General features: G+C 53.2%; 103 protein-coding genes and 1 riboswitch (1 of these 104 running past the window's edge). Of the genes, 57 read left to right on the forward strand and 46 right to left on the reverse strand.

The features are described 5' to 3' along the window. On the reverse strand, positions 1-1,586 hold a 1,586-nt coding region (locus tag OEZ10_00005; GenBank protein ID MDH5631351.1), incomplete at its 3' end, for a hypothetical protein. A 451-nt stretch (positions 1,587-2,037) separates the two neighbouring features. On the opposite strand from OEZ10_00005, the gene OEZ10_00010 reads away from it, so the two are divergent. After that, complete coding sequence (locus tag OEZ10_00010) at positions 2,038-3,798, forward strand: EAL domain-containing protein (GenBank protein ID MDH5631352.1); 1,761 nt, start codon at positions 2,038-2,040, stop codon at positions 3,796-3,798. A gap of 114 nt (positions 3,799-3,912) precedes the next feature. Beyond that, the gene (locus OEZ10_00015; GenBank protein ID MDH5631353.1) at positions 3,913-4,104 is read left to right on the forward strand and encodes a twin transmembrane helix small protein; all 192 of its coding nucleotides are present in this window, start codon (positions 3,913-3,915) and stop codon (positions 4,102-4,104) included. A 150-nt stretch (positions 4,105-4,254) separates the two neighbouring features. Here OEZ10_00015 and OEZ10_00020 read toward each other — a convergent pair whose 3' ends face one another. Then, positions 4,255-4,806 carry a hypothetical protein gene (locus OEZ10_00020; protein ID MDH5631354.1) on the reverse strand — a complete coding sequence of 184 codons (552 nt, stop codon included), beginning with the start codon at positions 4,804-4,806 and terminating at the stop codon, positions 4,255-4,257. 250 nt (positions 4,807-5,056) lie between these two features. Here OEZ10_00020 and OEZ10_00025 point away from each other — a divergent pair, with 250 nt between their 5' ends. Then, on the forward strand, positions 5,057-5,464 hold the full coding sequence (locus OEZ10_00025) for a hypothetical protein (protein ID MDH5631355.1): 408 nt from the start codon (positions 5,057-5,059) through the stop codon (positions 5,462-5,464). 17 nt (positions 5,465-5,481) lie between these two features. Here OEZ10_00025 and OEZ10_00030 read toward each other — a convergent pair whose 3' ends face one another. Further along, entirely contained in the window at positions 5,482-6,969 is a 1,488-nt protein-coding gene (locus OEZ10_00030; protein ID MDH5631356.1) for an extensin family protein, read from the reverse strand. 150 nt (positions 6,970-7,119) lie between these two features. Between OEZ10_00030 and rapA the strand changes: the two genes are divergently transcribed. The 3 genes from rapA (at position 7,120) to OEZ10_00045 (ending at position 12,618) form a co-directional block, all read left to right on the forward strand. Then, positions 7,120-10,038 (forward strand): RNA polymerase-associated protein RapA, encoded by a 2,919-nt coding sequence (gene rapA / locus OEZ10_00035; GenBank protein MDH5631357.1) that lies wholly within the window; start codon positions 7,120-7,122, stop codon positions 10,036-10,038. A gap of 86 nt (positions 10,039-10,124) precedes the next feature. After that, on the forward strand, positions 10,125-10,331 hold the full coding sequence (locus OEZ10_00040; protein ID MDH5631358.1) for a dodecin family protein: 207 nt from the start codon (positions 10,125-10,127) through the stop codon (positions 10,329-10,331). 625 nt (positions 10,332-10,956) lie between these two features. Further along, entirely contained in the window at positions 10,957-12,618 is a 1,662-nt protein-coding gene (locus OEZ10_00045; GenBank protein ID MDH5631359.1) for a cell wall metabolism sensor histidine kinase WalK, read from the forward strand. 103 nt (positions 12,619-12,721) lie between these two features. Here OEZ10_00045 and OEZ10_00050 read toward each other — a convergent pair whose 3' ends face one another. The 3 genes from OEZ10_00050 to OEZ10_00060 form a co-directional block, all read right to left on the reverse strand. Then, complete coding sequence (locus tag OEZ10_00050) at positions 12,722-13,060, reverse strand: TusE/DsrC/DsvC family sulfur relay protein (GenBank protein MDH5631360.1); 339 nt, start codon at positions 13,058-13,060, stop codon at positions 12,722-12,724. Positions 13,061-13,199: 139 nt separating this feature from the next. Beyond that, a complete protein-coding gene (locus tag OEZ10_00055; protein ID MDH5631361.1) occupies positions 13,200-14,117 on the reverse strand; it encodes an AEC family transporter in 918 nt (305 codons plus the stop codon). Continuing rightward, a complete protein-coding gene (locus OEZ10_00060; GenBank protein MDH5631362.1) occupies positions 14,110-15,021 on the reverse strand; it encodes a cation diffusion facilitator family transporter in 912 nt (303 codons plus the stop codon). Before OEZ10_00060 ends, OEZ10_00055 begins: the two co-directional genes overlap by 8 nt. Positions 15,022-15,200: 179 nt before the next feature. Between OEZ10_00060 and OEZ10_00065 the strand changes: the two genes are divergently transcribed. Further along, the gene (locus tag OEZ10_00065) at positions 15,201-15,761 is read left to right on the forward strand and encodes a BCAM0308 family protein (GenBank protein ID MDH5631363.1); all 561 of its coding nucleotides are present in this window, start codon (positions 15,201-15,203) and stop codon (positions 15,759-15,761) included. A gap of 142 nt (positions 15,762-15,903) precedes the next feature. Here OEZ10_00065 and OEZ10_00070 read toward each other — a convergent pair whose 3' ends face one another. From OEZ10_00070 to OEZ10_00145, 16 genes are all read right to left on the reverse strand, one after another. Then, on the reverse strand, positions 15,904-16,296 hold the full coding sequence (locus OEZ10_00070) for a TusE/DsrC/DsvC family sulfur relay protein (protein MDH5631364.1): 393 nt from the start codon (positions 16,294-16,296) through the stop codon (positions 15,904-15,906). Positions 16,297-16,515: 219 nt separating this feature from the next. Then, on the reverse strand, positions 16,516-17,112 hold the full coding sequence (locus OEZ10_00075; protein ID MDH5631365.1) for a DUF523 domain-containing protein: 597 nt from the start codon (positions 17,110-17,112) through the stop codon (positions 16,516-16,518). Positions 17,113-17,142: 30 nt separating this feature from the next. Continuing rightward, on the reverse strand, positions 17,143-17,910 hold the full coding sequence (locus OEZ10_00080) for a CsgG/HfaB family protein (GenBank protein ID MDH5631366.1): 768 nt from the start codon (positions 17,908-17,910) through the stop codon (positions 17,143-17,145). 429 nt (positions 17,911-18,339) lie between these two features. Next, positions 18,340-19,668, reverse strand: a complete 1,329-nt coding sequence (locus tag OEZ10_00085) for a hypothetical protein (GenBank protein ID MDH5631367.1) — start codon at positions 19,666-19,668, stop codon at positions 18,340-18,342. A gap of 230 nt (positions 19,669-19,898) precedes the next feature. Continuing rightward, positions 19,899-23,111 carry a hypothetical protein gene (locus tag OEZ10_00090; GenBank protein ID MDH5631368.1) on the reverse strand — a complete coding sequence of 1,071 codons (3,213 nt, stop codon included), beginning with the start codon at positions 23,109-23,111 and terminating at the stop codon, positions 19,899-19,901. Between the two features lie 458 nt (positions 23,112-23,569). After that, positions 23,570-25,201 (reverse strand): acetolactate synthase large subunit, encoded by a 1,632-nt coding sequence (locus OEZ10_00095; protein MDH5631369.1) that lies wholly within the window; start codon positions 25,199-25,201, stop codon positions 23,570-23,572. Between the two features lie 197 nt (positions 25,202-25,398). Continuing rightward, entirely contained in the window at positions 25,399-26,031 is a 633-nt protein-coding gene (locus OEZ10_00100; protein ID MDH5631370.1) for a thiol:disulfide interchange protein DsbA/DsbL, read from the reverse strand. Positions 26,032-26,095: 64 nt separating this feature from the next. Beyond that, the gene (locus tag OEZ10_00105) at positions 26,096-26,680 is read right to left on the reverse strand and encodes an LON peptidase substrate-binding domain-containing protein (GenBank protein MDH5631371.1); all 585 of its coding nucleotides are present in this window, start codon (positions 26,678-26,680) and stop codon (positions 26,096-26,098) included. A 4-nt stretch (positions 26,681-26,684) separates the two neighbouring features. Next, complete coding sequence (mpl, locus tag OEZ10_00110; GenBank protein MDH5631372.1) at positions 26,685-28,046, reverse strand: UDP-N-acetylmuramate:L-alanyl-gamma-D-glutamyl-meso-diaminopimelate ligase; 1,362 nt, start codon at positions 28,044-28,046, stop codon at positions 26,685-26,687. Then, a complete protein-coding gene (locus tag OEZ10_00115; GenBank protein ID MDH5631373.1) occupies positions 28,046-28,528 on the reverse strand; it encodes a hypothetical protein in 483 nt (160 codons plus the stop codon). The genes mpl and OEZ10_00115 overlap by 1 nt, the downstream gene beginning before the upstream one ends. Then, a complete protein-coding gene (locus OEZ10_00120; protein MDH5631374.1) occupies positions 28,525-28,971 on the reverse strand; it encodes a hypothetical protein in 447 nt (148 codons plus the stop codon). The genes OEZ10_00115 and OEZ10_00120 overlap by 4 nt, the downstream gene beginning before the upstream one ends. Beyond that, a complete protein-coding gene (locus tag OEZ10_00125; GenBank protein MDH5631375.1) occupies positions 28,968-30,140 on the reverse strand; it encodes an MltA domain-containing protein in 1,173 nt (390 codons plus the stop codon). The genes OEZ10_00120 and OEZ10_00125 overlap by 4 nt, the downstream gene beginning before the upstream one ends. Before the next feature lie 58 nt (positions 30,141-30,198). Then, a complete protein-coding gene (topA, locus tag OEZ10_00130; GenBank protein MDH5631376.1) occupies positions 30,199-32,496 on the reverse strand; it encodes a type I DNA topoisomerase in 2,298 nt (765 codons plus the stop codon). 132 nt (positions 32,497-32,628) lie between these two features. After that, a complete protein-coding gene (locus OEZ10_00135) occupies positions 32,629-33,114 on the reverse strand; it encodes a DUF494 domain-containing protein (protein MDH5631377.1) in 486 nt (161 codons plus the stop codon). 9 nt (positions 33,115-33,123) lie between these two features. Next, on the reverse strand, positions 33,124-34,269 hold the full coding sequence (gene dprA, locus OEZ10_00140; GenBank protein MDH5631378.1) for a DNA-processing protein DprA: 1,146 nt from the start codon (positions 34,267-34,269) through the stop codon (positions 33,124-33,126). Between the two features lie 114 nt (positions 34,270-34,383). Further along, on the reverse strand, positions 34,384-35,667 hold the full coding sequence (locus tag OEZ10_00145) for a LysM peptidoglycan-binding domain-containing protein (protein MDH5631379.1): 1,284 nt from the start codon (positions 35,665-35,667) through the stop codon (positions 34,384-34,386). A gap of 153 nt (positions 35,668-35,820) precedes the next feature. Here OEZ10_00145 and def point away from each other — a divergent pair, with 153 nt between their 5' ends. The 8 genes from def to OEZ10_00185 are packed head-to-tail and all read left to right on the forward strand — an operon-like array spanning position 35,821 to position 45,683. After that, positions 35,821-36,324, forward strand: coding sequence for a peptide deformylase (def, locus tag OEZ10_00150; GenBank protein MDH5631380.1), 504 nt, complete (start codon positions 35,821-35,823; stop codon positions 36,322-36,324). An 8-nt stretch (positions 36,325-36,332) separates the two neighbouring features. Further along, complete coding sequence (gene fmt, locus OEZ10_00155) at positions 36,333-37,274, forward strand: methionyl-tRNA formyltransferase (protein ID MDH5631381.1); 942 nt, start codon at positions 36,333-36,335, stop codon at positions 37,272-37,274. Positions 37,275-37,276: 2 nt separating this feature from the next. Further along, entirely contained in the window at positions 37,277-38,626 is a 1,350-nt protein-coding gene (gene rsmB / locus OEZ10_00160; protein MDH5631382.1) for a 16S rRNA (cytosine(967)-C(5))-methyltransferase RsmB, read from the forward strand. Positions 38,627-38,630: 4 nt separating this feature from the next. After that, positions 38,631-39,179 carry a DUF4390 domain-containing protein gene (locus OEZ10_00165; protein MDH5631383.1) on the forward strand — a complete coding sequence of 183 codons (549 nt, stop codon included), beginning with the start codon at positions 38,631-38,633 and terminating at the stop codon, positions 39,177-39,179. Further along, on the forward strand, positions 39,161-41,434 hold the full coding sequence (locus OEZ10_00170; protein MDH5631384.1) for an ATP-binding protein: 2,274 nt from the start codon (positions 39,161-39,163) through the stop codon (positions 41,432-41,434). The genes OEZ10_00165 and OEZ10_00170 overlap by 19 nt, the downstream gene beginning before the upstream one ends. Further along, the gene (locus OEZ10_00175) at positions 41,431-42,804 is read left to right on the forward strand and encodes a sigma-54 dependent transcriptional regulator (protein ID MDH5631385.1); all 1,374 of its coding nucleotides are present in this window, start codon (positions 41,431-41,433) and stop codon (positions 42,802-42,804) included. Before OEZ10_00170 ends, OEZ10_00175 begins: the two co-directional genes overlap by 4 nt. A gap of 48 nt (positions 42,805-42,852) precedes the next feature. Next, positions 42,853-44,232: a Trk system potassium transporter TrkA gene (gene trkA / locus OEZ10_00180; protein MDH5631386.1), complete on the forward strand. Its 1,380-nt coding sequence runs from the start codon at positions 42,853-42,855 to the stop codon at positions 44,230-44,232. Next, positions 44,232-45,683: a TrkH family potassium uptake protein gene (locus tag OEZ10_00185; GenBank protein MDH5631387.1), complete on the forward strand. Its 1,452-nt coding sequence runs from the start codon at positions 44,232-44,234 to the stop codon at positions 45,681-45,683. The genes trkA and OEZ10_00185 overlap by 1 nt, the downstream gene beginning before the upstream one ends. Before the next feature lie 31 nt (positions 45,684-45,714). Here OEZ10_00185 and OEZ10_00190 read toward each other — a convergent pair whose 3' ends face one another. The 3 genes from OEZ10_00190 to OEZ10_00200 are packed head-to-tail and all read right to left on the reverse strand — an operon-like array spanning position 45,715 to position 48,604. Beyond that, a complete protein-coding gene (locus tag OEZ10_00190) occupies positions 45,715-46,656 on the reverse strand; it encodes a lysophospholipid acyltransferase family protein (protein ID MDH5631388.1) in 942 nt (313 codons plus the stop codon). A gap of 2 nt (positions 46,657-46,658) precedes the next feature. Further along, complete coding sequence (locus OEZ10_00195) at positions 46,659-47,597, reverse strand: lysophospholipid acyltransferase family protein (protein MDH5631389.1); 939 nt, start codon at positions 47,595-47,597, stop codon at positions 46,659-46,661. Continuing rightward, the gene (locus OEZ10_00200) at positions 47,594-48,604 is read right to left on the reverse strand and encodes a lysophospholipid acyltransferase family protein (GenBank protein MDH5631390.1); all 1,011 of its coding nucleotides are present in this window, start codon (positions 48,602-48,604) and stop codon (positions 47,594-47,596) included. Before OEZ10_00200 ends, OEZ10_00195 begins: the two co-directional genes overlap by 4 nt. Positions 48,605-48,750: 146 nt before the next feature. On the opposite strand from OEZ10_00200, the gene OEZ10_00205 reads away from it, so the two are divergent. The 8 genes from OEZ10_00205 to apaG all read left to right on the forward strand — a co-directional run bounded on the left by OEZ10_00205 (position 48,751) and on the right by apaG (position 57,145). Then, on the forward strand, positions 48,751-49,503 hold the full coding sequence (locus OEZ10_00205) for a class I SAM-dependent methyltransferase (GenBank protein MDH5631391.1): 753 nt from the start codon (positions 48,751-48,753) through the stop codon (positions 49,501-49,503). Between the two features lie 275 nt (positions 49,504-49,778). Next, positions 49,779-50,966 (forward strand): methionine adenosyltransferase, encoded by a 1,188-nt coding sequence (metK, locus tag OEZ10_00210; protein MDH5631392.1) that lies wholly within the window; start codon positions 49,779-49,781, stop codon positions 50,964-50,966. Positions 50,967-50,980: 14 nt separating this feature from the next. After that, positions 50,981-51,074, forward strand: a riboswitch (S-adenosyl-L-homocysteine riboswitch). Positions 51,075-51,091: 17 nt separating this feature from the next. Beyond that, entirely contained in the window at positions 51,092-52,492 is a 1,401-nt protein-coding gene (ahcY, locus tag OEZ10_00215; GenBank protein ID MDH5631393.1) for an adenosylhomocysteinase, read from the forward strand. A 59-nt stretch (positions 52,493-52,551) separates the two neighbouring features. Beyond that, positions 52,552-53,403: a methylenetetrahydrofolate reductase [NAD(P)H] gene (gene metF / locus OEZ10_00220; GenBank protein ID MDH5631394.1), complete on the forward strand. Its 852-nt coding sequence runs from the start codon at positions 52,552-52,554 to the stop codon at positions 53,401-53,403. 97 nt (positions 53,404-53,500) lie between these two features. Continuing rightward, positions 53,501-54,454: an MBL fold metallo-hydrolase gene (locus OEZ10_00225; protein ID MDH5631395.1), complete on the forward strand. Its 954-nt coding sequence runs from the start codon at positions 53,501-53,503 to the stop codon at positions 54,452-54,454. 2 nt (positions 54,455-54,456) lie between these two features. Next, a complete protein-coding gene (gene pip / locus OEZ10_00230) occupies positions 54,457-55,407 on the forward strand; it encodes a prolyl aminopeptidase (protein MDH5631396.1) in 951 nt (316 codons plus the stop codon). Then, positions 55,408-56,271, forward strand: a complete 864-nt coding sequence (locus tag OEZ10_00235; protein ID MDH5631397.1) for a symmetrical bis(5'-nucleosyl)-tetraphosphatase — start codon at positions 55,408-55,410, stop codon at positions 56,269-56,271. A 493-nt stretch (positions 56,272-56,764) separates the two neighbouring features. After that, complete coding sequence (gene apaG, locus OEZ10_00240; protein MDH5631398.1) at positions 56,765-57,145, forward strand: Co2+/Mg2+ efflux protein ApaG; 381 nt, start codon at positions 56,765-56,767, stop codon at positions 57,143-57,145. Positions 57,146-57,268: 123 nt separating this feature from the next. Here apaG and gyrB read toward each other — a convergent pair whose 3' ends face one another. The 4 genes from gyrB to dnaA form a co-directional block, all read right to left on the reverse strand. Then, a complete protein-coding gene (gene gyrB, locus OEZ10_00245; GenBank protein MDH5631399.1) occupies positions 57,269-59,683 on the reverse strand; it encodes a DNA topoisomerase (ATP-hydrolyzing) subunit B in 2,415 nt (804 codons plus the stop codon). 80 nt (positions 59,684-59,763) lie between these two features. Next, positions 59,764-60,846, reverse strand: a complete 1,083-nt coding sequence (locus OEZ10_00250; protein MDH5631400.1) for a DNA replication/repair protein RecF — start codon at positions 60,844-60,846, stop codon at positions 59,764-59,766. A gap of 22 nt (positions 60,847-60,868) precedes the next feature. Then, positions 60,869-61,972 carry a DNA polymerase III subunit beta gene (gene dnaN, locus OEZ10_00255; GenBank protein MDH5631401.1) on the reverse strand — a complete coding sequence of 368 codons (1,104 nt, stop codon included), beginning with the start codon at positions 61,970-61,972 and terminating at the stop codon, positions 60,869-60,871. A gap of 276 nt (positions 61,973-62,248) precedes the next feature. Beyond that, positions 62,249-63,610, reverse strand: coding sequence for a chromosomal replication initiator protein DnaA (dnaA, locus tag OEZ10_00260; protein ID MDH5631402.1), 1,362 nt, complete (start codon positions 63,608-63,610; stop codon positions 62,249-62,251). 254 nt (positions 63,611-63,864) lie between these two features. Here dnaA and rpmH point away from each other — a divergent pair, with 254 nt between their 5' ends. The 4 genes from rpmH (at position 63,865) to mnmE (ending at position 67,716) form a co-directional block, all read left to right on the forward strand. Continuing rightward, positions 63,865-63,999, forward strand: a complete 135-nt coding sequence (gene rpmH, locus OEZ10_00265) for a 50S ribosomal protein L34 (GenBank protein MDH5631403.1) — start codon at positions 63,865-63,867, stop codon at positions 63,997-63,999. A gap of 447 nt (positions 64,000-64,446) precedes the next feature. After that, complete coding sequence (gene yidD, locus OEZ10_00270; GenBank protein MDH5631404.1) at positions 64,447-64,710, forward strand: membrane protein insertion efficiency factor YidD; 264 nt, start codon at positions 64,447-64,449, stop codon at positions 64,708-64,710. 34 nt (positions 64,711-64,744) lie between these two features. Further along, positions 64,745-66,379 (forward strand): membrane protein insertase YidC, encoded by a 1,635-nt coding sequence (gene yidC, locus OEZ10_00275; protein MDH5631405.1) that lies wholly within the window; start codon positions 64,745-64,747, stop codon positions 66,377-66,379. Beyond that, positions 66,340-67,716 carry a tRNA uridine-5-carboxymethylaminomethyl(34) synthesis GTPase MnmE gene (mnmE, locus tag OEZ10_00280; GenBank protein ID MDH5631406.1) on the forward strand — a complete coding sequence of 459 codons (1,377 nt, stop codon included), beginning with the start codon at positions 66,340-66,342 and terminating at the stop codon, positions 67,714-67,716. Before yidC ends, mnmE begins: the two co-directional genes overlap by 40 nt. A gap of 6 nt (positions 67,717-67,722) precedes the next feature. On the opposite strand, the gene OEZ10_00285 is transcribed toward mnmE, so the two are convergent. The 3 genes from OEZ10_00285 to OEZ10_00295 are packed head-to-tail and all read right to left on the reverse strand — an operon-like array spanning position 67,723 to position 71,631. Further along, on the reverse strand, positions 67,723-69,753 hold the full coding sequence (locus tag OEZ10_00285) for a DUF3488 and transglutaminase-like domain-containing protein (protein ID MDH5631407.1): 2,031 nt from the start codon (positions 69,751-69,753) through the stop codon (positions 67,723-67,725). Then, positions 69,717-70,631 carry a DUF58 domain-containing protein gene (locus OEZ10_00290; GenBank protein ID MDH5631408.1) on the reverse strand — a complete coding sequence of 305 codons (915 nt, stop codon included), beginning with the start codon at positions 70,629-70,631 and terminating at the stop codon, positions 69,717-69,719. Before OEZ10_00290 ends, OEZ10_00285 begins: the two co-directional genes overlap by 37 nt. A gap of 49 nt (positions 70,632-70,680) precedes the next feature. Further along, positions 70,681-71,631, reverse strand: coding sequence for an AAA family ATPase (locus OEZ10_00295; GenBank protein ID MDH5631409.1), 951 nt, complete (start codon positions 71,629-71,631; stop codon positions 70,681-70,683). 169 nt (positions 71,632-71,800) lie between these two features. On the opposite strand from OEZ10_00295, the gene OEZ10_00300 reads away from it, so the two are divergent. After that, positions 71,801-72,418, forward strand: coding sequence for a carbonic anhydrase (locus OEZ10_00300; protein ID MDH5631410.1), 618 nt, complete (start codon positions 71,801-71,803; stop codon positions 72,416-72,418). Positions 72,419-72,438: 20 nt separating this feature from the next. On the opposite strand, the gene OEZ10_00305 is transcribed toward OEZ10_00300, so the two are convergent. From OEZ10_00305 to cmoA, 5 genes are all read right to left on the reverse strand, one after another. Further along, positions 72,439-72,924 carry a DUF302 domain-containing protein gene (locus OEZ10_00305; protein MDH5631411.1) on the reverse strand — a complete coding sequence of 162 codons (486 nt, stop codon included), beginning with the start codon at positions 72,922-72,924 and terminating at the stop codon, positions 72,439-72,441. Further along, complete coding sequence (locus tag OEZ10_00310) at positions 72,924-73,970, reverse strand: c-type cytochrome (GenBank protein ID MDH5631412.1); 1,047 nt, start codon at positions 73,968-73,970, stop codon at positions 72,924-72,926. Before OEZ10_00310 ends, OEZ10_00305 begins: the two co-directional genes overlap by 1 nt. 79 nt (positions 73,971-74,049) lie before the next feature. Further along, on the reverse strand, positions 74,050-74,661 hold the full coding sequence (locus tag OEZ10_00315; protein ID MDH5631413.1) for a DnaJ domain-containing protein: 612 nt from the start codon (positions 74,659-74,661) through the stop codon (positions 74,050-74,052). A 194-nt stretch (positions 74,662-74,855) separates the two neighbouring features. Then, positions 74,856-75,824 carry a tRNA 5-methoxyuridine(34)/uridine 5-oxyacetic acid(34) synthase CmoB gene (gene cmoB, locus OEZ10_00320; GenBank protein ID MDH5631414.1) on the reverse strand — a complete coding sequence of 323 codons (969 nt, stop codon included), beginning with the start codon at positions 75,822-75,824 and terminating at the stop codon, positions 74,856-74,858. Beyond that, the gene (gene cmoA, locus OEZ10_00325) at positions 75,821-76,549 is read right to left on the reverse strand and encodes a carboxy-S-adenosyl-L-methionine synthase CmoA (GenBank protein ID MDH5631415.1); all 729 of its coding nucleotides are present in this window, start codon (positions 76,547-76,549) and stop codon (positions 75,821-75,823) included. The genes cmoB and cmoA overlap by 4 nt, the downstream gene beginning before the upstream one ends. Positions 76,550-76,811: 262 nt before the next feature. On the opposite strand from cmoA, the gene OEZ10_00330 reads away from it, so the two are divergent. From OEZ10_00330 to OEZ10_00350, 5 genes are all read left to right on the forward strand, one after another. Then, the gene (locus OEZ10_00330; protein ID MDH5631416.1) at positions 76,812-77,351 is read left to right on the forward strand and encodes a TetR/AcrR family transcriptional regulator; all 540 of its coding nucleotides are present in this window, start codon (positions 76,812-76,814) and stop codon (positions 77,349-77,351) included. A 93-nt stretch (positions 77,352-77,444) separates the two neighbouring features. Beyond that, positions 77,445-79,316, forward strand: coding sequence for a tRNA uridine-5-carboxymethylaminomethyl(34) synthesis enzyme MnmG (mnmG, locus tag OEZ10_00335; protein ID MDH5631417.1), 1,872 nt, complete (start codon positions 77,445-77,447; stop codon positions 79,314-79,316). An 18-nt stretch (positions 79,317-79,334) separates the two neighbouring features. Beyond that, positions 79,335-79,961 carry a LysE family transporter gene (locus OEZ10_00340; protein ID MDH5631418.1) on the forward strand — a complete coding sequence of 209 codons (627 nt, stop codon included), beginning with the start codon at positions 79,335-79,337 and terminating at the stop codon, positions 79,959-79,961. Positions 79,962-80,108: 147 nt separating this feature from the next. Then, positions 80,109-80,975, forward strand: a complete 867-nt coding sequence (phnD, locus tag OEZ10_00345; protein ID MDH5631419.1) for a phosphate/phosphite/phosphonate ABC transporter substrate-binding protein — start codon at positions 80,109-80,111, stop codon at positions 80,973-80,975. A gap of 60 nt (positions 80,976-81,035) precedes the next feature. Further along, positions 81,036-82,793: an ATP-binding protein gene (locus OEZ10_00350; protein MDH5631420.1), complete on the forward strand. Its 1,758-nt coding sequence runs from the start codon at positions 81,036-81,038 to the stop codon at positions 82,791-82,793. A 22-nt stretch (positions 82,794-82,815) separates the two neighbouring features. Here the strand turns inward: OEZ10_00350 and OEZ10_00355 are convergent, their stop codons facing one another. Beyond that, positions 82,816-83,376 carry a DUF2914 domain-containing protein gene (locus tag OEZ10_00355; GenBank protein MDH5631421.1) on the reverse strand — a complete coding sequence of 187 codons (561 nt, stop codon included), beginning with the start codon at positions 83,374-83,376 and terminating at the stop codon, positions 82,816-82,818. A gap of 368 nt (positions 83,377-83,744) precedes the next feature. Between OEZ10_00355 and OEZ10_00360 the strand changes: the two genes are divergently transcribed. The 17 genes from OEZ10_00360 (at position 83,745) to glmS (ending at position 98,248) form a co-directional block, all read left to right on the forward strand. Next, positions 83,745-84,218 (forward strand): DUF302 domain-containing protein, encoded by a 474-nt coding sequence (locus tag OEZ10_00360; protein MDH5631422.1) that lies wholly within the window; start codon positions 83,745-83,747, stop codon positions 84,216-84,218. Between the two features lie 22 nt (positions 84,219-84,240). Further along, positions 84,241-84,921, forward strand: a complete 681-nt coding sequence (gene rsmG / locus OEZ10_00365; GenBank protein MDH5631423.1) for a 16S rRNA (guanine(527)-N(7))-methyltransferase RsmG — start codon at positions 84,241-84,243, stop codon at positions 84,919-84,921. A 43-nt stretch (positions 84,922-84,964) separates the two neighbouring features. Next, positions 84,965-85,747: an AAA family ATPase gene (locus OEZ10_00370; GenBank protein MDH5631424.1), complete on the forward strand. Its 783-nt coding sequence runs from the start codon at positions 84,965-84,967 to the stop codon at positions 85,745-85,747. Beyond that, positions 85,744-86,634: a ParB/RepB/Spo0J family partition protein gene (locus OEZ10_00375; GenBank protein MDH5631425.1), complete on the forward strand. Its 891-nt coding sequence runs from the start codon at positions 85,744-85,746 to the stop codon at positions 86,632-86,634. Before OEZ10_00370 ends, OEZ10_00375 begins: the two co-directional genes overlap by 4 nt. 93 nt (positions 86,635-86,727) lie before the next feature. After that, positions 86,728-87,141 carry a hypothetical protein gene (locus OEZ10_00380; GenBank protein ID MDH5631426.1) on the forward strand — a complete coding sequence of 138 codons (414 nt, stop codon included), beginning with the start codon at positions 86,728-86,730 and terminating at the stop codon, positions 87,139-87,141. A gap of 184 nt (positions 87,142-87,325) precedes the next feature. Then, positions 87,326-87,652 carry an ATP synthase subunit I gene (locus OEZ10_00385; GenBank protein ID MDH5631427.1) on the forward strand — a complete coding sequence of 109 codons (327 nt, stop codon included), beginning with the start codon at positions 87,326-87,328 and terminating at the stop codon, positions 87,650-87,652. A 114-nt stretch (positions 87,653-87,766) separates the two neighbouring features. After that, positions 87,767-88,651 carry a F0F1 ATP synthase subunit A gene (gene atpB / locus OEZ10_00390; protein ID MDH5631428.1) on the forward strand — a complete coding sequence of 295 codons (885 nt, stop codon included), beginning with the start codon at positions 87,767-87,769 and terminating at the stop codon, positions 88,649-88,651. A gap of 51 nt (positions 88,652-88,702) precedes the next feature. Next, positions 88,703-88,942 (forward strand): F0F1 ATP synthase subunit C, encoded by a 240-nt coding sequence (gene atpE, locus OEZ10_00395; protein ID MDH5631429.1) that lies wholly within the window; start codon positions 88,703-88,705, stop codon positions 88,940-88,942. Between the two features lie 46 nt (positions 88,943-88,988). Further along, positions 88,989-89,459, forward strand: coding sequence for a F0F1 ATP synthase subunit B (locus OEZ10_00400; GenBank protein MDH5631430.1), 471 nt, complete (start codon positions 88,989-88,991; stop codon positions 89,457-89,459). An 11-nt stretch (positions 89,460-89,470) separates the two neighbouring features. After that, positions 89,471-90,007: a F0F1 ATP synthase subunit delta gene (locus OEZ10_00405; protein MDH5631431.1), complete on the forward strand. Its 537-nt coding sequence runs from the start codon at positions 89,471-89,473 to the stop codon at positions 90,005-90,007. A 13-nt stretch (positions 90,008-90,020) separates the two neighbouring features. Next, a complete protein-coding gene (atpA, locus tag OEZ10_00410) occupies positions 90,021-91,562 on the forward strand; it encodes a F0F1 ATP synthase subunit alpha (GenBank protein MDH5631432.1) in 1,542 nt (513 codons plus the stop codon). Positions 91,563-91,573: 11 nt separating this feature from the next. Continuing rightward, on the forward strand, positions 91,574-92,434 hold the full coding sequence (gene atpG, locus OEZ10_00415) for a F0F1 ATP synthase subunit gamma (GenBank protein MDH5631433.1): 861 nt from the start codon (positions 91,574-91,576) through the stop codon (positions 92,432-92,434). Between the two features lie 47 nt (positions 92,435-92,481). Continuing rightward, on the forward strand, positions 92,482-93,858 hold the full coding sequence (gene atpD, locus OEZ10_00420; GenBank protein ID MDH5631434.1) for a F0F1 ATP synthase subunit beta: 1,377 nt from the start codon (positions 92,482-92,484) through the stop codon (positions 93,856-93,858). A gap of 69 nt (positions 93,859-93,927) precedes the next feature. Continuing rightward, positions 93,928-94,350: a F0F1 ATP synthase subunit epsilon gene (locus tag OEZ10_00425; GenBank protein MDH5631435.1), complete on the forward strand. Its 423-nt coding sequence runs from the start codon at positions 93,928-93,930 to the stop codon at positions 94,348-94,350. 37 nt (positions 94,351-94,387) lie between these two features. Further along, entirely contained in the window at positions 94,388-94,891 is a 504-nt protein-coding gene (locus OEZ10_00430; GenBank protein ID MDH5631436.1) for an FKBP-type peptidyl-prolyl cis-trans isomerase, read from the forward strand. 141 nt (positions 94,892-95,032) lie between these two features. Next, entirely contained in the window at positions 95,033-96,412 is a 1,380-nt protein-coding gene (gene glmU / locus OEZ10_00435) for a bifunctional UDP-N-acetylglucosamine diphosphorylase/glucosamine-1-phosphate N-acetyltransferase GlmU (GenBank protein MDH5631437.1), read from the forward strand. Positions 96,413-96,421: 9 nt separating this feature from the next. Then, positions 96,422-98,248, forward strand: a complete 1,827-nt coding sequence (gene glmS, locus OEZ10_00440) for a glutamine--fructose-6-phosphate transaminase (isomerizing) (protein MDH5631438.1) — start codon at positions 96,422-96,424, stop codon at positions 98,246-98,248. Positions 98,249-98,271: 23 nt separating this feature from the next. Here the strand turns inward: glmS and OEZ10_00445 are convergent, their stop codons facing one another. Beyond that, positions 98,272-99,894 (reverse strand): hybrid sensor histidine kinase/response regulator, encoded by a 1,623-nt coding sequence (locus OEZ10_00445; protein ID MDH5631439.1) that lies wholly within the window; start codon positions 99,892-99,894, stop codon positions 98,272-98,274. Positions 99,895-100,250: 356 nt separating this feature from the next. On the opposite strand from OEZ10_00445, the gene OEZ10_00450 reads away from it, so the two are divergent. The 5 genes from OEZ10_00450 (at position 100,251) to OEZ10_00470 (ending at position 105,741) form a co-directional block, all read left to right on the forward strand. Continuing rightward, a complete protein-coding gene (locus OEZ10_00450) occupies positions 100,251-100,997 on the forward strand; it encodes a hypothetical protein (GenBank protein ID MDH5631440.1) in 747 nt (248 codons plus the stop codon). A 148-nt stretch (positions 100,998-101,145) separates the two neighbouring features. Beyond that, entirely contained in the window at positions 101,146-103,323 is a 2,178-nt protein-coding gene (gene uvrD / locus OEZ10_00455; GenBank protein MDH5631441.1) for a DNA helicase II, read from the forward strand. A 184-nt stretch (positions 103,324-103,507) separates the two neighbouring features. Then, a complete protein-coding gene (locus OEZ10_00460; GenBank protein ID MDH5631442.1) occupies positions 103,508-104,002 on the forward strand; it encodes a TRAP transporter small permease subunit in 495 nt (164 codons plus the stop codon). An 8-nt stretch (positions 104,003-104,010) separates the two neighbouring features. Then, positions 104,011-105,333, forward strand: a complete 1,323-nt coding sequence (locus OEZ10_00465; GenBank protein ID MDH5631443.1) for a TRAP transporter large permease subunit — start codon at positions 104,011-104,013, stop codon at positions 105,331-105,333. Positions 105,334-105,354: 21 nt separating this feature from the next. Then, positions 105,355-105,741: an MAPEG family protein gene (locus OEZ10_00470; protein ID MDH5631444.1), complete on the forward strand. Its 387-nt coding sequence runs from the start codon at positions 105,355-105,357 to the stop codon at positions 105,739-105,741. 238 nt (positions 105,742-105,979) lie between these two features. Here the strand turns inward: OEZ10_00470 and dctP are convergent, their stop codons facing one another. Together dctP and OEZ10_00480 are read right to left on the reverse strand one after the other, a co-directional pair. Beyond that, on the reverse strand, positions 105,980-107,059 hold the full coding sequence (dctP, locus tag OEZ10_00475; GenBank protein ID MDH5631445.1) for a TRAP transporter substrate-binding protein DctP: 1,080 nt from the start codon (positions 107,057-107,059) through the stop codon (positions 105,980-105,982). A gap of 94 nt (positions 107,060-107,153) precedes the next feature. Further along, on the reverse strand, positions 107,154-107,519 hold the full coding sequence (locus OEZ10_00480) for a YajD family HNH nuclease (protein MDH5631446.1): 366 nt from the start codon (positions 107,517-107,519) through the stop codon (positions 107,154-107,156). Between the two features lie 237 nt (positions 107,520-107,756). On the opposite strand from OEZ10_00480, the gene OEZ10_00485 reads away from it, so the two are divergent. Together OEZ10_00485 and OEZ10_00490 are read left to right on the forward strand one after the other, a co-directional pair. Then, positions 107,757-108,206: a hypothetical protein gene (locus tag OEZ10_00485; protein ID MDH5631447.1), complete on the forward strand. Its 450-nt coding sequence runs from the start codon at positions 107,757-107,759 to the stop codon at positions 108,204-108,206. Between the two features lie 52 nt (positions 108,207-108,258). Further along, positions 108,259-111,537 (forward strand): M4 family metallopeptidase, encoded by a 3,279-nt coding sequence (locus OEZ10_00490; GenBank protein MDH5631448.1) that lies wholly within the window; start codon positions 108,259-108,261, stop codon positions 111,535-111,537. An 86-nt stretch (positions 111,538-111,623) separates the two neighbouring features. Here OEZ10_00490 and OEZ10_00495 read toward each other — a convergent pair whose 3' ends face one another. The 5 genes in view from OEZ10_00495 to OEZ10_00515 are tightly spaced (at most 52 nt apart) and all read right to left on the reverse strand, a layout consistent with a single transcriptional unit that may run on beyond the window. Then, complete coding sequence (locus OEZ10_00495; GenBank protein ID MDH5631449.1) at positions 111,624-112,571, reverse strand: acetoin utilization protein AcuC; 948 nt, start codon at positions 112,569-112,571, stop codon at positions 111,624-111,626. 3 nt (positions 112,572-112,574) lie between these two features. After that, positions 112,575-113,363, reverse strand: a complete 789-nt coding sequence (locus tag OEZ10_00500) for a hypothetical protein (protein MDH5631450.1) — start codon at positions 113,361-113,363, stop codon at positions 112,575-112,577. 52 nt (positions 113,364-113,415) lie between these two features. Then, the gene (locus OEZ10_00505) at positions 113,416-114,360 is read right to left on the reverse strand and encodes a homoserine kinase (GenBank protein ID MDH5631451.1); all 945 of its coding nucleotides are present in this window, start codon (positions 114,358-114,360) and stop codon (positions 113,416-113,418) included. Positions 114,361-114,369: 9 nt separating this feature from the next. Further along, on the reverse strand, positions 114,370-114,765 hold the full coding sequence (locus OEZ10_00510) for a DUF2782 domain-containing protein (GenBank protein MDH5631452.1): 396 nt from the start codon (positions 114,763-114,765) through the stop codon (positions 114,370-114,372). Between the two features lie 8 nt (positions 114,766-114,773). Further along, on the reverse strand, positions 114,774-115,343 hold the 3' portion of the coding sequence (locus tag OEZ10_00515; GenBank protein MDH5631453.1) for a TIGR00730 family Rossman fold protein. The gene runs 138 nt beyond the window's last position; the window shows 570 of its 708 coding nt (coding positions 139-708); its start codon lies off the right edge, out of view; the stop codon is at positions 114,774-114,776.

Here is a 115,343-nt window from a genome sequence, read left to right on the forward strand (position 1 = left end):
TCATAGATTTTTATATAGGCCCAGGAAACCACGCCAAATTGAAAGACGTTAGTGATGTAATCCGCCAACAACATGGTAACTATCCATTCATCATCCAGTGGGTACAGGGCGGAGACGCGGGTGATTTCAGAGGTAACACCTGCAACGTAGGGAGGAACAAGTGTGTAGTAGATGGCATCATACGCGGTCCTGACATCTTCTTCGGTTATGAAGTCCTGGTAGGTTCCCAACACCAATACCCCTGCAATCAGGTTATCCCGCAGTATCGGTGATTTCACATCTAGGTATCGCTCTATCAATGCATTGGACAGGTTTTTCAGCCATAAAGGATCGTCTGGAAATGTTGTAATAACATCCACGGTTTGCAGGCTGATGCTGTGGGTTTCTCCGGTTAACATCGTTTCAACTTGCTGGATCAGGCCCGCGGTGGTGTCGTACCAGCTTTCCAGCTTGCGGAAGCCATCGTTCGCGGTGAATGAATAATGCAAGACATTATTATACGTGACGCCTTCGACCGTCATGCTCAGACCGGTTTCGATGATTTCCTTGCCGTGCACAATCATTCCGTCCAGGAACGCAATGGCCGGTGCTTTTATCCCGCTGATATAGGCGCGATGCTTCAGGTCCACTTCATGCTGGTAGATGGTGTCACTGGACTCAGTAGCTGTCTGGTGTGCCAACTGGTGTTCGCTTTTCGTGGTATCGATACTGTAATAACGAAAATCGTTGGCGCCACCGTTAGTACTGGTGGCGGCCAGCCATATCGGGTCATGACGAAACTTGATCTGGCGCGAATAACGAACAGCCGTACCCGGTATGGTATTGGTGCCATCAAAATAGTTATATCGATACGACCAGCGGCGGCCATCCTGGAAATTCAGGTAGTCGGTCCAGGTAATGGCGGTGCCCTTGATTTTGAGCAAGGCCCGGGCGACATGCCAGCGCGCATAGTTTGCGCTGACCAACGGCTGCGGATAGGGTCCCATGGCATTGGTCAGCGGCGTAAGCGTAGTAATGGCGCTGATGACGTCCATATCCTGTTCAAACTGCAGTGGTGTTTGGTCGAAATTAATCTGCATGCCGATAGCAGCATCGTTCATTGCGTCGGATATGAAAATTCCGTTATCGAGGTTGTTGCGGGTATAGATGGTGCCCTGGCTTAGTTGTCGATCCATGTCGATGGACTGGAGGAAACGGGCAACGTTGGTGATGCGGTTACTGACGGTCAGGTCATTGGCGGCCGGAAGCCCGTTCGGGTCCAGATCCCAGAGATAAACTCGCGCTGCACCAGGCGTCCGGCCCAGGGAGATATCGCCGATGAAAAACTCGACTTCCTCACCGTCGTAGTAGCTGAACACGCCCTGGTAGCCGGTCTTGCCGGTCAAGGTGGCGGTCCGGTATCCGACCCCCTCGATGAGATCATTTTCGCCATAGTGAAATGCGCCCTGCATGATTGGCGGGCCCACCAGCACCGCCGAGTACTGCAGCGATGCTTCGTCCTCATGTTCCAGGGCGCAAGCGGAAAGCAGCAGCAGGCTGGGAATCAAAACCAGTAACAACAGCAAGCGGGCGACGGTGATTTTCATGGGGTACCCTTATTATTGGCGTCGATGCAGCTGCCTGGATCGTGGTAGCGCGTACCCGGGCAACGCTTTGACAAACGCCACGTTATTATAATTGGGGTTAGGTGGTAAAGCCGCCGAAACCGTTAAAGACTGGCTCGCCTGCCTTCGATCCTGCAAGCCGATGGCGTTTGCAACGACGGCAAGCTGCCGGTAGACACAGTCACACCGGCTGATCCGGGCACCTTATCCTGATGTTCCGACTCTCCTTGCCGGGCTGAATATCGTGTTTTCTCAATTAGATAGCCGTGCTTTTGCAGATTTTCACTTGCCAATCCCGGGCCAGATTGCCACACTAGAAAAAAGCCGCCACGGATTGGCTGCAAAATGCGCATCGGATGCCGCAACTAGAATGAAATAATAATGCCCGCCGGTCTTTAAAGCGGGACTCACGCCACTGGTAATGGAGTCGAGGGTGAGATTGTCGAGCAGCGATTCGTCTGCCGGCAGCGATCAGGCGTTCTACGCCGAGCTGTTGCGGGCCTATTTCGACAGCACGAACGACGCGATTTTTGTCCTTTGCGACGAAATGAAGTTTGTCGCCTGCAACCGGGTTATGCAGGACTGGCTTGGCCGGAAAGAGGACGAACTTACCCGGCACAATCACCGCTTACCCATCACCGAGCTTTTACCCTCCATTGATTCCGGCGGCGCGTTTCGTACCGGTTTTGCCAAGGCTCGGGCCGGCGAAACCGCGCGCTTCGCCATTCATATTGAACCGGAACGGCGCCCGACACGCTGGGTCGAGATCAACATGCGACGTGTTGATGTTGAAGCCGGTGAATTGATTATCGCGGTTTGCCGCGACATCAGTGACCGCAAGGCCTACCTGGATGCCATTGAACAGCGGGCCACCCGCGACCCGGCTACCGGCCTGAACAATCGCCAGGTGTTCCAGCATCACATTGACAGCGTAATCAATAAACTGGAACCGTCTCAGTCGTTGGCCATCACACTTCTGGATATAGACCGGTTTCGTGACATCAATGAAAGCCTGGGATACCCCGTGGGCGACTCACTGCTGAAGCTGGTGGCCAGGCGCTTCCGTGATTTCCAGGGCAGCCACCCGGGAACCGATATCGCCGGCCTGGGCGGTGATCGCTTTGGCGTGATTTTCCGCGGCCACCAGCAATATGAATTTGCCTTGATGGCCCAGGCCCTGCAGGCCTACCTGTCGGAGAACATCGATAGCCCGGCCGGGGAACTCATTCTGGACTTTACCGTTGGCATGTCGATTTTCCCCAAGCACGGGAATGGTGCCGAAGAGTTGCTGCACAAGGCCGAGTCGGCGCTGCACTCGGCCAAAACGCACCATAATCGGCTGGTGATCTACCAGCCCCAGGGCATCACGGCCAGTGTCGATCACGTGAAACTGCGTGTGGAACTGGAAAAAGCCATTCGCAATCACCAGATCAAGCCTTACTACCAGCCCATCATCGGCACCCGCACTGACACGGTGCGCCTGGAGATTCTCGCCAGGTGGCACACCGAAAGCTTTGGCGAAATCGAACCGGATGAATTCATTCCGCTGGCTGAACATACCGGTCTGATTAACGACCTGACATTCTCCCTGGCACGCCAGGCCCTGACTGAATGCCTTCCCTTGTATGACGATGGCACAATCAGCAGCCTGTCGCTGAACGTATCGCCCTACAGCCTGAACAATACGCGTTTCCCCGGTCAACTGGCCAAGCTTCTCGATGAATTCCAGCTGGAACCGGAACACCTGATCCTGGAATTGACCGAGGGCTCGATCCTGCCCGACTCGCTGGCAGCAACGGCGGTGCTGCAATCACTGGGTATGCTGGGTTTTCGACTGGCGGTAGACGACTTCGGCACAGGTTATTCGTCACTGGTGCGACTCAAGCTTTTGCCTATTGCCGAAATCAAGATAGATCGCTCTTTCGTTGAAAAAGTACACGAGAACAAGGATGACGAAGAAATTGTTCGCGCCGCGGTTTTGCTGGCGCATGGCCTGGGTCTCGAGGTTGTTGCCGAGGGTGTTGAACGGGCGGCGGCTATCCCGCTGGTTCGGGACATGGGTTGTGACTATCTCCAGGGATACCTGTTTTCGCCGGCTCGCAGTATTGCCGACATACGCCAAACCATTGACCGGATTCGTGGCCAATATCTCAGCTTCGATGACAAAGCCGTACCCGAACCCGGCGAACCCTGATTTATCACCCTTCTACCCGATAGCTCGGCGAACACCGGGCTGAATGTTGAGCAGGATCAAGGACAGCGGCGTCCGGTTCTGATAAGTATGCGACATTGCGAAGGGGAATCCATTATGAGCACCATGACTGTAGTAATTGTGCTGGCCCTGTTAGCGACGGTCGCCTCCCTTGCATGGGGTATTGGCTCCATGGCCCACGGCGGCGATTACGATGCCCGGCACAGCACCCAGCTGATGACAAGCCGCATCGTGTTCCAGGGAATTGCTGTCCTGTTACTGATCGTGGCATTACTTGCCGGACTGTAACGCCAGCAATCGTTCACACGCCGGAGACAAGGCCCGCATGTGAACCGCGACCGTGCGCACTGCTTCGCAGGCCTACACACGCTTGCGGAGCTATCCCCCTTTTGCCCGCCCCCAGCGGGCAAACTTTTGTCCGCTCATCCAACACTGCCATTACACAGTATGGCAGGCTGCGCACAGGTCATTCTTGTTGGGGCCAGTAGTTAACCACCGACTGGATCGACATTGGTCGGGCTCGGGCTGGTCCATAAACTGGTTCATGGCGTCCGATTGTATTTGTCCGCCAGCCATGGCCAATTGCGTTTTTCGTTCCTGGTGACAGGATACGCAACTCACCTGGCCTTCCACCAGCCGCACGCGCGGGTTAAGCATGGCCGGGTGCACATAGCTGCCGGGTTTTCGGCTGGCATAGGTTTCGTAGTCCATACCCACAGGGTGATTAACCTGTTTGCCTATGCGGTTGAACTGCATTGGCGCTTCGGCACCCTTGATATCTATTTGCATGCCGTGGCTGCCGTTATGGCATTGCATGCATTGCGCGGTCGATGAATCCGTTCTGACAAGTTGCTCCGTTCCGGGCGCTGTCCGGACCTGGGGTGCCAACAGCCATGATTTAATCTTGGCTGCCAACCCACCGGCGTGAGCCGACTGGACAGAAAGCAGGAGTACAAACAGGGTGCTGCTCAAGAAACGGATTGCGATCATAGGGCCCTCTCAAAAAAAGAAACACTGGCTAACCTTGTTCGCCCAAAAGACCCACCGGTTAAGTAAACTACTGTTACGTCCTCACGGTTACATCATTCAAAAGATATTTTTTGCCAGGATCGCTACGAGTTACGCTTCTATTCATGTCCATTTCAATCAAATCAATGTACATTGATAGACAGACTTGTTTCATGAGTTGCGATGTGTTGTTACCATTGGCTGGCCTGCCATTTCCGGATTACTGATCACCATGAATGATTCCATTGCCAAACGCTGGTTGGCCGAAGCTGAACGCACCGCCAACAGCAAGGATCTAGAAGGTCATCTAAACCTGATATCACGCCATGTCAGCCTGCAAGGTGTGCCCGGCTTCGACAATATTGATTACGATGCCTGGGCGGCACAATGCCAACACGAGTTTGAAAACAATATCCTCAAGTCAGTTCGCTATGACGGCTTTAAGCTTGTTGCCGACAGTGGCAATCGCGTCATGTTCAAGACCTTTGAAACGGTTGAAGCCCATGACGGCACGGTGAATGCCCAGGGCGTGGAGATGCTTCTGGAGCTGGAGCCCGACGGCAGCTGGCGCCTGGTCCAGGAACGGGTGTTACCCGACGATGAAACCGAACATGATGGCCTGTTACCGACCAGGGACTAGTGTTGTTGCCTGGCCTGCTAGTTGAACAACAGGTAGTCGGTATTGGCCCGAATCTCTACATGAAAGTGATCATGATGCGCCCGGTTGTAATGAGGCGTGAGGATCCAGTGAAACAGGTCTTCCTTTGCCGTATCACAAATAAAGTTTCGCAGGTAACGTTGCTTACCGGACTCATTCTCCGGTGATGCACACACTTCGGCACGAGGCCGGTGATCCTTCCAGTCCCGCAACACTTCATATTGTTTGCCATCCCGGGTAACCATGCGCGCAATATCCAGCGCCAGCGCATAGTGATGGCCACTGGTATTACCACGACCACCAATACGGGCACCGGCGGCATGGGCACGCATATGGTAGACAGTGGCGATATTGTATTTTTTGAATACCGGCGACATACCGATCAAGGCCGCCACCAGTCGACAGTCCATCACGGAAAACTTTTTCGAGCTGCCGGTATGCTTGTAGCGCACACCATCTATGGGCGAAGTGATTCTTACCGGGTAACTGACATCCCCGACTTTGTCCAGGCGCGTGTACTTCACGTTGTGCTTGTCGAGCAGGTCAAAACATTCCTTTTCGTCAAGCTTGATCAGTCGCAAGCCGTTCATGCCCAGGAAATTGTCTGCAAGGTACATGGGATCACGAAAGCGTTCCGCCGGGTCCGCGCCCTTTTCACGCACGAGGAAATCGATGTACGCCTGTAACGCTGCGGCGCGCTCCGGTTCTGCGGCATCCAGATAATAGTAGGCCGCCATCAGCGTCGTACGATTGCGCACATCCTTGCTGTTATGGTCGGCGCCTGCCTGCACCAGGGCAATCGCGTTCGTGCCTTGCCCGGCATTCAGCGCTTCATGCACGATGTTGTTACCGAAGCTTGCCAGGGCACCAGGATTGGCGCCCTTGCTGACCAGGAATCGAATCATTTCTGCGCGATCAGCCTGTCGAACCACCCTGAGCAAGAGGTTGCTCATGCCGTTCTCGTCAACGGGCAAGCTGGCGCCGTCGTCCAGGGCTGCTTTCAGTTTGGCAACATCACCCGTATCGAGCGCGGTATCAAGCAACTGCTCGGCTGCAAAAATGCGGTCAAAGGAATCGGCTTCGGACAAGGGCAGGACATCCACCACCATACTCCAGCCGTAGCTGAAGTAAGCCTTTCCGCCGGTCTCCGTCTGCCTGAGTATGGTAATCCCGGTATCGCTGTCCCATTCCGGTTGCTGGAGTGCGCCGGATTCGATGCGCTTTCCCAACAGGCGCACGGCAACCGTTTCGCCGGCCTCGAGGTTGCGCTTTTCGATAATGGTTCGTACCCGCGCGAGGTGGTCGGCGGTACTCATTCGGGCCAATCCGGCCTCGGCCCGGCTAATGGTCCGCACACCCTGGTAGCCGGATCCATATCCCATGCCTGGCGATGTACCCGATCCGGAATCCGGGCTACCGGCGCAAGCGGACAACAAAAAGGCAATGGCTACAGTGACCGGGAACCAGCGCTGAACATGACGATACACGACACAACTCCAGGGCGGTTGATTCCGCCTATACCGACAGCATAGACGGCTTCTGTACCAAATCCACATTGAAGTTGTGATTCCTGGGGATGGAAGATTTTTTGCTCAAAATGCACTAGCATTGCGCCTCGTTTTTGCAGGTGGTATGTCGTGAACACAATTAATTTTCAGCCCGGTCAGCGATGGATCAGCAATACGGAGCTACAAATGGGCCTGGGTACAGTGTTACGCACAGATCACCGGGTGGTGGAAATCTCGTTCCCGGCCACAGGCGAAACCCGCATTTATGCCAAGCAGACGGCTCCGTTGACACGTGTACGTTTTTCCGTCGGCGATGCCATTCATGCCCAGGACGGGCGGACCATGAACGTCGCGCGTGTTGAGGAAGTCCACGGCCTCATCAATTACCACGGTAACGATGAACACGGCGAGGCCTTGATTATCGCTGAAGGCGAACTGAATGACCTGATGCAACTGAACGGTCCGGCCGATCGCCTGCTCACCGGCCAGATCGACAGCCGTAAATGGTTTTCACTTCGGCGACAAACCCGTGAACACATACATCGCCTGGCCAAGAGCAGCCTCTATGGCCTGGTAGGTACGCGTACCAGCCTGATTCCTCACCAGCTGTACATTGCCCACGAAGTCGCCAATCGTCATGCGCCACGTGTATTGCTCGCCGATGAGGTGGGTCTTGGCAAAACCATTGAGGCCGGCCTGGTCATCCACCACCTGTTGCTCAATGAACGTGCGCAACGCGTCCTGGTTGTAGTACCCGAAGCCCTGGTGCATCAATGGCTGGTGGAAATGCTGCGCAAGTTTAACCTGCTGTTCAGTGTATTTGACGAGGAGCGCTGTGAAGCAATCAGTGTTGACGCTGAAGATCCCGATACGGCGATCAACCCGTTTGAAACCGAACAACTGGTACTGTGCTCGCTGGATTTTCTTACTGCCAACGAAGATCTCTATGACCAGGCGCTGTCCGCACGATGGGATTGCCTTGTTGTTGATGAAGCCCATCACCTGGCCTGGTCACCGGAACACAGCAGTATTGAATACGACTGTATCGAACAACTGGCGCTCAGTATTCCCGGCGTATTGCTGTTAACGGCGACGCCGGAACAGCTGGGGAAAACCGGCCATTACGCGCGATTGCGGCTGCTTGATCCCGACCGGTTTCCGGATTTTGCTTCCTTTGCCGAAGAACAACATCACTACGCGCCCATTGCCGACACGGTCGATAACCTGGCGGCCAATACGCCGCTTACCGACGCCAGTCTCGCGGTACTAAACAGCACGTTGGCCGAAGGCGATAACCGCGACTACCTGGCCTGCGTGCTGGATAACGATGCCGATGAACAAGCCAGGGACCATGCGCGGGCACGGCTGATTAATCATTTGCTTGACCGCCACGGTACCGGTCGCGTGTTGTTTCGCAATACACGTCACGCCATTACCGGTTTCCCGGATCGACGCTTGCATGCCTATCCGCTGCCCCTGCCGGCAGCTTATGCCGACATGAACCGTGCCATGGATGTTGGCACCGAAGAACTGGCGCAGTTGCCGAACATCTTGTTATGTCCTGAACGCCTGTTTCATTCGGCAGAGCGCGGCCAGCGTTTCTGGCAGGATGTTGATCCACGCCTGCCCTGGTTGCTGGACAAGCTGCAGGCGCTGCACCCGGACAAGGTTCTGCTTATTACTGCTCATGCCCAAACGGCACTGGATATTGCCGCCTGGCTGCAACAACAATCCGGCATCCATGCAGCCGTTTTTCATGAACACCTGAGCATCATCGAACGCGATCGCGCGGCGGCATTTTTTGCCGACAATGAAAAGGGCGCGCAAGTGCTGATTTGTTCCGAGATTGGCAGCGAGGGCCGCAACTTCCAGTTCTCACATCACCTGGTATTGTTTGACCTGCCGCTCAACCCGGATCTGCTCGAACAACGGATTGGCCGACTTGATCGTATCGGCCAACAATACACCATAGATATCCACGTACCGTATATCGAGGACAGCGCCCAGGCGGTGATGCTGCACTGGTACCAAGAAGGACTCCAGGCTTTTGAACATCCATGTACTGTCGGCACCAGCGTTTTCAGCGACACCGCTGACGAGTTAACCACATGCCTTGTCCAGCATGACGAAACCCGCCTGGCCACGCTGGTTGATCGCACACGCGCGCTGTACAACCACTACAATTCCGAGCTGCAACACGGGCGTGATCGCCTGCTGGAAATGAGTTCGTGCCGTAAAGTCGAGGCCGAGCGACTGATTGACGAGGCTTTGGACCTCGGGGACGAGAAGCTGTTGTCCGCATGGCTCGACAAGGTATTCGACAGCCTCGGTATAAATTCGGATATTCACAGTCACACCAGTCTTGTCATTACCCCGGGCGAACACATACGCGCCAGCCTTCCCGGGCTTGATGAAGACGGGTTAACGGTCACCACCAATCGTCAAACTGCGCTCAGCAACGAGGATATTGAATACCTGAGCTGGGAACACCCATTGGTTCGGGCTGCCATGGACACGGTAGTCAGCACCGAAATGGGCAATACCTCGATGGTGACGATCAAGCACAGCGGCCTGGAACAGGGCACGTTGCTGGTAGAGTGCCTGTACAGTCTTGAAACTGCCTACAGCCAGGTTGCTGATAGCCGTCGCTATCTTCCGGAATCCGGGATCCGTATTGTCATTGATCACCAGGGCAATGATCGTTCCGCGTTGCTTGCCGATGAGATCATAGAAAGCACCCAGTCACGCATTGGTGGTGAAATCATTACCAAGGTGATCCAGATGCACGGTGCGACGCTGCGCGACATGCTTGGTCGATGCAAGGCGCTCGCCAACCAGCAACTGCCTTCGCTGGTCCGGGACGCCAGGCAGCGCGCCGAAACCGAGTTCCGTCACGAGATTGACCGACTGGTCGCACTGCAAACCGTCAACCCGAATATTCGCGATGATGAAATTGAATACCTTCGCGTTGTTGAATCCGACATGCTTCAGCGTCTTGATGAAAGCCTGGCACAACTCGATGCCGTACGGGTAATGATAGTCATCTGATCCGGGGCGTCGGCTTGCAACCGTGGCGCCGGGGGCGTACAACGGTGCTGACTAAATCGATACATGTATTAACACGGAGGTCAGCAATGAGCAGTCACGTATACAAGATTATTGAAATTGTTGGATCATCGGAGAAAAGCAGTGACGATGCCATACAGAACGCGGTCGCCAAGGCTTCCGAATCACTGCGTAACCTGGACTGGTTTGAAGTAATTGAAAGCCGCGGTCATATAGTTGACGGCAAGGTGGGTCACTACCAGGTCAAACTGAAAATTGGTTTCCGCCTGGACTGAGTAACAACATCCGGCCGGTGAAACAGGATCCTGCTTCACCGGTCCTGGACGCGATGCCTTTCATTGCGGCCCAGGCAGCCGTTGCGATAAAAGCTCCCGAACCGCCAAAGTCATGCGGCACCCGGTCCAGTAAACGGTCCCCGATCGGTTTCAGTATTCTCGTCGACAACGCCGAAACTGGAAACACTGTTGGACAGTAACGGTATTCGACTGGTCGACCAGCCACAAAATCCCTTCAGGTCCCGCCAGATCCGGTAGCCCGCAGCCATGCCACGGTCGTCGAACAACTATCATCGTCAGGTTAAGCGTATTGAAACTGGCTACGATTACGGTTTCTAAAAAGATTGGCGGGAAACCGTTGAGCTTTCCGGATCAACCACCCGAATAACAACGGGGCCATGGGCAGGCAAAAATCCACTGGTGTCACCCCCAATTGCAAACTTTTTGTAAAATCATCGTAAAAAACTGTGTGATTTACGGGTGATTGTATATCGGGAGCGGGCGCCTCCCCTATAATAGTTTCTACGTAACCTATACATTTATAGTCAGGACGACCTGCCTTTATAACCATATGAACCCGGTTGACAGAAATTTTCGGGAGCAGGTCCACCTGCTGTTTCAAGCCATGCCTATCTCGGTGGTCGGCACGTTTTTGGGCATCGGGTTCATGGTTCCGGTCATGTGGCCGGTAGCCAACACGTCGTTACTGTTCGCATGGGTTGCGGTGTTCGCCCTGATCACGATTGCTCGCGCTGTTCATGCGCTGCATTTTCTTAAAACGGAACATTCTATTGTCGATTTCCGGCCATGGGCCTGGCAATTTGCGCTCGGTACTTGTGCCGCCGGCTTGCTGTGGGCCATGACCAGCGTTTTACTGGTTCCCAAGGATGATGTAATAAGGCAAATCATTCTTTCGTTCATGCTGGCCACAACCTGCGCCGTGGCCATTACCAATATTTCCAGTATGTTGTGGGTTGTGCTGCTGTTTATCAGTGTAGTCATGATTCCGCTGGTTATGGTGTTTCTGGCGGCAAAACACGAATACGCCAACCTGATGGTAATGCTGACTACATTGGCAACGGTGCTGTTCATGCTTGGCGCAACGCGCGCAAACCGTTCCATTATCGAAAACATACGCTATCGCCTGGAAGCGGAACTGAGCGCACGCGTACTGGAGCGATCGCAACAGCGACTGAAGATGCATATTCAGCGCACACCACTCGCGGTTATTGAATGGGATCCCGATCTCAATGTCACCGCCTGGAACAAGGCGGCCCAGGACATGTTCGGTTATACCGAATCCGAAGTGCTCGGACGCAATGGCATTGACCTGCTGGTACCGAAGCATGCCGCAGGCCAGGTTGTCGACGTCAAGGATGACCTGTCCCATAACCAGGGCGGCTTGTACAGCGTAAATGAAAATATCACCAAGGACGGTCGCATCATTCTTGTCGAGTGGTTCAATACCACGCTAATCGATGAAAATAGCAAGGTTATAGGCATGGCTTCGCTGGCGCACGACGTAACCGATCGTGTACGGGTTGAGAAATTCAAAAATGAATTTATATCGACTGTCAGTCACGAATTAAGGACTCCACTAACTTCCATGCGAGGCTCGCTTGGCTTGGCGCTGGGCGGGGTGGTTGGCGAACTCAATGGCGAACTGAAAAACCTGGTCGGTATTGCACACAGAAATGCTGAACGGCTGCAGCGGCTTGTTGATGACCTGCTGGATGTTCAAGGCATAGAAGATGGAAAACTTGAATACGTATTTGAAGACACGGATCTTACCGGCCTGATATTCAGGTGCCTTGATGCCAACAGTGGCTATGCGCACCAGCGCCACATAAACCTACGCACCAATTGCGATCGAGGCAAACAAATCATCGTACACGCTGACAAGAGCCGGATGTTACAGGTGCTGGATAATCTCGTTTCCAATGCCATCAAGTTTTCGCCACTTAGTGGTACGGTTATCGTAGGTCTGGAAGAATTTTCCGCCATGGTTCAGATTTACGTCCGCGACCAGGGACCAGGCATCTCCGACGAATTGCGACCACGCATCTTTGATCGCTTTACCCAGGGGGATGGTACCAGCACCCGCGAATTTGCCGGCACCGGCCTTGGGCTCAGTATCGCCAAGGCGATTGTCGAAGAACACGGTGGTGACATAGGCGTCGACAATATTGAAACGGGCGGCAGCCGGTTCTTCGTCAACCTGCCACTCAATCGCGGCCCGGAAAAACCGGGTTCCGGCACGGATGAGCATTCCACCGAAGTCGATTGAACACGCAATTTTGTTTTACGCAGCCCAAATGGAAAAGCCGGGGCTGACCCCGGCTTTTAGCTCATCACATCAGTCGTGATTCGTATATTTTATGATTTACCTATTAGCTGCATCCCTTTGGACGCGGCAGGCCTGCAATCTTGTTGGCACACTTGATCAGGCCGGTTGGAAACAGTGAATAGATGTACTTCTGGCTGCTACGATCATCGCCATATTTTTTCTTCATCAACTTGGAGAACAAACGCGGTTCGGCAACAGTGCCGTACTCGGCGAAGTATTCCCGGGCGGTGACGATGATGTCCCAATGCTCCTGGGTCAGCTCCGGAATATTTTCCACCTCAGCGGCAATCTTGTTTGCCACTTCTTCGGTCCACTCATCAAGGTTGTTCAGCCAGCCGGCTTCACTGAGCTCGACGGTGCGGCCATCCGCTTGCACTTGCATGATGTTCTCCTCAATCGAAATATTGCAAAAATACCTGAGCAATTCTATCAGGTATTTTTGGCCTGTCAATATAAGTTTTTACTTATATTATTGCCGGGAAGGTACGAAAAAGCCCGATTCAGCTACGACGGCCGATTTTCTAGATTAACCAGCTGTGCCAAAGCGGCAGGGTCACCAGGCTGAGAGCGGTGGTGACCGTTACGGCGGCGGCATACAGGGCAGTATCGAGGTTAAAACGGTCACAAATCACGAGCCCAATCACCATGCTGGGCATGGCTGTTTCCATAACCACGGCGGCACGCAACTCTCCGGTCAGGCCAAGCACTGTTGAAATTCCCAGCACCACGGTCGGCAGGATAAACAGGCTCAACAGGACCACCGGCACCAGCGCCGGCAGCAATTTCCAGCGCGACCGCCCCCATTCCAGGCTTAGACCCAACGAGATGAGCATAAGCGGTACCACGCCACGCTCGAGCAGACTCAACCAGCCCTTGATGATCGGCGGGAAAGGCACATCAAACAGGTTTAGCATCACCGCCAGTACCGCCGCCCAGATGGCCGGGATGGTGAGCAGCTGCCGGTAGATTTCCCCTGGCGCAAGACAGGCTTGACCAAACCGGGCAGCGAAAATCACGCCGACGGTGAATAATAACGGTGTACATGCAAAGACATCGGTCTGGATTGCCACCGCGCGCGCCCACGGCCCGAATGTCGCCTCCAGTACCGGCAGGCCCAGGTAAGTAATATTGGGGAACGCCGAGGCCAGGATCACGGCGCCGGTTACCGGTGCATTATTGCTGCAGACCCGGCAGGCGAACGTGCCAAGCAACAAGCCGGCGAAGATACCGCCGGCAGCAGACAGGGCGATCCAGACGGTGGTTGATCCAAGCTCCACGGTCCACAACACCGATAACACCATGGCCGGTAGCAACAGATAGTAGACCAGCGACGTCAGTACCTTGCGGGTATTGACCGGGTCCAGGCCGGCGGGTTTCATTTGCCGCCAGGCTACGCCACACAGAATCAGGCCGGTCATTTGCCAAAGAACATCAAGCATGGCGCCTGGCCTCAGCTTCGATAAACACACGCTTTACTATACTGAATTCTTTCTTGATTGAAGCGTCGAGCCAGGCATTGGCGGTTTCCATGTCCCCTGCTTCCAGCTCGTCACGGAAATCCAGGCTGACATTAACCAGGATAAACTCCGGTCCCATGTGCATGGTCAATACCTCGTTCACATGGTCAACTTCCGGCATAGCTGCAGCCAATTCCTGAATTCTGCCTACTACCTCGGGTGCTGCGCTTTCGCCGATCAGCAAACTTTTGGTTTCCCAGGCCAGCCAGATCGCCGTGCCCGCCAACACCAACCCGATTATCACCGAGGCCGTGCCATCAAAAACAGGGTTTCCCGTATAGTGCGACAGGCTTATGCCAACCAGCGCCACGAGCAACCCCAGCATCGCCGCCGAATCCTCGAACAACACCACGAACATGGTCGGATCCTTGCCCCGTTGCACCGCCTCGATATAACCCAGTCCACCCTTGGCACGCCTGAATTCTGTCAAAGCGAAATACCAGGCGAAGCCCTCGAACACCATCGCCAGCACCAGGACAATATAACTGATGGTCGGGTCACCCAGCGGGCCAGGGTTCAGGATATGGTGCACACCCTCGTAGATAGACACTCCGGCACCCAGGGCGAAGATCAGAATCGCGACAACAAAACTCCAGAAATAGATCTCCTTGCCATGACCAAAGGGAAACCGCGGCCCGGCCGGTTTGCGTGACTGCTTCAGCCCATGCAATAACAACACCTGGTTGCCTGTATCCACCAGGGAGTGGATGCCCTCGGACAACATGGCCGAACTGCCACTCACTCCGGCGGCGATAAACTTGGTAACGGCAATGGCGGCATTGCCCAGCAATGCCGCGATAATCACTTTCCTTGACGAGGCTGACATGGGTCTCCCGCGAACTTTCGCCGTTTGTGATCGTGTTTATTGATGCCGATCAAGGCGAAAAATCGTAATTCATACTACTTTTTCAGCGATAATGCTCGTTATTGAGAGCAGTGTCTACCGAGATCATCAAACACAAAAACCCGCTTCTCGGCAGCGTATCCACTGATCGCAGGATCAATATGAAAGAGGACGCAGCCATGACCAGCCACAGTTTTTTTGACAGTCGTCACCCGATTTATCACGGTTCAGGCGAAAGACCCGTAAGACACAAACGCATCTTAAGGGAACATAACCAGGATCCCTATTTCGCCGAGCAAAAGTTGAAACAACCCGCAGTCTGTCATGATTGCGGTGCGATCTATGAAAAAGGTCACTGGCGCCTGGGCCGGAAAACGTCTTTCCCGGAAAATGCTGCCAGCGTAACCTGTCCGGCCTGTCAACGGATCCATGACCATGTCCCGGCGGCTTATCTGCGCATCAGTGGCCGATTTGTACGTGAACATGAACGGGAGGTGGCGGCAATCATTCGTCATCGCAGCCAGCACGAGCTGCGTGAACATCCCCTGAAACGCATCATGGGTATGGAAATTCGTGCGGATGACCGCGTCTACAGCTTCACTGATGGCCGGTTGGCGCGCGACATCGGTGAAACATTACACAACGCTTTTGGCGGGCAACTGGACCTTAGTTACTCTGACCGTAGCGCCATTACCCGCGTGCGCTGGCGTCGCGATAACTGATAACCACGATTACATGCCTGCGGTAAACACCAGGAATTATCTCCCGGGACTGGGCTACGCACCCTCGGAACCCGTATTGATCAAGGAAAGTAGTGATGAATGCTGCACCGGGATACAGACTGGTGCGGCATTCATTGCTGGCTTACACCGCGCTGCCAAACCCCGGGTCAGCAGCACCTGCCGGTGCATCGAGTCCGGCCAGGCGACAGCCTTGCGCGATCGGCCCCTTGGGTAACAATGTATATAGATAGCGAATCCCGCCTTCAGCGTGAAAATGCTCATCCAAAGCATCGTGCAATTCACGTACGTTGATGCGCCCTCCCTGATGGGCAACGTAATACGCCTGCAAGGCACAAATCACGTCAAAATATTCACTGTTCAGCTTCAGGCCATCAGCTGCTGCCACGGCCTCGGCGATGCCTCGATGCCACTCGCGGGGTGCATCGGGAAAATCCGGGTCAAAACTTCGACGGTCCGCGCCCGGGTGGAGGATTTCTTCCATTGTTTGTGGAACTTCTGAATTGAACTCCTGCATTGGTCTCTCCTGGATTCAAAAAGATGATTGAGACATACAAAAACGAATACCCATGCGTTCATTATCTGGATATCGGTATAAGTACAGTATCGGTGCAGATGTAATTGATCTCAACGACACCAATACTGTGGATAAAATCGTCTTAAATAAGTAATTAAATTGACTTGCGGTAAAACCAGGACTGGAAAACGCTTTGCAAGACGATCTGCCTTGCGGGGGTTAATTAAAGCGATTGTTATTGGCGGCGTAGCGCCGCACATGATCAAAAAATGCTTCCCTGGTATCGGCATTCACCAGGTCGTCTTCACCGGCAACCGGGATTCCCGGCAAACAGTCCATGATGCCGGCGGCGTGAATACCTCGACCATTAGTGGCAACCTGGATTCCGTTTTCAAACACCGCGGCGTTGTCAACGCCACAGCTCGGTGAACGTTGTTTGAACACGTAACCACACAGATTCGGGTACTGGCTGGCAATGGCACGTGCATAGTCCTGAAGTGCCAAGGTGACATCAAGCCCGGGATTTGCGACACCGGTTGCGCGAACCGGGCCGCGAGAATTGACAAGCTGAATTGGCGGACGTGGTACGCCCATACCAATGGCGACTTCAGGGCACAATGGCAATAATTGGAAGTGCTCAGTCAGCAGTCGGATGATTTCGTCATTACGCTTGTGTTCACCGTCATAACGAACAGGTTCACCCATAAGGCAACTGCTAATTCCGATTTGAATTTCGGGATACGCCAACTGGATTTCTGCAGCCCCCGTGTCAGGCAACTCGTGTGGGTTTAACCCGATCGGGAATAGTGAAGCCACGCCCGATCAAGGTAACGCTCATGGCAATACCTAACGACGATAATCCTGCTGGTATTGTCCCTGGCCTTTGTATCGATAGTAGCTTGGTGGAATTTTTTTGCCAACTTTCTCGACCGCTCCGGCTATTGCAGCCCGGATTGCATCTTCCATGGGGGAATTGGCATACATGCCCAGTTCTCCCCCCAGGCTTACGCCTCGAACATAGTGGGAAGCGGCAACACTACCGCCCCAGTTAGATGATTTAACCCGGATCGGAATTGAAACCAGGATACGACGCAGTCGGATATCCACCAGCTTCACATCCATATTCAACTGGGCGACCTTTCTGGAAATACCTACATCGCCTAACAAACCGGTCGTGATTCTTCCTACCGATCCTCCGCCAGCGCCGGCATCAGGCTCGAACGCCGTAATGGAACCTATCACCATAATATCGGCGCCTTCCATAAGGCCGGCTTGTGGTCCTGAACCCTTTTCCACGTATCCGGAGTTGGCCATATTTATCTCCTGGGCCAGCTCCTTTACTTCATCCTGGTTGGCGAGAACAATCAGATTTTCTACATTGCTCAATGATGTCGACAACATATCGCCTATACCGTTTGCGGCACGGTTGCTGCAATTGCTGGCCTTGCACTTGAATCGCCCTACCACGATTCTCGCCTTGTTACCCTGGTATACTGCATTACCTTCCAGGTCTCCGGCAATCTCGCTGCTGCTTGATACCGTCGTACATGCACTCGCCAAAATCCCGACCAAGGCGATCAAGACCAGATTATTCAGCAGATTTCTTGTTTTCATTTGCAAAGTCTCCATGACATCATAAAAAAATTACGGTCAAGTTTCAGGCCCGGGCCCGACAACAACCATTGATCAGGCAGGCATTGCCGTATTCATGGGCCTGGTCCACAACCGGCTCCACAAGGCTGTGCAGAACTGCGTTGTGAACAGGATTGTTGTCTGGCTTGCGATCATTTCCATGTTCTGTGCGTTCCGGTAACGATAATTATCGTTTGGTTTTTTCCCTGTTTTGCCTCATTCCCTGAGCTGCTGTTACAGACGCGGGCCGACTCGTTTTTATCACTGGAAAATGTACGCCCGGGAGATTTGGCGAAACAGAATCATCAGGATCACGCGAGAATCTTGGGGCCGCCGGGGACAACTTCAGAACCGCGAATAATCACTACGATCTGAAGTTGCCTTCATTCCGGCAACACTCCTTCAAACTTCCTAATAAAGCGTCAGCACAGTGTGCGTATTGACGGCATATTCAACGCCATCTGTGAACACATTGCCAAATACACCGCGATACTGGAAACCATTCCTGGTGTAGTCCGCCCAGGAACCGCCCGCCGGCAAAGCATAGGAGTTCAGGATAGGCAAACTGAGCTGGATCGCCGAGATTCCCCACGCATTGTCCCAACCGGTTACACCCGAAAGATCGGGCAAGGTATACGTGTAGGTTCCGCCCAGCCATGCGGTGGTAAAACTTGCGTGCCACATCGGCATGCTGCCCAGTCCACCATAAATCACACTATGGCCGGCTGGCTGGCTGTAATAGCTGTCTGCATAGGCAGACCAATCGGTTGTATACATCTTGTAAGGGGTCGTTGCTGCAATCGATACAGAGTGGGTGGGTGCAACTCCCGTGGGCACGGTTACTGTCTGGCTGACCGGATCCTTGAACCCTATATAGCCCATGTTGGCTGTGATTTCACCCGCAGCCATTACCAGATCAGTTACGCCAATCCAGTGGCCATCGGTATTCAGCTGCTGGGCTAATGGTACGCCGGCGAACGCGGTTCCGTTTCCGGTATTGGCCTGGATTCTTGATCTTGTCATGGTTTCAAATGTGGCGGAGATGCCTGTATAACCGCCGACCACGGTTATGCTGGCCACAGCTGCGGCAGGAAATGCACCAGGCCCGGCAAAATCTATGCTCTTGTCGGTGCAACTGGCGATATCACGCTCTATATAATACCGGGACGGAACTTCGGGGGCTGCCTCGGCAACGCCACCGAGGGGTGCGCCCTCAATCCCCAGAATATCGCCTCCATAACAGCTGATTGAACCGGATATATCCGTGACTCCGACAATGGCGGCCAGATCACCTGCGGCACCAATATCGCCCCAGGCGACCAGGGCCGAGTTCCCTGTTTGCCGATTAACCGGAGTGACAACAATCGTGGATGGAACAACAGGATCATCACAGTAGGCCGGTATCGGCAACCCGATGGACGAATAATCGGCAATGGTCATGTGGTGTATGGTGATCAGGGTATCGCCAGTTTCACGCGTCTGGCATTTATATGCGATACCGAATTTCCCTTCAGCGTCTGATACGTCAAAGCTGGAACCGGTCAACGGCTGCCAGGTGTTACCGATGCCATCCTGCCAGGCCAGCCAGGTGCTGTTGGTAACAACATCCACCGTGGTGCCACCGCCAGGAGGAGGTGGAGGAGGTGGAGGATTGATCGGCAAGACATCATTCGAACTGTCGGATGAAGGACCGCAAGCAGACACGGCAAACAATGTAGCAATCAGGAACAGCATTTTCATAGCCAGGCCTCCGTTTGTATTGGGTTCAGGTTCAGCTGGTTGAAGATGTTCAACCCTGCCCGGGCTACCACCATCAAACCTTGCTTGATTCTTTGTTATATATTTTTGGCTTCGACCCGGGCGCTGATATTCCGCCAGCCCGGTTCGCGTGGCCCGACATGAATAGTAATATTACGGATTTACAGATGATTTACAGGTGGGCAAAAACAATAATCGGGCCACGAGGCGAATCAGGAGGATATGCCAAGCCGCTTGAGTTCAGATTCTGTTTCTGCGGACGGCCTGGTGGAAAATTGCCGTTGCAAGACCTCGCAACACTGCTGGTAACTCGCCAACGCCTGGTCTGTATTGCCCAGTGAGCGATGGTTTCTCATCAGACCCCGGTAAAACGCTTCTACCATGCCATCGACGGATAACGCCTGCTGGTACAAATTTATTGACTGTTGATACTGGCACCGTTTTTCATACCAGCCAGCCAGCGCGTTCACACAGTTCAGGAACTTCTGGTGCAAGTGCTCCCGGTAAGTATAGAGATCCAGGCTTCCATTGTAGTCATTCAGGCTTCTCCCGGTATAAAGTGACAGAATCTGTTCAGCAAGAACCTTGATCTGTTCCGGGGTGATCTCACTTTTTGCGCCGCTGGAGAACCCGGATACCGATTTCGCAATATTTTCCACTACCCAGGCGTCGACCCAGCATCGCTCACGATTAAGCGTGAAGTATCCTTCCTTGTGGATAATTGCTGAATCCTCGCCCAGCATCAGCTTCAACCGGTGCATGGTTGTGTGTAACTTCTGGTACACCTTTTTGTCATACTCGGATTCCGGCCAAAGCAGTTGACCAAGGGTTTCTGTTGATACCTGGTTGCCTCCGGAAGCAATTAATGCCAACAGCAGGTCAATCGGCTTCTTTTGGGTTTTTCCGGAAAGATCAAGCGGCACCCCGTATAACTCAATTGCCAGGTTGCCCAACGTCGTTAATCGCACGGGCCACGGCCAGGTACGGTTTCTCGGGTCAAGGGCGGCCGGCGGCAACAATTTCCGTATCCTGATCGAATTAAGCACGTATTCTGTCTCGACGTTATTGGCAAGCGCCAAATCGTACAAACGTGCCAACCCGATCCGACCAAGCCAGGGGTGTATGTGTGCACCGCAACGCCGCCCGTGATACATGGCGACTTTCACAGAATCAATAGCCGCTTCAGTATTACTCTTGTCAAGCAGGATAAGTGTCCGGATACATTCAGACAAATACCGCAACGACGCGCTCCCGGCACCTTCTGCAATTAACCGGACTTCTTCCAACAGCGCGGGGTAATCAGAACCGCCACACAGGTAATCCGAATAGGCTACGGATATTCGCGTCAGTGCTTTTGGCAGCACGGTCTGACTCTCATCAGCAGCTTTCATTCCCAACACTGCGTGCTCAAATGCTTCGATCCCTTTCTTCTGTTGCGCATACTGAATTGCCATCGCATCATGAAAATAACTTACATTTACAAGAGGCTGGCTGCTGATGGTACTTCCAATATATTGCAGAATGTCGAGACCCCGCTGGATCTTGCCATCATCCAGGTAGATGATGCTCTCTGATAGCAATAGAATAAAATCAAACTGGTGGATGCCGCTGGATTTTCCTATTGCCTTGCCCTTGTCTATAGCGGACAGGGCAATATCATATTGTGCCTGCAAACGATAATGGCCGGTCTCTATTACTGTCCATATCATGCTTGTAAACGGCTCCTCCTTGTCCTTCACCTGCCTGGCAAGCAAATTCATCAGAACTCCTGCCTTGGTCGCATCACCCCGAAACCATCCATAATCAAGCATTAGCAGGTAAGCGCCATACATTCTCTCCTGGGAGTCCGCCGTCTGGAAAACCATCTTCTTGAGGCAATCTGACCAGGCGTCTATATCCGGGTTGTCCAGCCTGTAAAACAGCATTCCGGAGTAGATGCTGGTTACAACCTTGAACCGCGTGTGGTAGTCCACTTCATTCAGAAATGCCCTGGCAAGGTTTTCCAGTTTTTCTATCCATGCATAATCAAAACCGGGTGCACCCCACTCGAATACAAAGCTGTCAACAATTCCTGATAGCGCCAGCAGTTCTCCTGTTATATCCTGGTTATCGTGAAAGGCTTCGCTGGCCAAAACCAGGAGCGTTCGCGCATCAGCAAAATCGCGGCGCAAAAGGCACTGGCCGCGCCAGTACAATATCCACGGATTGTCTAAAACCTGATCCGGGGGAAGCAATTCAATCCACAACTCTATCGTTGTCCACATGCCGGTTTTTGCATAAAGCGGAGCGTATTTTACAATGAAATTGGACAGTTGCTGGATATTGCCGAACCGCACAAGTATGTCCGGTACTTCTTCATGCCTTGCCGCTTCTTCGAGCATGTAGACCGCATCAGAGATGGTGACGGCTATCTCCTCAGAAGAAAATGATTCTGAAAAACGCTTTGTCAAATAAGTCCTGAACATCGTGTGGAGCTGAAAACAATCGCTTCTTTTCCCTACCGTCGCAATGAACAGGTTTGAACGCACGAGTCCCTGGATCAGCTCTCCAATTTCTTCAAAGCGGCTAATTCTCCTTGCTTCGTCGATGGTAAAATCAGGAAGAATTGAAATCATGGACAACAATTTTTCTTCTCCAGGTTCATACATGCGCGCCATGATCCTGTGAAGATATTCATTGACCATGTCCGCATCTTCAATGCCCAGCGAGCCGGTATCAACACTCCTGTGTTTCTGTTGTTCCAATAGCAGGCAGGCGCCTGCAACCCAGCCTTCTGTCTGTTGCCTTATCCTGTCTACCAGGCAGTCATCAGCCGCGAGTCCCTTGTATGCAATCATGCCCTCGATTTCCGAGTCATCCAGCCTCAAATCATTCCAGCCCATCAAATCGTATTCGATTCCGGCCAATGCGCGCTTCATGACAGTTGACGGCTGATGCCTGGATACAAAACAAATGTGCTTGATGTGGTCATTCATCAATAGAGAGGACAAGATCAATTGCGTAGGCGAACCTGGTTCGAGCTCGTGACAATCATCCAGGATTACGCTTACTGGCGTCGAAATGCCGCGAAACAGGCTTTCAAAATAATTATCGGCATAGGCCAGGAAGTCCACGCTTTGCCCCCTCGGCAAGTCAGGGGCAGCGTTTACGGAGTTGGTATACCGTTGATGAATCGTCCGTCCGAACTCTTTCAGAAAAACAGCCGGGTCGTTATCCCTGCAGCTGATTTGGTACCACGCAAACTGGCTCGGTTTCCCGGATATCCAGCTGGCAAGCAACGACGTCTTGCCCGACCCGGGCGGCCCTGATATCCATGACAGTAGTCTCGTTGATGCCTTGTCCAGCCAATCCAGTAATCTTTGGCGCCTGAAATATGAAATATTCTTTTTCGGACCGGATTGCTGAGGGAAGTTTCTTTCTGACATCAAATCACTTCACATTCAAATTCTGATATTGCACCACAACTCCGCCATCCCCGGCTTGTTTTGGTCACAACTCGGAACAATATTATTATTTCGGAGGATCACGATTCAGAGCTAATCGAGGCCAGTCACACCAGTGAACTGGCCATGGTTTTAGCCGGATCTGGATACCGTTGATACCTCAATGGCGCTGGTCTTCATTCGATTCTTTTCAGGACCGGGACCATCCTTGATACAAGCTGACAGGTTACGTTTGAAATTGGTGTCCGTACCCGCCGGCTGGGTCCAGGCCACAATTAGCCTGAATTCGATAAAACATGACTGCGTGATTGGGCCCGTTTATCACCAGTATAACGCCTGGTATTTACATATTATTTACAGAAAATCGACACAGGCCGCTGTCGGGCCCGATAACCCGGTCACATTGCAATGACCACGCGACCGGGCGAAAAAGCCGACTCTCAGACCGGGCACACTTTCTCGCCCAGCTTGGCGGTGAGCTCCATGTTTTCCGAATAATCAACCGGGCAATCAATCAGGCTAACCGTGTTGTCCGCCAACGCTTTTTCCAGTGTCGGCAACAAGTCTTCGGTTTTTTCAATGCGGTACCCCTTGGCGCCAAAGGATTCGGCATACATCACCAGGTCAGGGTTGGTGAACTTGATATGCGATGGCCGACCGTACTGCACATTCTGTTTCCATTCGATCAGCCCATAAGCGCTGTCATTCCAGACCAGGATAACCATGGGCACATTCTCGCGCATGGCTGTTTCAATCTCCTGCGAGTTCATCAGGAAACCGGCGTCACCGGTTACCGCGACCACCTTGCGACCAGGGTAGGCCAGCTTGGCCGCCATGGCGCCGGGCACGGCAATACCCATGCTGGCAAAACCGTTGGATATGATGCAGGTATTGGGTCGCTCGGCCTGGTACATACGCGCCATCCACATCTTGTGTGCGCCAACATCAACAATGGCGATATCCTCCGGATCCAGCGCTTTGCGCAAATCGCGAATGATACGTTGTGGTTTAACCGGGTAGCTGTCTTCATCGGCATGCCACTTCAGTTCTTCCTTGATGATATTGCGTAACCCGTCAAAACCGTTTCCGTGATGCGGGTGTGATTCGCCGGCCAGTGCATGCAGGGTCGCGCCAATGTCACCGACGATTCCCGCGGCAACAATATAGTGTGCATCCACTTCGGCCGGGCGTGAATCAATATGGATGATTTGCCGATCCTTGGTTTTGTGCCAGAGATAGGGGTGATATTCAACTATGTCATAACCCACGCAAATGATGACATCGGCGCGGTCAAATCCACAGGACACATAGTCATGACTTTGTAATCCTACCGTCCCGAGGCTCAGGTCGTGCGAACTTGGTATGCTGCCCTTGGCCATGAACGTTGTCGCAACCGGTATATTGAGCTTCTCGGCAAACTCCATCAGATCCTGGCAGGCCCGCGCCCGGACAACACCGTTGCCGGCCATAATCAACGGAAACCTCGCTTCGGAAATAATTTTGGCAGCCTGCTTGATCTTGTTTAACGCTGGTGCGGGCGCTGCAGCAGATTGTACATGCAACGGTTGCTCGTCCACTTCCATATCTGCGACATTTTCCGGGAAATCGATAAAGCAGGCGCCGGGTTTTTCCACCTGCGATATCTTGAACGCCTTGCGCACAATTTCCGGCACCACTTCCGGCTCAAGGATCTGCGCCGCATACTTGGTGAGCGGCCTGAACATGTTCACCAGGTCCAGCACCTGGTGTGACTCCTTGTGCAACCGTGTTGTTCCCGCCTGGCCAGCGATGGCCACGACCGGTGCGTGATCCATATTGGCATCGGCCACGCCTGTCACCAGGTTGGTGGCGCCCGGGCCCAGGGTCGACAGGCAAACGCCGGCCTTACCGGTCAGACGGCCATAGACATCGGCCATAAACGCGGCACCCTGTTCGTGGCGGGTCGTGATAAAACGAATCCTGGAATCAAGCATGGCATCCATAACAGCGAGGTTTTCCTCACCGGGGATACCGAATATATATTCTACGCCCTCGTTTTCGAGGCATCGGACAAACAGTTCTGCAGCGTTCATTTTGCTTCCCTGGGTCGCCGGACGACGACAATTGTTAGGGCGCAGTCGTAGTACCCGGCCACGCCGGCAGTATAGTGTCAGTATAGCAACATCAACGAACAATCAAGCATTCGCAACTGTAAATCATTGTTTAGCCGATTGGCGGACCGAAAACCAGTCGCTCTTTCCATATTTCTGGTTATCGGTCAGCACTGGCCCTATTTTTTGGATTTTGAAATCCTGTCGACCAGGTAATCGATCACCTGCAGTACACGTTCATGGCTGCCGGCAGTGCTGGCTGAGACCACGAAGCGTCCGTCGACAACAACGGTGGGCACCGAACGAACTCCATAGGATGCGCCCAACTGGAACGCCTGCCGGGTATTGCTGTCCACGGAAAATGATTTGTACTGCTTCATGAACTCTCCGGCATCAAAACCATTGGCCTTGACCAGGTCGGCCACTTCATCAACGCTTTCGAGATGATTATGCTTGGCGTGAATGGCTTCGAATACCTTGCCGTGCATACCATCGACGATACCCATCGCTTCAAACGCGTAGTAGCTTCGCGCATGAACAATCTTGTTTGGAAATGCCGGGGTGCGCACAAATTTTGCCGACTTGGGCTTGTTCTTCAACCACTTTTCCAGTAATGGCTCGAACTGGTAACAATGGCCGCAGCCGTACCAGAAGAATTCGCGCACCTCGACCTGCTTGCCATCAAATGTAGATTCGCTGAACGGGATCTCGGTGTAATGAATATTCTCTTCAAACTTGGCTGCCCAAACCGGCGATACAAACAGCCCGATCAACATCGCCAATCCGAAATTCTTTAGTATCAACTGCTTCATGTTTGCTCCCTGTTTATGTCCGGAAAATAATAAGTACTCAATTCAGAAAGTTGTCACGAGGCCGTCATTGATGCCAGCCATGTTCTGTCAGCGCGTCCTGTATTACCTGCAATCGCAGCTCGGGATCGTCCTGTTCAAGCAAGGCCTGGCGATCGAGATTATCCATTGGCAACAATTCGGCCAGGCGGTTGGCGACCCAGTCCGCATCATTCGATCGCTGATGCTCAAGATAATAGGGGTCACCCTCCTTTATCAACAGCTGGCCCAGGACCCGCTTGCTTAATTCAAATTCCGGCGCCAGCTTCTCACGCGGCATCTCTTCACGCAATCGCACGCGGGCCAGCACAGCCTGGTTGCTGTTTACTTCGTAATCGACAACATCAAAGCGGCGCCCTCCCGATACCGTCAGTGTAAACACGCCCTGCTGCGCCATTTCCCAATCAACAATATGCGCCAACGTGCCCACTCGACACGGCACCGCAGCGGACCCGGTTTCGTTACCCTCGTCAATGAGACATATACCAAAAGGCTGATCATTTTTCAGGCAATGACTCACCATATCAATATAACGCGCCTCGAAAACCTTCAGCCGCAAGCGGCCATCGGGAAACAAAACGCTGTTCAGGGGGAAAAGGGCTAACGGCAACACTGGCTCAACTCCGCCTGGCAAGTGCTTCCAGCAACAAGGCATGGATGCCACCAAAACCACCGTTGCTCATGATGAGAATATGATCGCCATGCTGCGCGGTCTTTGCCAGGTAAGCCACAGCGTCATCAACGGATTCCAGTTGCCTCGCCTTTCCGGCAAGGCTGGCCACTATAGCGCTCATATCCCAGTCCAGCGCTGCCGGTTTTACCAGGACGACGTCGTCGGCCGCTACAAGGCTGTCAGCCAGCTGATCACGGTGCACGCCCATGCGCATGGTATTGGAGCGGGGTTCAAGTACGGCAACCAACCGGTTGTTGCCGATGCGTTTACGCAACGCGTCTATGGTCAGGGCTATGGCCGTCGGGTGATGGGCAAAATCATCATAGACACGAATACCGTCAATATCCCCGCGTAATTCGAGACGACGTCGAATACCCTTGAACCCGGAAAGGGCTTCCAGGGCTACTTTCACCGGCACACCGGCATGGCGTGCCGCAGCAATGGCGGCCAGCGCGTTATGCATGTTGAACCGTCCGAGCATCTGCCAGCTTACCGTGCCCTGGACAACATCGTTCAGACTGACTTCAAATACAGACCCGTCGGCCTCAAGTTCCCGCGCCTGCCACGCACCGCCATGACCAAAACGTTCCACCGGTGTCCAGCAACCGCGATCCAGCGCTTTCTGCAAACTGGCGTCGTCGTGCTGCTGAATTATCAACCCATTGGCCGGAACCGTACGCACAAGGAAATGAAACTGGGTCTGAATCGCGGCGAGATCAGTGAAAATATCTGCGTGATCGAATTCAAGGTTATTGAGAATCAGCGTGCGCGGCCTGTAATGAATGAACTTGGAGCGCTTGTCAAAAAAAGCCGTATCATATTCATCGGCCTCAATGACAAAAAACGGCTTCTTGCCCAGGCGCGCGGAGATACCGAAGTTGCCGGCAACGCCGCCGATAAGAAAGCCCGGGGTCAACCCGGCATACTCGAGGATCCAGGCCAGCATGCTGGTCGTGCTGGTCTTGCCATGGGTTCCCGCTACGGCCAGGACCCAGGACTGATCATACAATACTGCTTCAGCCAGCCACTGCGCACCCGAGGTATACCGCAACCCTCGAGCCAGGACCGCTTCGACTTCCTCGTTACCCCGTGACAGCGCGTTTCCGATAATCACCAGCTCAGGCGCATTATCGAGATTGCCTGCCTTGTAGCCTTCAAAAAGCGTGATGCCCTGTTGTTCCAGCTGCGTACTCATGGGTGGATAACAACCCGCATCGGAACCGGTCACCGTATGGCCGAGCTCACGCGCAATCAGCGCCAGACCACCCATGAACGTACCGCAGATGCCGATGATATGAATGTGCATTAAACAACCTTGTCAGCGGTAACCGCTGCCGTTACGCCGAGTGAAACAAAAACATAAAACAGGGCCAGTCCGGCGCCAAACATCAAGGGTATCTCCAGTGCATGACGCAAAATATGCGCCATAACCAGCACGTACCAGATCAATATTAGCCAGAACATCATCGGCGGCAAGCCGACAACCAGGGCAACTATGGCAACCAGAGAAAAAAATGTTCCAGCGCCCAGCAACGCGATCAGCGTTTGCGTACTGCGCCGGTAAAAACCCCGCGCCACCACGGCGCCATGGGCCAGCAACACCAGCAAGACAGCATCAACCAGGGTTGATTGCGCTGCCAGTGGCCACGGGTGCTGGCTGGCAGCGCCCGCGGTTCCGGCGATAACATAGGCGGCTGCGCAAATGGTCAGCAAGCCTGATGATGCCGGCAAGTGTTGGGGGCCGTTTCTGAAGAAACACAGCCAGAAAAATTGATTCAAAAGGTTCATTGCGTATCCGTAGCAACACTGTCCAGTTTCCAGCTACCCGAGTCCTGCAAGCTGAACTGCAAGGTAAACAAGGCGGCTACAGCAGCAGTTCTGCTGCCAGACTCTCGAACAGATACAACCACCTCCTGGCGCTTGCCGTCATTGTTAACCGTGCTGGCCTGCACACTGTAGTGCAGGGTTGCGCCCTGTCGTTGCATATTCCTGACGTAGACCAGGCTCACATGCGGTCCCGATTTTTCCAGCAAACTGCGTGGATCCGTCCCGGAAGGCCAGCCCGCAGTTTTGATCAGGGTTTCAACATCGGCCTGTTCAGCTGTCAGCCCGCGAATAAATTCCACGGCGCGACGCTCGGTATCATCGAGCAGAAACTGGCATGCTGATGCCAAGCTGAAGGTTATCGCGAGCAATAACATGCGCAACAACCTGGTGTTGGATATTTTCATGGACGGGATTCCGCGCGCCTTGCCATCACCGCCGTTACCGGCTCCAGAATATACATTCGACCCGACTGCTTCATGTGACCGGCATAAAATTCTGCCGATTCCCCGCGACCAAAAAACACGTCAGCGCGCACCGCTCCCTTGATAGCGCCACCGGTATCCTGTGCCATCATTAACCGGCGGAATACCGCCTCAGGGTCAGCGCCACTTGCCGGCAATGTCGTATCTAGCCAGACCGGGCTGCCCAGGGGCACAACATTGCGATCTACAGCGATGCTGCGCCCGGCGGTCAGCGGCACATTAAGTGATCCCAGCGGGCCGGCCAGCTCTGCCTTGCGCTCATCGAAAAAAATGTAGCTCGGGTTACTGTGCAACAACTGCATGGCACGATCGGGATTGTTCTCGATCCACTGTCGAATCGAATACATGTTCACGTTCTCTCGCTCGAGCTCACCCCAGCGAATTAGCTGCGCACCAATAGACTGGTAGGGATGGCCATTCTGATCGGCATAACCGATGGCGATTTCATCGCCCGTGTCCAGGCGCACGCGCCCCGAGCCCTGGATGTGCAGAAAAAATACATCCACAGCATTGTCTACCCAGAGCAACACCTTGTCCCGTAATGACCGGTGCCCATTCTCGATCTGGCGTCGACTGTAGTACGGGACAACGCGATTTCCGTCCAGGCGCGCGCGTACCGGCCGGTTTGCAAGTTCCGGGAACAACGATGACAGGTCAACACGCAACAAATCATCAGGCGTCGAGTAAATGGGAAACCGGTAGCGCTTGCTGCGTTTGCGGCTGCCGGAAAGTATCGGCTCGTAATAACCGGTGATCAGGCCTTCGGCGTTCCCTTCTTCAGTCGTAATGGCACGTGCAACAAAGCGACTCTCAAAAAAAGCCCGGGCTGTTTCGGTATTCACTTCGCCGATCAGTACTACCTCTGAACACAGCTGTGCCCATTCCGGTGAACTGCGAACGGCACTGCTGTTGCAGCTGCTTTGCAGGGCCGGCCACGCAGCGGCCGGGTCGTCTTCCTGCCAGCCCGGCAATGTGCTGACCGGGACCGTGACTGGCAAGGTTACGCAGGCCTGCAGCCACAACACGGATGCAGCGGTCCACACCAGACGGAAACGGAATCGACTAACAAGGATATCTAGAATGTTGGCCATGGTGCTTGCTCGTTCGGGTCCTGTCAGCGCCTGGCACCAAACCGGTCGATATCAGGCATCAGCCTTCTTCGGATTGTTCGGGTTCGTCTTCCCAGGGTTCAGCAAAGCCACATTCCTTTTGCGGACAAACGCGCTCGGTACCTTTTCGCTTGGTAGTCTTGATGGTCATCATCGGGAAGCCACAATCCGGGCAAGGTCCCGCCACCGGCTTGTTCCAGACGGCGTAGGTACAGTCAGGATAACGCTCGCAGGAAAAGAAGATTTTGCCATACCGTGATTTGCGCTGGAGCATGTTGCCCTGGTGACATTCCGGGCATTCAACACCCATGTCCTTGGGTGGTTCCAGCGGCTCCATGTGTTTGCAATCAGGGTAACCACTGCAGCCGATAAACTTGCCATAGCGACCACGTTTGACGATAAGGTCTGATTCGCACAACGGGCATTTACGCCCTTCAACCACTTCCGGTTCTGCGGGCGCATTTGGATCGTCATCCACGTTACGCGTGTAATCGCATTCCGGATAACCGGTGCAACCAATAAAGTAACCATTGCGCCCGAGCCGTTTGGCCAGTTGTTTCTGGCACTTGGGGCATTGCTCTTCAAGCATTTCAACGCCAGGTCGTTCCGCATCCTGCTTGGCATCCACCTGGCCCTTGAACTCGTCCCAAAAATCCCGCATCAACGGCTTCCATTGCTGCTCACCACGGGATACGGCATCGAGATCATCTTCCAGCTTGGCGGTAAAATCGTAGTCGACATACTTGGTGAAATGTTCTGACAGGAACTTGTTCACCACGCGGCCAACATCCGTAGGCATGAAACGGCGCTTGTCCAGCTCGACGTATTCGCGGTTAACCAGCGTCGAGATAATGGATGCGTAGGTGGAAGGGCGGCCAATGCCGTAGGCCTCCAGGGCCTTGACCAGGCTGGCTTCGGTGTAGCGCGGCGGTGGCTCGGTGAAGTGCTGCTCCTTGCGCAGTTTTTCAAGATCCACCGTGTCACCCTTTTTCAGCGGTGGCAGTAACGCCTGGTCTGCTTCTTCGGTCTTGCTGTCATCCTGGCCTTCCTGGTACACGGCCATGAATCCCGGGTTAACCACAGTTGACCCGGTAGCGCGAAATATATTGCCTTCGCCGGACTGAAGTTCAATTGCCATGGTATCCAGCGTTGCATGGATCATCTGGCACGACACGGTTCGCATCCAGATCAGGTTATAGAGCTTGTATTGTTCCGGCTTCAGGTATTTCTGCATGTCTTCCGGCGTACGCATTGCCGAAGTCGGGCGAATCGCCTCATGCGCCTCCTGGGCGTTCTTCGATTTGCTCTTGTAGACCTGGGGTTGCTCCGGGACATTTTCCTTGCCGTAACGCTGCTGGATGAGCTGTCGGATTTCTTCGACAGCTTCGGTAGCGAGGTTTACCGAGTCGGTACGCATGTAGGTGATAAGGCCGATGGTTTCGCCATCGATATCAAAGCCTTCGTAAAGTTGCTGCGCCACCATCATGGTTCTTTTGGCGCTGAAGCCAAGTTTGCGTGCCGCTTCCTGTTGCAGGGTCGATGTTATAAAAGGTGGCGACGGGTTGCGCTTGCGCTGTTTCTTTTCAACGCTGGCTACTTCCAGCTTGCCCCTGGCTTCACCCAGGACCGTAGCCTCGATTTCGTTGGCCCTGGTTTCGTCACCGATATCAAACTGGTCAAGCTTGTTGCCCTGATAATGGCTCATCTTGGCAACAAAAGGGTTTTTTTCCGCAGTCAGGTCTGTTTCGATGGTCCAGTATTCACGCGGTACGAACTTTTCAATTTCCAGTTCACGCTCAACTATCATGCGCAAGGCAGGGCTTTGCACGCGTCCCGCTGACAGTCCGCGGCGCACCTTCTTCCACAGCAAGGGGGACAGGTTAAACCCTACAAGATAATCCAGCGCCCGGCGTGCCTGTTGTGCATCGACCAGCTCTATGGACAACGTTCGTGGTTGCTCAATGGCCGCTTTTATCGCCTTCTTGGTAATTTCATGAAACTCGACACGAAAAACCGGCTTGTCGCCAATGACTCCGCGCTCTTTCAGGATTTCGTACAAATGCCAGGATATGGCTTCGCCTTCGCGATCAGGGTCAGTGGCCAGGTACAGGTTGTCGGCTTTTTTCATTGCCTTGACGATGGCATCAACATGCTTCCTGTTCTTGTCGATGAGCTCGTACTTCATGGCGAAGTCCTGATCCGTATCGACAGCGCCCTGTTTCGGAATCAGGTCGCGCACATGGCCATAGGAAGCGAGCGCGGAAAATTCCTTGCCCAGGTACTTGGTCATGGTTTTGGCTTTGGCCGGTGATTCGACGACGATGAGATTTTTTGCCATGGCAGCCTAAGGTTCAGGCCCTGCGCAGTGTCGTAACATTTAAGCGATATGCGAAAAAATACATGGGATAGTTGGTTCTATTTGATCTCGCCTGATCCTGTTTGTACCGCCCCGATACGATCCTGTGGGCGGTTATTGTGTGGTAACGGGTTCATCACCCATTACCCATTCTTCCAGCATGCCGTGGCTGTGTTCATGACCCGGACGATTAAACAACACCATCAGAATCACCCACCGCAATTGCTCTGTATCCACCTCTTCCGGCTCGAGGGCCATGGCTCGGTCAATCACCAGTTCCCGTGAAGCCGGATCCAGCACACCCTGTTGCTGCAGACGCATAATCAGTCCACGACATTCAACCGGCATCTTTTCCTGTTCTTCACTGGTAAATATCCGCAGCGATGTCGGTCTTGGTTCCGCGACCATGCCAATTGGCAATGCTTCACGTAACTCGGACAGCTCTTCAAGCCAGGTAAAGGCTTTGTTGACTTCCCCCGAAGGAAATCCGGCCTGGGTCAGCTCGATCATCAAGGCGTCCTGGTCCGGATCCATATCGCCCGTATCATCCAGGTAGTTGTCAAACAGGTACATTAATACATCAAATACTTTTTCTTTCATTCGCTCCGATTACCTGTTTGTCTGGCGCATATAGCGGCCGCCGCTAGTCTGGCTCACCAACTGCTGCAGTTCCAATTGCAACAGCATGGAGGAAATCACATCCGACGTCAATCCAGTACGCTCGACGAGGGCATCCACGGACACAGGCTCGTAGCCCAGCGCGATCAACAATGAACCGGATTCGGGGCTGATCCCATCGTCGTACTTGGTGGCCGGGGGAAGTGATATTTGTGCCGATAACTCTACCAATGAACCCAGTTCTTCGGCGATATCCCAGATAGTTTCCACCAGCTTGGCACCGGACCGTATCAGCGCATGGCAGCCGCGGGATTGTGGTGCGTCGATAGAGCCGGGGATGGCAAAAACCTCGCGACCCTGCTCCGCTGCCAACCGCGCTGTAATCAACGAACCGCTTCTTGGTGCCGCCTCCACCACCAGCACGCCGAGACTGAGGCCGCTGATAATCCGGTTTCGCCGCGGGAAATGGTCTGCCAAAGGGGGTGATCCGAGCGGGAATTCGGAAATCATGGCGCCGCGTTCGACGAGCTGCTGCGCCAGTTTCCGGTTTTTTGCCGGGTACACCTGGTCCAACCCGGTGCCCATGACTGCCAACGTTACCCGGTCACCGGCCGTGCTTAAGGCGCCTTGATGCGCGGCCGTGTCCACTCCCAGGGCCATGCCACTGGTGACCAGCAGGCCCGAATCCACCAACGCCCGGCCAAAACGGTGGGCATGCTCGGCACCGGCGGCACTTGGATTACGGCTTCCAACCACACCGAGGCCCGGGCTGGATAAACACACTGGGTCACCACTTACATACAAGCCTATTGGGGGGTCACTGATTTCTCGTAGCAGCGGTGGATAGAGTGGGTGCCGCCAGTCAATAAAGTGGTGATGGTCCGCCTCGAGCCAGTCCATGGTGGCGTCGACCATCCGGGCGGGCGGTGCTGCCTGCAATTGATGTTGCAAACCCGGCCATCGGCACTGAAGAACCGCCTCTAATTCGGATTGACCGGCGGAAAATATCTGCTCGATGGTTTCAAAGTGCCTGAGCAGGCGCGCCAAGCGTACGCTACCGAGGCCTTTGACTGCTTGCAATGCCAGGTAGTTGGACAACACCGATTCCGGTGTAGGATCGGATTGCGGGGTAGTCATATGCTGATTCCTCCCTGAGCCAGCGATTACAACCAATTCAGTGAATGCTACAGGGAAGTTTGTACCAGATGAAGCGTGGCCGACCAAATATCACCCCGGTCGGCCGGATCGGCGTCAGGGCTTGGTCACCACATCATGAATATGGACCGGTCTGTCTGCGCTCATTACCAAGCCGTAAGCACTGCGTTTGAACGTTCGGAATACCAGCATGAGTCCGGTCGGCTCGTCGGGAACAGTGTATTTGCGGCCCGTGACCGGGTCCGTATCTTCCCCCACATGTCGCCAGATGCGTAATACGTGGCCTTGCTCCAGGCCATCGACTTCACCCAAGTCAATTACAGCAATACTCATGGCCCCAAGCTGGGTAGCCTGGTCATAACCAAGCACAATGGAGCCCTTCACGTTGTTTTTGGGCGCGCGAGGCAGATAATAAGGTAAGGGTGGAGTTTTACCGACCGGCCACAGGCGGTCTGTAGGCAGAATTTCCTTGACGGCCTTGGTTACGATCAATTTGGAAGCGTTTCGCCGGCCCTTGTTATGATCCAGCATCTTGGCTTCGCCGAGGAAAACGGCCTCGTAGCCCAAGGTGCGCTGACTACCTGGACTCTGAATTCGGCGACCTTTACGGAAAATGTAGTAATACTCTGCCGTATCACCGTCTAGCCCACGCGCGTAAAACTCATCGTTGGTGCCCAGCGCCCGTCGATTATCGCGTCCAATGGTCACGTATCCGGCACGCTCCAGTTCATTGCGACCCACCACCAGCGGCCGGGTCAGGAACGGTCCAATAGCGCTGGGATCAATGGTTGGAATCGCGGCTTCGCGTGAGCTGCTACGCACCTTGGGTTGCAGGCGCTCACGATCTCCTATGGTAATCCGGGGTTTGTCCAGATCTGGCTTGGGAATCGGGACCGCCACCGGCTCCTCTTTTGGCCACTCCGCCGGTTTGCGCGGTTGTTCATCCGGAACTTGAACAGTTGGTGTTGGAGATGGAGGCGGCGGCGCCACCTTCTGTTGCGTCAGGCGAGTCAGTTGCGGTTGGCCATCCACCCATCGCAACAAAATGACGTCGCCAGGATAGATAAGATGCGGGTTTTCGACTTGCTCGTTGATTTTCCAGACTTTTGCCCATTGCCAGGGAGAGCTCAGAAAGCGAGCCGCAATATCCCAAAGGGTATCGCCTTTGACCACCGTATAGCGTTCGGGATGATCGGATTTCAGCGCAACCTGATCGCCGGTCGTAACCGTCGTCGTGTACTCGGTTTCAGTAGTGACGGGGGTCGTTTCAGCTTCTACCGGTACCGCCGCGGCAGCAGGCTCTTCGGCCCAAACCGTGGACAGCGATAACGCTGATCCCACCAGTATTGCTGTTAATAAAGGTATAGCGGTACGCGACATGCCGATATTTTCCGTATATGCTTTTCGGAACAGTTTAGCCCAGTTTTTTCATGAGACCAAGCCTGATAAACTCAAATTTTGCTTTTTTTTCAGTAGCCTTTGTAACAAAAGTAATCCATTTTCACAACTTTGAGAGACATGTAACGAAATCCCATGGCTATTCGTACCATTCTTCACTATCCGGACCCCCGCTTGCGCACCGTGGCAAAACCCGTCACCGAGTTCGATAACGCCTTGCGTACTCTCGCCCAAGACATGGCGGAGACCATGTATGACGCCCCTGGCATTGGCCTTGCCGCCACCCAGGTTGATGTTCACCAGCGCGTCGTGGTCATCGATATTACCCATGAAAAGAATGACTTACGCGTACTTATTAATCCCGAAATCGTCGAGCGCCGGGGTGAAGAAGAAATGGAAGAAGGCTGTTTGTCGGTACCAGGAATCTACGACACGGTAACCCGAGCGGACTGGGTGAGAGTGCGCGCCCGGGATGTAGACGGCAAGGAATTTGAAATCGAAACCGACGGCCTGCTGGCGGTGTGTATTCAGCACGAAATCGACCACCTGGATGGCAAGGTGTTCGTCGACTACCTGTCACGACTGAAACAACAGCGCATCCAGAAAAAACTGGAGAAACAAAGTCGCGTGGCCATGTAGGAGGCCACATGAAACTAGCCTTCGCCGGTACGCCGGATTTTGCTGTCCCCGCCCTGCGCGCCCTGATTGACGCCGGCCACGACATCGTTGCGGTATTCACTCAGCCGGACCGACCCGCCGGGCGAGGTCAAAAATTGCGACCCAGCCCGGTAAAGCAGCTGGCCCTGGACGCCGGCATTCCGGTATTTCAGCCGCTTTCGCTGAAAACCGAGGATGCCCAGGAACACATTCGCCGGCTCGACGCTGACGTCATGGTGGTGGTCGCCTACGGCTTGATTCTGCCGCCGGCGGTTCTGTCGCTGCCCCGCCTGGGCTGCCTGAATATTCACGGTTCGCTGTTACCTCGCTGGCGCGGCGCCGCACCGATTCAGCGAGCTATTGAAGCAGGCGATAGCGAAACGGGTATTACTATTATACAAATGGATGTCGGGCTCGATACCGGTGCCATGCTGCTCAAACGCGTTTGTCCGATCGGTGCCACCGATAATGCTCAGGATTTGCATGATCGGCTTGCTAATCTTGGCGCCAGCGCGATTGTCGACGCCATCCAAAACCTGGCGTCCAGGCAACTACACCCGGAAATGCAGGACGATGCGCTGGCTAACTACGCTGCCAAGCTGGAAAAACCCGAGGGGGCCATCGACTGGCATCAGCCAGCGATGGTCATCGATCGAAAAATTCGTGCCTTCACTCCTTGGCCCGGCGCCTACAGCACCTGGCAAGGGAAGCGCCTTCGTATCTTGCAGGCACACCCGGTTCTGGAGCCGACCGAACAAATCCTCGATGCCCCACCGGGCACCGTAACGGGCGCCAGCAAATTCGGCATTGAAGTACAGACAGGCGAAGGGCGTATCATCCTGACCCGGCTCCAGGCAGAGGGCGCAAAACCCATGGCCACAGCCGACTTTCTCAATGGAAATCCCATGTCCATTGGACAACGATTCGAGTAGTGATGACAAAACCCGGCCAACAAACGGCTGCCTCCGCGACAGACAAACCGTCGCCGGCAACAATTCGCGCCCAATCCGCGCGTGTCGTGTGCGACGTCCTGTTCGCAGGTCATTTCCTAGACCGAGCGCTGGAAACACACGGGAAAAACTGGCCTGCTGCCGACAAGGCGCTCATGCACGAGCTGTGTTACGGCGCTATCCGCTATGGCTGGCGCTTGCTTGCTGTCATTGAACAGCTGTTGGCAAAACCGCTAAAGGAAAAAGACGGCGATATCGAAGCGCTGATCCTGATTGGATTGTATCAGCTCGTTTACATGCGCACGCCGAGCCACGCCGCTATCAATGAAACCGTGCAGGCCACGCGTAAGCTGAAAAAACCCTGGGCGGCCGGCCTGGTCAACGCCTGTTTGCGAAACTACGAGCGCCAGAAGGCTCAACTGGATCGGCAACTGGATCAGGATCCGGTAAGTCAATACTCACATCCACTATGGCTGATTGAGGCGTTGACCGAAGCGTGGCCAGATCACGTGGATACCATACTGAACGCCAATAATGTTCGGCCGCCCATGTGGATACGGGTGAACCAGGCGCAGTGTTCGGTCGCCGAGTACGCCGAAAAACTCACCCAGGCACAAATCACGCACCGCCATTTTTCCGGGACAGGAATGATTGTTGACCCGGCCAAGCCGGTAGCCCAGCTGCCCGGATTTGATAGTGGCATGGCATCGGTACAGGATGGGGCGGCCCAGTTTGCCGCGATTTGGCTCGATGCCCAACCAGGCAACCGGGTGCTGGACGCGTGCGCAGCGCCGGGCGGCAAGCTGGCTCACATTGGTGAAAGGGAAACGCGGCTTTCGGCCCTGGTAGCTGTTGAAAAAGAGCCCAGGAGAATCCCGCTGATAGAGTCCACGCTGACGCGCACCGGCGTCGTCGCCACCGTGATTGAAGCTGATGCAGCAGCGCCGGCTAGCTGGTGGGACGGGACTCCATTTGACCGGATACTGGTAGACGCGCCATGTTCGGCCACCGGCGTAATTCGGCGCAATCCGGATATCCGGTTTCATCGCCAGGCGCGTGACATCGTCGAACTGGCTGCCGTGCAAACACAAATTCTTGATGCTTTGTGGCCCTGCCTCGCCAAGGGCGGTAAGCTGTTGTATGCAACCTGCTCGATTCTTCCGCAGGAAAACGATGAACAGATTCGCGCTTTCCTGGAAAGGCACGCTGACGCGACCCCGGTGAAACTGGAAGCAGCGCCGACAACAATTATTAACACGCCTTTTGGCAAGCAGTGGTTACCGGGCATGGAGGAGATGGACGGATTCTATTATGCGTGTATTACAAAACGCTAAATGCGTGGCTACGTTAGCCGCGTTGGCCTTGCTCGTACCAACCCTGGTACTGGCCAGGTTTTCCGTCAAACAAGTCGATGCCCAGGTCCAGGAACAACAGCTAGTCATTAACGGGCAATTAAACCTGGACTTGTCCAGCAAGACCGAGGAGGCGTTGGACAAGGGCATACCGCTGGATGTTGTCTTTGACGTCAATCTTTATCACCAGCGCCCGATCATATGGGACAGCGGTTTGCGTCACTGGCAATTCCAGCGACGCATTGTGTTTCATGCCATTTCCAACCAGTACCTCATTACCACCAGGCTGCCAGGCGCCGACCCGCACCAGGAGAGTTTTGCATCCCTCCAGGAGGCGCTGACCGGCATGGGTCGCCTCAATGCTGTCGAACTCAAGACCGGTCAACTGGACATCCCGGCGGACAGCGGTTTGCGGATGGAGATTCGCGCCCGTCTTGATATTGAATCATTGCCGTCGCCGTTACGCCCGGTGGCCTATACCTCACGCAGTTGGCGACTGAACAGTGGCTGGAGCTCATGGTCGGTGAAACGATAAAACGCCAGGGCCTCGGGGTCTTGCCGCTAGGCGTGCTGTCTGCGCTACTGTTTATTTCCTTGTTAATGATGAACGCGGCAACCCAGAACTCGGCCTGGTTTGGAAACCTGTATTCGCTGCTGCTGGTTATCAACATACTTGGTGCCATCATCTTGCTGGCGCTTATCAGTCTCAGTCTTTACCAGTTATACCTGCAGGTAAAAGCGAGGGTAATCGGGTCGCGAATGACCGTACGGCTACTGGGAATCCTGGTGTTGCTGACAGTGATACCGGTAACAGTCGTGTTCGTATTTTCCCTGCAAGCCCTGAACCGGGGCATCGACAGCTGGTTTGACGTCAAGATTGAGCAGGCCATGGATGATGCTCTCAACCTCGGCCGCACCGCGCTCGATGCGCTGAAACAGGACCTGGTAAAAACCGCCAACGAGATGGCCGTCGAACTGGAAACAACCTCGGACAAACTGTCTCTGACGACACTCAACTATCTTCGGGAACAACACGAACTGGCCGAACTGACATTGTTCAGTCCCGAGGGGCGCATTATTGCTTCCAGTTCATCCGAAGGTCCTGATCGCAGCCTGATTCCGGCGACGCCGGACGAATCCATTTTCTCCCAGATTCGCCGGGGCCTGAGTTATGCCAATGTTGACCCGGTGTCACCGGAAGAGCTGCAGCTTCGGGTTGTTGTACCTGTTTATGGTCGTGATGTGGGCACGCCGTTGCGCATGTTGCAGGTATTGCAACCACTGCCCAATCGCTACACCAAGTTGAGCGAAAGTGTTCAGTCATCATTTGTTGAGTACGAGAAACTTGTTTACCTGCGCGGACCACTAAAATTCGGGTTTATTCTGACTCTCAGCCTGGTGGCGTTGATGGTCATGCTGATCGCCATTTCCGGTGCCATCCTGGCAGCACGCAAACTGGTGGCGCCGTTGCGTGACCTTGCCGAAGGCACACAGGCTATTGCCCGAGGTGATTATCACACGGAAATTCCCGTGCCCAGCGAGGACGAACTGGGTATCCTGGTGCGCTCTTTTAACGACATGACTCAGGAAATCAAGCGTGCACATGGTGAGCTCAAACGAAGCCAGAGGGAAACAGAGCTCCAGCGTACTTACCTGCAAACCATCCTCACTCACTTGTCATCCGGGGTGCTGTCCATTGACGAACACCAGAAACTGCGCACCTACAACGCCGCGGCCGAACACATTCTCGGTGTCGGGCTTGAACAAGGTGTTGATCAGAACATTGGCTGGCTCGCCGAACAACGGTCACAGCTGGACGAATTTGTTAAGACCGTTCGCAAGGGCATGGAGAAAAGTCGCAACGAATGGGCCAAGGAGCTGGTTCTGCAAAGCAAGGGCGGTAACCGCACCCTGATTCTCCGGGGCACGCTGTTGCCGAACGTCGGCGACGACAATCCGGGCCTGGTTATTGTTTTTGACGATGCTACTGCTTTGATGCAGGCCCAGCGCGAGGCCGCCTGGGGTGAAGTGGCGCGTCGGCTGGCTCACGAAATCAAGAATCCGTTAACACCCATCCAGCTCTCTGCCGAACGCATACGTCACAAGTTCGGCAAGATCCTGGACGAGGAAAACAGTACCATGCTCAATACCGCCACCAACACGATCATCGAGCAGGTGGATTCGCTGAAGTCCATGGTCAATACATTCAGTGACTACGCACGACCGGCGCAATTGAGCTGGCAGGCACTGGATCTCAACCGCTTGCTGAGCAATACCGCGGAACTTTATCGAACCGACCGGGAAGCTGCAGCATTGGAAGGCAAGTCCGGCAGATCCAGCCCGCGAATCGGGTTTGAGCTGCAACTGGCCGATGGCCTGCCGGAAATTGAGGCTGATATTGGTCGTATGCGGCAAGTCATCAGCAACCTTATTATCAATGCCAAGGACAGTGTTTCGACTACAGACAACGCGACCATACACATTAAAACTTCTTGTACGGACCCTGACGAATGTCTTATGGTTGAGTTGACCATCAATGATAACGGACCGGGTATCAGCGACGACCTGATTGATCGCCTGTTTGAACCCTATGTCACCGGCAAGGAAAAAGGAACAGGTTTGGGTCTGGCCATCGTCAGGAAGATTGTCGAAGAACATAATGGCAACATTGAGGCCGCCAATGGTAACCCGAACCTCGGCGAGCTTTCCGGCGCGGTCATCCGTGTCCAGCTTCCGGTCCACCAGCCTCCGGTTCCGGTAGTGCTGGATGACCTGGAGAACCAGTCATGATCCGCGGAAATATTCTGGTGGTGGATGACGAACCGGATATCCGTCGGCTGGTACAGGAAATTCTCGAGGATGAAGACTACCATATCGTCACCGCCGACAACGCCGCTAGCGCTCGCGAGGCGATGCGCTCGACCCGGCCTGACGTGGTATTACTCGACATCTGGATGCCGGACGAAGATGGTATATCCCTGTTAAAGGAATGGAGCAGCAACGGCCAGCTGACTGCACCGGTTATTATCATGTCGGGCCATGGCAACATTGATACAGCGGTCGAAGCGACAAGACTGGGGGCCTACGATTTTATTGAAAAACCGGTATCGATGAGCAAGCTGTTGCTCATTGTTGAGCGGGCATTGCAGGCCTCGCAACAACCCGGTCAACATTCTTCCCTGCGCGTCCCGGTCGGTGCACTTGCCGGCAACAGCCAGACCATGAAAACACTGCGCGACCAAGTGGCGCATGTAGCGGCCAGCGACGCCTGGGTCCTGATTACCGGCGAAGCTGGAACCGGCAAATCCGCCATCACACGCCATATTCACAATCAAAGCGCGCGTAGCAGTGGTTCCTTTGTCGAGGTAAATCTGGCAGCAATCCAGGCGCAAAATATGCTTGGGCAGTTATTTGGCACCCAGATCGGACACAACCACGTTTCCGGAAGTTTTGAACAGGCGCAAGGGGGTACCTTGCTACTGAACGAAATCGGTGAACTGGACCTGGAAAACCAGTCAGTACTGGCGCAAGCTTTTCGTGAAAAACGCTACCAACGCTTCGGCGGCAACGAAGATATCGACATGGATATTCGAATTGTCGCCACCAGCACCCAGGATCTCAAGGAAGCAGTAAACGGCGGCCGCTTCAGGCAAGACCTTTACGAACTGGTCAGCGTTGCCCAACTGCGGATTCCGGCACTACGGGATCACGTCGAGGACATGCCGGAGCTGGTGACAGCCTATACCGAGTGGTTTGCTGATCGCGAAGGGCTGGCCTACCGAAGATTCACTACTGGTGCGCTCAATACGCTGCGTAACCATGCATGGCCTGGCAATATTCACGAATTGCGGGCGCTGATCAAGCAACTGCTGATACTTAACCAAGGTCCGGAGGTTACCATTCCGGAACTGCGCGAAGCCCTGGGGCGGCACCGGAAAATGGACGTTCGAGCAAGTGTCAGTGACAATACTGACCCACTGTTCGATTTGCCGTTGCGGGATGCCCGGGACAACTTTGAAAAGGCCTACCTTGAATACCAGTTGCGCAAGGCCAATGGCAATGTCAGCGAGGCTGCTACGCTTGCGGGCATTGAACGAACCCATTTATATCGTAAACTAAAGCAACTCGGAATTGATCCGAAACGCCTGAAACCACATTAAGTTGCGGACAGCTGCACGGCCCTCGGCCCACTGGGTGACAAACAAGAAATGAAAATTCTGATTCTAGGCGCCGGACAGGTAGGCACCTCAGTAGCGGAAAACCTGGTCAACGAAGCTAACGACATCACGGTCGTTGACAACGACGCCGAGCGACTGGAAAACCTGCAGAACCGGTTTGACCTGCGTACGGTCCAGGGCAATGGCGCTCACCCGGAAGTTTTGCAGCGGGCAGGTGCCGAAGACGCTGACATGATACTCGCGGTGACCAATAGCGATGAGACCAACATGGCGGCATGCCAGATCGCCTACTCATTGTTTCACACGCCCACCAAAATTGCCCGAATTCGCGCCTCCGAGTACCTGTCTCATCCTGAAATTTTCAGCCAGGAAGCCATACCCATTGACGTTATCATCAGCCCGGAGCAAATCGTCACCGACTACATACAGCGACTGATCGAGTACCCGTCCGCGTTACAAGTGCTGGACTTCGCTGGCGGTCTGGCCCAGCTGGTCGGCGTCAAGGCATACTACGGCGGCCCCCTGGTTGGTCATGAGCTGCGCGCCTTGCGCGAACATTTACCCAACATAGAAACGCGTGTTGCTGCCATCTACCGTCGTGATCGCGCCATACTGCCCAAGGGCGACACGGTCATTGAAGCGGATGATGAAGTGTTCTTTATCGCTGCCAAAAAAGATATCCGTACAGTCATGAGCGAACTGCGCAAGCTGGACAAGCCGGTCAAAAAGGTAATTCTTGCCGGTGGCGGCAACATAGGACGCAGGCTGGCACTGTCGCTTGAACAAAAAAACTTCTCCACCAAGCTTATCGACCACAACCGGGTACGTGTGCGTGATGTGGCCAATGAGCTGAACCATACCATTGTGCTGCAGGGCGATGCCGCCGATGAAGAACTGCTATTGCAGGAAGGAATTGAAGACACGGATGCTTTCTGCGCGCTGACCAACGATGATGAAGCCAATATCCTGTCCGCGATGCTGGCCAAGCGTCTTGGTGCGCGCAAGGTTATGTCATTAATCAATCGCGCGGCCTATGTTGACCTGGTCCAGGCCGGCGGTGAAATCGATATCGCCATCTCGCCGCAAACGGCCACGATTGGCAGCCTGTTGGCGCATGTACGGCGGGGGGACGTGGTTGCGGTGCATTCACTGAGGCGAGGCGCGGCCGAAGCCATTGAGGCTGTTGCTCACGGCGACCAGAACAGCTCCAGGGTAATCGGGCGACAGATATCGGAAATCAAGTTGCCCTCGGGCACGACCATAGGAGCGATTATCCGTAATGACCAGGTATTGATTGCCCATCACGACGTTGTGATTGAACCCAATGACCACGTCATCATGTTCCTGGTGGACAAGCGCCGGATTCCCGACGTCGAAAAACTGTTCCAGGTGTCGTACACCTTTTTCTGATGCAATTTATCGTCATACAACGGGTAACCGGGCTGCTGCTGATGATTTTCAGCACCACCATGCTGCCGCCACTGGCGGTATCTTTTTTCTATCATGATGGCGCACACTTGCCGTTCATTTATGCTTTTGGCCTTACCTTGTTCGCGGGGTTGTTCATCTGGGCACCGGTGCACGCGGTAAGGCGCGACATTCGCTTGCGTGACGGCTTTGTCATAGTCACGCTGTTCTGGACCTCGCTTGCCATGGTCGGCGCGCTGCCACTGGCCATGGCCGATCATCCGCACATGCCCCTGGTCGATGCGTTTTTTGAGTCCATGTCCGGGTTAACAACAACCGGCGCGACGGTACTTACCGGTATCGATGAACTGCCACGTTCCATACTCTATTATCGGCAACAACTGCAGTGGCTGGGCGGAATGGGAATTGTTGTATTGGCGGTGGCGGTTATGCCCATGCTTGGTATCGGCGGCATGCAGCTATACCGTGCAGAAACACCGGGACCCATCAAGGACAGCAAGCTGACGCCGCGCATTACCGAGACCGCCAAGGCGCTCTGGTATATCTATCTCGGGCTCACCGTAATCTGTGCGCTGGCTTACAAGGCGGCGGGAATGGACTGGTTTGACGCAGTGGGGCACAGTTTCTCCACTATCGCCATCGGTGGCTTCTCGACACACGACCAGAGTATCGGGTTTTTTAACAGTTCGGCCATTAACGCCATTGCTATTGTCTTTATGTTGCTCGCGGGCATTAATTTCGCGCTGCACTTCATGGCCTGGCGCGCCCGAAACCCGCTGGTTTACTGGCATGATGCCGAAGTCCGTGCTTACCTGGTTATTATTCTTGGCGTCTGTAGTATTAGCGTTGTTACCTTGGTCGCACAGAATACTTATGACAGTTGGCAGGAAGCTGTCGATCACGGACTGTTCCAGGCGGTATCAATCGCCACGACCACGGGTTTCACCACCAATGGTTTTGCCTGGTGGCCATTATTTCTTCCGGTTTTGCTGATGTTGGCGAGCTTCATAGGTGGCTGTGCCAGCTCTACCGCAGGCGGCATGAAAGTCATACGGATTCTGTTGCTGGTCAAACAAGGCAAACGTGAAATCCTGCGGCTTATTCACCCGGAAGCCATAATCCCCATCAAGGTTGGCGGCAAGCCCACACAAGACCGGGTCATCAACGCCGTCTGGGGATTTTTCTCCTTGTACGTACTGAGTTTCGGTATCCTTTCGCTCATCATGATGGCGACCGGCGCCGATCTTGAAACCTCTTTTTCCGCCGTTGCTGCCTGCCTCAATAATCTTGGACCGGGACTCGGCAATGTCGCCCAGACCTATTCAGGTGTGACTGATATCGGAAAATGGGTGTTGTGTTTCGCCATGCTCATGGGGCGCCTTGAATTGTTCACCCTGCTGGTATTGTTCTCGCCGGCGTTTTGGCGCAGCTAATTGGCGACTCAGTATCCGTGGTAAGCGGCTATTAATCGTAGAACCTTGGCTCTCCGTCCGGCCGCGTTTTGAAACGCTTGTGTAACCAGAAGTATTGATCCGGGTAACGACGTATAAGGGATTCCGTTACCTGGTTCATTTTGACGGCATCATTGTAATCGTCACCTTCAGGATAGTTTTCCAGCGCCGGTTCAAAAATGATTTCGAAACCTTCTGCACGTGGTAGTTGATTGATGAAGCAGGGCACAACAATCGCGTTGGTCAGCTTGCATAGCTTGGCCAGTGTCGGCAGTGTCGCGGCCTGGACCCCGAAGAACGGTACAAAGATGGATCGCTTGCGACCGAAATCCTGGTCGGGCAAATAGAAAAACCAGTGATCTTGCTTTAGTGCACGCACCACCGGTTTCAGGCCATCCTTGAATTCCGCCAGTGTGCCCTGCCCCCAACGGGTGCGACGATTTCGAATCACGGCATCAAGTAACCGGTTCCGCGGTTTGCGGTAGATATCAACCAGTTTATGCCGACCCGCCATGTAACACCCGGCAATTTCCAGGGCAACACAATGCCCGACCAGCAGGATGACCGGCCGGCCGGTTTCTCTTGCGGCTTCGAGGTGTTGTTCGCCGATAAGCCGAAACATGTTCTCAAGCCTGCGCCTTGATCCCCACCAGGCGATACCGGTCGCCGCAACAGCCTTGCCTGTTTCGTGAAAGTTACGGCGGACAAGGGTGTTTAATTCCGGTTTAGGTGTCTCCGGAAAACATGCGGACAGGTTTTGTTCCACTACCCGGCGCCTGGACCCAAAAAAACGGAAAAGAAGCTCGCCAAGGATCGTTCCAAGCATGGCGATGACCGACAACGGCAAATGGCCCATCAACCATAGCAGGCCGAGGCCCAACCAGGTGTGCCAATGCCAGGGCGCGAGGTAGTGCCACCACGGAAACGCCAGTTGCACATCAGTCTGGGCAGCCATGGCTATTTATATCCCGTGCGCTTGCGTCCATAGAATCCGGCTTCGCCAGGAGGGCGTGTCTTGAACCGGCGATGAATCCAGAAATACTGTTCCGGGCGGTTCCTCACTTCTTCTTCTATCAGCCTATTCATACGTGCCGCGTCAAGGGTGTTATCGCCTGAAGGAAAATCCGTCAATGCCCTGTCGAAACGAATCGTGTAACGGCCATTTCTGTGCTGGGTGACAAAACAAGGAATAACGACAGCGTTGGTCATCGCCGCAATGCGTCCTAGCGCCGTCCAGGTCGCAGCCTGAACACCAAAGAAAGGTGCGAATTCATAACGCCCGGCAGAACCGGGATCCAGGTCAGGCAAATAGAAAAACGGCTTGCCTTCCCGAATCAGGCGAATCAGGGTCTTGAGCTGGGCCTGGGCTTCGACGCCGATGCAGCCAAATTGGTCCCGGCGCAGATCGATGGCCCAATGCAAAATATTTTTGCGTGGTTCGCGATACATGCCAATCATCAACCGGGTCATGGATAGCCAGGCAAACGCCATTTCCAGACCAATGAAATGGGGCGCCATGACAATCACATTCTTGTCATCATGAGCCACCAGGTTTTCTGCTCCTTCTACGGTCACGTAGCGGGCGATACGTAAACGTGGCCTGGTCCAGTTGATCCCCAGGGTGCATAACAGGCTTTGTCCTAACGTTTTAAAGTGCCGGTGCAACAGCTTGCGGTGTTCTTGTTCTGTCATCTGCGGAAAACACAGGCGCAGGTTCACGTCCGCGTAGTGGCGACGTTTGCGATCAAAACGGTAAAACAATGAACCCAGGCCGCGGCCCAACACAGCCAGCAGAGGCACGGGCAATAACACGAGCAGTTGGACAAACACACGCCCCGGTAAGCTCGGTCGCCACAGGTTTTTTTCGCCCTTGATATAACGAACGCTTTCAGTCACGAATCCGATTCCGGTTGAATGTTTTCGAGCCCGGCTCTACGCACATCCCGGGGCCGAAAGTAGGGAGACTTTTCATTGTTTGGCCTGCTGTGGAATATCCGAAACGTCCACATATATTGTTCAGGGAACTTGCGAATATTCTGCTCCAATGATGTCGCCGCTGTCTGTGCGTCCAGTTGAGCATCACCAACCGGGAAATTTTCAATCGGCGCATGAATAACCAGTTCATAACCGTGTTTCCCGTCAACGGACTTGTCCAGGCGCCTGACATAGGCCGGTAACGCCACCGCATCGCAACTGGCGATAAGCTTCGCGGCGCCGGTTAACATCGCTGCCTTGGTAGCAAAGAAATCGACGAATACGGATTTCTCGGGTCCGTGGTCTTCATCCGGCAGGTAATAAAATCCATGGCCGGAACGAATGGCCCTGATTACCGGGCGCATGCCCTTGTCGCGCAAATACAAGGTTGCGCCAAATCGGGTGCGGCCACGCTCCATAAAGTAGTCTATCAACCTGTTACGCTCGGGCTTGATCAAGCCAATGTGCGGGAACTCGCGTGAAATGATCGCACCACCAAAATCAAGGCCGACAAAATGCCCGGTCAACAAAACGACGTTTCTTCCGGCGGCCAGGGTTTTAGCATAATGCTCAATTCCCTGAATGGACACAAATTTACTGACGTATGCGTCGCTGGCCCACCACAAAACCGGCAAATCCAGCATGCTGTTCACTGCCACTTCGAAATGACGCAGTGCCAATTGTCGCCGCTCAGGCTTGCTCAACTCAGGAAATGCCAAGCGCAGGTTGATCAAGGTAATTTCCCGGCGTTTCCTGTTGGCGCTGAAATATGCTCGCCCGACCAACCGGCCCAGGAAATTCACCGGACCACGGGGCAATACCAATGACAGGCGCAGCACAAGCAATCCCATCCACGTCAACCAGAAACGTGGCGCCAGGAAGGAGGCTGAAAAAGCCGGTCGATAACCCTTAGCGATGAATTCAGTCACTTTGGTGAATTGCGTACTTACATTTCCGGGTGGTCATTATAACAATAACGCCCCCGTATCCACATTCACATTGGCGATTGGCGGTCATACCGTTATTATTGGCCCCTGTATTCGCGCCCCGTTGGCGCCGCTTGCCGAGGAAGATCATGGAGCACACCCCACAAACCAACAAACAGCGTCCGGTTCTCGCCTACGACGTTGAACCTGCGAACAAGAAATTCCGGTTACGGTTGGCTCGCTATCGTTATCAAAGTGAAGCCCTGTCTTCCTTGCTGCCTAAAGGGCCCAGCCAGGTGCTCGACGCGGGCTGCGGACGTGGTCGCCTGCCTATGTACTGGGCACGCTGGGGTGTAAAGGGTCAAACCCCGGAATTTACTGGCTTTGATTACCTGCAGGACAAGCTTGACCGCGCCGAGGGCAAAGGTTACCAACGGTTGCTGTTGCAGGATATCACCGAGACCTGGGGCTTCCCGGATGCCAGTTTCGACGTGGTTATTTGCGAGCAGGTTCTTGAACATTTAGGCGACAAAGATCTTCAGTTCGCGCTCTCAGAAATGAATCGGGTGCTCAAACCCGGCGGTAGCGCGCTGATCGGGACACCAGTGTTTAAAACCATCGAGGCTTTGTTCATGCCATTAGTGGCGCCATTTAATCGCTGGTTGCACCGATTAAAGGACAGCAACGACCCCGGCCATGAGCAACATCTCACCTTAAAGCAGCTAGGCCGGGCAATTGAACAAAACGGGTTCAAGGTCATCAACGCACGGGGCTTTCGCGTGGCAACATTGCCAAAAAACCTGCTGGAAGATCAAGAATGGTACTACAATGCCCAACAATGGCTCGGTAGCCGGTTTCCAGGCTGGTGTATTGAGGCGACTTTGACGGCAAAAAAGCGATAATTATCCCACTTAGTCTAGAAATATGGCCTTTAGATTAAGTAAAACCCCACTAGAGCAAATTGGTATATAGCAACTGCCGGATTATACATGGGTGGGGAATGTCGTTTGATATCTGGCAAGTCACTGAGGTTTTGTGGGAATATTTTATTTTTTCCCGATTATGCGCCCCCGCATTACCCGTTTCATGAAAATCTATGAAAACCGGACAGTTACTTGCTAAACTTCGGCCCCGCTTGAACCGATATATTCCAACAACCCGGAGGTAAGACCCTACCATGGCTGATAGTTACCTGTTTACATCCGAATCCGTGTCCGAAGGTCATCCAGACAAGGTGGCAGACCAGATTTCTGATGCGATCCTGGACGCGATTCTCGAGCAGGACAGACATTCACGCGTTGCCTGCGAAACCATGGTTAATACCGGCATGGTAATTATTTCCGGTGAAATTACCACCAAGGCCTGGGTCGATATGACCGAAATCGTTCGCGGCACCATCAAGCGGATTGGATATGAGGCATCGATGGGTTTTGATTGGCAGTCTTGCGCGGTTCTGACCGCACTGGACAAGCAATCTCAGGACATCGCTCAGGGTGTAAATGAAGGGGAGGGCATTGACCTGGACCAGGGCGCCGGCGACCAGGGCCTGATGTTCGGTTACGCCACCAACGAGGCGCCGGATTTTATGCCTCTGCCCATCAGCCTGTCCCATAAACTGGTTAAAAAACAAGCCGACGTTCGTAAAAACGGCAAGCTTTCGTGGCTGCGGCCTGACGCCAAGTCACAGGTCACTATTCGTTACGTCGACGGCAAACCTGCCGGTATCGACGCGGTAGTGCTATCCACGCAGCACGGCCCCGAGGTGGAACACAAGCAACTGGTCGAGGCGATCATGGAAGAAGTGATCAAGCCGGTACTGCCCGCTGAATGGCTCGACAAAAACACCAAATACTTTATTAACCCGACAGGCCGTTTTGTCGTCGGTGGACCCGTTGGCGACTGCGGGCTGACCGGGCGCAAAATTATTGTCGACACTTATGGCGGTATGGCGCGTCACGGTGGTGGTGCATTCTCAGGCAAGGATCCATCCAAGGTCGACCGTTCTGCCGCGTATGCCGGGCGCTATGTAGCAAAGAACATTGTTGCAGCCGGTCTGGCCGATCGTTGCGAAATCCAGGTTTCGTACGCGATAGGAGTTGCCAAGCCCGTATCGATTCATGTTGATACCTTTGGTACCGGCAAACTGGCGGATGACAAGATTGCCAAACTGGTTGAAGAACACTTTGACTTGCGGCCGAAAGCCATCATTCAGGAACTCGACCTGCTGCGCCCGATTTACAGCCCGACAGCAGCCTACGGCCATTTTGGTCGGGAAGCCAAAGACGGCCTGTTCACCTGGGAAAAAACCGACAAGGTTGAAGCTCTCAAAGCCGCACTTGGCCCGAAGGCCGTCAAAAATGGCTGATTAATCTGTACTCCGGTTTCGAGGAGCGTTGCAACCCGATCCACGGCTCCCGGCCGATCGGGCCAGGCTCGAAACCGGACGCTTCACGAACAACGGCGCTCATTGTGTTAATGGAGACATAGCCAATGAGCAACGACTACAAAGTCGCCGATATCGGCCTCGCACAATGGGGCCACAAGGAAATCGCCATAGCCGAATCCGAAATGCCGGGTTTGATGGCGATCCGTGAAGAGTACAAGGGCAAGGCGCCGCTTAAAGGAGCGCGCATCTCCGGTTCTCTTCATATGACCATCCAGACCGCTGTACTTATCGAGACCCTGGTTGAACTGGGCGCCGAAGTACGTTGGGCATCATGCAATATCTATTCTACCCAAGACCACGCGGCGGCGGCCATTGCCGACCAGGGTATCCCGGTTTTTGCCTGGAAAGGCGAAACTCTGGAAGAATACTGGTGGTGTACTGATCAGGCGCTGACCTGGCCCGACGGCAATGGTCCCAACATGATTCTCGATGATGGTGGTGATGCCACCATGCTGGTTCACAAGGGTGCTGAATTTGAGGCTGCCGGCAGCGTGCCCGATGCCGATGCCGATGCTTACGAAGAATGGAAGGTGTTCCTGAACCTTTGTCGTCGCAGCCTCGAGAACAGCAAGGATAAGTGGACCAACATCGCCAAGGGCATTAGGGGTGTTACCGAAGAAACCACGACCGGCGTGCATCGCCTTTACCAGATGGCAGAACGCGGCGAACTTATGTTCCCGGCCATGAACGTCAACGATTCCGTTACCAAGTCCAAGTTCGACAACCTTTACGGCTGTCGTGAATCACTGCTCGACGGTATCAAGCGTGCAACCGACGTCATGATCGCCGGCAAGATTGCCGTAGTGCTCGGCTACGGTGACGTTGGCAAGGGTTGTGCCCAGGCCTTTCGTGGAATGGGTGCTACTGTCTGGGTCACGGAAATTGACCCGATTTGCGCACTGCAAGCAGCAATGGAAGGCTATCGCGTGGTCAATATGGACGATGCCTGTAAGGTTGGCGATATCTTTGTTACCACCACCGGCAACGTGAACGTCATTAATCACGACCACATGGTGGCTATGAAGCATGAATCCATCGTCTGCAACATTGGTCACTTTGACTCAGAGATTGATATTGCCTCGCTCGAAAAATACGAGTGGGAAGAAATAAAACCCCAGGTTGATCACGTCATTTTCCCGGACGGCAAGAAACTTATAGTACTGGCCAAGGGCAGACTGGTGAATCTGGGGTGTGCTACCGGCCACCCGAGCTTCGTGATGTCCGCATCGTTCACCAACCAGGTAATGGCGCAAATTGAACTCTTCAAACATCATGATAACTACGATAATGGCGTGTTCATCCTGCCTAAGATGCTGGACGAAAAGGTTGCGCGCTTGCACCTGAATAAAATAGGCGTACACCTGACACAACTGACCCAAAAGCAGGCTGATTACATCAGTGTCCCTGTTGATGGGCCGTACAAGCCTGCGCATTATCGATATTAAAAATACGTCACCCCGGACCGCGGCAGGCGGCTCCGGGGTACGACTTTTGGCCGGACATTATGACAACCACTACCGATCTTTCGGTTTCTTGCGAGTTTTTTCCGCCGCGCACCGACGCAGGAAGAACAAACTGGCGGGAAGCCCTCAACGAACTGGCCGTTATCAAGCCGGAGTATTTCTCCTGCACTTATGGTGCCGGCGGGACGACACAGGAAGGTACCCGTGAAACCCTGCGGGACATTATTGATTCCGGCTTTGCAGGCGCGGCACACATTACCTGCATCGGTTCGACCAGGGACAAAATTCTGTCTCTACTGGACACATACAAAAACATGGGCGTACAGCGTCTGGTTGCGCTCCGGGGCGACCTGCCCCAGGGCATGAGCGACCCAGGCGAATTTCATCACGCCAATGAACTGGTAGCGTTTATTCGTGAAACAACCGGGGATGATTTTCATATTGAGGTAGCCGCTTACCCCGAAAAACATCCCGAATCACTGAATTTTCAAGATGATTTTCAGAATTTTGTTAAAAAAGTGGATGCCGGAGCGGATTCAGCTATTACCCAGTTCTTTTTTAATGTTGAATCCTATTACAGGTTTCTGGAAGACGGACTCAAGGCCGGGATCGACATCCCGGTTATTCCGGGGATCATGCCAATTACCAATTACAAAAGCCTTGCAGGCTTTGCATCCGGCTGTGGTGCTGAAATACCCCGGTGGCTGTCAACGCGACTCGAAGGTTTTGCTGATGACCTTGAATCCATTCGGGAATTCGGATTCGAAGTAGTTCTGGATTTCTGCGAGCAGCTAGTGGCGGTTGGTGCTCCCGGGTTACATTTTTATACTCTGAATCGGGCGCAACCCACCATCGACCTGGTAAGGGAGTTGGGCCTGATCAACACAAAGTGAGCGGGTATAATACATTTACGCGGTCAAACGATGATCTAGACTTGTAAGAAATATCAAAGATCCGGGGTCACCCGGATCACACACCAGGAGAACCTCAATGGGGATACGCCAGCTTACCGCATTCAGTTTTTTGACACTGGTGCTTGTCTCCTGTGGTGGCCAGAAAGCCAGCGCGCCATCCAGGGCAGTTGCAGAGGCTGTCGGCCCCAACACATATGTCATTTTTGGACCCAACCAGCTTCCAAATCCTGTCAACAAGGGGTTTATGAATAATCCCGGATTTGTTGTTACGAACAAGGGTGTGGTCGTCATAGACCCGGGCAGTGGTTTGAAAATCGGCAAAATGGTGGTCGACGAGATCAGGCGCGTCACAACTCAACCCGTCGTGGCGGTAATAAACACGCATATACACGGTGATCATTGGCTGGGTAACGGCGGCATAATCGAGGCGTTTCCGGAGGCGGTTATCTACGGCCACCCTGACATGATGGAGCGCGCCAATCACGGGGCCGGTGAAGACTGGATCAAACTTATTAACGGCCTTACGGACGGGGCAATAGTTGGCACCAAACCAGTATTGCCCAGCAAGACACTGAACGACGGTGATGTACTGACGTTTGGCATGTCTCGACTCAAGATTCATCACACCGGTCACGCCCACACCCACGGTGATTTAATGGTTGAGCTCGTTACCGAAAAGGTATTTTTTCTCGGGGACATCGTGCTTCATGGTCGCATTGGTCGTATGGATGACGGCAACTTCAAAGGCAATATTGATGCTATAGATCGGGCGCTGGCAGCAAACGCCAACGTCTATGTTCCCGGCCATGGAATGAAAGGAGACAAATCGATTCCAATGGCTTATCGAACCTACTTATCGACCATTTACGAGACCGTAAAAGGTCTCTACGATCAAGGTCTGACCGATTTTGATATGAAACCACAGGTTGTTGAAAACCTGGTTGAGTTTCAAGACTGGGGTTCTTTTGAAACCGAGGTCGGACGACAGGTTAGCCTGTGTTATATCCAGGTTGAACAGGCAGCATTTTAATCGTGCGCGGGCTTTATCCTGAAATTCATCAAAACCTGAGCTTTACCGTCACGACCGGAGACGGTCATGAACTTTACGTCGAGGAATGTGGGGTTGCTGAAGGTATACCGGTAATTTTTTTGCACGGTGGCCCCGGCGCCGGCTGTGAAGCCTGGCATCGACAATTCTTCGATCCAGAGCGGTACCGGATTATTTTGTTTGATCAACGCGGCTCCGGACGTTCTACGCCACACGCAAGCCTGGGAAATAACACATCTCAACACCTGGTCGAGGACATCGAAAGGATTCGTACACGGCTTGGCATTGAAAAATGGCTGGTTTTCGGCGGCTCATGGGGATCGACACTGGGACTGCTCTACGCCGAAACGCATCCGCAACGGGTTACCGGCTTGATACTTAGGGGCATTTTCCTGTGCAGGCCAAAAGAAATCCACTGGTTTTACCAGGAAGGTGCGAGCCGAATCTTTCCGGATTTTTGGCAAGAATTTATTGCGCCCATACCGCAAAACGAGCGTGATGATCTGGTGGAAGCGCATTACCGGCGACTGGTCGGCGATGACGAAATTGCTCGCATGGCGTCGGCCAAAGCCTGGTCTATATGGGAAGGAAAAACATCCAATCTCAAAACGAAACCCTCAGTGGTCGACTTTTTCGGGTCACCGCACACGGCGTTAAGCCTGTCTCGAATAGAAGCCCATTATTTTGTACACAACAGTTTTTTGCGTGATAACCAGCTGCTGGAAGATGCCCGAGCGATTCAGGATATACCGGGGTTTATCATTCACGGGCGCTACGACATGGTATGCCCCATTGAGAGCGCCTGGGAGCTTGCCCTGGCATGGCCAAACGCGCAGCTTCAGATCGTTCCCGGTGCCGGGCATTCTGCATCGGAACCAGGAATTGTTCACGCCCTGATTACCGCCACTGACTGGTTTGCAGACGAATTGGAGTAAATGGCCACTTACGTAATCGGGGATGTCCAGGGCTGCTTACGCTCGCTAGAAACGTTGCTGGCGAAAATTGGTTTTTCAGCCAAACACGATCGACTGTGGTTCGTTGGTGATCTGGTGAACCGGGGCCCGGATTCTCTCGGCGTACTTCGCTTTGTTCGCGACCTCGGTGATCGGGCTGTCACCGTGCTCGGCAACCATGATCTTCACCTTCTCGCTTTCGCCAACAGTGGATCCCGCGAAACCAGCCCCCCAAGCCTGGCTCCTGTACTGGGCGCGCCGGATCGTGACGAATTGCTGCTCTGGCTCCGTCATCAACCACTCTTTCACTTTGATCAAGATCTAGACTGGGCAATGGTCCACGCTGGCGTTTACCCCGGGTGGTCCGTTCACATGACAAAGAATCTTTCAGACGAAGTCCACAAAACACTGCGTGGGGACGACTGTGATGGTTTTTTTTCCGAAATGTACGGGAACGAGCCAGCCTCTTGGCATAGTCAGTTAACCGGCGCAGACAGGTTACGTTTTATAGTTAACGTCTTTACACGGCTGCGCTATATGCGTGGCCTGGAACTGGAGTTCACGGAAAAAGACGCGCCCGAAGCGGTTCTTGAGTCTACCCCGGAACTACTCCCCTGGTTCAATCATCCTCAAGGGGTCTTCTCGGGTGAATCAACCCGGCTCGTATTCGGTCATTGGTCAACCTTGCCACCGCGTCAATATGACAAAGCCTTTGCTACGGACGGGGGTTGTTTATGGGGTGGCAAACTGGTGGCACTGGAGATTGATAAAACCCTGGCCCCCGTGTGGCATTCGATTGACTGCGAACGCCGACTTCAGCCATGTCGGAACCAAGTCACAAATTAGGCAAATTCGTCAAACAGCTGGCCCGGGCGCGGTCCGGCTGCGGCAACCGGTGTACTGCTTTCGTGTCCGTAAACACTCACTGCGCGTAGTGCTCGGCTTGTTTGTAAGTGGCTCCGTTCCACCTGGCTTGGCTCATATACGCCCCGGGCCTTGTGGGTTTTCGCGTAAACAAACATGCTATCGTTTGATTCGGACCAGTCGCCACTAAATACGCGCGGCTCCGGCAGGTGGTCGTTAGTTGTCTTTTCAGCCGGGTCCTGACGTCTGCCCAGATTTTGACCATAGGCCAATGACTGAACGGTTCGATCAGGCTGGACGCGCATTAGTTCAGTGTCCCGCTGGTGTTTGCCGTTGGGGCACCCGTGATTTCCTTTAGACATCTAAGGAATATAGCACGGCATTTTGAATTGTAAATTTCTGTAACAATCCAAAACCGTCTAAGCGGGGGGCTCAAACGATCAAAACATTCGGCGGCGTGGAAACAATGGATACTATGACCAAAAAAGCACACGACATAAAAATAGATGTAGAGACACATTTTCTGGACGGACATTCTGATCCTGCCGAGTACCGGTATGTTTTTTCTTACACGGTAACAATCACCAATATAGGTCAGAAAACAGCCCAATTGATCAGTCGATACTGGCTGATAACCGACGCCGACAACCACACCGAAGAAGTGCGTGGCCCAGGAGTGGTTGGCGAACAACCTGTATTGACCCCCGGAAAAAGTTTTCGTTACACAAGCGGGACCGTGTTTCGAACGCCAGTGGGGACAATGGAGGGGAGTTATGAGTTGCGCGATGAAGACGGAATCACATTCCAAGCAAGCATCCCGGTCATTGGCTTTAGTCGACCAGGGGTGCTGCACTAACTCGGTGAGAGTTGGTAACGCGTCCTTGCACATGATTGCTACTCTAGATGGAGTTTATCAATCTCTCCAGACGGTTCAGGTCAAGATTTGTTAAACCAGGAGTGAAGCCAGCTGGTTCACTGTCTAGACATCCAGATTGCTCACGGCAAGCGCATTTCGTTCAATAAATTCGCGGCGCGGTTCGACCTGGTCTCCCATTAGCGTGGTGAACACATCGTCTGCAGCTACACCGTCCTCGATGTTCACCCTGAGCAGGCGCCGAACCTGGGGATCCATGGTTGTTTCCCACAACTGATCGGGATTCATTTCACCCAAGCCCTTGTATCGTTGAATGGACTGACCTTTCCGAGCTTCGTCCATGAGCCAGTTCAATCCGTCAGCGAAATCGGTCACCGTTAAACTCTTATCGCCACGGTGGAATACCGCCTCTTCAATAAAGGAGTGATTCAGTTTTTCTCCCAATTCTGAAATGTTCCTGTATTCACCGGAATTTATCAGTTCCTGGTTGATACGCGTAACGCGTACGGCGCCGTGGCGAACCTTGGTCACCGTTAATTCGTGAAGCTGGCTCCTGGCATCCAGGGTAATGGCGGTTTCGAAATGCGTTCCCGATTCTACTTGGGCTTCCAGTTTTGACAGCAGGGTCTGAGCAATTGACTGCAAACGCTCAGGTTTTTGCAGGTCGTCCTCAGTGATACGGGTAATGCGGGCCAGTGTGCTGAGGATGCCGCGGTCATACCGTCGCGACAGCCTTGCCAGTGTTTGGTCAACGGCGAGGAAAAAATGGCATAAATCGGCCAGCTCGACGCCTTCCATAATACCACCCGAAGCGAATTCTATTCGGGCACCATCAAGAGCTGCGTTCAACAAAAACGACTGCAGCTCCGGATCGTCTTTCAGGTATTGTTCTTTTTTACCGCGCTTAACCTTATAAAGTGGGGGTTGAGCAATATATATGTGTCCACGCTCCATAAGATCCGGCATTTGGCGGTAGAAAAACGTCAACAATAAGGTGCGTATATGGGAGCCATCAACATCGGCGTCGGTCATAATGATAATGCGATGGTAACGCAACCTATTGTAATCAAAGTCATTTTTTCCAATACCGGTTCCCAAAGCCGTTATCAAGGTGGCGACTTCCTGGGATGACAACATTTTATCGAAGCGAGCACGCTCTACGTTCAGTATTTTTCCTTTTAACGGCAGAATCGCCTGGAACTTTCGGTCACGGGCCTGCTTTGCGGACCCGCCGGCCGAATCACCCTCAACAAGGTAAATTTCGCACTTGCTAGGATCGCGCTCCTGACAGTCTGCGAGCTTTCCTGGTAACCCAGCGACATCAAGCGCCCCTTTTCTGCGGGTCATTTCACGGGCCTTGCGTGCGGCTTCGCGTGCGCGTGCGGCCTCTATAATTTTGTTGACGATAGATTTCGCGTCGGACGGGTTTTCATCCAAGTACTCTTTCAGTTTTTCACTGACAATAGACTCCACGACACCCTTCACTTCGGAGGACACCAGCTTGTCTTTGGTTTGGGATGAGAATTTCGGATCAGGTACTTTTACGGACAAAACAGCCGTTAATCCTTCCCTGGAGTCGTCACCGGACGTCGATATTTTCGATTTTTTTGCCATGGGGCTAGCGTCGATAAACTGGTTTAGGGTACGGGTCATGGCTCCACGCAGCCCGGCTAAATGCGTACCTCCATCTCGCTGAGGAATATTATTCGTGAAACAAAATATGTTTTCTTGATACGAGTCATTCCACTGCATTGAGAGCTCTACCGTAATCCCGTCTTTTTCGGCCATCATGGATATTACGGATTGGTGTAACGGTGTCTTGTTGCGGTTCAGGTGCTCGACAAACGCCTGAATGCCGCCTTTGTATTCAAATGTGTCGGTTTTACCGGTTCGTTCGTCTGTTAGAACAATACGCACCCCAGAATTCAAAAAAGAGAGCTCCCGAAGGCGTTTTGCGAGTATGTCGTAATGGATAATTGTGTCGGTAAATATCTTCGGGCTCGGTTTAAAGCGAATTTCAGTACCGGCGACTGTCGTTTCTCCAGCGATAGAAAGCGGGGCTTCCGGTTCACCCAGGTGATAGGTCTGTTTGTGTATTTTGCCATCGCGCTGGATAGTTAAGTTTAAAGTATCGGATAAAGCGTTTACGACAGACACGCCGACTCCGTGGAGACCACCGGACACCTTGTAGGAATTTTGGTCAAACTTTCCGCCAGCGTGGAGTACGGTCAAAATAACTTCTGCTGCGGAGCGCCCTTCCTCTTCGATAATCCCTGTGGGAATCCCTCGACCGTTATCGGCTACGGATACAGACTCATCTGCGTGAATGGTTACCCGGATTTCGTCGCAGTGTCCGGCCAATGCTTCATCGATGGAATTGTCTACGACCTCAAAAACCATATGGTGCAGGCCAGTGCCGTCATCAGTGTCTCCGATGTACATGCCCGGGCGTTTCCGAACTGCTTCAAGGCCCTTTAGGACCTGAATACTGCCTGAATCGTAGGTGCTGTCGGTGCTCATAAGAATTTGATTTTAAATAAGGAATGACACGAAATTCTAACAGATTTAAGGTGTTTGGGCAGGCATTTTTTCTTGCTTCGTTAGCACGATGTTTCAGTTACTTCGCCATGTTTCACGTGAAACAATTTAGGAGACTCCCAGGTTTCTAGCGCCAAAATGTTCGGATCCGTAGTAGTTACAAAAACTTGGAAACCTTTTTTTGATAACAATTTAAGCAAATTGTCTCGATGCTGGTGATCTAACTCCGAAGGCACGTCATCCAAAAGCAAAACTGGCGCGATTTCTGAATCAATATCGGACATTTGTGATAATAAAATTGCTAATAACACCATTTTTTGTTGGCCCTGGGAGGCCACCGAGCCATATGGCTTGCCACAGAAATCGACTAAAATGTCCGCACGGTGGGGGCCAAATTGAGTGTAGCCAAGCTTAATGTCCTGAGAGTGATTTTGGCGTAGCACCAGCCCATAATCATCCATTCCCCCGGTCTCAAGCCTAATGCTGACATAATGGCCTCCAAGGGAGAGTAATTCATCTACCAGTGGACCTATCGACGGTTGCCATTCATTGACATAAGCGTCCCTGGCCTCGGTAACGGCAGTCGCAAAGTCTACAATTTTCTCGTCCCACGTTTTGAGCTCGGCGAAATTTATACCACGTTGTTTTAACACTCGATTCCTTTGATCGAGGCACCGCTGGAAATCTCGCCAACTTTCCTGAAACCGATGTTCCACGTGAAACACGCCCCAGTCGAGTATGTTTCGCCGATATTTGCTTTGTTGTCTGAATCTATAATGACTATCGGGTAATATCGCTCGAACGGGTAGAATTTTAGCAACCTCGCCTGCACTCAGCGCTTTTCTTTTATCTATTGTCACTTGCCGACGCAAACCGTCTTGGCGCTGCCAAAGTATTTCCTTTGCTTTACCAAACCGGCCGTCAAACCGTCCCAATATTTCGGTCATTTTCGAACCGTGTGTAAGCACGTCGTCCAATTGGTGTGTTCTAAACGATTTACCGGTCGACAAAATTTGAATTGCTTCAAGAATCGACGTTTTGCCGCTGCCGTTATCTCCCCAAATTACATTCAGCCCTGGCGACGGTTCAAGTTCGACGTGACGCAGGTTCCGAGTATTGTTTATTACTAATGACCGTAGTGCCATAACGCACCATCCCCTGGTCTTTTTACAACCTCATGGGCATTATAAGATACAACGTGTCACTGTCTTCTTTGCACGTAAAGCTGCCGATACTGTTACCGTCTGTCAGGCCTATGTCTATTGACGCTCCGGTTAACCCAGAAACGGCATCAACGATAAAGTTTGAGTTGAAGCCTATTTCTGTATTCTCCTGATCATAATCGATCACAATTTCTTCCTGCGCTTCTTCCTGTTCCGGATTGTGTGTCGAGATATTCATCGCCTTATTACCCACACCGAGCACTATTCCCTTGAATTTCTCGTTGGACAGTATCGATACACGCTGAATAGCTTTTTTAAATTGCTCTTTATCTACAGAAACAGATTTCGTCTGCTTGCCCGGTATCACCCTCGTATAGTCAGGAAACCTGCCATCAATCAACTTTGACGTGAACTTGATGTCTCCGAACTCAACCTGGATATGATTCTTGCCAATTCTTAGTACCGCGCTCGCATCAGACGGTTCCAGGAATCGTATGAGTTCCAAAACGCCTTTTCGCGGCACGATAATCTGAGAGTTTTCATCAACGGTAAGCGCGTCTACGACCAAGTCACAGACTCCCATTCTGTGCCCATCTGTACCCACAGCCTTCAAAAGTTTGTTTTGCATTTCTATCAACAACCCGTTCATGTAATACCGAACATCTTGCTGCGCCATACAAAACTGCGTTTTTTCCAAAATTCGACGAATTGCGCCCTGGGCCAACGATATCTCCTTGTCCCAATTCGTCGTTTCTATATTGGGGAATTCGGTGGCCGGGAGCGTGACCAGGCTGAACCTGCTTTTACCCGATTTAACACTGATTTTCTCTGCTTCTGATTTAATTTCAATTATTGAGTCGTCCGGTAGTGACTTGCAAATATCCAACAACTTTCGCGCCGGAACAGTGATCTCGCCATCGGTAGCAGACTTCACTGACGTTGTCGCCACCACCTCGATTTCCAGATCCGTAGCGGTGATAACCAGAGAACCGTCTTTAACCTGTAACAGCACGTTCGACAATACAGGCAAGGTCTGCCTACGTTCGACTACGCCCGCTGCGTAGGTGAGTGGTTTCAAGAGTTCATCACGCTGGATGCTGATCTGCATCTTCCGTTCCTTTATATTGAATATATGTTTAAAAATTTAAAGTAGTAGTTATTAGTGTTGCCAAAATCTGTTGATAAGTCCCTTTTAACCTGTTTTTCCTTGTTCGCGACGTCTTGTAATCCTGTTGGTAGACTGCCTTGTGGCTTGTGGATAGTGTGTAGATAAAATGAATAACTTGGCCAATTGCTCATAAGCCGCGATTTTATCCTTTTTATCCCCCCCGTTTTCCACACCATAAAAACCCTCTTATCCACAACCTTATCCACCAGGTTTCCATCAATGACTGAGTATTCGGCAAAGGTTATCGTAGTCTTCTTTAACCCTGGAATCCGTAGACTTCAGCTCTTCAACCTTCCGACATGCATGCAGAACTGTTGTATGGTCCCGACCACCAAATCCGTCACCGATCTCAGGCAAGCTATGTTCGGTCAATTCTTTGGACAGCGCCATCGCGATCTGTCTTGGTCGCGCAATCTGCCGCGACCGCGTTTTACCGTGCATGTCGGACACCCGGATATTAAAATATTCCGCGACGATTTTCTGAATATTGTTAATCGTAATTTGGCGCTCCTGAAATGCCAGCAGATCGCGCAGATTTTCGTTGGCCAGCTCCATATTTATCGGTCGTCCGGTAAACGACGCTGCAGCCAGCACCCTCCGCAACGCGCCTTCCAGCTCCCTCACATTCGAGCGAACTCGTTTAGCAATAAAAAATGCTACGTCATCCGGCAGAGTTATGTTTTCTTCCTTCGCCTTTTTGATAATTATGGCCGCCCTTGTTTCCAGTTCTGGCGGCTCAATGGCCACCGTTAATCCAGAGCCAAACCTTGAGACCAGTCTTTCTTCAACGCCATTCAATTCTTTCGGAAATCTATCTGCTGTGATGATGACTTGTTTTTGTCCCTCCAAAAGAGCGTTAAACGTGTGAAAAAACTCTTCTTGTGAACGCTCCTTGCCGACAAAAAACTGGATATCGTCAATCAACAGCGCATCAAGTGACCGGTAATATTTTTTGAAGTCGTTCATCTGGTTGTGTTGCAACGCTTTAACCATATCGGCAACGAACTTTTCAGAGTGAACATAGGCAACCCTGGCTTCTGGTTTGTGTTCAATCATTGAGTTGCCAGCAGCTTGCATCAGGTGTGTTTTGCCCAAACCTACGCCGCCATAAATAAATAGCGGGTTATAGGCGCCCCCCGGGTTTTCCCCTACCTGTTTCGCGGCCGCTCGGGCAAGCTGGTTGGATTTTCCTTCAACATGCGTACTAAACGTGAACGAATGATTCAGTCGGCCTCCTTGGGGCCCAGGGGTGGCACGACTGGTAGACTGGGCCCGAACCGCCGAGGGCTTGGTTCCTGAGGCAATTTTTTCTTTTGTCTCACCGCCGGAGCGCGATCCGACTTCAATTTGCACCACCAACTTGTGACCATTTTCGCTGAACTGTCCAACAAGTTCGGTTATCCTCGCCAAGAACCGTTCTCTTACCCAGTCCATTACGAACCGATTTGGAGCCAATAAGCGAAGTGATCCGCTACCCTCTACAGCCTGCAGCGGTCTGATCCAAGTATTAAACTGTTGCGAGGAAAGCTCATCTTCCAGACGATTGAGGCACTGGTACCATAACGTAGTAGTTGCCACGATTTGTCCTTAACGTTTTGATTTTATGAGTTTTTATAGATGCTCCACACCACCCTAACCGCTACGGAGCTTTCGAACTTATCCCCAATAATATCTCTCTGTGGAAAACTTATCCACAATTACCTGCTGTAGTGTTCCAAATCCCAATTACCGGGGAGAATCTTGTTGACTTTAGCCTTTAAAATCCGTAACTTTGCCGCCCCTGTGATTATTGACTCCCGGCAACAAAAGCCAGGAACTTAGGTGACCATTTTATGAAACGCACATTTCAGCCCAGTATTATTAAGCGCAAGCGCACCCATGGTTTCCGCGTCCGCATGCGCACCGCGTCTGGCAGAGCCGTTATTAACGCCCGCCGTGCCAAGGGCCGCGCCCGCCTCGCGGTATAATCGGCAATCGTCCGATAGTTCCGACCCGAACAAATCCAGGGTCGGAACCCCGGTGTCCATGCACACCGAATCTCCACAACATCTTTCTCGAAGAAGAACGCTGCCCAAGGCGGCCCGGTTATTGCGCCCGGCGGAATTCGCCAGCGTGTTCAAAAACGGCGAACGCATGCAAAACCGGTTCTTTTCCATCATTCACGCCCAGTCACATGTTGCTGGTCGACGCTGTCGCCTGGGAATCGCTGTGTCCAAAAAAAATGTACGTTTGGCGGTTGCCCGAAATCGTTTAAAACGCATTATCAGGGAGTGGTTCAGGACGACAAATTTATCGTCGACGGGCGATATTATAGTTATGGCCCGCCCAGGCAGTGGATCGGCTTCGCCCCACCAGTTACGACAATCTCTGGCCAACATGAAACTCGGATCGCGGACCAACGGGAATTCCGGGCCATGAAACAGTTTATGCTTTTGTTGTTAAGGGGCTACCGTCTGTTCATCAGCCCGCTTTTGGGGCCTCCGCGGTGCCGTTTCCACCCAAGTTGTTCGGAATACTCGATTACTGCTGTTGAGCGATTTGGTGTTCTGCGCGGAATGTGGTTAAGTCTGCGCCGGGTGGGGCGCTGTCATCCCTGGAACGACGGTGGTTTTGACCCGGTACCGGAACCCGCCTCAACCAAGCCTGAATGCGGCTGTCAATCCGGAAAACGGACCTGATTCTTTAGTATTTTATTGCAGTGAAAAGATAAAAATGGACAACCAGAGACTTATATTATTTATCGCGCTGGCCAGCGTTTTGATGCTCATCTGGCTGAAGTGGGAAGAATCCAACCGGCCTATTCCGGTCCCGGCCGCCGTTACCGCGCCTGCCACCAATACACCGAGCCTGCCACCTGAACCAAACCAGGTAACGGCGACACCCCCCGCTGTGGTCGTGACCCCGGCCCAGGCGAGAACTGGTGAGAAGGTCTCTATTACAACTGACTTGCTCCAGCTGACCGTGAACACCGATGGGGCTGACATTTCCGATGCGAGGTTGTTGTCCCACCTGGAAACTGCGACGGCAAAAGACAAGCCTTTCCGACTTTTTAGCGCAGAGCCGGACCGCCTATACCTTACCCAAACCGGTATCGTTGGACGAGATCGTAGTTTCCCGACCCATCACACTGTGTTCTCAACATCCGCTACCAGTTACCAGCTGGAACCGAGCAAAGACAAGCTGGATGTCGTATTCTCGTGGAGCTCACCTGATGGTGTGGTCTACGACAAAATTTACGGTTTTAAACGTAACAGTTATGTAGTCGACATTACATTCAGAATCAGCAATCGCTCAGCTGCACAATGGAATGGATACCTGTACACCCAGTTTTTGCGACGTCGTCCGGACACGACCGGCGGCATGATGGCGTTACCCACCTATGTCGGTGGCGCAATCTATACCCCCGAAGAACAATACGAAAAGATTTCGTTTGATGATGTCGATGACGCGCAATTAAAGCGCACCGTTACCGGTGGCTGGGTTGGTATGTTGCAACACTATTTCGTTGCAGCATGGATGCCGCCCCAGGATAGCGAGAACATCTTTTTTGGCAAACCGGTTGGTAGTGGTGAGTATGTATATGGAATGACCAGAAAAAATTCTCCGGTGGTTGCTGCCGGTAGCCAGGCAGACATTTCTACACAGCTTTACCTGGGCCCAAAAGAAAACAGCCGCCTGAAACATTTACCTGCCGGCATGGAGCTGACAGTTGATTTTGGCTGGCTGACGTTTATTTCAGCACCGCTATTCTGGATACTGATCCTTATCCATGACTGGGTTGGGAACTGGGGTTGGGCGATCATCCTGTTAACCATCCTTATCAAGGCCGTGTTCTTCCCGTTATCCGCGGCAAGTTACAAATCCATGGCCAAGATGCGCGCCGTACAGCCCAAGATCCAAAGCATGAAAGAGCGGTTTGGAAGTGACAAGAACCGGTTTAACCAGGAAATGATGAATCTCTATAAAACAGAGAAGATCAACCCCCTCGGTGGTTGCTTGCCAATCCTGATCCAAATCCCGGTCTTTATCGCCCTGTACTGGGTATTGCTGGAGAGTGTCGAAATGCGACATGCGCCTTTCGCTCTTTGGCTAACTGACTTGTCGTCTCCAGACCCGTATTTCGTGTTGCCTATTATTATGGGCATCTCCATGTTTATTCAGCACCACCTTAACCCGGCGCCGGTAGATCCCATGCAAAAGAAAATCATGCAATTTTTGCCGGCCCTGTTCACGGTGTTCTTCCTGTTTTTCCCGGCCGGCCTGGTGTTGTACTGGGTTGTTAACAACATCCTATCTATTGCCCAGCAATGGCAGATAACACGAATGATCGAAGCCGGCAAAGGCTGAGCCAGTCAACGATCGTAGCCATCGCCACGCCGCCCGGCCGTGGTGGTGTTGGTATATTGCGACTATCCGGTCCCGACGCAATTAGCATAGCTTCGAAGGTCGCCGGGCCCGCGCCAGTTGCGCGAATGGCTGCTTATCGCCGGTTTCGGGACACGAGCCGTCACATCATTGATGACGGCCTGTTCCTTGTTTTCCCTGCTCCAAACTCCTTTACCGGCGAAGATGTTGTAGAGCTGCAATGCCATGGCAGCCCGGTTGCACTTGATATGCTGCAACAGCTTTGCCTGGACCTGGGCGCCGAACTGGCAGCGCCAGGCGAATTCAGTGAGCGCGCTTTCCTGAATGGTCGCATAGATCTGGTGCAGGCTGAGGCCATAGCGGACCTGATTGACAGCCGTACGCGGAGCGCCGCGCGGTCAGCCCAACGGTCTTTGCAGGGAGAGTTTTCCCGTCGCGTTAACAATTTGCGGGATCGACTGGTTGATTTGAGAAAGTATGTTGAAGCGGCTATCGATTTTACCGATGAAGACATCGACTTCCTGAACACACACGACCTGCCGGCCAAGCTGGCAGAAATTATGCGTGACGTAGACGAGCTGCTGGCGCAGGCTGAAAACGGTCGGTTACTCCATGACGGAATTACGATTGTTCTGGCCGGCCCCCCCAATGCCGGAAAATCAAGTTTGTTGAATTGCCTGGCGCACATGGACGCCGCAATTGTATCCAGTGTGCCCGGTACTACTCGTGATGTTATCAGGGAGTCGATCAGTATAGACGGATTGCCCATAACCTTGCTGGACACCGCCGGCTTGCGCCTGGCAAATGATGAAATAGAAAGTGAAGGCATACGTCGCGCGCAGAAGGCCATGGAAACAGCAGATCATGTGTTGTTGCTCACGGAAGATGGTACCAGCGAAGACGATGTAAATATTTTGATATCGCAACTCGCCGACCCGGCGCGGGCGACATTAGTATTAAACAAAATCGACATTAGTGGCCGAAACCCTGGAACGCATCATTTTCGCGGGATAACGGCCATAGCCCTGTCTGTTCAAACCGGTTCCGGGATCAGCGAGCTGAAACAGCGAATCAGGAGCCTGTTTCATACCGATGAAATTGGCGAGGCAACGTTTATCGCACGGAGACGCCATATTGATGCGCTTAATCGTGCCCGTTCATCCACGAATAACGCGAAAGTCCAGCTGCAGGCAGGCATGGGAGACTTAATGGCCGAAGATTTAAGGCAGGCCCAAAATGCATTGGCGGAAATAACCGGTGAATTTGTTGCAGACGACCTGCTCGGGGAAATCTTTTCCAGTTTTTGTATCGGCAAGTGACATGATTCAGGCTGTTTTAGTCCAGACTTGTTTGAGCTTTCGCCGGAGTTGCGCAGTCGGAATTGGTTGATCGCCGTAATGTATGCCGATATAGCTTTGAATAAATTGATCTACGCCCTGCGCGTTCATGGGTAATCGCCTGACCACCCTGTTTCGGAAATCCATCGGCCCCTCGTTTTCCCTGCGTTGAACACCTCTTTTTGCACACTGTTTGCAAAAACGGATATATAGCCGTGTCTCCGGCCTAACAGGTCCTGATCTGAACCTGTTCATGCTCCGGTACAGAACTATGGTCAGAATGAGCATCGCCAGCATGATAATGCCGGCGCCGAGCAGCTTCGACCAACCGACGGAAAGTGATTGAAGAAATTCGCGTTGTTTCTGTTGGTCAAATTCGGCCGTCCAGCGATACCAGCCCATGTTCGCTGCATCCCACTGGTGGCGTAGCGTACGCAACAACCCGTCAAGAAGACCGCTTGATGCCATCATGTCCAAACCAAAATCCAGACCGCGCCCCGCTTCCAATCCCTGTTCCTGAAGACGCCTGATGGCATCGATGCCATATTCAATGCGTTCGGGTGCTACTGCTTCAACAGGATCGACACGGATCCAGCCTTGTCCGGCCAGCCAGACCTCTGTCCAGGCATGAGCGTCTGATTGTCGTATGGTATAAAAATCACCGGTCGGATTGAAGTTGTCGCCGAGATATCCATTTACCACCCTGGCCGGCACGCCGGCTGCGCGCATTAAAATGGCAAAGGCGCTGGCGTAGTGTTCACAAAAACCACGTCTTTGTTTAAACAGAAATTCTTCAACCGGATCGCCGCCAAGAAGGGGTGGTGAAAGAGTGTAAAAGAATTCATTTTGTCGAAAGTATTGCAATGCAGCTTTGACAATATCTTCACCTGATTGTGAGCGTTCACGCCACGTATTGGCGAGCGCCCTTACCTTTGGGCTGACTGCCGGCAGTTGCAAGCCGGCAGCACGCTCAATCTCCGAGTCACCATGTACGCGATAACGCAAAGCCGATCGAAGTGAATATTTACGTTGTTGTTTGTTCAGTTCGTGCCAACGAAACAACATACCCGGCTTCAGCAACATGCCGCGTGGTTTTTCGGTGGGCATATCAAGGGCGGCAATCCAGGGGCCCGGCTTCTCCTGGATGATTTCGTAGCTGTAAATCCTGTCCAGCGCATCTACCTGGTAATTTGCACGTACGGCCGGGGCGCCTTCGCGCCAGGTGCGGCCATCAAACTGCCATAAAATAATTGCCCGCCAATAAAGCGCGCCCATAGGTCGGGCACTATCTTCGAAATTGACATAGAACACCGGCTGGTCGGACTGGGCCAACTGGTTGATGGAGCCCGGAGACATTGTATCAGACAAACCGGTTGTACCACCGCTGCTGCCAGGAAGCGCAAACAACGCGCCGGGCAGTCGCGGAAACAACAGGTACATAACCAGCATCAGAGGTATCGCCAATGTTACCAGGCCAATGCTGGTCTGAATGCGTTTCAATGCAGAAACCGATCCAGGGAAGGCAATGCGGTTCAGGCAGGTAAAGCCGATAATGACACCAACAAAAAGGTAAATTGCAAGTACGAGGGATTGTGAAAACAGGAAGTTGCCCAGTATGACAATGAAACCAAGAAGGCAGGTAACGATATAGTCACGCAATGTATCGAGTTCCAGTAACTTAAGCGCCATCATGCCAATCAACAACGACACGCCGGCGTCACGCCCAAGCACGCCGCCCTGGAATTTGACAATGATTGCAAGCATTAAGATAGCCAACAAGCCACGGGTGTAACGTCCGGGTTGATACCAGCCACGGGTGTTGATCAGCAGGCGCCACACGGCGACACCAAGGAACACGACCAGGAGATAAGGCGGCAGTTCATTGCCGTAAGGCAACAGCACGTAACCAAGAAACAGGATAAGCCAGGCAACGCTGCTCCGATCGGCGATTTTCCGCGCCGGCGCTTCGACCTGGCCAGCGCCTATTTTTCGGAAAAACATGCCAACGCCCTCAGGCATTCATGCTGATGATGTTGACCGGTACCGGGTGTGATGACTGTGCCCGGGATTTTGAGCCCATAAGACTGGTTTTGTCGCTGGGCATCTATAACAGCACGACATAACAGGCTTAACCGTGTCTCGGTATCGCCGTTTACCAGGTCCCAATCAAGCCAAAGCTTGTTTATGTCACCGGTCGCGGTTTGAACGACATAGACAGAATCGGGTGATTTCGCAGACGCTCGCCAGTGTATACGGGAAAAACTGTCACCGGCCTGGTAGTCACGAAGGCCGTTAAACTCATCACCTTGCCGGTTGTGATGTTGTGATTCAGCATCTCCAGGTGTGGCGTATTCCGCTGGTGGTAGTGGCGCCGGTGCCGGGTACACAAGGCACCGGATGGAGGGGAGCATCTCCCTTGACCATGTGTATAACAGCGCAAATGGGAATCTGGTTACCACGTGAAACGAAGGTGCATCAAGATAACCCCGACGCGTCGCCGGGGCTGAAAGCGTTATGAACGCGGTAGATTGGGCGGGAATGTCAACGGTCTCAAGCAAACGTTTGCCGTGGCGCGATTCGATTGCCGGGCGAATGCGGGTGTCCGGGTTTGTCACATGAATGATAAACCGGGCAGTTTGACCCGCAAAAACCGGCAGACTGTGACCGGTTTCTATCACCAGTCCCTTCAGGTTACGATGGGTGGTAATCATGGACAGGAAGGCTGTGGCTGCCAGTAAAAAAGTAAGACCATAGCCCATACCGTTGTTGTAATTCATGCTGGCCAGAAGCGAGACCAGCAACACGCCGGAAAAGTACCAGCCATACCGGGTGGGCAGCATGTAAATACGGTGTTGACCAAGTACAAAACGATTACCTGATCGTGCTTTGGGAAACATGGCGTTGTTCTAAATCCGTATCCGGTAAATGAGAGTGGAATACAGTTGATCAGGGTACTGGCAATCGTTGAAGCAGTTTGTTTACCAACTGGTCACGATCGGCGGTTGCATGATCCGTCGTTGCCTGTAATCGATGAACCAGGATTCCGGGCGCCACTGCCTGTATGTCTTCCGGCAAAACCAGTTTTCTGCCATGAATAAGCGCCCAGGCCCGGGCCGCCGCCAGCAAACCAATACCGGCCCGAGGAGAAAGCCCCTGGATGAACGCCGAATCCTTGCGCGAAGCATCCAGTATCAGCTGTATGTAATCCAGGATTGCGTCGCTGACATGAACCTTTTCAACCAGCAATTGCAGCGCAAACAGCCGGTTTTTGCCCAGTCCCTGTCCAAACTCGCGATCAAGTGGCCGTTGTTGGCCGCGGCGAAGGATCTCGCGTTCGGCGGCGTGGTCCGGGTAGCCAAGCTCGAGTCGCATCAGGAATCGGTCCAGCTGCGACTCGGGTAACGGGAAAGTGCCTATAAGCTGGGTTGGATTTTGCGTGGCGATGACGAAAAATGGTTCCGGCAAGCGATGCGTCTGACCATCACTGCTGACCTGGCGTTCTTCCATTGCTTCCAGCAACGCGCTTTGGGCCTTGGGCGAGGCGCGATTGATTTCGTCTGCGAGCAAAACTTGCGTGAACACCGGGCCCGGATGAAACCGGAATTGTTGTGACTCCCGGTCGTAGATTGATCCGCCAATTACATCTGCCGGTAACAGGTCGGACGTGAACTGGAGCCGATTGAATTCCAGCCCCAGTGAGCCCGCCAGTGCGTGAGCCAGCGTCGTTTTGCCCATGCCTGGCAAGTCTTCTATTAATAAGTGCCCCCTGGCGAGCAGACAACACAGGGCCAGACGAACCTGGCGCTGTTTGCCAAAAACGTGCGAATCAAGCTCCGCCAGCAATAACTCAATTTCATCGATTATTGTATTGGTTGCTGTATCGGAAAGAATAGTCATGGGAGAAAAAACCTTGTTCAACGAGACTGGTTCAATCCTAGCCCTGATGCCCTGAAATCGCCAGCCAGTCTCGGCACCAACCTGGAAACTCCATCCCCCATTGTTGGTATGGGCGAATCAGGCCAAAGGCTTTATTATTGCGGCCGGCAGGGAAAAACAGGGTAAAAACATGATCAGCGCGCAAGAGGCTCTCGAGCGATTGAAAGATGGCAACAAACGTTTTGTTTCCGGAGTGCGCAGCATTGATACGCTGGTCAAGCAAATGCAAAGAGAAAAGCTGGCCGAACGACAGGCACCATTTGCCATTATCCTCGGATGTTCCGATTCCCGGGTACCAGCGGAGATTGTCTTCGATCAGAGCCTTGGAGATTTGTTTGTCATCCGGGTCGCCGGTAACATCGTCGCGCCATCACAGATTGGCAGCGTTGAATTCGCAGCACAAATGTTCAAGACGCCGCTGGTTGTTGTTCTTGGTCATTCCATGTGTGGTGCAGTGAAGGCCACCCTCGATGATATGGAGAGCCCGAAGGATGATCACTCATCCAACGTGCTGACGATTGTTAATCGTATCCGGCCGACACTGGAACCACTACTGCTGACAGACTTGCGATACAAGCCCGACGAGTTACTGGAAGCTTCGATCCGGGCAAACATTCTTGCCGCCACCAACCACCTCAGGCACGGTTCACAAATGCTTGAAGAGCTGGTGCAGCAGAACAGGTTGACCATTATCGGTGCCGAGTATTCGCTCAGAACCGGGGAAGTGGAATTCTTTGATGATGTCTAGTTTTCGCGCCGGTTAATTGCCTAGTTTTCGGTGCGCTGGCGAGTGGCTTCCAGGATTTCTACAATGTCCTGATTCCATGTATCGAATACCCTTGCGAGGTTCTCATCAGGATAAAGCTGCTTCATGTTTTCCATGTTATTGGTCAACACTATGGTATCGTCAGCCTCCGCATAAATAACTATTTTTAATGGCAGGTAGGGCGCCAGTTGCGGGTACTTGTTCAGCAGTGAGCGAATTTCCGGACCCTTGCCAAAAAACACAAGGCGGTACCGATCGGTTTCATGACCGGTTTTGGTCAAGCCAATGTCCACGCGTTGAACCCGCGAGATCGCGTAACCCTGTTCGGTGATGGATGTCTGCAACGCCACCATGGTGTCAGGGAAGTTGGCATCCATGCGCCGCATGATCAGCGGGTCTGCGAATACGCCGGATGAAAACAAGGCGAGCACGCCAACCAGTAACTGCCAGGTCCTTATCGCTTGTTTCTGATGAGATTTATGAGTCATCACATCGTTGCCTCATCAAGTACGCTGACGTAAATATCGTACATTTGGCCACACAACTTTTGTAATTCATCGTTATTGAAGTAGATTGACAATCGCTTGGGATTCATTGCGTATAGCCGCACCTTGTCCTCTTCCTGCATGATTGTGATGCGGCAGGGTAGAAACAGCCCCACGCGTGAGTCAACCTTCATCGCCTCGTAAAGAAAATTGAATCCACAGGAATATACAATTTTTTGCTTATTGTTAACCTGTTTTGGCGAAAACAACCGGTCTTCTATATTCTGAACGCGTATCAGCACCATGTTTGCCGATGCCACCGCATTTTTAACGTTTTCTACCGTTGTTTCAAAAGAGCTTCCCGATTCCCGAACGATGTAGGCAGGTTCATTGCCAAGGTCTTCTGTCGGCGAAACCGGTTTCAGTTGTCGAATAAAGCTGACAAGGTTATTGAAGTCAGACGATTTGAGTTCCCTGTTGTGCCGAAACGCCGGCATGGGGGTGCCCTCACGACCATAGCGGATAGTATGTTTTATCAACTCATCGCTGGCTGAGCCCAGGAAACCGCCGTTGTTGAGCGCAGGTGCAATGATTGGCAGCTCCCGTGGCCGGGAATAAGTTACGCCAGTGCCATGTCCACCCTCACCATTGGCGCCGTGACAACCGGCGCAATACTTTGCGAACAGTGCGGAGCCTTTTTCGGGATCTCCCTTGATTGGCTTTTGACTGTAGTGGGGTGCCTTGACCCCGGTCCAGCTGCGCATATAGGCGACTATGGCGTGATTTTGGTCTTGGCTAAGATGGCTGAACGATGGCATCACCCGACCTTGGCGACCCAGTCGTATGGTATTGCCCAGGTATTGATCATCCACCTGATTGATAAACCCAGGCAAACCGATGGGTACACCGGTCCCGCCTTTCCCCTCAAAGCCGTGGCAGCCGCTGCAGTTTTCTGTGTACAGGGTTTTCCCCCAGTTAATATCCGGGTCTTCCGCGTGCGCCAATGGCGCCGCGAACAGCAACAATGACATTGTCCAGATCTTGATCATGATCGATTGGATCCTGAAAACATTATTGTAAAAGCATATCCCATTAGCATTTTCTTATATTGATTTGAGTCAATCCGGGTCACCCTTTTCTGAGGTGTAGCATAGCCTCACTAATGGCTTGAAAGGCAGCTTTTTCGCCACCCCGATCGGGATGCAGGGTCATTGCCAGTTGGCGGTAGGTTTTCAGAATAGTGTCATCGTCAACGGGGTCGGCCAATCCCAGTTCAGCCAAAGCGCGTTTGCGTTCGTCTCCGCCAGCCAACCGCGCCCAGAATTTGCCGAGCATGTGGTCAAGCTCCTGTTTTCCCAGGCTTCGAAGGTTGTCGAGATTGATATAAAAACGGTACAGCGGGTCGTATTCGCTAATAGCAGGATGCCCCGGGGCATAAGCGATTAATTGGATCTTGAGGGGGCTGATCATCAAGATGGCGTGTTGTGATTCAAGGAGTTGATCGCGAAGCCGGTAAAGTTGGTGAAAAAGCAGGAAATGGGCCCGAAACAAGGTAATCGAATCGGTATCGGCGTTGAATTGAGGTATTGCCTCGATACCGGCCAGTATTTTGAATAACTCGTGTTCGGAAATGCCACTTTTGTGCGTTTCGACAACGTGGCGCAATGTCTCGATGCTGACTATTGAGGTTTCTGCAGCGTCAGTGTGTTGGCGGGCGGGCGGGCGGCTAACATGGGTCATGACACCAGTATAGCCGGGTTGCTGGGTCCCCGCCCGAAGCCGAAACCTTCAGACGGGGCCAGCGCGACGAGGGTCTCCCTGGGCCAATTGCCCTTCCATAGGCCGTTTGGAAGCAGGCCCCCGACGTGCGCAATCTAGCACTGCCCGGAGTATTGGTGCTGTGAACTGGTTCACAAGAAGTTAAGCACGCAGCCTCAACGTTGTTCGGCAATGACAAGCGCCCGAGCGGGTCGAGGGTAGGATTCCACGGTGAGGGTTGGATTTGCCTGGTCAAGGCAGTCGGCCAAGGACTCGAAACGCATCCAGTCTGTAGACCGCTGTTCGTCGGTACTGGTGATATTGATGTCGACAACCCTGGCGTCAGCAAATCCAAGGCGATTTAACCAGCCCAGCAGCATGTCTGGGGAAGGCAAGAACCAGACATTTCGCATTCGCGCATAACGCTCGCCTGGTACAAGGCAATTGCGCGGGCCACCTTCGATGACGAGTGTTTCGAGGATCAATTGACCGCCTGGACGCAGGCATTGTTGCAGCTGTAGCAGGTGATCCAGTGGCGAACGGCGGTGATACAACACCCCCATGGAAAATACCGTATCAAAAGCTGCCGTGTTGGCAGGAAAATCTTCCAGGGCCAGCGGCAGCAAATCAACCGGTATATTGCCAATATATTTGTGCAGCGCTGCATACTGGTAGTTGAACAGCAACGATGGATCGATTCCGATAACACGCGCAGCGCCGGCGCCTCTGGCGCGCAAGGCGTGGTAACCGTTACCGCAGCCCACGTCCAGCACCCACCGGTTTTTGAGCGGCGCAACATGATCAACCAGGCGTTGCCACTTCCAGTCACTGTGCCATTCAGTATCAATGTGCAGACCAAACAACTCGAATGGACCCTTTCGCCACGGATGTAGCTGGCGCAAAGCCTGTTCCAGTTGTTGATATCCAGTCAATTCAAGTTGCTGACGGCTGCCGATGCGTATGGTGTCCGTGTCCAGCTCGATGATGTCAGGCGCTATATCGGGCAGCGACACCAGTGCCTGTTGCCAGGCCTGCTCATCACCATGGCTTTTTGTGCATCGTGCTTCCAGCGCCTGGTTCAGTGCATCGAGATAGGGTGCCAGGCGTGAATTCTCCAGTGAGCGAAACAAACCGGAATAATTCATCTCTTGTGCGCCGCCCACGCTACGAAGTTGTAGGCCTGGAAGAATCGATATGCTGTGTCAAAACCGGTTTCCCGCAGCCTGTGTTCGTGTTGTAACGCTGATTCAGTAACCAGGACATTTTCCAGGGCCGAACGTTTTTGGCTTATTTCCAGCTCACTGTAACCATTGGCGCGTTTGAATGCTTCGTGACTGGAAGTAAGAAATTCCTGTTCACTGGTGCTGTCAAAACTGATTTTTTCCGCAAGCAACAAGATGCCACCGGAATTCAGCCCGTTATAGACATTGTTCAAAAGAGCGTTTCGTTCCGAAACAGGAATGAATTGCAGTGTAAGAACGAGGCAAACGACGGAAGCATTTTCAACCACAACACTTCGTATGTCCTGGCACATGAATTCGAAATCCTTGTTCAATCCGAGTTCAGCAAGATTGGACCGGCATTGATCGATCATGGCACTGGAGTTATCTACCAGAGTAATCCGGCATGACGGTTCTGGTATGCGGCTGGCGACTGCGGCCGCGGTTGAGCCCAGCGAGCAACCGAGGTCGTAAATTCGGCTGCCAGGCCGATAGTGGCTGCTGGCAACAATGCCTGCGAGGGAGACCATCTGCCCATACCCAGGAACTGATCGGTTGATCATGTCCGGGAACACGCTGACTACTTTTTCATCAAAGCGGAAAGCGTCGATCTGATCAATGGGCGATGCAAATATTTCGTCTCTTTTCATGATGGCCAGAATAGCGTCGGGATCAAACCTGATTGGCTAATTATGCTGCGGCGAGTCTACTCCAAAGCCGCCTGTGGGCGCAGCATTATAACGCTATACCTGACACCTGGAGATAGAAATTTGAAGGTTTTTTGCCGTGGCGCTCCAAATTCGAAATCCCTTGTCTATAATCTGTTTTAGGTGAGGTAGCTGTAAAGTCGTAGACCCCATGACAACTAAAGACCAGAGCAGTGATCGGAGCACAACGACGCGAAAACATATCGTGGAAACGGCCAAAAGGTTGTTTTACGAGCTCGGATACAATCAGACCTCCTTTGCCGACATCGCGCGGGCTGCGGATATTCCCAAGGGAAATTTTTACTACCATTTCAAAACCAAGGACGACATTTTGTCCGCGGTAATCCGTTCCCGTATCGACGAAATCCGCAGTTTTCTGCAAACCATGGAGCAGGAATTCCCTGAACCGCAGAATCGATTGCAGAACTTCATTAATACCGCCTCGGATTTTTCTTCCGCCATTGCCCGGTTTGGTTGTCCTTTGGGCACGTTGATGACCGAACTGGGCAAGAATCAGCCGACCCTGAAAGCCCAGGCCCAGGAAATGTTTGACCTGTATCGACACTGGATCAGCGAACAGTTTCGCGCTCTGGGCCACGGCGCCCGAGCAGATGGCCTGGCGATGAGACTGTTGTCGCGTACGCAGGGCATCAGTCTAATGGGTCACGTTTACGGTCAGGATGAGTTTGTTAAGACCGAGTTGGCCGAACTCGGTCAGTGGCTCAGTAGCACCGCTTCCGGTTGAGGCAACATTCCGGGGCTATTGCGGCTGGCGCAGCAGCAGTTGGCCGATTACACTTTGATTTCCCGAATCTGCGCGAAACCTCTCTTCTCCAGGATGCAAAACCCGATGCGTTACGATGTCATAGTCATTGGTGGCGGCCATGCCGGTACAGAGGCTGCTGCGGCCTGCGCGCGCATGGGTTGTCGAACCCTGTTGTTGACCCACAACATCGAAACCCTGGGCCAGATGTCCTGTAACCCGGCAATAGGTGGTATCGGGAAAGGTCATTTGGTCAAGGAGGTGGACGCGCTCGGTGGCCTGATGGCGCACGCCACTGACCGCGGCGGAATTCAATTTCGGATTCTGAACGCCAGCAAGGGCCCGGCAGTACGCGCGACACGGGCCCAGGCTGATCGCGTACGCTACAAGGCGGCCATACGTTACGCGCTGGAAAACCAGGACAACCTGGATATTTTCCAGCAGGCTGCAGATGACTTGATTGTGGAAAACGATCGTGTTGCTGGCGTAGTCACGCAGATGGGCCTGCGTTTAATGGCGCCGGCGGTCGTGTTGACTACCGGCACCTTCCTCGGGGGGCGTATTCACATAGGTCTGAGTAACTACGAAGGCGGTCGCGCAGGCGATCCCCCTTCCAATGCCCTGGCTGCGCGACTGCGGGAATTGATGCCGCGTGTTGATCGCCTGAAGACCGGCACTCCACCCCGAATTGATGGTCGCACGATTGATTTCAGCCAACTGGAGCCGCAACCGGGGGATGAGCCGACGCCGGTATTTTCGTTTCTGGGTTCGCGCACCGATCATCCTCGCCAGGTAGCCTGCCATATTACCTATACCAATGAACGTACACATGACTTCATTCGTGAAGGCCTGGGTCGATCACCCATGTATACCGGTGTGATCGAGGGCGTGGGTCCGCGCTATTGTCCTTCCATAGAGGACAAGATTCACCGGTTTGCCGACAAGGATCGCCACCAGATTTTTGTGGAGCCGGAGGGACTAAATACCCATGAAGTCTATCCTAACGGGATCTCAACCAGCCTGCCTTTTGATGTGCAGTGGAAATTCGTTCGCTCCATGAAAGGATTTGAAAACGCCCACATCACCCGGCCCGGTTATGCCATTGAGTATGATTATTTTGATCCGCGGGATCTGCGGCCGACACTGGAAACCCGTGCCATGCCCGGACTGTTTTTCGCTGGCCAGATAAACGGCACGACCGGGTATGAAGAAGCCGCTGCCCAGGGATTGCTGGCCGGCCTGAACGCCGCACGACTGGTCCAGGAAAAAGAATCATGGTACCCGATGCGGAACCAGGCTTACCTTGGCGTGTTGGTGGATGACCTGATTACCCGTGGAACCAACGAACCTTATCGTATGTTTACGTCGCGGGCAGAGTACCGGCTGATGTTGCGCGAAGACAACGCCGATCTACGATTGACTGAAACCGGTCGTGAACTTGGCCTGGTGAATGATCATCGTTGGCGCATGTTCAGCGAGAAACGCGACGCCATGGAGCGTGAGCAACAACGATTTGAAACCACGCGCCTGCACCCGGCCCAGGTGGATCCGGCAACCAGTGAACGGGTATTTGGTGGCGAGCTGAGTCGGGATCATACCCTGATGGATTTATTGCGCCGACCCAATGTTGCCTATGAGGATCTGATCGACCTCGCCGGGTTTGAACATGTAGGTATTGATGAAGTAGCGCAACAGCTGGAAATTACCGCCAAGTATTCCGGATACATTGATCGACAAATGGCCGAAATCGAAAAGCAGCAACGTAATGAGCAAACACGATTGCCGGATAACCTGGACTACAGCAATGTCCGGGGGTTGTCTGCGGAAGTGCAACAAAAACTCAGCGATTATCGTCCGGCGACTATCGGGCAGGCGTCGCGCATCTCGGGCGTAACCCCGGCCGCCATATCCTTGTTGCTCGTTCACCTGAAAAAGCGCGCAGGCTGACGATCGAAAGTAATTGTTGTGTCAGGTTATTTTGTCGCAGGAATGATACTCGGATTGTCAGCCGGCATGACCCCAGGCCCGTTGATGGCGTTGATGTTCTCACAGACAATTCAGTATGGAATCGGAGCGGGGGTTCGTATCGCGCTGGTGCCGTTGATTACAGCAACCCCCGTGTTGTTAGTCAGCCTGATCGTTGTTAATGGATTAAGTGAGTACTCCGCGTTGTTTGGCATGGTGACCATAAGCGGCGGTTTATATGTAGGGTGGCTGGGCTGGAAAGATTTGCGCTTTAATGGAATCGCAGTCAGTAATCGCAGAACTTCGTCCAGGCCATTATATTCGGGGATTATGGTTAACCTGTTAAGCCCCTATCCATATATGTTCTGGTTCAGCGTCGGCGCACCCATGGTTTTCAAGGCCGCGCAATCAACCCTTTCCGACGCCGCAGTTTTTATTTCCGGGTTTTTTATTTTTGTAGTAGGCGTCATGATTGTTCTGGCGTTGCTGGTTGAACGATCCCGCAGTATTCTGGAGGGCACCGCCTATATTTATACGATTCGTTTCCTCGGCGGAGTAATGTTGCTTCTGGCGGTTTTGTTGATGCGCGACGGTATTATGCTGATCAGTGCCAGAGCGGTTGCTTGACCGGCCCTGTGCAGTCACATTTTTCCTCCTTATTAATATAGTTAATAGGCCATTAAAATGTAAAAAATTGTCTTACATTGTCTCGGGTTAACGACCGGATACCGCGGATTTGCTAATAATTGGTCTTGTTACTGCGAGATTTGGTTCATGTTCAAAAAAATAGCATCACTTGCATTGTCATGCGTATTGCTGGTTCCAGGTTCGGGTAGCGCGGAACAGGACAATTTGCCGGTTTACAAGTTTGGCGTTACACCCTGGCAACATGGCCAGCAAGCAGATGACATCCGCGCCCGTTACAAACCCATGATGGACTGGCTCGGCAACCAGGTGGGTGCGAAATTCATTATTATTGAGGCTCGAGATTATGACCAGGGCATAGAATACCTGGCTAACGGCGTTGTACACTTCGCGCACGTATCTCCTGTGCCTTATGTGCGAGCGAAAAACATCAATCCCAATATCAATATTCTCGTTACCGGGGTTCGCTGGAACAAAGACAGGACACAGCAGATCGATTCTTACCTGGGACATTTCGTGACGCTTAAAAGGCGCGACGACCTGAATTCCATAACCGATCTAAAAGGGTCGCGATTCGGGTTTGTCGACAAGGATTCCTCAAGTGGATACAAGTACCCGGTTGCAGAGCTGAAGAAGAAGGGCATCGACTACACCAACTACTTCAGAAAATTCTATTTTTTGGGAAGTCACCCAAGGCTTACCGATGCTGTCGCTGCCGGCAGTATTGACGCGGGCGCAACCTGGGATTTCAATCTGAAAGAGGCAATAGCCAAGCACGGTGATATTTTCAAAATTATTCACACGACGCCACCCATCCCCAATTTGAATATTTCGGCTCATCCGTCAATGCCAAGAGAGATGCAACTCAAGATTCGCCGCGCCTTGACCAAGATTGACAAGGAAGCACTGAAATTGATCATGGATACCGGGTACGTGGTGCGGCCGGACGAATTTTACGATGTCGTGCGCGATATGACCGGCGTTAGACGCAGGTAGCCCTGTATGAGGTTCGCTCAAACAGGGTTTCTCCGGTCTTACAATATCAGACTGAAAATCATGTTACCTATCGTCTTGTTTACCCTGCTATTCGGGGTAATCATCACTTACGTCATCCAGAGGGAATATGCTGATTACCTGGAATACGAGTCTGAAACAACGAGAAATTCGGTGGAACTGGCCTATAACAATATTCGCAGAAAGGTCACAAACCTCCAGGAACACATTCATATTACCAATGTCAGTCGTACCGTTCAGGATCACCTCCTGGTGGGGAACCAGTTTGAGGTTCTGAATGCAATCATAGACATCTATTCCAGATCCGGAATGGATTTACTGGGTGTGTATGACAATGATGGCTTACCGTTCGCCAAGGCACATTCGCCAGGGGAGTTCGGAATCGAAGATAGCCTCAGTGTTTGGGTGCAGTTCATTGCCCAATCCGAAAAGAATGAATTTTTTTATAACGTTATCACCGCTGACGGGTCGCAGTTAATGCTCGTCGGTAAAGCGATGACGGATCTTAACGGCCGGATCGGTGTTACGATTGCCGGCTATAATCTTAACCATGAATTTCTCGGCGAAGTATCGGCAGGTACAGGCAGTAAGCTGGCGATCAAGCAGGAAAGTTCCGCCATTTCTGATGATCGAAAATTATCCCGATATTTGATTACTACTGAATTTGCCATTCCGGAATACCCGTTGACCTTCGAGCTTCGGGAAACCCGCTCACCGGACAAGGAGAATTTTTTTGAGCGCGTATCAATAGTTTTTTCAAGCCTTATTATTCTCACATCGGCAGCGCTGTTTTTCAGTTACTCGATTTTGCGAAAGATAGAGGTAAGGATCAGGTCCTTGTCAGGCCGGGTTAACGCGATTAGTGAAGGCAATTTTGACTTCTCGCCCATTGGCCAGGCCATTAATACTGAAGATGAGCTGGGTTCGCTGGAATCCGATATTGAATCCATGCAAAAAACAATTATTGCCAGAACTAACGAGATTAACTTTGCCAACAGGGCGCTAAGCGAAGAAGTAGAGATTCGAAAGGAGGCCGAATCAAAGGCAGTCAAGGCCAGCCAGGCCAAGAGCAACTTCATGTCGAGCATGAGTCATGAACTGAGAACGCCGTTGAATGCAATCCTGGGATTCAGCCAGTTGATGCAATTGGAAGAAGAAGATGAATCCAAATTGGAAAATATTGAGCAAATCCTGATCGCCGGTAACCATTTGCTGGAGCTGGTAAACCAGGTTCTAGAAATTCAAAGAATTGAATCGGGTGACTTGACGACTGTTTGCGAAGTGTTTTCTGTTCGAAGCGTGATTGAAGAATGCGCGAAGATGATCAAGCCCGTTGCTGACCAAAACCACATAGAACTACGTATAGATTTGGACGAAGAAGTAGAGCCGGTTGTTAATGCCGACAAGCGACACCTGAAACAGATTCTGATAAACCTGCTTTCGAATTCGGTCAAGTATAACAGCGTCAACGGCAGTGTTCGCATAAAAACCGACACTATTGACGGTAAAGTCAGAATTAGTGTCAAAGATTCAGGCCGGGGTTTGACAAAGCAACAACAGGATAACCTGTTTGTTCCATTTAACCGGGCAGGTGCTGAAAACTCAATTATTCCTGGTACAGGCCTGGGGTTGAGCATCACCAAGCACCTGGCCGAATCAATGAACGGCGAAGTCGGAGTCATCAGTGAAATCAACAAGGGTTCAGAATTCTGGGTCCAATTACCGCTCGCGGTGTCGGTCAGAACAAATGAACCATTTACCCCGGAAATGAAAAGCGCCGGTGGAGCCGGCGCCGCATGAATTCCATCTGTCCCGCAGTCGATTAACGACCACCCTCTCCAGCATCATCCGCCTTGTTTGGTATTCCGGTCAGCGGTGCAACAGCGTCATTAGCACTATTGGGCGCATCGTGATTGGGCTGAATATCGTTCATTATTATGGTGTTTACCGCCAACTCCTGGCCATCATTAGCGATTACCGAGGCCTTCCATTCCCCTTTCCAGTCAGGAAGTAATCTTTTGCTGGAGTATATTCTCCATCGCTCACCACCAACTTCAAACGGGACTTCTGCCATGATCTCGCCGTTATATTCCCATCGGTGCGTCACGCGCTGCCCTGCCATGCCACGCAATTCACTGAAATAATATATCTGGCTGGCGTTGGCCTCATTGATGTGATCTACAGGCTCGCGGTTTTGAATGGCGCTGGCAAATGTTGCGCGCACTACATTGCCAGTGTGTACCGAGGTTGCATCACTACCGGCTTCAGCGGCTGGTGTTACCGTAGCCGGAAGTGATGGTTTGGCAGGCACCGCCGTATCTTCGGCCATGACAACAGCATTGAAACCGAAAAGTATTGCCGCAAAAAGAATATGATATTTCATTTGGTTCTCCTTGATCAAAATGAAAATCGATTGTTCAGGAAACGAAAAAAGTAACTGAATAAACCGGTAATAAACGATGCGTGTTTAACAGGAGCCACACTCTACTGCTACGAAGCATTGTACATATAGCTAAAAAGGATGAAGGGTTGAATTTCGTTGATCAATAGTTTGGCGAAATGTGAACCCACGAACACCGTTGTAATCCAGGTGACCAGCGGTGTTTTACCGCAGACTATTTTGGGCAATGCTGGATCCTGGCACGAACGCCAGGTAGTAGGAATATTGTCAGGTAAACAAAGATCGACTTTTAGACCAGCTTGATGGCGTGAGCCGCCATAGGCAGTTCATTCAACTGAACGGAGGCACTTGTGAAAATACCATTCGAACCGTATTTCATCGCTTTGTTGATAATGCTGATGACTTCAAACGTGCGGGCGTTGGAACCCGCGGAAGGCATGGTTGTCATGAAATCGGCGCACCCGGCAGCGGTGACCCTGGACCGCATGGCAGTACTGATGAAATCAAAAGGAATCCAAGTAATCGCGCGCGTCAATCATGACGAAAATGCCCGCAGCGTTGGCATGAGCCTGAGGCCAACGGAATTGCTGATATTCGGTAACCCGAAACTGGGAAGCAAGTTGTTTTCCAGCGCCCAGACTGCGGGCATCGACTTGCCCATGAAGGCCCTGGCCTGGCAAGACGAGGCCGGCCAGACCTGGCTGGCGTATAATGATCCCGGATATATTGCCAAGCGCCATGGCATCGGTGACCAGGACGAGGTTGTGAACAAAATGAGTTCGGCGTTAAAACGATTTGCTACCATGGCCGCCGAGAAACCCTGAACCCCATGACTACAGGTCGCCAGTGGACGTTGATAAATCGAAAGCTTCCCGGGAAAACTTGCTGAGAATACTCGTTGACGGTTGCGCGTCCCTGGAAGTGTCTATTTCCAGCGAGATTCAGAACCGGCTGGTTGACTATGTTCTGCTGCTGGAAAGGTGGAACCAGGCGTTCAACCTGACGGCTGTGCGTGACCCTTTGAACATGATGAGTCGTCACGTGCTCGATAGCCTGAGTATCCTGCCGTGGGTTCACGGCGCTCGCTGTATCGACGTCGGTACTGGTCCCGGCTTGCCGGGGCTGGTACTGGCCATCGCCGAGCCGGGTCGGCGACACTGGACCCTGCTCGACAGCAATGGCAAAAAAGTCCGTTTCCTGCGCCAGGCCGTTATGGAATTAGGCCTTGAAAACATTGAGATAATTCAGGAGCGCGTCGAGAAATTCCAACCACCCGAAAAATTCGATACTCTCACCTCACGCGCCTTCGCCGAGCTGGGAGATATGGCACGGCTCAGTCAGCACCTGTTGGCCGATAAAGGCGGGCGTATGTTGGCCATGAAAGGCGCGTTTCGCGAGATTGAGCGGGAAATTGCCGTTTTGGCCGGCGATTATGCCGTTGAGGTCATATCGTTACCGGTAGCAGGTCAGCCGGACACCGTTCAGGCAGAACGCCATCTCGTTATACTGGAGCCAAGGCACCGCTAGCCGGGACTCGACAAACCCGTGCACGGTCAGGAGGAAATTGTCCATGGGCAAGGTTATTGCCATTACGAATCAAAAAGGCGGGGTCGGCAAGACCACCACCAGTATTAATCTGGCCGCATCACTGGTGAAAACCCAGCGCAAGGTGTTGCTGGTGGATATTGATCCGCAGGGTAACGCCACCATGGGCAGTGGTGTGGTCAAGGACAAGGTTGAGCACAGCATTTATGGTGTATTGATCGGTTCCGCCACCATGGGTCAGGCAGCCATATCTGTCGAGGGTGGTTACGACCTGGTGGCTTCAAACGCACAATTGTCCGGTGCAGAGGTGGAACTTATTACCCTGGAAAATCGCGAGCGCCGCCTTCGTCATGCTATCGAGGAGGTGCGCGAGCAGTATGACTATATTTTGATTGATTGTCCGCCCTCGCTGAACCTGTTGACTGTGAATGCCTTGGTAGCGGCGGAATCGGTAATGATCCCGATGCAGTGCGAGTATTACGCGCTTGAAGGCCTGTCGGCGTTGATTAATACAATCAAGAAGGTCAGGACGAAGTTGAACCCGCAGCTCCAGATCGCCGGCCTGTTGCGCACCATGTATGACCCCCGCAACAACCTGGCCAACGAAGTCTCCGCACAATTACGCTCCCATTTCGGCGACAAGCTTTACCGAACCATTATCCCGCGCAATATTCGCCTGGCCGAAGCCCCCAGTTTCGGCAAGCCGGTGATCAGTTACGATATTCACTCCAAGGGCGCGGAAGCCTACCTGGCCCTGGCCGGCGAGATCCTGCGTCGTGAGCAGGGACTGACGGCGGTGACCCAATGAGCAAGAAACCGCGGTTGGGCCGCGGACTCGATGCCTTGTTGGGGGGAGATTTCGACGATAGTGAAAATGCCGCAAATGACGGTGAGGACAACGGCGCCAGCAAGGCTGAAACCCTGCGTCAGTTGCCTGTAGATATGTTGCAGCGGGGCCGTTACCAGCCCCGCACCCACATGCGCCAGGAAGCGCTGGAGGACCTGGCAGAATCCATTCGAACCCAGGGCGTTGTTCAGCCAATTGTAGTGCGCGAATTGGCTACCGGGAGCTACGAAATCATCGCTGGAGAGCGACGCTGGCGTGCAGCCCAGTTGGCCGGACTGGATACTATCCCGGCAGTCATCAAGGATATTCCTGAAGAAGCTGTTGCCGCGGTCGCGCTGATTGAAAATATCCAGCGTGAAAACCTGAATCCGATCGAAGAGGCCAACGCGTTTCAGCGCCTGATCGAGGAATTTGGCATGACCCATCAACAAGTGGCGGAAAGCGTGGGCCGTTCACGAACCGGCGTAACCAACCTGCTGCGCTTGCTCGGCTTGCCAGATGTTGTCCGGCAAATGATCGACAATGGTGATCTCGACATGGGGCATGCCCGCGCGCTGTTGGCGCTGCCAGATACCGCTCAACCCGGCGCAGCGCGCGAGGTCGTTGAAAAGGACCTGTCCGTTCGCGAAACCGAGCGCCTGGTGAAACAAATCCTGGCTGGTGGAGGCACTAGCAAGCCGAAGCCGGCAGCCGTAGTGGACCCGGATATTCGTCACCTGGAGGAAAATCTGTCTGATACCTTGGGTGCGAAAGTGCGGATTCAGCACAAAAAGAACGGCAAGGGCGTCTTGTCCATCGAGTACAACAGCAATGACGAGCTTGAAGGTATTCTTGTGCGCATTCGCTGAGTAGTAGCTGTGACGATGCTGGGCAGGACTGGTTTTCATGTACTATATTAAGTAGTATAGAAATCTGTCTGATTCAGAAAGGATAATTGTTCCATGACCAAGTTTCTGCGCCTCATAATGCTGGTTCTGCTTTTCAGCATTGCCGTCGGCGCCCAAGCCGAGGAATGGCAGGGGCCAGATGACGTGTTGCGGGCAGCCAAGGCGGGTGATGCTGATGCCCAGCTGGAAATGGGTATTCTGTACGAATATGGTTTTTTCCTGAGCGAAAACAAGGCGCCCGCCCTGGCGTGGTACAGCCTCGCTGCGGAGCAAGGCAATATCAAAGCGGCCAAGTTGCGTGACAAACTGCAAACCAGTATGTCACCGGCAGAAGTTGATCAAGCCGAGCAATTGAAATCGACTCTGGCCGTTGCTCCCCAGGCCCCACCGGAATCGGCTGCTTCTGAAACCGGGCCCGAAACGGCACCCGAGCAAGCGCCCACGACCCCGGTTGAAGTGAAGCAATAAAGCCCTGAAACCGCAGATTTAAAATATTTATCCCCCCATTGACCCTTCACAGGGTTATTCGTATACTTCCGCGCCCTTGCGGGACTCCCCGGTAGCGAACATCGCTTATGTCCTGTCCAAAATGCTTGAGTTGCCGTGATCATTGACTATGATTCCGGCAGCGCAAATACCAAAGCGGGTCCTGATGACCCAGGCCCTGTTGGTCGTCGTAACAGCAAGTGCGTTTCTTGTTGTTGGCGGACAGCCTGAAGCCATAGCCGCCCTGTATGGGGGCGCAACCACGCTGGTTGGAAGCTGGTGGCTAAGTCGACGAATTCGACGTGCCGGTGATCTGGCGAAAACCAGGCCGGGCGCTGGCGTTGTGGCGCTGTACGGTGGCGCAATCGAGCGTTTTGTATTGGTCACGGTGGCATTTGCCTTTGGCCTGGGCATGCTTAAGCTGAGCGTGTTGCCGCTAATGACCGCATTTATTATTGCCTACCTGGGATTCCTGGTAGTGGCGCCACGTTAAGGCGCATGTTTCGACAGCCTGGCTTGAATTGCAGCTCCCCTTTCCGGGTTGAGCGCCACCGGGCCAGCCACGCCGACGGCAGAAAAGATTTAAAATTTTTGATGAGTACCAAAAATGGCAGCTGAGCAAACCGCAGGCCAATACATCAAACATCACCTGCAAAACATGACCTATGGTCGTCATCCTGACGGCAGCTGGGGCCTCGCCCACAGCGCGGAAGAAGCTAAAGAAATGGGATTCTGGGCTATCCACGTGGATACCATGTTCTGGTCTATTGCCCTGGGGTTTATATTCCTGTGGCTGTTCTGGGGCGTGGCCCGCAAGGCCAGCGCTGGCGTACCGAGCAGTGCCCAGAATTTTGTCGAGTTGATTGTCGAGTTTATTGAAACCAGTGTACGCGGGTCGTTTACCCACAAGAACAACCTGGTCGCGCCGTTGGCATTGACCGTATTCACCTGGATCTTCCTGATGAACTTCATGGATCTGATCCCGGTTGACTGGCTGCCCCAGGTGGCCGCATTGACGGGTGCCAACCTGTTTGGCATGGATCCGCACCACGTATATTTCAAGGTTGTACCGACTACCGACCCTAATGCCACTTTTGCCATGGCGTTGTCGGTGTTCTTCCTGATCCTGTTCTACAGCATCAAGATCAAGGGTTTCGGCGGCTTTGCCGGCGAACTCACACTGCATCCGTTCTCCAGCAAGAACAAGCTGATTCAGCTGGTTTTTATCCCGATCAATTTCTTCCTGGAATTTGTTGCCCTGATTGCGAAACCGGTATCGCTGGCGCTTCGACTGTTCGGCAATATGTATGCAGGTGAAATGATATTTATCCTGATCGCGCTGATGTACGGTGCTGGCTGGATGATGGGCGCTTTTGGCGGTTTGTTGCAACTGGGCTGGGCTATTTTCCATATCCTGATTATCACCTTGCAGGCGTTCATCTTTATGACGCTGACCATCGTGTATCTGGAAATGGCACACCAGGATCACTAGGCGGCCGGAACGGTTCAATTTTCAAATTTTAAAGTTTTAAAGTTACAGGAGATTAAAATGGAACAAGCATTGCTTTATATCGCAGGCGCTCTGATGATGGGTCTGGGTGCACTGGGTGCCGCAGTTGGTATCGGTATCCTCGGCGGCCGTTTCCTCGAAGGCGCTGCGCGTCAGCCTGAGCTGATCCCGATGCTGCGTACCCAGTTCTTCATCGTAATGGGTCTTGTTGACGCCGTACCGATGATTGCAGTGGGTATCGCCATGTACGTTCTGTTCGCTGTTGCTGCCTAAAGCACCGGACAGATTTTTATAATCACAGCGAGACAAGGGTCCAGAAATGAATATCAATCTAACCCTGATCGGCCAGTCCATTACATTTTTCTTCTTCGTGTGGTTTACGATGAAGTTTGTATGGCCGCCGCTGACCCAGGCCCTGGCTGAACGCCGCAAGAAGATCGCCGATGATCTGGCGGCGGCGGAAAAGGGCCGGCATGAACAGGAACTGGCAGAAAAGCGCGCAATCAAGGTCATCAAGGAAGCCAAGGACAAGGCACAGGAAATCATCAACCACGCAGAGAAGCGAGGCAATGAAGTGACTGAAGAAGCCAAGGACAAGGCCAAGGAAGAAGCCGCCCGTATTGTTGCTGCCGCCAAAGGTGAAATCGAACAGGAAACCAACCGCGCCCGTGAACAGCTGCGTGCGGCAGTTGCTGAACTGGCTGTTGCCGGTGCAGCGCGGATCCTGGAAAAAGAGATTGATGCCAAGGTTCATGCCCAGATGGTGGACAAACTGGTCGAGCAACTGTAAGGACGACACACATGGCAGAACGCAAAACACTGGCACGTCCCTACGCAGAAGCGGCCTTTCAACTGGCCCAGGAACGCAACGAATTAAAGCCCTGGGGCGACATGCTGGATATGGCTGCGGTCATTGCCGGTGATTCCCGGGTAAGTACTGTTACACGTGATCCACGCATTGAGCGCGGCGCGGTAGCAGAGTTCTTTGTATCCCTGATTGGCGACAACATGGCCAAAGACGGCAACAATTTTTTAAAACTGTTGCTAGAAAATGATCGTGTTGGCCTGCTGCCGGAAATCGCCGAGCTGTATCGCGGTTTTCGTGCCGATGCTGAAGGTCGAGTGGAAGCCGAGGTATTGACTGCCTACGAGTTGACCGATGCCCAGACCAGTGCCATTGCCAATGGCCTGAAGCGCCGCCTGGGTCGCGAAGTGGATATTGTCAGCAAGGTGGAACCATCACTGCTTGGTGGTGTGGTCATACGTGCCGATGATCTGGTTATCGATGGCTCTGTAAAAGGTTACTTGCAGACGCTGTCACAACAAATTAATGGTTAAAGGATAGTTAGTTATGCAACTGAATCCTTCCGAAATTAGCGCCCTGATCAAGGAGCGCATCGAAAATTTCGAATCCAAGCCACAAGCGCGTACTGAAGGAACGGTAGTCTCCGTTACTGACGGTATTGTTCGTTTGCATGGTCTTGATGATGTTATGTCCGGTGAAATGATCGAGTTTCCCGGTAACACCTACGGCCTGGCGCTCAACCTTGAGCGTGATTCCGTTGGTGCCGTGGTACTGGGTGAATACGGCCATATTTCCGAAGGCGACTCGGCCAAGTGTACCGGTCGTATCCTGGAAGTGCCGATTGGTCCTGAACTGATTGGTCGAGTTGTTGATTCCCTCGGCAATCCCATTGATGGCAAGGGCCCGATCAACGCCAAGCTGTCCACGCCCATTGAAAAGGTTGCGCCTGGCGTAATCGAGCGTAAGTCGGTTGACCAGCCGGTACAGACCGGCCTCAAATCTATTGACTCAATGGTGCCAATTGGTCGTGGTCAGCGTGAATTGATCATCGGTGATCGCCAGACCGGCAAGACCGCAGTCGCAATTGACGCCATTATCAACCAGAAGGGCACCGGGGTTATCTGTATCTACGTAGCCGTTGGCCAAAAAGCCTCTTCTGTTGCCAACGTGGTACGCAAGCTCGAAGAACATGGCGCCATGGACCACACCATTGTGGTTGCCGCGACCGCAGCCGAAAGCGCCGCCCTGCAATACATTGCGCCATACTCCGGTTGCACCATGGGCGAATACTTCCGTGACCGTGGCCAGGATGCACTGATCGTTTATGACGACCTGACCAAGCAGGCCTGGGCTTACCGCCAGGTATCCCTGTTGCTGCGTCGTCCGCCGGGTCGTGAAGCCTATCCCGGTGACGTTTTCTACCTGCATTCACGCTTGCTGGAACGCGCCGCCCGAGTTAATGCCGCCTACGTTGAAAAGTTCACCAACGGTGAAGTGAAAGGCAAGACTGGCTCATTGACCGCGTTGCCAATCATTGAAACCCAGGCGGGTGACGTATCGGCATTCGTTCCGACCAACGTTATCTCCATTACTGATGGACAGATCTTCCTCGAGTCAGACCTGTTCAATGCCGGTATTCGTCCTGCGATCAACGCCGGTCTGTCAGTATCGCGCGTAGGTGGGTCGGCACAGACCAAGATCATTCGAAAGCTGGGTGGCGGTGTTCGCCTGGCGCTGGCGCAATACCGTGAATTGGCGGCATTCGCACAGTTTGCTTCGGACCTCGATGAGGCTACCCGAAAGCAGATTTCACTCGGTCAGCGTATCACTGAGCTGATGAAACAGCCGCAATACGATCCAATGTCCGTAGCCAGCATGGCCGTATCCCTGTATGCCGCCAACGAAGGCTACCTGGACGACGTGGAAGTAAACAAGGTGCAGGCGTTCGAAGCGGCGCTCCAGACATACATGAAGTCCAGCCAGGCAGAACTGCTTGCCAAGATCAATGCTCAGCCCGAGTTGACTGACGAGATTGCGGCCGGCCTGAAGGCCGCGTTGGACGATTTCAAGGCCAATCACGGCTGGTAAGGTGAAACGTAATGGCTAGCGGAAAAGAGATCCGTACCCAGATCAAGAGTATTAACAATACTTCGAAGATCACCAGCGCCATGCAAATGGTGGCGGCAAGCAAGATGCGCAAGGCGCAGGAGCGTATGGAGGCAGCACGCCCCTATGCACAGAAAATCCATAACGTGATTTGTCACCTGTGCCTGGCTCATCCTGAGTACCGTCACCCGTTCATGGCGGAGCGTGACATCAAGCGTGTGGGTTATATCCTGGTGACCTCTGACCGCGGTCTTTGCGGTGGACTGAATACCAACGCCCTGAAGCTGGCGGTCAATTCCATGAAAGGCTGGAATGACAAGGGTGTGGAAGTCGATGTGTGCGCTATCGGTTCCAAGGGCCTCGGTTTCATGCGCCGAATCGGCGTCAATGTCGTTTCCGAGTTGTCCAATATCGGCGATGCGCCGCGAATTGATGACCTGATCGGTACCGTCAAGGTCATGCTGGATGCCTATGTTGAAGGCCGCATCGATCGCCTGTTCCTGGTGTACACGGATTTCGTCAACACCATGACCCAGACGCCTCGGCTGGAGCAGCTATTACCCCTGGCCGGAACACAGGATGAGGCACTCAAGCATCACTGGGATTACATCTACGAGCCTGAAGCCAAGACCGTTATTGATGACCTGATGACTCGTTACATTGAATCCCAGGTCTACCACGGGGTTGTCGAAAATATCGCCTCTGAGCAGTCTTCACGCATGGTTGCCATGAAGTCAGCAACTGAAAACGCCGGCAAACTGATTGATGAATTGACGTTGCGCTACAACAAGGCACGCCAGGCCGCGATCACGCAGGAAATTGCCGAAATCGTTGGCGGCGCCGCAGCAGTGTAGCAGCGGGTGAGTGAACAAATTAAAAATTTTGATTTGAGGAATTAACAATGAGTTCTGGAAACATCGTACAAGTCATCGGTGCGGTTGTCGACGCGGAATTCCCGCGCGATGCCATGCCCAAGGTGTACGACGCCCTGACCATAGAGGGGTCTGCGCTGGTACTGGAAGTTCAGCAGCAGCTCGGTGATGGTGTGGTTCGTTGTATCGCCATGGGTGCTGCCGAAGGTCTGCGTCGTGGACTGACCGTTACCAATACCGGTGCACCGATTTCAGTTCCGGTCGGCCAGGGTACGCTGGGTCGTATTATGGACGTTCTCGGCAACCCGGTTGATGAGGCCGGTGAAGTCAAAACAGACGTTAAATGGCCGATCCATCGCAAGGCGCCTGACTACTCGGAACAGGCAGCGGCACTGGAAATCCTCGAAACCGGTATCAAGGTTATCGACCTGATCATGCCTATCGCCAAGGGCGGTAAAATCGGACTGTTCGGCGGTGCCGGTGTAGGCAAGACCGTAACCCTGATGGAGCTCATCCGTAACATCGCCGTTGAGCACAGCGGTTTCTCCGTATTCGCCGGTGTAGGTGAGCGTACCCGTGAAGGTAACGACTTCTACCACGAGATGTCTGAAGGCGGCGTACTGGACAAGGTAGCCCTGGTATATGGTCAGATGAACGAGCCGCCGGGTAACCGTCTGCGCGTGGCCCTGACCGGTCTGACCATGGCCGAATACTTCCGTGACGAAGGCCGTGACGTTCTGATGTTCATCGACAACATTTACCGTTACACCCTTGCCGGTACCGAAGTATCTGCATTGCTGGGCCGTATGCCTTCAGCGGTAGGTTATCAGCCGACCCTGGCGGAAGAAATGGGTGTTCTGCAGGAACGTATTACTTCCACCAAGACCGGTTCTATCACCTCGTTTCAGGCCGTTTACGTTCCTGCGGACGACTTGACCGACCCGTCTCCGGCGACCACCTTCTCGCATCTGGACGCGACACTGGTATTGTCTCGCCAGGTTGCGGAACTGGGTATCTACCCGGCCGTGGACCCGCTGGATTCCAACTCGCGCCAGCTGGATCCGAACGTCATTGGCGATGAGCACTACAATACTGCTCGCCAGGTGCAGGCTACGCTGCAGCGCTACAAGGAATTGCAGGACATTATCGCGATTCTGGGCATGGATGAATTGTCAGAAGATGACAAGCTGGCCGTATCCCGCGCGCGCAAGATTCAGCGTTTCCTGTCGCAGCCGTTCTTCGTTGCCGAAGTATTTACCGGAACCCCCGGCAAGTACGTGGGCATGAAAGACACCCTGCGCGGATTCCGCGGTATTGTTGATGGTGAATACGATCACTTGCCGGAACAGGCGTTCTACATGGTAGGCGCCATTGAAGAGGCTGTCGAAAAGGCGAAGTCGCTGTAATTGTCTGCAAGCCAGCGAGCCGGGGCTGTTTGATGGCCCCCATCCCTGGTGCAACTTGAGGATTTAATCATGGCAATGACCATGCATGTCGATATCGTCAGCGCCGAAGAAGAAATTTTTTCGGGACCAGTCGAAGTTCTGGTTGCGCCGGCATCTGCGGGTGAAGTGGGTATTTACCCGCGGCATGCTCCTTTGCTGTCACCATTGAAACCCGGTGAAGTTACCATTCGTAACGGCAAGGATGAGCGCGTCTTTTATGTATCTGGCGGCGTACTTGAAGTTCAGCCACACGTGGTCACGGTATTGGCGGATACAGCCATGCGGGCCAAGGATCTGGATGAAGCCAAGGCACTGGAAGCGAAGAAGCGCGCAGAAGCAATGATGAAGGACAAGAAGTCAGAAGTGGATTACGCACGTGCAGCCGCCGAGCTTGCCGAAGCCGTTGCCCAGCTGCGTACTATCGAAAAAATTCGCAAGCAGGTCGGGAAGTAATCCCGGCCCGTCTGCGGATCCGCGAAAATATATAGTCATGCCTGATGCCGTAGTGGAAAAAAACAAGGTCGTTTCCGTTTCATACACCCTGTATGACGAAAAAGGCGACATCTTTGAGTACACTGACCTGCCAGTGAGTTACCTGCACGGTTCAGGCAAGGACCTGTTCGACAAGATCGAAACAGCCTTGACCGGGAAAAAGGTTGGCGATGAGGTAAAAATCACCTTGCCGCCTGCCGATGGTTTCGGCAATCACGACCCGGGCCTGACATTTACGGATAATCTCGACAATGTACCCCTGGAAATCCGTCGTCTTGGACAGGAAGTCGAAGCACAAAATGCCAGCGGTGAGATCATGAAGTTTGTCGTCACCGACATAAATACGGAAGCCAATACCCTGACTGTGGATGGTAACCATCCATTAGCCGGACAAACCGTGTTATTCAAGGTTGTGGTCAAGGATATTCGGGACGCTTCCCGGGATGAGGTCCAGGCCGGCCGGCCGAACGCCGCCAACACCATACTGCCCCCAAACGCGTAAAACGGCTTGGGCCACTCCAGCGCCGCTCCCGTGTTAGTTGTCTTTCTGGCCTTCTGCTATAGTTTCGCCCGTAGCCCCGGCTGTTGGTACAGCCGTTAAACCTGAATTGATCATTAAACCGGGCCCGAATATCACAAAGTTATGACTTCACCTCTGGAAATCATCATTCTTGCTGCCGGCAAGGGCACACGCATGTATTCCGATACGCCCAAGGTGTTGCACCAGGTGGCAGGCGTTCCATTGCTGGGCCATGTCATTCGCCTGGCCCGTCAGCTGGAGCCCTCGAATATCCACGTGATTTATGGTCACGGTGGCCAGAAAGTGCCCGACACGATTGCGGAGCCGGGTTTGAACTGGGTGGAGCAAGCCGAACAACTGGGGACCGGTCACGCAGTCAGCCAGGCCATGCCCGCCGTCAATCCCGGCTCAACCGTGTTGGTACTGTACGGAGACGTGCCACTGACCCGCCCGGAAACCTTGCGTAATCTGGTTGCCACGGCCGGCGACGAGGTCGCCGTGCTGACGGCAATCCTGGACGATGCCAGCGGGTACGGCCGGATTATTCGGAATGCCCGGGGCGATGTGCTGGCCATAGTTGAACAAAAGGATCTTTCCGAAGACCAGCAGAAGATCCGCGAGATCAACAGCGGTTATATCGTTGCGCCCGCGGAAAAAATGAATGACTGGCTGGCCGCATTGCGTAACGACAATGCAGCCGGTGAATACTACCTGACCGATATTATCGCCATGGCCATCAGCAATGGCGTCAGTGTCGCCGGTGTTGTGACCGAAGATAACGACGAAATTATGGGCATTAACAACAAGCAACAGCTCGCCTATCTGGAGCGCGTGTATCAGCATCGTGTTGCTGACGACCTAATGAGTCGGGGGGTAACCCTGCGGGATCGTTCCCGTGTTGATGTGCGTGGAACATTAACAACCGGGCGGGATGTGGAGATTGACGTTAACGTGGTATTCGAAGGTGACGTGCGCCTGGGTGATCGGGTACAAATCGGGCCCAATTGTGTATTGAAAGACGTGGAGATAGCCGAGGGCACAACCGTGTTTGCCAGCAGCGTGTTGGACCAGGCAGTGATCGGAAAGAATTGCCGCATCGGGCCTTTCGCACGCATTAGACCGGAAGCCAATATTGCTGATGATGCACATATCGGTAACTTTGTCGAAGTAAAGAAATCAACCATAGGCAAGGGCAGCAAGGTCAACCACCTGGCCTATATCGGTGATACGCGCATGGGCAGCGGTGTAAATATTGGTGCCGGAACCATCACCTGCAACTACGATGGCGCGAACAAGCATATGACTGTTATTGGAGACAATGCATTTATTGGCTCTGATACACAGCTGGTCGCACCGGTAACGGTTGGCGACAACGCCACGATAGGAGCCGGCTCAACCATTACCGCCGATACGCCGCCTGACCAGTTGACCCTGACTCGTATCAAGCAAAAAAGCATTGCTGGTTGGAAACGGCCGGTGAAGAACAAACCAGCAAAGGATTAGATTCAGACCATGTGCGGAATCGTAGGTGCCATTGCCCGAAGAAACGTAGTGCCCGTATTAATCGACGGGTTACGCCGACTTGAATACCGTGGCTACGATTCGGCCGGTGTTGCCGTTGTTGCCGATAACAAAAGATTGCAGCGTGTGCGCAGGGAAGGCAAGGTAGCCAATCTCGGCAAGGATGCAGATCAGCTTGTCGGCAACCTGGGTATCGCTCATACCCGTTGGGCTACGCACGGCGTACCCAGCGAGAGAAATGCCCACCCGCATATTTGTCGGGATACTGTCGCCATTGTGCATAACGGCATTATCGAAAATTATGAACATTTGAAACAGCTGCAGTTGCAGGACGGTTACCCGTTTACTTCCGAAACCGATACCGAGGTTATTGCACACGCCCTGCACAAGCGGCTGGAATCAGGATCGACCCTGCTTGATGCGGTGCGCCAGGCGGTAACCGAACTCGAGGGCGCCTACGCCCTTGGCGTTATTCAGTCCGGAAACAGCGAAGAACTCGTTGCTGCCCGCCAGGGAAGCCCGTTGATTATCGGGCTGGGAGAGCACGAAAACTTTATCGCTTCTGATGTTGCCGCGGTATTGCCGGTTACAAGGCGCTATATAATCATGGAAGAAGGCGATATCGCGCACATCACATGTGAGCAGGTAACGATATATGACAAGAGCGGCATGCAGGTCGAGCGCAGTATTCACGAAAGCAACCTGAAGAGCGACGCCGTTGAGAGGGGAGATTTCGCTCATTACATGCTCAAGGAGATCTACGAACAGCCGCAAGCCATTGCTGAAACCCTGGAAGGCCGGTTGGGCGAGTCGCGCGTACTGGAAGCGAGTTTCGGACCCAAGGCAGAAGAAGTTTTTGCAGCAGTGAAGCGTATCCAGATCGTAGCCTGTGGCACCAGCTACCATGCCGGTCTTATCGCCAAGTACGGATTTGAATCCGTAACCGGGCTGCCGTGCAATGTCGAGGTTGCCAGTGAGTTCCGTTATCGCAAGCACGTATTGCAACCCGATACGCTGTTTATCACCATATCCCAATCCGGAGAAACTGCCGATACACTTGCAGCGCTGCGACTGGCGAAAGAACTGGGATATTGCCACACGCTGGCCATATGCAACGTACCCGAAAGTTCATTGGTGCGTGAGTCAGAACTCTCAATGATGACGCGTGCCGGCCCTGAAATCGGGGTTGCTTCAACTAAGGCGTTTACCACGCAGCTCGTTGCCATCCTGCTACTGTTGGTTGTGTTGGCCCGTCGCCATACCATGACCGCTGAAACCGAGGCCCAGGTCGTCGATCAGCTGCGCAAGTTGCCCGGAATTATTGAAGAAGTATTGTCACTTAACGATGATATCAAGGCGATGGCAGAGGAAATAGCATCAAAGGATCATATGCTGTTCCTGGGGCGTGGCATGCATTACCCGGTCGCCCTTGAAGGCGCCCTGAAAATGAAGGAAATAAGCTATATCCACGCGGAAGGTTACCCGGCGGGAGAACTGAAGCACGGACCGTTGGCGCTGGTCGACAAGAACATGCCCATAGTAGCCGTGGCGCCCAATGACTGGCTGGTGGATAAATTAAAATCCAACCTGCAAGAAGTGCGCGCCCGCGGTGGCAAACTGTATGTGTTTGCCGAGAAGAATACGGATATGAAGGCCGATGAAGAAACCGTTGTGCTGGAAGTGGCCCCCGTGGATATCGCCATATCACCCATTATCTTTACTGTACCGCTGCAACTGCTGTCATACCATGTTGCCGTAATCCGGGGTACCGATGTGGACCAACCAAGAAACCTGGCCAAGTCGGTAACTGTTGAGTGACCGACCAGTATCTGGACTAGATGTTACGCCGCGGGAAAATCCAGCCAGAACGTCGAGCCAGCATGGCTGCTGAATACCCCTATTTGTCCGCCCTGGTACTCTGCCAGCTTTCTGGCCACAGTCAACCCGGTGCCATTGCCGGTTTTGTTTCGCGTCGGATCAAGCCTTACGAACGGTTCGAAAATACGCTGTTGATCCTGTTCAGATATACCTGCGCCGGAGTCAATTATCGACACGCGAACATGATCCGTGTCCAGCATTTTGATGGACAGGAACACAAAACCACCACGCTTGTTAAAGTAAATGGCGTTGGTGAGCAGGTTGAAAAGAATCTGTCGAGTCAATCGAAGGTCGGCTCGAACAGTAGCCGGTAGTACGTCCTGCATGACTATCTCGACCTCTTCCCGGGACCAAAGCGGAAGCAGCGTCTGAATGCATTCGGAAACCAGCTTGTCGATCTGGATGTTAGTCAGATTCAGATCCGTATTGCGGGAATCCGTACCGCTGATTTCGAGCAGGTCATCTATCAGCGCCAGCAACTGGGAACCGGCTGAAACTATTTCGCTTACGGAATCAAGTTGTCGTTGATCAAGGTCTTCGACCTGAAGCAGCTGGCCAAAACCGAGAATCGCATTCATCGGAGTGCGCAGTTGGTGACTGGCGCGTGACATAAAATGGGATTTCGCCTGGCTCGCCTGTTCTGCGAGGTCCCGGGCGACAATCAATTCTGCCTCAGCCTGCTTGCGTGTTTCTATCTCGGCTCGAAGATCGTCAAGCGTATGTTTGAGTTCCGCGGTGCGCGCATTTACGGTTTTTTCAAGGTTTATATTGACCTGCTCAATATACTTCCGGTACTTGATGCTGGCTGAAATATCATTCAGTTGCAGCAGAATGATGCCGTTGTCGTCGCCATGGCCAAGAGGTTGTATTGCGCATTCGAAGAACCGGTTATGGGCTTCAAGATTGGCAACAACCCGTCCGCTGGCCATGCAATCGGAAAGCGCATTCATGATTTTCATGCTTTGATCTTCGGCGCCAATAGTACGAAGCAGTGTATCTGCGTCGCAGCCTGTAATGGTATCAATGTCCAGATCCAACATGACAGCGGCAGACTGATTAATGTCCAGAAGCCTGAGTTCAGAATCGAATAGCAACAACCCGGCAAAGCTGTCAGCAAAAACTGTTTTAAATCGTTCCGTGAGCAACCGGTTATTACGGAGTGCAAGAGTATATTTTTTATACTTGGCAAGCGTTCCGGCGAGCAGTTCCGCTTCCATGGGTTTGAACAAATAGTCAGAAACGCCGAGCTTGACAGCGGCAGCCGCGTAGTGAACATCCCGAAACGCAGTCATCATGATTATGCTGGTTTCGGTGTTGGCCGCCTTCAGCGCGGGCACAAACTCCAGCCCGTTCTGCTGACCGATCTTGATATCAACCAGGGCAATATCGACGTGATTTTCGGCAATGATGACCGACGCCTGATCCACGGATGTAGCGGTATACAGCAAATAGTCTTCTTCATCCATCTCAACCAGATCAGCAAGCGAAGCGACAATGTCGGGATCGTCATCCAGAATCAAAACAGAAACGCCACGCTTGCCAAGCCGGTCTTGGGGCAGCTGTACAGAACATATGTTTGCGTTCATCAGGATCAGCCTCTGCCTAGTGCTACCAGTATCAGTTTTGCAGACGCGGACTACTGTTGCTGACATTGGACTGCAAGACGTTTTTCGTCGTTCAATTATTACAAAAAAACGTCTAACCCGTTTGTAAAAAAAGGTAAATGCAAATTTATCAGAAACAATATTGAAAAATACCGAGTCCCGGAACAGGCAAACTATATTTATCCGGACTGTAGGTGAAGTTGATGTGACAATTGTTTGCCTGGACCCGCCGAACGGCCACTCTCGTCTATGCTATATTTATGTGTATAGTCTAGGGTAATTGAATTGTCATCTCGCCTTCACTCTGACCGCCCAAGCCCGCTGCGCGGAGACCAGCTATGCTGAAGAGAATGCAGAATAGTTTTCCAGGCATCCTGGTCGTGCTGATGATGACCATGTTGATGACGCCGGCTTCGGGCCTGGTGGTTAACTGGGACAGCTATGTTGTCCCGATAAGTGATGCCTATTCCCTGGTCAAGGTCGATTCAGTGGATATCTTTATTTCAAGAACAAGCCGGGAAACATCTGCCATGCGCGATCTCGGTACGCCACTGTTTCTGCCGGCCGACTTTCCGCAGCTTGGTCCTTTGCACAAGGTCTCGATAACCGACAAGTATATATTTTCGCAGCATTTCGGCAAAAAACATCGCAACCTCTACGATGGCGATGAAGTTGTTATCGTCGATAACGAGACCCGGGTGTGGATGATCGTAAACAGCCGTAACAACGATATTCTGGGTCCGTTGACGTTTGAAGAATTCCACGCATGGGTGGATGCCTTGCATATACCCAGGCCGGAAAACTGGATGAGCGTACGTGAGTTGTATCGCATGAGTTTGCGTGCGTACCCGGACCAGGTGGAATCAGCATTAAGCCAGAACAAGGCGATGATCAAGGGCATGCTGTTTGCCGTCGTTGCCTTCCTGTTATTGTTTGGGCCGGTCTGGATGATGTTGTTGCCATTGCGTCGTATTGGACAAATCAGCCCGGATGCATGGTGGACGTACAGTGTTTCCATGTCCGCATCTCCGGCAGTGATTACGGCAACCGCCGTTGTGCTGAACGCGTGGTACTTGTGGTATTGAACATGTGAGTCGTTCGATGGCAGGAATAAACCACGCTTCCTGAATCCGTCGCTGATTCGAAAAATCCCTGGAACTGTCGCGCCTGGGCCGGAAACCTGCCTTGCCGGGAGGCTCATTCCTCACCGGCTTGCGGTATACTCCCGGGCCTATGGATGTTTCGGATTTACTAAACGATCTCAATGACGCCCAGCGCGAGGCAGTGGCTGCAGCGCGCGGATCGTCGCTGGTACTGGCCGGCGCCGGCAGCGGTAAGACGCGGGTGCTGACTCGCCGCGTCGCCTGGCTGGTCGCCGTGGAGCAGTTATCGCCGCAGTCAATCCTGGCCGTAACCTTCACCAACAAGGCCGCCGCTGAAATGCGTGGCCGAATCGAATCCATGCTTGGGTTCCCGGTTGGCGGTATGTGGATCGGCACCTTTCATGGATTGTCACACCGCTTCCTGCGCGCCCATTGGCAGGATGCCGGATTGCCCAAGACCTTCCAGATCCTGGATTCCGAGGACCAGTATCGCCTGATCAGGCGACTACTGAAACAGTTGGGACTGGACGAAGCCTACTGGCCGCCAAAGCAGGTGCAGTGGTTTATCAACAGCAACAAGGAGGAGGGCAGGCGCCCGTCCGGCCTCGGCCAGAGTCCCGATCCGCAGTATCGGCAGATGGTACAGATCTACCAGGCCTATGAAGAAGCGTGCCAGCGGGCCGGGCTGGTGGACTTTGCCGAGTTGTTGCTCAAGACTTATGAGTTGATGCGGGATATCCCGCCGTTGCGCCAGCATTACCAGCATCGATTTCAGTCGGTATTGGTGGATGAATTTCAGGACACCAACAGTATCCAGTACGAGTGGCTGAAGCTGTTTTCCGGAGGGCAAAAGGAACTGTTTGCCGTAGGCGATGATGACCAGTCCATCTACGGCTGGCGCGGCGCGCGTATTGATAACATGCACCGGTTCGAACATGATTTTCCCAATACGCGCCTGGTAAGACTTGAACAAAATTACCGGTCTACCGGCACGATCCTCAAGGCCGCCAATGCAGTCATCAGCCACAACAGCGGGCGCCTGGGCAAGGAGCTCTGGACTGAAGGCGAAGATGGTGATGTGATCCGCTTATACACTGCGTATAACGACTTTGAAGAAGCTCGCTTTGTTGTCGATACCGTGCTGGAATGGATCAATCAGGGCAACAGCCGCAAGGACGTAGCGGTACTCTATCGTTCCAATGCCCAGTCACGCCTGTTTGAAGAGGCGCTGCTGTACAGTGGTGTTCCTTACCGCGTTTACGGCGGCCTGCGTTTTTTCGAGCGCAAGGAGATCAAGGACGCATTGGCCTACCTTAGACTGATGAGTTCGCGCTACGATGATCCATCATTTGAACGAATCTGCAATGTGCCTGCCAGAGGCATGGGCAACAAGACTGTCGAAACAATTCGCGATACCGCACGCATGCATAACCTGTCCATGTGGCAATCGGCTGAAAAGCTGTTGGTAGACGGCAGCTTGCCTGGACGGGCGGCCAATGCCCTGAAGCAGTTCATGAGCCTGGTCGATCAGATGACCGAACAGGCTGCGACCATGTCATTGTCAGATAAAACGGATTTTATGATCCATGAAACTGGATTGTTTGAATTTTTCAAAAAGGAAAAAGGTGAAAAGGCTGAAGCGAGAATAGAAAACCTTGAAGAACTGGTCTCTGCGGCGCGCCAATTTGAGGATCGGGACAACGAAGAGTCGCAGGATATGACTGTTCTGGATGCGTTTTTGTCCCATGCCTCGCTGGAGGCCGGTGAGGGCCAGGCGGAATCCTGGGAGGACTCGGTCCAGCTAATGAGCCTGCATTCGGCAAAAGGCCTGGAATTTCCGCTGGTGTTTTTGACGGGACTTGAAGAAGGCCTGTTTCCGCATAACAGAAGTATCAACGAAGAAGACCGGCTCGAGGAGGAGCGTCGACTTTGTTATGTTGGCATGACACGTGCAATGACGCGACTCTATATTACCCACGCCGAGCTTCGACGCCTGCACGGCCAGGAGAACTATACCAGCCCGTCAAGATTTCTTGGTGAAATCCCGGAAGACCTGATGATCCCGGTCAGGCCGCAGGCGCCCTATGTTCGTGAGTCGGCAGCTTCCTATGGCAGAACGTCTGTAGCGGCCATGAAAAATCCCGTGGCCGGGTTCAGTCTTGGTCAGCGGGTAAATCACGCAAAGTTTGGCGAAGGCATGGTGATGAACCTGGAAGGTGAAGGCCAGCATGCACGCGTGCAGGTCAATTTTGAAACTGCCGGCCCCAAGTGGCTGGTTCTGGCCTACGCCAACCTGGAGTCAGCTTAGGCTGTTAGCACCGAGTCCGCAAGCCACGTGAGTACCCCAAACGGGTTGGAGGCGGAATGAATAATAAAGAGCGTGGTTGCCGGCGCGTTTTACTCATGACATACCGGCCGCGACAAATTTAATTGTAACGTACCGGCAGTTATAGTAATTGTCGTGTATATGCATGTTAGATTCGGGGAAGGATATGATGTGGTTGGGCAAGATCAATGATGCTGTCGGCAGGGTGATGGCCTGGCTGGTGTTGGTATTAACCGTCATTGTTTTTTACGATGTCTGTATGCGTTTTCTGTTTCGCGCGGGTTCACCGGCGCTGCAGGAGCTGGAGTGGCACTTGTTTGCCCTGATCTTTTTGTTGGGTGCTGCCGCTACCTACAAGGTCCAGGGACACGTACGCGTAGAAGTGCTTTACCAGAACCTGTCTCCACGCACTCAAACAATTATCAACACGCTGGGAGACATGTTTATCCTGTTGCCCGTATGCGTGGTAATTATCAAAACCTCCATTCCATTCGTCGAGGCAGCGTGGAGTTATGATGAAAGTTCTCCGGATCCCGGCGGCTTGTCATATCGCTGGCTAATCAAGGCAGCAATTCCGGCCGGATTCTTTTTATTGGCTTTTCAGGCTATCGTTAACATTGTCAGCAATTTGTCCATGCTCATACGTGACAGGGAGAACTGATAATGTCGATGGAATACATGGCGCTGATGATGTTTGTTGTCCTTATCATCCTGTTGATGAGTGGCTACCCGGTAGCCTTTGCCCTGGGAGCGGTTGGCCTGGTATTCGGAATCCCGGCATTGGGAATGGAATTTTTTGATCTTCTGCCCCTGCGCATCTGGGGCATTATGACCAATTTCACACTGTTGGCCGTGCCGTTGTTTGTATTTATGGGAGTAATCCTTGAAAAGTCAGGTCTTGCCGAAGACCTGCTGGAAACCATGGCCTTGTTGTTTGGCCGTGTGCGCGGTGGATTGACTGTATCGCTGGTGCTAGTTGGTGGATTGCTGGCAGCGACGACCGGTGTTGTCGGGGCAACCGTGGTTACCATGACCGTAATCGCGTTGCCGGCAATGATGAAAAACGGTTACCAGGCTGAGCTGTCAACGGGCACCATTGCTGCATCGGGAACATTGGGTCAGCTGATACCGCCAAGCATCATTCTCGTGTTGCTGGCCGACCAGATGGGAGTGCCAGTGCCGCGCCTGTTTGCCGGTGCGGTCGTGCCAGGCCTCGTTATGATAACCTTGTTTATCGGTTTTATCCTGGTTATGGCAATGTTGCGACCGGGAGTAGCGCCACTGTCAGCAGACAGCGAATCGCGTTGGCCGCACGACATGGGCAAGCGTGTAGTCCGTAGTCTCGTGCCCCCCATGTTTATTATGATCGCGGTGCTGGGTTCCATATTTTTCGGAATTGCAGGGCCAACCGAATCTGCCGCCTTTGGCGCCATGGGCGCCATGATGCTGGCGGCGCTGCATAAGCGCCTGACACTGGACAGCCTTCGCCAGAGTACTATGGATACCATGCGCCTGACATCCATGGTGTTTATGATCCTGATTGGCGCAACCATATTCGGACTGGTATTCAGGGGCATGGGCGGTGATGCGGTTGTCCAAGAGATCATGTCTGCGCTGCCGGGTGGCGAGTGGGGCTTCCTGCTGGCGAGCATGGTGGTGATTTTTGTTCTCGGTTTCTTTCTTGATTTTCTGGAAATCTGTTTCATTATCGTGCCGATACTGGCGCCTATCGCGGTGACGCTCGGGCTTGATCCGTTGTGGTTCGCCATCCTGATCGCGGTAAACCTGCAAACTTCGTTCCTGACACCACCGTTCGGATTTTCCCTTTTCTATCTCAAGGCAGCAGCGCCGGCCAGTATCCGCATGGAACAGATTTACCGGGGCGTAATTCCGTTCATTATCATCCAGGTGTTCGTACTGGCATCAATAATGATGGCGCCGCAACTGGTGTTGTGGTTGCCTGACTGGATGGACAGTTTGCGTGGCTATTGATACTTCAAGGAGGAGGGAACAATGAAATACACGGCAGTTTATGCTTCATTATTTGCGCTGTTCTATCTTGGCCTGGCCTACAACGTCATTCGCCATCGTTACCGCTCGCGCGTACCCATTGGCGATGGTGGTGACGAGCAATTATTGAGAGCGATTCGCGTGCACGCCAACGCGGCTGAATACGCGCCCCTGGCGTTATTGTTGACAGGTATGTATGAGCTGAATGGCGGGTATGTGCTGCTGGTTAATATACTCGGAGCAGTATTGATACTGGCGAGAGTCTTGCACCTGTGGGGCCTGGGCAGGTCATCGGGTCGATCAAAGGGGCGTTATTACGGCACCTTGCTTACCTGGGCAACTATAATGACCGCTTCGGTAATGAATATGATCAATATGATTTCTGTCTAGATTTATTTCCCGTCCTCATATCCTGGTTGACAAACAGGCTATTGAGCCTGGCTTGTACAATTTTTCCCGGCTACCGGTTATGTCCTTCCGGATCTTGGACGGGAGTAATTTTCAGGAATGGTCGCGGCAGGGAAAAAACGAAAACTGAGAAGGGCGCGATCGTCAGCAACGAAACAATAAAGACCGCGTGACCTGAACAGGGTATCGGGGCCAGTTGTTCCTGGCCCCGATACCCTTGTTAGATGTCCCGAACCCTTGCGTAAGCAGATTCAGACAGCTCACTCCAGGCGTCATTGTCCTTACGAAATTTCTCATATTCCTTCCAGATGCGGGCAAAAGTCTTGTCTTTTGCTGCTTCCTCCTTTAACACGGCATCAGTCATCTTTTTCAGATGCTGTAATACCGGCTTCGGGAAGGTGTAGGTTTTGACCTTGTACTTGGTCTTGAGCTTGCCCAGCGCCTCAAGATTGCGTGCTTCAAACTGTGACAACATCCACAGGTTGCTGGCAGCAGCTGCATTTTCAATGATCAGTTTAAGCTCATTGGGCAGCGATTCCCAGGCCTTGCTGTTAACCGTCAGCTCCAGTGTTGGGCCTGGCTCATGCCAGCCGGGTGAGTAGTAGTACTTGGCCGCGCGGTAAAGGCCGAGACGCAGGTCATGGTAGGGGCCGACCCACTCGGTCGCATCGATGGTGCCACGCTCCAGCGCCGTATAAATTTCACCGCCGGCAATATTGATGGCGTTGACCCCGGCCTTGGCCATGACCTTGCCACCAAAGCCCGGGATGCGCATTTTCAGGCCTTTAAGGTCATCGACAGTTTTAATTTCCTTCCGGAACCAGCCACCCATCTGAACACCGGTGTTGCCCATGGGAAAGGGGACCAGGTTGAACGGTTTATAGACTTCACGCCAGAGTTTCAGGCCGTTGCCACCGTAAAACCAGGCGTTCATGCCCTGGGCGTTCATGCCGAACGGTACCGCGGTAAAAAATGCTGCCGATGGAATCTTGCCAATCCAGTAGTAGGCCGCGCCGTGCCCCATTTGTACGGCGGTCCCTTGGGAAACGGCATCAAATACGCCAAGCGGGGGCACAAGCTGGCCACCGGCAAACACGGTAATGTTGAGCTGCCCGCTACTCATGGCGCGAACTTCCTTGGCAAACTTCTCAACACCTTCCTGGAAGATCGGAAAATTGGGTGGCCAGGTCGTGACCAGTTTCCAGTTAAACGGTTTTTTGGCGTGAACCGCCGGGGCGGTTACCGTTGCCGCCGCGGCACCGGCACCGACTATATTGCGGATAAATTTTCTGCGCTCCATTTCTGGTCTCCCCTATAGATGTGGTTCAGGCGTCTGGCTGATCAGTGTAACCAAAGCTGCGGGCCAGCCCAAGCATTGCCGGGGATTCCCCGGGCTAGTTTTTGTTCAAAAGATCCTTCAGATTGGCGAACGGTTTACGTGTTGACGATTTATGGTTTGTATCATTGCCGCCCGTCCCCACACCGTGAATTTCCAGCTGGCGCTGGTGCTCATTGTCATGACAGTACAGGCACAGCAACTCCCAGTTGCTGCCATCAGCCGGGTTGTCATCGTGATCGTGGTTCTTGTGATGAACGGTCAGCTCCCGCAGGTTGGTATGGGTGAACTCCCGCCCGCAGCGGCCGCAAATCCACGGAAACAACTTCAGCGCCAGGCCACGATAGGTTTGTGCGCGTTCATCCTGCTGGCGGCGGGTTTCGGCCACCAATTGATCCAGCTTATTACCCGAATTTTTGCTCATCTGTTTTCGTTTGCCTGCCCGGCGAGTAGAAGTTGAGCGGTTACCATGCCCAAAATTCGAGCCTGCTTCAAGCGCCAGCAACGGATTTTCGTTAGCCGGGAAACCAGCCACTGTGCCTGGCATACAATCTCGACATGCCCTGCTATTATTCCCAGAATGCAGACTTGGAAAGAGTGAGACACAGGCCAAGCTGTTGGCAGGCCGCAGAGATTAAACCAACTGTCTTGGTAAACTGTTATGGCGCATAAACGCAAGACCGGAATAGTGTGCCTGTTAATGGCATTACTGCTGGCAGGTTGTCTGGGGAACGCTATAGAATCGGCCGGGCCAGGCGATGGTTCCTGGTTGATTGAATTACAGCTATCCGGCGGCATTGCCGGACTGAATCGTTCCATAACCCTGGTCAGTAATGGACAGGTTCAGACAGTTGACCGTCGAGTCGGGACCCGCACTCGGCGCCAGGCATCGAACGCGTTGATGGTCTTGGCGACTGACAGCCTGATGCAGCGAACAAAAATGGCGCAACAGCCAGGCGACACGCAAATTTTGCCCGGTAGGTGTGCCGATTGTATTGTCTACAGGCTGAAGATTGTTAATAAGGGTGATGCGTACCACGTCAATCTCGATACATTGACGCTGGCAAGGTCACCCTATAAAGCCCTTGTCGAGGCCATGGAGGCCCGTTGAAGAGGGAATAAAGAGCTGGCGCGACGCCAAAACACTAGAGCAGGAGAGGACAGTGATTAATTTTTCGAATATTCAAAAAACGCTGGTTATCATCGTTTGCGCGATGTTGCCGCAATTTGTTACTGCTGCCGGCACGTATGAGCCAGACCAGGGCATGATTTCCGCCTTGCGTAGCCAGGGCGCGACGGTAGCCCGGCATCGTGATACCGGTGCCCTGAATTTCATGGGTTTTCCGAGACATGGCGCCCTGGTTGTACCCGGTACCAATTCGTCATTGGCTCCCGAGCACAATGCCAGGACGATTCTGAATGCATATGGCACGCTGTTTGGCATTGGTAATGTCAACGAACAGCTGGCACTGCTGAAAGAAAACCGCCTGGCCGATGGTCGATCCATGGCCAGGTTCCAGCAGCTGCACAACGGCGTGCCGGTAATCGGTGCCGAGTTAATCGTCAACATGGATGCCCAGGCGCGCCTGCTGTCCATCAATGGTGAAACGGCGCCAAAGCTTGTACTGGCAATCTCGCCGCGTATCAACCAGGCCGATGCCATGCAAACGGCCATCGTGACAACGGCCAAGCACCACAACATGGCTGCCGCCTCGTTACGGGCGAGTGCGCCAGTATTGTCGGTTTACGAGCCACAGTTACTGAGCCCCCGCACCTTTCCGGCATCTCTGGTCTGGAGAATCGAGGTTACGCCAACACAACTTGCGCCGGTTCGTGAGTTTGTCCTGGTGGATGCCCTGAACGGCAATATTGCCCTGCAATTCAACCAGGTCCACGAGGCCAAGAACCGCTCTACCTACACCGCGAACAATACGACAACGCTACCAGGCACGTTACTGTGTACCGAGGCCAGCGGCGATGCCTGTACCAGCGGGTCAGATACGGATGCCGACGCTGCACAATTGTATGCCGGTGATACCTATGACTTCTTTTCAGTCAACCATGGTCGGGATAGCCTGGATAACGCCGGCATGCTGCTGATTTCCAGCGTCCACTACGGAGCGACGACGTATAAGAATGCGTTCTGGAACGGTTTGCAGATGGCCTACGGCGATGGTTTCTCGGCTGCCGATGATGTGGTTGGCCACGAGCTGACACACGGTGTTACCGAAAAGACCTCAAACCTGTTTTATTTTTACCAATCCGGTGCTATCAATGAATCGTTTTCAGATATGTGGGGCGAGTTTATCGACCTGACAAATACCGGTGGCAATGACAGTGCCGGAGTACGCTGGTTGATGGGCGAGGATATCCCTGGTATTGGCGCAATACGCAGTATGGCCAACCCGCCAGCCTATGGTGATCCAGACCGGATAGGCAGTGCCATTTACCACACCGAAACCACCGACAACGGTGGTGTTCATATCAATAGCGGTATTAACAACAAGGCTGCCTACCTGATGGTCGATGGCGGTACCTTCAATGGCCAAACCATTGCTGCCATGGGCATTCCCAGGGTCGCCAAGATTTATTACGAGGTGCAGACCAACCTGCTCACCTCTGCATCTGATTACTATGATCTGTATAACGCGCTCTACCAGGGATGTCTGAACCTTGTCGGCACCTCGGGCATTACCGCCAATGACTGTACCAATGTACGTAATGCCACCTTGGCAACTGAAATGCATCTTGAGCCATCAACAGGATTTAACCCCAATGTGTCGCTGTGCCCGGCAGGGCAGCAGCCGGTGAATGCATTTTTCGATGGCTTTGAATCTGGCCTGGGTAACTGGACCTTGACACATAACCAGGGTGCCTTCGACTGGGTTGCGTGGCTGGCGACCTATGGCCCTGGTGGATGGGGGCCGTATGCCACTTCAGGAACGGAATCATTGTTCGGTCTTAACGATGGCATCATCAGTGACAAATTCGCACAAATCAGTGTAGCTGTGCCCAACGTGTCCGGTCATGCGCCCTACCTGCATTTCCGTCATGCCTATATGTTTGAGCCAGGCAATTACGATGGCGGTGTTGTTGAATACAGCACCAATGGCGGCGGCACCTGGGTTGATGCGAATTTTCTACCAACAGCCGGCCGTGTTTACGGCGGCGTGATTTCGACACTTTACAGTAACCCGCTGGCCGGACGTTTCGCCTTTGTGGGCGACAGCCATGGCTATGTCGATAGCCGGTACGCCCTGGATACACTGGCAGGACAGGCCGTACGGTTCCGCTGGCGCGTCGGTACCGATACCTCCGTAGGTGCCTACGGCTGGTGGCTGGATGACGTACGAGTCTATTACTGCAATACAGTACCGGTAGCGGTAGGGCAAAATATTTCTGTTGCCGAAGACGGCAGCATTGGAATTACCGTAACTGCCACGGACGCCGATGGTGATAGCCTGAGCTATTCGATTGCATCAGCACCGGCAAACGGCCAGCTTACCGGAACCGCGCCCAACCTGACCTATACGCCCAACGCGAACTACTTTGGCGCTGACAGTTTCTCCTTTACCGCCAGTGACGGTGTTGGCGGCAGTCATACCGCCACCGTATCGATCACGGTCACGCCGGTGAACGATGCGCCGACGGTTTCAACGATTGCGGACCTGCCGACAGATGAGGACACGGCCACCGCGGCCCTGCCTTTTACCGTTGCCGATGTGGACAACAATGTTGTCAATCTTACGGTACAGGCAACATCGTCTGATGTGAACCTGGTGCCCGTCGCAAATATCGTATTCGGGGGCAGCGGTGCCAATCGAGACGTCACTGTTACACCGGCCACTGACGCGAATGGCAGTGCAACCATTACCTTGACGGTATCTGATGGCACGGCAACTGCTACAAGCAGCTTTGTATTAACGGTTAATCCGGTCAACGATGCACCGACTGCGCCGACACTGATGACCCCAACAGATGGAGCGACTGGTGTGGATAGCGCCAGTGCGGTTTTTGGCTGGAACAATTCAACAGATGTTGATGGTGACGCAATCAGCTACGAGCTGATCGTATGCGAAGACAGCCTGTTTACCACGGGATGTTCCAATACCGTTGTCGCAGGAGCCGGTTCCCTGATCGTCGCCGCCGGCCTGGGCGGCGGCAGCCTGATGTTGCTTGGATTGGCCGGTGCCGGCATTCGACGTCGCCAACTGGTTTGGGCAGTTCCGTTGTATATCGCCGTTGCCCTGCTGAGCGCTTGCGGTGGCGGTGGCGGCGGTGGCGGCGGCGGTGCCCCGGTCCCACCGCCAACTGGTGGCGATAAAACCGCTACATTGACAGGCCTGAAAGCCAATACCACCTATTACTGGAAGGTAGTGGCTAATGACGGTAACGGCGGCCTGACTGACAGTACGGTCTGGAGTTTCACCACCAAGCCCTGATAGCTGATTAACTTCAGACGAATAAAACCCTCGCCACTAGGCGGGGGTTTTGTTTTATGGGTGATGGAAAATGTTGTCGATCCCGGCTAGTGCAGCAAACCGGCCACCACTTCACACCAGCCGCGGCTGAGATTGTCGCGGTTATAGCCGCCTCCGCCGGTAGCCAGGACGCGACCGTGTCCCAGTACCCGGGCGATATGTTTGAGGCGTCGCGCGGCATGACCATGACACTGTTCACTGAACGCCATGTGGGTGATGGGATCACCTTTGATGGAATCCGCGCCGGCCTGCAGGATGATGAGCTCGGGATTGGTATCAAGCAGCAGCTGTTCTACCTGCGGCCATACAGTCATGAAGGCCGTATCGCCGGATTGCGGTGCCATGGGCAAATTAAGTTTCAGACCCCTGGCCTTGCCTTTGCCGGTTTCCGAGGATGACCCGGTTCCCGGGTACAGAAATTGACCGTCTTCATGTATATCGGCAAATACCAGCCGGGAGTCAGCTTCAAAGGCATAAAACACGCCATCGCCATGGTGGGCATCGATGTCGACATAGGCGATGCGTTCAAGCTGGTAGTGGTCGAACAAGGTTTCAATGGCTATACCGAGGTCGTTTACTGCGCAGAAGCCGGCAGCGGAATCGCGTCGCGCGTGGTGCAGACCGGCAATAGGGACGAAGGCCTGCTGCAGTTGTTGGCTCATGATTTTGTCTAACGCGTCCAGCACGGTACCGGCCACGGTGCAGGATGCCTCGTAAACGCCTTTGAACGCGGGAGTATCGCCGCCATCGAGTAGGCCAATGCCGGACCCGGAAAGACTTCTGAGTTTGTTTATATATTCACTGGTATGGAAACGCAGAAGTGCTTCGTCGGTGCAAGACGATGGTTCGAAAATCGTTACGCATTTATCCAGGCCGCGTTGACAGAACTCCGCCCAAAAAGAATTTTGTCGATCGGGCCCGAAGGGGTGAGCATTGCCAAAGCCATAACGTCCCAACGCCTCGCCGTAAAACACGCCAACGCCGGAACCAGCCATCACCTATTCTTCGCGGTACATCAGTCGGAAACAGCAATAGGCACTGGCAATGGCCAATGGCCCACCGAGTACGGTGATAAAAAACATGGCGAGCAGGCCGGCGAAATAATCGATACCCATAACCACGCGGCCGATGGTGATGACGCCGACCATGATGCCGAAATAGGTAATCAACGGCACAAAATTCTTGATCCAGGCGGCGAGATTCAGGCTCAGCGCGTTATGAATGGACATGTGTTGCAGGGTAACCAGCGGCAGGGTGAACAGCATCAGCCCGACGACCGCGGCATAGGCGGAGATGGTGATCAGCTGAATGGCGATGTACCTGACGGCCCCGGCAAAGCCGGCATCGAATACCGAAACGGATTCCAGTCTTGCTGCCCCGCCAAACAGCTGTTCAAGTATATTGATGCCCAGGGCCGCACACAGTGCCAGTGCGCCGAAGGCCAGAGCAAAAATAAATCGGTCGCCTTGCTTGAAAATGCCGGCAAGTCGATAACCGATGTCGCGTTGTAGCAGCGTAATAATGTTCTGGTTGCGACGAGAGGCGCGCAGGCTTTCATCCGATACGGACATGGCCAGGTGCATCTCACCCAGGCTGCTAGCTGCGATAATCGGCAATAAAAATACAAGGATCAGTTGACCAAGTATTGGTATTTGCAACAACAGCCAGGCCGCGGCAAATACGATGCTTGCCGTAATTACCCAGGCTGGCGTGTTTTTTCGGATCAGGCGCTGGCCGCAACTGAACCACTTCAGCGAATTGGGAATGTTAAATCGTCTTACGTGCATGGGCTCCTCCATTCTCTCCACCGGTCTGGTGCCGGGTAATTTTTAATTGTACTTATTCAGAATGTTTTTCCGTCATCAACTGGCGGCGATTTACCAGGATATTCTGAAATACCATCGGGTCGTGAGTATGAGTGATCTCCCCGGGTCTAGGAAAGTGTAGATCATGAAGTCGCGACAGCCAAAACCGCAACGCCGCGGCGCGCAACATCACCGGGTAGGCGGCCAACTCGGCGCCGCACAGGGGCCGGGCAGCCAAGTAGCCCGCGAGCATTTTTTCGCTGGATTCAGGATCCAGTTGTCCGCCCGGTAGCGAGCACCAGTCGTTTACAGTTACTGCCAGGTCATAGACCAGTACATCGGTACAGGCGTAATAGAAGTCTATCAGGCCGCCAAGATCATCGCCTTCAAACAAGACGTTGTCACGAAACAGGTCGGCATGAACGATGCCGCGTGGCAGCGCATCACGTTTGTGAGAGGACTGGAACCGCATTTCGTCGTGCAACAGGGCTTCCTGTTCCGGATCCAGGTGCCCGAATAGCTTCCGGGCCATGTCTTTCCACCAGCCCGGGCCGCGGGGGTTGTCGCGCTGTTGGTCAAATTCCTGCCCGGCAACATGTAGCCTGGCCAGGATTTCACCCACCTGGCGACATTGTTCTGCGGATGGCGCCATGATGGACGCGCCTTTCAGGCGCTGGACCAGGGCCGCGGGCTTGTTCTTGATTTGTTCCAGGTATCGACCGGATTTGTTGGCCACCGGGTGTGCGCACGGGATGTCATGTTCCGACAGAAACGCGGTGAGATCCAGGAAGAACGGTAACTCGTCGGGTCGATGCTGTTCAAAGACAGTCAGGACATACCGCGCTTCGTCGGTTGTCACGAAGTAATTGGTGTTTTCAATACCGGAACCGATGCCCTCATAGCTCACAAGTGTGCCGTGATTGTAGCGGGACAGAAACGCAATCAATTCATCCCGGGAGATGCTGGTATAAACGGCCATAAGAAAAGATCAGAATTCTTTGATTACCCACATGGGTATGGTCAGTTTTGGCTCCAGGTCAGAATGTTCAAACTGACCCTGCCCGGTCGAATCGATCAGGTAATAGGGTTTACCTTTTTTAGGGGTAACCTTGATTTTGTAGAGTCGCCCGCGAATACGGTATTCCTCGTAACGGCCATCCGATTTGGGCACGATGCGAATCTCCGGCTCAATAGCCTCCGGGTCATCGACCGGTTTGTCCACGTACTGGCTTTCTTCCGGGATCGGAGGCGGTGGTGGAACGTCAACCTTTTCATTGTCCGCAGACCATCCCGGGCTGAGATACAGGCCCAGGCACAACACCAGCACTATGTTAAGCGGAGCCCGGGATGATAAATACGCATGAAACGGTTTGTTGGTAGTCATGACGACACCTATAGATTGAGCTTGATTTCCTGTTCTTCTTCCGAAGATTCAAAGCCGCTGGTTTCGTAGTAGCGGAAGATATGGTCAACCACCTCGTCGGCGGTATCGACCATGACAAACAGATCCAGGTCTTCGGGGTTGATGGTGCCTTCGGTAACCAGCACCTCCTTGAACCAGTCCACCAGCCCTTCCCAGAAAGGCCGGTGCACCAGGATTATCGGCATGCGCACGCTTTTGCCCGTCTGAATCAGGGTCAGCGCCTCGACCAGTTCATCGAGGGTGCCGAACCCGCCAGGCATGACCACGTAAGCCTTGGCATACTTGACGAACATGACCTTACGGGCAAAAAAGTGCTGAAAACTCAGGGCGATGTCCTGAAACCGGTTGGCACTCTGCTCAAAAGGCAATTCAATATTGAGACCGATGCTGGCGGACTTTCCGTGAAATGCGCCCTTGTTGGCTGCTTCCATAATGCCCGGGCCGCCGCCGCTGACGACGCTGAAACCGGCGTCGGAAAGTTTGCGCGCGATTTCCTCGGTCAAGGCATAATAGGGGTGGTCAGTCGGGGTACGAGCGGA

Source organism: Gammaproteobacteria bacterium, from assembly GCA_029880545.1.
Lineage (GTDB): Bacteria > Pseudomonadota > Gammaproteobacteria > Acidiferrobacterales > SZUA-150 > JAOUOD01.

What these genes read in the sequence shown, in the direction of transcription:
- OEZ10_00015 (MDH5631353.1), top strand. Translation starts at nt 3,913, where the DNA reads ATGAGCACCATGACTGTAGTAATTGTGCTGGCCCTGTTAGCGACGGTC.
- OEZ10_00020 (MDH5631354.1), bottom strand. Translation starts at nt 4,806, where the DNA reads ATGATCGCAATCCGTTTCTTGAGCAGCACCCTGTTTGTACTCCTGCTT.
- OEZ10_00025 (MDH5631355.1), top strand. Translation starts at nt 5,057, where the DNA reads ATGAATGATTCCATTGCCAAACGCTGGTTGGCCGAAGCTGAACGCACC.
- OEZ10_00040 (MDH5631358.1), top strand. Translation starts at nt 10,125, where the DNA reads ATGAGCAGTCACGTATACAAGATTATTGAAATTGTTGGATCATCGGAG.
- OEZ10_00045 (MDH5631359.1), top strand. Translation starts at nt 10,957, where the DNA reads ATGCCTATCTCGGTGGTCGGCACGTTTTTGGGCATCGGGTTCATGGTT.
- OEZ10_00050 (MDH5631360.1), bottom strand. Translation starts at nt 13,060, where the DNA reads ATGCAAGTGCAAGCGGATGGCCGCACCGTCGAGCTCAGTGAAGCCGGC.
- OEZ10_00055 (MDH5631361.1), bottom strand. Translation starts at nt 14,117, where the DNA reads ATGCTTGATGTTCTTTGGCAAATGACCGGCCTGATTCTGTGTGGCGTA.
- OEZ10_00060 (MDH5631362.1), bottom strand. Translation starts at nt 15,021, where the DNA reads ATGTCAGCCTCGTCAAGGAAAGTGATTATCGCGGCATTGCTGGGCAAT.
- OEZ10_00065 (MDH5631363.1), top strand. Translation starts at nt 15,201, where the DNA reads ATGAAAGAGGACGCAGCCATGACCAGCCACAGTTTTTTTGACAGTCGT.
- OEZ10_00070 (MDH5631364.1), bottom strand. Translation starts at nt 16,296, where the DNA reads ATGCAGGAGTTCAATTCAGAAGTTCCACAAACAATGGAAGAAATCCTC.
- OEZ10_00080 (MDH5631366.1), bottom strand. Translation starts at nt 17,910, where the DNA reads ATGAAAACAAGAAATCTGCTGAATAATCTGGTCTTGATCGCCTTGGTC.
- OEZ10_00085 (MDH5631367.1), bottom strand. Translation starts at nt 19,668, where the DNA reads ATGAAAATGCTGTTCCTGATTGCTACATTGTTTGCCGTGTCTGCTTGC.
- OEZ10_00090 (MDH5631368.1), bottom strand. Translation starts at nt 23,111, where the DNA reads ATGTCAGAAAGAAACTTCCCTCAGCAATCCGGTCCGAAAAAGAATATT.
- OEZ10_00095 (MDH5631369.1), bottom strand. Translation starts at nt 25,201, where the DNA reads ATGAACGCTGCAGAACTGTTTGTCCGATGCCTCGAAAACGAGGGCGTA.
- OEZ10_00100 (MDH5631370.1), bottom strand. Translation starts at nt 26,031, where the DNA reads ATGAAGCAGTTGATACTAAAGAATTTCGGATTGGCGATGTTGATCGGG.
- mpl (MDH5631372.1), bottom strand. Translation starts at nt 28,046, where the DNA reads ATGCACATTCATATCATCGGCATCTGCGGTACGTTCATGGGTGGTCTG.
- OEZ10_00115 (MDH5631373.1), bottom strand. Translation starts at nt 28,528, where the DNA reads ATGAACCTTTTGAATCAATTTTTCTGGCTGTGTTTCTTCAGAAACGGC.
- OEZ10_00120 (MDH5631374.1), bottom strand. Translation starts at nt 28,971, where the DNA reads ATGAAAATATCCAACACCAGGTTGTTGCGCATGTTATTGCTCGCGATA.
- OEZ10_00125 (MDH5631375.1), bottom strand. Translation starts at nt 30,140, where the DNA reads ATGGCCAACATTCTAGATATCCTTGTTAGTCGATTCCGTTTCCGTCTG.
- topA (MDH5631376.1), bottom strand. Translation starts at nt 32,496, where the DNA reads ATGGCAAAAAATCTCATCGTCGTCGAATCACCGGCCAAAGCCAAAACC.
- OEZ10_00135 (MDH5631377.1), bottom strand. Translation starts at nt 33,114, where the DNA reads ATGAAAGAAAAAGTATTTGATGTATTAATGTACCTGTTTGACAACTAC.
- dprA (MDH5631378.1), bottom strand. Translation starts at nt 34,269, where the DNA reads ATGACTACCCCGCAATCCGATCCTACACCGGAATCGGTGTTGTCCAAC.
- OEZ10_00145 (MDH5631379.1), bottom strand. Translation starts at nt 35,667, where the DNA reads ATGTCGCGTACCGCTATACCTTTATTAACAGCAATACTGGTGGGATCA.
- def (MDH5631380.1), top strand. Translation starts at nt 35,821, where the DNA reads ATGGCTATTCGTACCATTCTTCACTATCCGGACCCCCGCTTGCGCACC.
- fmt (MDH5631381.1), top strand. Translation starts at nt 36,333, where the DNA reads ATGAAACTAGCCTTCGCCGGTACGCCGGATTTTGCTGTCCCCGCCCTG.
- rsmB (MDH5631382.1), top strand. Translation starts at nt 37,277, where the DNA reads ATGACAAAACCCGGCCAACAAACGGCTGCCTCCGCGACAGACAAACCG.
- OEZ10_00170 (MDH5631384.1), top strand. Translation starts at nt 39,161, where the DNA reads ATGGTCGGTGAAACGATAAAACGCCAGGGCCTCGGGGTCTTGCCGCTA.
- OEZ10_00175 (MDH5631385.1), top strand. Translation starts at nt 41,431, where the DNA reads ATGATCCGCGGAAATATTCTGGTGGTGGATGACGAACCGGATATCCGT.
- trkA (MDH5631386.1), top strand. Translation starts at nt 42,853, where the DNA reads ATGAAAATTCTGATTCTAGGCGCCGGACAGGTAGGCACCTCAGTAGCG.
- OEZ10_00185 (MDH5631387.1), top strand. Translation starts at nt 44,232, where the DNA reads ATGCAATTTATCGTCATACAACGGGTAACCGGGCTGCTGCTGATGATT.
- OEZ10_00190 (MDH5631388.1), bottom strand. Translation starts at nt 46,656, where the DNA reads ATGGCTGCCCAGACTGATGTGCAACTGGCGTTTCCGTGGTGGCACTAC.
- OEZ10_00205 (MDH5631391.1), top strand. Translation starts at nt 48,751, where the DNA reads ATGGAGCACACCCCACAAACCAACAAACAGCGTCCGGTTCTCGCCTAC.
- metK (MDH5631392.1), top strand. Translation starts at nt 49,779, where the DNA reads ATGGCTGATAGTTACCTGTTTACATCCGAATCCGTGTCCGAAGGTCAT.
- ahcY (MDH5631393.1), top strand. Translation starts at nt 51,092, where the DNA reads ATGAGCAACGACTACAAAGTCGCCGATATCGGCCTCGCACAATGGGGC.
- metF (MDH5631394.1), top strand. Translation starts at nt 52,552, where the DNA reads ATGACAACCACTACCGATCTTTCGGTTTCTTGCGAGTTTTTTCCGCCG.
- OEZ10_00225 (MDH5631395.1), top strand. Translation starts at nt 53,501, where the DNA reads ATGGGGATACGCCAGCTTACCGCATTCAGTTTTTTGACACTGGTGCTT.
- OEZ10_00235 (MDH5631397.1), top strand. Translation starts at nt 55,408, where the DNA reads ATGGCCACTTACGTAATCGGGGATGTCCAGGGCTGCTTACGCTCGCTA.
- apaG (MDH5631398.1), top strand. Translation starts at nt 56,765, where the DNA reads ATGACCAAAAAAGCACACGACATAAAAATAGATGTAGAGACACATTTT.
- gyrB (MDH5631399.1), bottom strand. Translation starts at nt 59,683, where the DNA reads ATGAGCACCGACAGCACCTACGATTCAGGCAGTATTCAGGTCCTAAAG.
- OEZ10_00250 (MDH5631400.1), bottom strand. Translation starts at nt 60,846, where the DNA reads ATGGCACTACGGTCATTAGTAATAAACAATACTCGGAACCTGCGTCAC.
- dnaN (MDH5631401.1), bottom strand. Translation starts at nt 61,972, where the DNA reads ATGCAGATCAGCATCCAGCGTGATGAACTCTTGAAACCACTCACCTAC.
- rpmH (MDH5631403.1), top strand. Translation starts at nt 63,865, where the DNA reads ATGAAACGCACATTTCAGCCCAGTATTATTAAGCGCAAGCGCACCCAT.
- yidD (MDH5631404.1), top strand. Translation starts at nt 64,447, where the DNA reads ATGAAACAGTTTATGCTTTTGTTGTTAAGGGGCTACCGTCTGTTCATC.
- yidC (MDH5631405.1), top strand. Translation starts at nt 64,745, where the DNA reads ATGGACAACCAGAGACTTATATTATTTATCGCGCTGGCCAGCGTTTTG.
- mnmE (MDH5631406.1), top strand. Translation starts at nt 66,340, where the DNA reads ATGGCAGATAACACGAATGATCGAAGCCGGCAAAGGCTGAGCCAGTCA.
- OEZ10_00285 (MDH5631407.1), bottom strand. Translation starts at nt 69,753, where the DNA reads ATGCCTGAGGGCGTTGGCATGTTTTTCCGAAAAATAGGCGCTGGCCAG.
- OEZ10_00290 (MDH5631408.1), bottom strand. Translation starts at nt 70,631, where the DNA reads ATGTTTCCCAAAGCACGATCAGGTAATCGTTTTGTACTTGGTCAACAC.
- OEZ10_00295 (MDH5631409.1), bottom strand. Translation starts at nt 71,631, where the DNA reads ATGACTATTCTTTCCGATACAGCAACCAATACAATAATCGATGAAATT.
- OEZ10_00300 (MDH5631410.1), top strand. Translation starts at nt 71,801, where the DNA reads ATGATCAGCGCGCAAGAGGCTCTCGAGCGATTGAAAGATGGCAACAAA.
- OEZ10_00305 (MDH5631411.1), bottom strand. Translation starts at nt 72,924, where the DNA reads ATGACTCATAAATCTCATCAGAAACAAGCGATAAGGACCTGGCAGTTA.
- OEZ10_00310 (MDH5631412.1), bottom strand. Translation starts at nt 73,970, where the DNA reads ATGATCAAGATCTGGACAATGTCATTGTTGCTGTTCGCGGCGCCATTG.
- OEZ10_00315 (MDH5631413.1), bottom strand. Translation starts at nt 74,661, where the DNA reads ATGACCCATGTTAGCCGCCCGCCCGCCCGCCAACACACTGACGCTGCA.
- cmoB (MDH5631414.1), bottom strand. Translation starts at nt 75,824, where the DNA reads ATGAATTATTCCGGTTTGTTTCGCTCACTGGAGAATTCACGCCTGGCA.
- cmoA (MDH5631415.1), bottom strand. Translation starts at nt 76,549, where the DNA reads ATGAAAAGAGACGAAATATTTGCATCGCCCATTGATCAGATCGACGCT.
- mnmG (MDH5631417.1), top strand. Translation starts at nt 77,445, where the DNA reads ATGCAAAACCCGATGCGTTACGATGTCATAGTCATTGGTGGCGGCCAT.
- phnD (MDH5631419.1), top strand. Translation starts at nt 80,109, where the DNA reads ATGTTCAAAAAAATAGCATCACTTGCATTGTCATGCGTATTGCTGGTT.
- OEZ10_00350 (MDH5631420.1), top strand. Translation starts at nt 81,036, where the DNA reads ATGTTACCTATCGTCTTGTTTACCCTGCTATTCGGGGTAATCATCACT.
- OEZ10_00355 (MDH5631421.1), bottom strand. Translation starts at nt 83,376, where the DNA reads ATGAAATATCATATTCTTTTTGCGGCAATACTTTTCGGTTTCAATGCT.
- OEZ10_00370 (MDH5631424.1), top strand. Translation starts at nt 84,965, where the DNA reads ATGGGCAAGGTTATTGCCATTACGAATCAAAAAGGCGGGGTCGGCAAG.
- OEZ10_00375 (MDH5631425.1), top strand. Translation starts at nt 85,744, where the DNA reads ATGAGCAAGAAACCGCGGTTGGGCCGCGGACTCGATGCCTTGTTGGGG.
- OEZ10_00380 (MDH5631426.1), top strand. Translation starts at nt 86,728, where the DNA reads ATGACCAAGTTTCTGCGCCTCATAATGCTGGTTCTGCTTTTCAGCATT.
- OEZ10_00385 (MDH5631427.1), top strand. Translation starts at nt 87,326, where the DNA reads ATGACCCAGGCCCTGTTGGTCGTCGTAACAGCAAGTGCGTTTCTTGTT.
- atpB (MDH5631428.1), top strand. Translation starts at nt 87,767, where the DNA reads ATGGCAGCTGAGCAAACCGCAGGCCAATACATCAAACATCACCTGCAA.
- OEZ10_00400 (MDH5631430.1), top strand. Translation starts at nt 88,989, where the DNA reads ATGAATATCAATCTAACCCTGATCGGCCAGTCCATTACATTTTTCTTC.
- OEZ10_00405 (MDH5631431.1), top strand. Translation starts at nt 89,471, where the DNA reads ATGGCAGAACGCAAAACACTGGCACGTCCCTACGCAGAAGCGGCCTTT.
- atpA (MDH5631432.1), top strand. Translation starts at nt 90,021, where the DNA reads ATGCAACTGAATCCTTCCGAAATTAGCGCCCTGATCAAGGAGCGCATC.
- atpG (MDH5631433.1), top strand. Translation starts at nt 91,574, where the DNA reads ATGGCTAGCGGAAAAGAGATCCGTACCCAGATCAAGAGTATTAACAAT.
- atpD (MDH5631434.1), top strand. Translation starts at nt 92,482, where the DNA reads ATGAGTTCTGGAAACATCGTACAAGTCATCGGTGCGGTTGTCGACGCG.
- OEZ10_00425 (MDH5631435.1), top strand. Translation starts at nt 93,928, where the DNA reads ATGGCAATGACCATGCATGTCGATATCGTCAGCGCCGAAGAAGAAATT.
- OEZ10_00430 (MDH5631436.1), top strand. Translation starts at nt 94,388, where the DNA reads ATGCCTGATGCCGTAGTGGAAAAAAACAAGGTCGTTTCCGTTTCATAC.
- glmU (MDH5631437.1), top strand. Translation starts at nt 95,033, where the DNA reads ATGACTTCACCTCTGGAAATCATCATTCTTGCTGCCGGCAAGGGCACA.
- glmS (MDH5631438.1), top strand. Translation starts at nt 96,422, where the DNA reads ATGTGCGGAATCGTAGGTGCCATTGCCCGAAGAAACGTAGTGCCCGTA.
- OEZ10_00445 (MDH5631439.1), bottom strand. Translation starts at nt 99,894, where the DNA reads ATGAACGCAAACATATGTTCTGTACAGCTGCCCCAAGACCGGCTTGGC.
- OEZ10_00450 (MDH5631440.1), top strand. Translation starts at nt 100,251, where the DNA reads ATGCTGAAGAGAATGCAGAATAGTTTTCCAGGCATCCTGGTCGTGCTG.
- uvrD (MDH5631441.1), top strand. Translation starts at nt 101,146, where the DNA reads ATGGATGTTTCGGATTTACTAAACGATCTCAATGACGCCCAGCGCGAG.
- OEZ10_00460 (MDH5631442.1), top strand. Translation starts at nt 103,508, where the DNA reads ATGATGTGGTTGGGCAAGATCAATGATGCTGTCGGCAGGGTGATGGCC.
- OEZ10_00465 (MDH5631443.1), top strand. Translation starts at nt 104,011, where the DNA reads ATGGAATACATGGCGCTGATGATGTTTGTTGTCCTTATCATCCTGTTG.
- OEZ10_00470 (MDH5631444.1), top strand. Translation starts at nt 105,355, where the DNA reads ATGAAATACACGGCAGTTTATGCTTCATTATTTGCGCTGTTCTATCTT.
- dctP (MDH5631445.1), bottom strand. Translation starts at nt 107,059, where the DNA reads ATGGAGCGCAGAAAATTTATCCGCAATATAGTCGGTGCCGGTGCCGCG.
- OEZ10_00480 (MDH5631446.1), bottom strand. Translation starts at nt 107,519, where the DNA reads ATGAGCAAAAATTCGGGTAATAAGCTGGATCAATTGGTGGCCGAAACC.
- OEZ10_00485 (MDH5631447.1), top strand. Translation starts at nt 107,757, where the DNA reads ATGGCGCATAAACGCAAGACCGGAATAGTGTGCCTGTTAATGGCATTA.
- OEZ10_00495 (MDH5631449.1), bottom strand. Translation starts at nt 112,571, where the DNA reads ATGGCTGGTTCCGGCGTTGGCGTGTTTTACGGCGAGGCGTTGGGACGT.
- OEZ10_00500 (MDH5631450.1), bottom strand. Translation starts at nt 113,363, where the DNA reads ATGCACGTAAGACGATTTAACATTCCCAATTCGCTGAAGTGGTTCAGT.
- OEZ10_00505 (MDH5631451.1), bottom strand. Translation starts at nt 114,360, where the DNA reads ATGGCCGTTTATACCAGCATCTCCCGGGATGAATTGATTGCGTTTCTG.
- OEZ10_00510 (MDH5631452.1), bottom strand. Translation starts at nt 114,765, where the DNA reads ATGACTACCAACAAACCGTTTCATGCGTATTTATCATCCCGGGCTCCG.